Here is a 115,343-nt window from a genome sequence, read left to right as displayed (position 1 = left end):
TTCCGGCCAGCACTTGGGTGCCGCAGGAGTATGTGCATCTGAAAATACGCAGCGAGCAGGTGATTTCTTCACTGGCCGCCGAATATGACATTTCCAGCATTAACCGGATTAAACCGGGCATTGCCGAGGCCACCCGCGCCGTTTTGCGTCGCGTGCCGGAACACGTTCTGGTGCGTTCGGTGAACGATCCGGACGTCGCCCTGCTGGTCTATCTCGCCCGCGAAAAAAACATCACCATCACTGAAGTCGGTGACCGCATCGGCCAATACCGTGCCGTCACCATTATTAAAAAGGTTCACTGATGACAAAGAGACTATCGCCATACCGGCTGGGCGCCACGCTATACATGCCCGCCACCCGCAACGACATCGCGGGCAGTATTCTGCACAACGAAATTGACGGGCTGCGCTCGATCGTCATCTGTCTTGAAGATGCGGTCAGCGACGCCGACGTGCCCGCCGCGCTGCAAAATCTGAAGCAGGTGCTGAACGCACTGAAAGCCGCCAAGGATGCGGGTTTGGGCGCTGACTGGCCGCTGGTGTTTATCCGCCCGCGTCATCCCGGAATGGGCAAGTTCCTGACCGCAACGGAAGATCTCACGCCGGTTGACGGGCTGGTGTTGCCGAAGTTCACGCTGGAGTCTCTGCCGGTATGGTGGGACATCATGAAAGATACTCACCTGTGCATGATGCCAACGCTGGAAACGGAAGAAGTTTTTGACGTCACTGAAATGCGCAAACTCGCCGTCGAACTGCTCGCCCATCCGTGTCACTCACGCATCATCGCCCTGCGTATTGGTGGCAATGACCTGATGAACGTGATTTCGCTGCGCCGTCCCCGCAACCTGACGCTGTACGACAGCCCGATGGGTTACGTGATCAAGATGCTGGTTGCCGTGTTCGGCTCACGGGATTTCGCCCTGACATCGCCGGTTTGCGAACATATTGACGATCACGACGTGATGGAAAAAGAACTGGCGCTGGACATGGCGCACGGTCTGGTGGGAAAAACGGCCATTCATCCGAATCAGATCGCCAAAATTGAGCGTGCGCTGATGGTGACATCCGCCGATCACGCCGATGCTTTGCGGATTCTCAACTCCAGTCAGGCCGTGTTTAAATCCCAGGGCGCAATGTGTGAACCCGCGACTCACCGTCGCTGGGCCGCACGCGTGCTTGAACAGGCACAGATTTACGGCATTGCGCAGGAAGAGACACAGGACGGCGTCAGATTTTTCACGGCCAATCAGCTGAACTAACACCATTGCGACAGATTGATTTAGCTGATGTTGAGGAAAGACCTGATAGGATTTTTGGCCCTGCAGGCGCCAAGGAAAGGAAGAACCACGGGAAGGAGATACAGGATGTGTACTGACATTTTCTATGCACCATCGCCCATAACACGACGACAGGCAACGACTAACCATGCAACTCAGCACACGACAAGCACGTATTTTCCGACTGGCGCAATTGCTCGGTACCGGGCAACCGGTGTCGGCGACAAAAGTCATCACCCGGCTTGCCTGTTCAGAACCGACATTGACGCGGGCGTTAAAGGAATTACGCGAAACCTATTCTGCTGAGATCAAATACAGCAAAGCCACGCACTCTTATCAGATGACCGACGCGGGCTCGCTGGATAAAAAGACCCTGCGTCAGATGGCTCAGGCCTTACATTCCAGTGGCGATCTCAAAACCGAAGAGCAGGTCAGCCACGTCTCGCTGGATAAAGAAAAGAAAAAGACAGTGTCGCTGTCATTGCGCATGTCGGTGGTGAGAAAAATCGACCGCCTGGCGATGCTGGTGGAGACGTCGCGCAGTGATGCCGTAGAAATGCTGGTTGACCGCTGTATTGCTGACGTGATGACCGCACTGCGCCAGCCGGAAAAATCACTGCAAAAATAACCTCATGACTTTCTCTGTCGTTCCGGCATTCAGACCGGAACGACAGTACACGCGCACCTTACAACATCACTTTCGCCGCCATTTCCCGGCTGTAATCCCGGCTGGCATCCACCAGCACGCGAGTGTAATCATCACGAATATCCCCGCGCAGCAGTGCATCGGTTTCCAGCGTCTCGAGGATCCTGCCGAATTTCATCACCGCGACACGCTGGCACAGATGGGCAATAACGCCCAAATCGTGCGTCACCATCAGATACGTCAGCCCTTCCTCTTTTTGAAGATCGAACAGCAAATTGAGAATTTCTGCCTGCACTGACACATCCAGCGCAGACGTCGGTTCGTCGAGCAACAACACGCGCGGTTTGAGGATCAGCGCACGCGCAATGGCCACGCGCTGACGCTGGCCGCCGGAAAGCTGATGCGGATAGCGGCTGCGAAACGCCCGGTTCAGGCCGACTTTCTCCAGAATGGAATTGATCCGCTGATCCCGCTGGTCAATACGGTGGATTTGCAACGGCTCCTCCAGAATATCGCCGATGGTGTGGCGCGGATGCAGCGAACCGTAGGGATCCTGAAACACCATCTGCACCAGCCGGCAGCGGTCACGGCCAATCCGGTGTTCGAGCTGCTGGCCGTCGATTTCCAGTTCACCCTTCCAGTGGGTAAACAGCCCTGCCAGACATTTCAGCACCGTGGTTTTACCCGATCCGGATTCCCCCACCAGCCCGAAAATCTCGCCTTCGCGCACGGCAATATTCACCTCTGTCAGCACCTGCGTGGTTTTCGCCCCTTCGCCAAACGTCAGGTTCAGGTTACGCACGTCAATCATGGTTTTCGCTGTCATGTTGGCTCCTTAGTCGGTCAGCCAGCTGGCCTGACGTTGCATCACCGGCAGCGGATAACGGCGGTTATCCATGTCCGGCAACGCATTCAGCAGGCCGCGCGTGTAGGGATGCTGCGCGTTATCCAGATCGGTGGCAGCAATAGATTCGACCACGCGTCCGGCATACATCACCAGCACCCGGTCGCAGAAGCTGCGCACCAGATTGATGTCGTGACTGATAAATATCAGCCCCAGACCGCGCGTTTTCACCAGATCGTCGAGCAGCGCCAGCACCTGTAAACGCACGGACACATCCAGTGCTGAGGTGGGTTCATCGGCTATCACCATTTCCGGATCGGTGATCAGCATCATGGCGATCATGATGCGCTGCCCCTGCCCGCCGGAAATCTCGTGCGGATAGAGGCCGTACACCCGTTCGGGTTCGCGGATGCGCACCACATCGAGCATGTTCAGCACTTTGCTTTTGGCCTCCTGATAGGAACATGTGTGGTGCGAACGCCATGCTTCGGCAATCTGGTCGCCGACGCACAGCACCGGGTTCAGCGAGTATTTCGGATCCTGCATAATCATCGAAATGCGTTTTCCACGCACCTGACGCATTTGCTTCGGCGTGGCGTTAAGCAAATCAACATCACCAAACTGCATCCGCTCGGCGGTGATCCGCGCTTTCGCGGGGTGCAGTTGCAGCAAGGCGCGCCCGACGGTGGATTTCCCGGAGCCCGACTCACCGACGATAGCCAGTTTTTCCCGCCCGAGCTGGAAAGAAACGCCGCGCACCGCCTGAGTCACCTGACGACCATTCACAAAGCTGACGTGCAGATCGCGCACGTCGAGTAACGCCGGAGCGTCAGTCATTCCGGGGATCAAGGATGTCACGTAGGCCATCTCCTAAAAAGTTGAACGCCAGGCTGTTAATCAGGATCGCAAGACCGGGGATGGTCGCCACCCACCAGCACTCCATCATGTACGTACGGCCGCTGGAAATCATCGCGCCCCACTCCGGGTCCGGCGGCTGCGCGCCGAGGCCGAGAAAACCCAGTCCGGCAGCGGTCAGGATAATCCCGGCCATGTTCATGGTGATTCGGATGATCACCGACGGCAGGCACAGCGGCACGATGTGACGCCACAGCACCCGCACCGGACTTGCCCCTTGCAGGCGCACGGCTGAAATGAAATCGGCCTGGCGTAATGAGAGCGTTTCGGCACGGGCCAGACGCGCAATCGGCGGCCAGGCAGTGAGTGTAATGGCGATCACCACATGCTCCAGCCCCGGCCCGAGCGCGGCAACAAATGCCAGCGCCAGCACCAGACTCGGGAAGGAGATGAAAATATCGGTGACGCGCATCAGCACCATGTCGGTTTTACCGCCGAAATAACCGGCAGTGACACCGAGCAGCAACCCGAGCGGGCCCACGGTCACCGACACCAGCAGAACGATGTACAGCGTGATGCGCGAGCCATACACCAGACGGCTGAAAATATCGCGGCCAAACTCGTCGGTGCCGAACCAGTGCGCCGCCGACGGCGGGCTGAGCGCGTTATTTAAATCCTGCACCAGCGGGTGGAACGGAGCGATCCACGGGGCGAAAATCGCCACAATCATCAGCACCAGCACAATCGCGCCACCAATGGCCGTCAGCGGATTGCACGCCATCTGCCACAGAAAATGGCCTACCCGGCCAAACGCCCTTTTCACGCGCTGACGTTTTTCATCGCCCGCGCTGAGCGTTACAGAATCGAGGGAAAGGGTCATACTTTTGTCCTCGGGTCAAAGACCTGATACAGCAGGTCAGACAGCAGATTCAGCACCACAAAAATCATGCCAACCACCAGCACGCAGCCCATCACCGCGTTCATGTCGCCCAGCATCAGGCTGCTGGTGAGATACGAACCGAAGCCCGGCCAGGAAAATACCGTTTCGATCAACACCGCGCCTTCCAGCAGTGAGCCGTACGCCAGCGCCACCACGGTCAGAAGCTGAACCAGAATGTTGCGGAACGCGTGATTCCACAGCACATCCCATTCGCTCAGCCCCTTGACCCTGGCGGTGATGATGAATTCCTGTGAAAGCTGCGCCAGCATAAAGCTGCGGGTCATGCGGCTGATGTAGGCCAGCGAGTGGAAACCGAGCAGCGAGGCAGGCAGGATCAGGTGATTAAGCGCGTTGCGAAACACCTCCCAGTTTCCGGCAATCACTGAGTCGATCAGCATAAAACCGCTGTGACGCGTCACCTGACCGTCGAGACTGAAATCCAGACGCCCTGCGCCGCCCACCCAACCGAGCCAGGCATAGAACACCAGCAATCCCATCATCCCTACCCAGAAGATCGGGGTGGAATAACCGGCCAGACTGATGATACGCACCACGTAATCCGCCACGCTGTTGCGTTTCGCCGCTGCCAGCACGCCTAACGGAATGCCGACGCCTGCGCCGAGGATGATCGCCAGCGTCGCCAGCTCCATGGTGGCAGGGAACACCCGCAGAATGTCCTGCGTCACCGGTTTACCGGTCAGCAGCGCGTTACCAAAATCACCGTGCGCCAGCCCGGAAAGGTAGATGCCGAACTGTGTCCACAGCGGTTTATCAAAGCCGAGCTGATGGTAAACCTGCTGATAGGTGCTGTGGTCGGCATCCGGGCCGACAATCGCCAGCACCGGATCCACCGGCATGACGCGGCCAATAAAAAACGTCAGCAGCAGCAGGCCAAACAGCGTCACCGCTACCTGCACCAGACGTTTGCCAATTCGCCCGGCGGGGAACGACATCCGTGCAGTTTGCTTAGTAGCAGGAGCCGGAATTTGCATGGTCATAACCCTTTACCTCCGGTTGGCTGAGCGTCGGCGTTATCGTCTTTATAGACGTCACGCAGGAACGTGGTGGCAGAAGGATGCGGCAGATAGTTTTTGACGTCCTTGCGCACCACGATGGAATCGACCATTTGTGAGAGCGGCACCAGCGCCGGGATCAGCGCGTCGTAGCGTTCCTGAATGGCGAAGTAATCCTGTTTCTGCTTTTCCGGATCCCGCTCAAGCAGCGCATGATCGATATCCGTGTTGAGCTGTTTGTCATAAAAACCGGTGCGCCAGCCCTGAAAATTGGTCAGCCGCGCCGCATCGTTGTTGTCCGGGTTATACACCAGTGCGCGCAGGCTGGAGTGCGGGTGCGGTTCCACGCCGCTGCCGCCGCGCCCGACCAGCATGTCGAACTTGCGTTCACGCATCGCACCGTAAATCTGGTTGCCGGTACCGGTGACGATTTTGGCGCGAATGCCCGCCTGCATCAGCGTGGACTGCACCGCAATCGCGATATTAAGGAACGGCTGATCGGCCAGCACCCGCAGCGTGGTATCAAAACCGTCAGGATAACCGGCCTCTGCCAGCAGGGTTTTGGCGCGCGGAATGTCCAGCGTATAGCCGGGATCCGGCAGCGTGGCAGGCATACCGACCTGAATCGGACGCTGATGCACAATGCCATAACCGTTCATCAGCGCCTTGCCGATACCCTGATAATCAATCAGATAGCGCACCGCTTCGCGCACTTTCGGGTTGGCGAAATGCGGCTCTTTCATGCTCATCGCCACGTAATAAATGGTGCCTTTTTTCACCGTATCGACGTTCATTGCCGGATCGTGGCTCAGGGCCGTCACATCGGACACCGCCATATTATTGGCAATATCCAGATCGCCTTTTTCAATCATCAGACGCAGGGTCTGGGATTCCTGAAAGTGACGGAACACCACGCGCGACAATTTAGGTTCACCGCGCCAGTACTGCGGATTACGGCTCATGTTCAGCACGTCTTTCGCCTGCCAGCTGTCGAGGCGGAACGGCCCTGAACCGGCTTCGTTGGTGGTCAGCCAGCGGTTACCCCAGTCGCCATTCACTTCATGCGCCTGCACGGTTTTGCGGTCTAACGCCACCACGCTGCCGAGCGCGGCCAGTGAGTAAATCACCAGTTTCGGATCGTTAGGTTTTGGCAGTTGAATTTCGACAATACCCGGTGACGGCGTGCGCACCATCTCATCGACATTCTTTTTGGTGAAACCGTAAGATTTCCACACCGATGCCTGCGCCAGATTCAGATGCAGGATCCGGCGCATCGACCACACCACATCGTCTGCGGTGACCGGATTGCCCGAGTGGAATGTCACGCCTTCGCGCAGATGGAATGTGATCAGATTACGGACGTCGTTGACCTCCCATGAGGTCGCCAGCGCCGGGCGGACATTCGTCAGTTCTTGCGGATCGAGCTCAATGAGGGGGTCATAGAGATTCACCACAATGCCGACGATATCGTTGCCGGTCATCGCGGCCGGATCGAGCGTCAGCAGGTTGTTCATGTTCATACCGATAAGCAGCTGGTCGGGCGGCGTTTTCGCCTGCACCGCCCCGCCACTCACCGTAAGCAGGAGCGCGAGGATCCACGCCCCGAAGGGTGTGCCTGTGTTCATGATGTACCTTCCGGGTAGAGTCAGAGGTTTATTATTTTTTCTGCCCGCAGGTCAGTCTCGGCTGACGGTATGGGTTTCTATGTAATCAAAATTGATGTCCTCTCCGAGGCCAGGGCGGTCAGAAAGATGAACAAAACCCTGTTCATCCATCGGGTCAACGATGCTGTTGAGGTACGCAGCAGGTTCGTCATATTCAAGGAACGGGTGCAGCAGGCCGCGTTCATACCAGCGGCAGTTGCGGATAGCGCCGACCACGGCCAGGCTGGCCGCGCCGTTGCCGTGCACTTCGCAGTCCATACCGAAGGCTTCGGCCAGGCTGGCGACTTTCATGCACGGCGAGATGCCGCCCACGCCGTTGGCTCCGGCGCGTAAAATGTCGCAGGCGCCGGCTTTCACCCAGTCCGCACGGCTGTGATGTTTGCCGCCGAGACTTTCCGGCCCGATCACATCAATGGAAAGGTTTTCCGCCAGCCACGCGTAAGACGCCATGCTTTCTTCTTCCATCGGTTCTTCGAACCACGCGAAGTTGAGTTTTTCCAGCGCCTTGCCGATGGTCAGCGCCTGACTGCGGCTGTACCAGTGATAACCGTCGAGCATCAGCTCGATATCCGGCCCGACCGCTTCACGCACGGCGGCGCAGGCTTTGATGTCCATTTTCGGGTCTGGCGCAAACGCCACCGGCGGCATCCAGGTGTGCAGCTTGATGGCCTGATAACCGCGCGCCACCAGTTTTTCGGCAAACTGGCCGAATTCATCCGGCGTCGATAACCCGCCCTTCAGCTCATCGCCGCACATGGTGCTGCCGTACGCCGGCACTTTCTCGCGAAAGCCGCCCAGCAGTTTGTGCACCGGCATCTTCAGTTTGCGGCCAATCAGGTCCCACAGCGCCTGCTCGACAAACGACAGCGCCCGTTCGGTCAGCTGATGCGCACTGCCGCGCTGCCAGTGCACCAGATCCTGCCACAGGCGTTCGCGGTCAAACGGGTTCTGACCGATCAGCACTTTTCTGAAAAAGGCGTTCACGACGTGCGGACGCACCACTTCCGGCGGCGCGAAGGAATACCCGCAATCGCCTTCATCGGTGGTGATGGTTAACATCGCCATTTTTGCCAGACTTTCTTCACCCGGATGCGAATGACCCGCGCTGTCGGAAACACGGCGAGTCGGATAAGTAAAAACAGAAACTTCAACAGAACGTATTTTCACAGCGATACCTGCCATTACTGAGAGAGTTAACACCCGTCAGGGCGCTCCAAATTGCGCGTTCCATCGGCTTTGTGAGCGCACTCACACTTCGTTAAAACCGCAATCCAACATTAATAAAATAGCGTTTCATAATTGAAGTTAGCCACTTTTTTTGCACATTTCCACGGCTAAAAGCCGAAAATTTTGCCGTATGTTTGTGCATCCGCACGGGGGAATGTGAGCATTTTCACGAAAGCAGGAAGAAGTGTGATCTGTACTGGAAGTAGGCGGAAAGAATGTAGGGATAAAAAGCCCTGACACAATGTGCCAGGGCAATTTGAGGAAGGAATAAAGCGCCTGATTAACCGGAAATCGTCGGCGTATAGGTGCGCTGATCCCAGGAGATTTGGAAGGTACCGGTATTACCGAAATTATCCCAGACCGTGACTTTTACCGGATTGATTTTGGGTGTCCATGCCGGCAAGTGGTGACAATAATTGTCGATACTGTGAGACGCTTCCAATGCATGAAGCGTGACCACGCCTTCGACGCTGGCCGGTGAAACGATCCAGGATCTTTTCCCGCAGTTTTCGTTTATATCCAGCATGTAGTGGTATGCATACGGCTCATAATTTGTCTCATCCTGACAATCATGCCCTGAAGTAAACAGAAAACCGAATTTCTTCATGTCAGGCGGAACTTCCACACCCCAGGCAACAATATGCCCGCCGTGCTCTGGCGTATAATCAAGAAGTGACTGTACATAAGTATCGGCTGAATGTGCTGAGCTATAACCGTACATCCCGATTTTCTCTTTTGTGTTGTATGGCGCACAATGAGTTCGGTTAAGAACAGCGGTTTTTTCATTCAGGAGTTTAACCTCAGAATTTCCGACATCAGGCTTAATTAAAACCTGTTTACTCCTGACAACCGCATTACTTTGCGAATGACTTGACCCACCCCAGTTATTGGCATGATACGTAATATGCACGGTATCACAGAGCGTACTCCAGCCTTTCTCGACAATCGTCAGTTTTGAAACATCTGAATAATCAATTTTTGCTAAAAATGTCAATGTCACTTTAGACGAAGCATAAGATGACCATTGCCCTGTCGAGGTCAGTGCAGTGGTAATACAGGCAACATCCGGAATATTCAGGCGTACAGAAATATCTTTTCCTGCGCTGGCAGTATGGCTGTAAATATAAACCGGTATATCACAAATACCGTTATCCGCTGACGCAATGACTCGGGGTCCGGAAGCATAATTAACCGGATTATTCCATTCATTGGCGGTAAAGGTATAGCACGCACCTTTTGTCCCATTAAAAACCAGCACATCATCATTATTGTGCGTATTAATCAGTTCGAGGCGTGGAGTTGAATACTGTTTCTTATACTCAGTAATAAAATCACTGACCATCAGATTAAGGTAATGCCCCTGGGCATCCACCGCAGAGACTGAAATTTTCGCCGGAGCCTGGTTACGGCCGTTAGCATACAGCGTAGATTTTGAATTGGTGCTTTCCGCATAGGAAATTGCGAGGCTCGAGATACTCTCGCAGACATCCCATACGCTGGTTATCCCTCTGACAGAGATATAACACTCGGGATAAGCACCAGTGGCTTTACCTTTCGCCGTGCCCGAACGTCCGTGCCCCGGGATATCCAGATGGACGGCAATATTCACCAGGTCAAAGGCGGTGCCGTTAGGCGCAATATAGAGATCGCATTCTGCATCTCCGGTTTCTTTACCTACCCCGTAAATATCATAGGTATTTTGATTCGATAATTTCTCTGTTAATACTGGCTGGTAATCAGAGCCATCGCTTTTCTGGTAAAGCTTCCACGAACCATTATTCTGATAGAAACTACTGTCTGATTCATACACACACAGACAGGCAACGCTTTTTAAATCAGCGACGGTGAGGGATAAGATTTTCCCGTTTTTATCAACAGCACGAGCTCTGACTTTAACCGTCAGTTGTGTCTTATTTTTCAGATTATAATTGATGAGCCCGTTTTGTTCATCGTTATATTTTAAGAAAAGCTCCAGCTTTTCGAAGTGATCAAAGTTGGCCCACACACTGCTGGCCAAATCATAGCCATCCAATACGCGGTTGCTATTATCCAAAACGTCGTTGCCAAATTCATTATTGCTCTCTGTGTCAGACATAATCATTATCCTTATTAATTAAATGACGCACCACCGATAGGAGTGGCGACGGGAAAAACAATAGCGAAAAAGCCGAACTGAACAACTCATTGCGTATCAAAGCCATTCTTTCTGATATTTTTTTATATCACTTCACGCTTCACAATCATTGTCGAAACGGATTAAAAACAAAATGAGAAGCAATGACATGATTTATACGCCGAAACTATTACCCTGTCATTTAGTCACAACGCAGTTTAATGACGAGAAACAGAGCGAGTTCCTGACGGATAGCTGTTTTTACAATGACGTTATATGAAAAAAAGGAATGAATCATGAGTGAAAATTATTATACACAAACGAAGAACTTTATGAGTTCAGTGAATGATGAAGTGGATCCACGCACAGGCCTTTACAGTGCAAGCCTGAGCCTCGGAAACATTGTCGGTAATAGCGGCAACGGACCTGAAATTCCCTTTACCATCAGCTATTCCCCCACATCAGAAACCAATATCGGTTTTGGTCTGGGTTTTACGACCGGCATGACGATGTATGACAGTCAGAAGAAACGCGTGACGCTGAATACCGGTGAACATTATGTGATCAATGAAAATGGCAACACGATAAGCGTGCGCCAGATGAAACTGAAAACCTTTGTCATGACAAAAACGTCTTCGGGTTATCAGGTGGTGCATAAAAGTGGCATTACCGAAGTGCTGGGGCTGGTGTGCCAGAATCTCTATTTGCCGGTAAAAATTATTGGTGCTTTTGGACATTATCTTACGCTCACCTGGGATGGCACACACGGCACGCCACGCCTGACAAAAGTCGTGGATATGGACAATGACGTTCACTGCGCCGTTGACTATCTGGCCAACACGGTTTTCCATTTCACGCCAAACAACAGCGAAAAATATGACATCACGCTGACCACACAGAATAATTTCCTCACCGCCCTCAGCCATTCCAGTGCCGACATCACCTTAACCTGGAGCCTTGCTTATACCGCAGGACTGATGAACAGCCAGATCCTGACCGGCATGACCACGCCGCTGGGGCTGAAAAAATCGGTGGTGTACCAGAAGGATCTGATGAAATTCCCGGCCTCTTCCGGCCAGAAAGCGCTGCCCGCCGTGGTCAGTTACACGATCCAACCGGGTATGGGCCAGCCAGATCTGGTGCGTACCTATACCTACAGCAGCAATAACTATCTTGGCTACGGCGGCAGCACCGCCTGGAATGCAGACAGCGATTACACCTATTCATTGCCGGGCAGTTATGTGTACGAAAGTACTGAAAAGGTCGTGGATAACACCTCACCGAACCCGCTTTCCACCCGCCGCGTCTACAACCACTACCACCTGATGACGTTATCGGAGGAAAAACAGGGCGGCGACAACAAACAAACCGCCATGACCTACTACGAAGACGCCGGCAAATCGTTCGACATGCAGCCCGTGCAACTGCAGTGTTTGAAAAAACAGGCCATTACCTGGATTAACAGCGGCTCCAAAAAATATTCGGAAACCACCACCACCGAATATGACACCAGCGGCAATCTGACCAGACAGATTGATCCCGTCGGCGCGCTGACCGAAATCGTTTATTACCCTGCCTCGGGCGAATCGCAAACCACGGCGGATACCGGCTGCCCTGCCTGTCCGCACGGTTTTGTGCGCTTTGAGAAAAGCCGCAAGATCACGCCCGCACCCACCAGCTTTGACGCGCCGGTTGAACTGACCTATAGCAAATTCGACAAGCTGGCGACCCTCGATCGCACCAGCGCGGCTTTCCATATTGTCCCGGTGAAAATGACCCGCCTGAACGACGGCGTGAGCCAACTGGTGCGCGAGATAAGCTATCACGCCACCGCGTCGGATAAAGTCAGCTATGGCCGAATTCAAAAGGCGCGGGTACGCGTGGGTAACAGGGTGCAAACGACGTCTGAAAACGCGTTCACCTATGTGAAATCCGGCGAATCACTGATCCACACCCGCACCTTTACCGGCCATGACGCCACCACGCAAACCACTCAGCGCGAGCATTCACGTTTCACCAATAAATTGCGGGCATTTATCAATTCACAAGGCGTAAAAACCGGGCTGAACTACGATTCACTCGGACGCCTCGTCCGCCGCGTGATCAATCCGGATAACGGCTTTAGTAATGAGTTGAAAATCGCTTATGCGATGAAAACCAGCGGCGGCCAGGCCAGCGAAATCACCACCACCTACACCGATAATGAAGGGAACGCGCACCGCAAACACTTTGACCGCATGGGCCGTGTTCTTACCGAATGGCTGAACGACAAAGACAAAAGCGCCGCTACCTTCTATCAGATCAAAGAGCATCTTTATGATGCCTCCAGCCGTCTGATTAAAACGCAGGACACCGATTACAAAACCCCAGGCGACACCAGTTCCAAAATGCTGATTGCGCAAAATGTCCTGTTTGACAGCTGGGGCCAGAACTACATGAAAGTGCTGAGTTCCGGCCAGCAACAACAGCAACAATTCGACCCGATTACCCGTGAAAAAATCGAACAGCTACAGGTCACCCGTGGCAGTACGCTGAAACTGGCTTCTCAGAACACGCTGTATAACAAGCAGAACCTGGCTGACAAAATCACCAAAGTGACTGCCGCCGGCGTGCAGATGTCCACACAGCAACTGCGCCACGACGGGCTTGGACGCGTGCGTGAACACGTTGATCCGCAGAATAATGTGACGCATTACACCTGGGACGTCTTTGGCCGCATGCTCACCCAGACATTGCCGGATGGCACCGTGGTGACAAAAACCTACGATCCGAACTCGACCGACAAACTGATCACCTCGGTTAGCGTCACACCGAAAGGGGGCAATGCCCTGCTGCTGGGCACCCAAACCTTTGATGGCCTGGGCCGTCTGACCACCAGCGTCAGCGGTGGCCGCACCCAGACTTACACCTACTCAGGGGCATGCGCCTCCCCTGCGACCGTGCGCGACAACATGAAAAATCAGCTCAATTATGCCTACATTACCGAGCTTGACGATGCCGTGGCGTCGGTGAAAAGCAGCAGCGGCGATATCGATCAGCGCTTTATCTACGCGACACAGACGGGAAAAATGCTCGAAGCGCATGAAGCCAATGGCCGCAGCAAAACCATGAGCTGGTGGCCAACCGGTGAATTGCAGCAGGAAACGTTCTTTATGCCGGGCAAACAGACCCGCACGGCAGGCTACGCCTGGACCCTGCAAGGTCAGCCGCTCAAATACATTGATGTGGCAGGCAACGAACAAACGCTGGATTACGACGATTATGGCCGGGTGATCACCATCAGCGATCCGCAAGTGACCGTGAGTATCGCTTATGACGCCGCTGGCCGCGTCAGTTCGCAGAATGCACTCGCGAAAGACGGCACCCGTCTGCTGACCACACTGACCTGGGATGATTTTAACCGTGAAGTTAAACGGGTGATTTCGCCTTCCGGTGCCAGTGCGCTGAGCATCGTGCAAACCTTTACCGCCAGTGATCTGATCGCGACACGTCAGGTTTCTGACGCCAGCACCGTCATCCGCTCGGAGACGTTCACTTATGATGTCCGTAACCGGTTGATTAAATACGAATGCAGTGGCAGTGAGCCGACGGTTGACGGCTATGGCCAGCCGGTAAAATCACAGACCTTCACCCTCGATGCACTGAGCAACATCACCCGGTGCGTGACGGTGATTGCGGGCGGCGGCACCGATACTGCCACCTTCCTCTTTACCAATTCTCAGGATCCGACCCAGCTGACAGAAGTGAAGCATTCCCTGACGGCCTGTTATCCGGCGCACATTGTTCTGCAATACGACGCCAACGGTCGCATGACCCGGGACGAAGCGGGCCGGATGCTGAGTTACGACGCCCTTGGGCGTCTGACCCGCATCTGTGATGCCAGTAACAAGCCGCTCAGCACTTACCACTACGATGCGCTGAATAAGCTGGTCATGCAGTCGCTGACCGGTGATGACCGCCAGTTGTTCTATACCGGCGAACGTCTGGTCAATGAGGCATGCAGCAAAACCCAGAAAATCACCCGATTTATTCCGGGAAACAGCGGCAGTGCGGCAGTCAGCGAAGACGGCTTCACCAGTTAAGGACTCAACCCGCGGGATTCCCGCAGGCTTTTCTGAGTGTTTCTCACGCACCCGGCACATGACGGGTGCGCCACACAGATTTTATTAAGGAAGAACACAATGTTGAAATTAACAGGTAATTTCCTCAGCGGTACGCCCTTATGCGCGTTACAGCAGGGGAAAACCACCCGATTTAATTATTCACCCTGGGGCACGGCCAGCGAAAAAGACGCGGAGCTGCCGGGTTTTAACGGTCAGCGTCATGATCCCCTCACCGCCGTGAATCATCTGGGAAACGGCTACCGCGCGTACAGTCCTGCGCTGATGCGTTTTACCTGCCCGGACAGTCTGAGCCCCTTTGGGAAAGGCGGGATCAACCCTTATGTGTATTGCGGATCCGATCCCATTAACCACACTGACCCGTCAGGGCACTTTTTCCTGATCACCTTCTTCGCGTCTTTATTCTCCTCGCTTGCTGCCTCTGCCATTCAAACCGTAGGCGCTGCCATCACAGGAGCGGCAGCGGGATTGACGGCCGGTGCTGAGGCCGGTGCGGCGGCGGGTGCAGCCGTCGGGACAGGTGCGGCCATGACGACAGCAGAATTCGCAGCCGCCACGGCAACGGCCTCAACCTCAGCGGCTTTCGCGGGAGTGGGGACTGCCGTAGGAGCAGGTGCAGAAGTGGCCGGCGCTGTCGCCGTAGCCGGAAGCACCGCGGGATTATCAGGATTGCAGGGCGCGGCAACGCTGGGGGTTGTCAATGCCGCGATAGGTACCGCAATTCAAACATCGTCGGTTACGGTGGCCGAAGTGGCGATAGGGCTGGGTGTGGAATACGGAGGCATCGCCGCCTCTTTCTACACCAAACTAGGCCGAAAACTGGCCGAAAATGCCAAAACCGTCACGGCGGAAATGTCCGTCTCTACCCATTTTGCGCTGGAACAGGCCATGGCTGCGCAGAATGCCTATTCGCCAGCCGTGGAGCCTTCGCTTTATCTCACGGACATGAATGTGAGTGGTTCAAGACTGATGCTCAACACTAACCGGGCCTCCCGTTCAGTTCAGACACCCGATGTACGTAAATCGACCGGTATACAGGGCACGCCTGCGCGGAACACTTATCTTCAGTCCATGGGATACCACCCTTCCCGTTTGCAGACAAAGACTGACGCACAGGGAATTAACCAGACGGCGTTATCTGAAAGTTCAGCCGAAAATGACAGCCAAAACGGGATGATTAAGGCGGCGGGAATTTTTGGCATGAATAACCGCGACCTGCATCAGAAATCCTACAAATCAGCCCACTTTAAAAATGCACCGCAGGCGCAATGATCCTGCGTCACCCCTGGGCTATGACGCCAGTCTGGTGGCAGGAGGAGTAGCCCGTTCATTTTCTTTAAAGGAATATCGACATGTCATTAAAACTTACAGGCACCAGCCCGACCGGATGCACGTTATTAACGACTGACGGAAAAGCCCGACAGACTTTCCATTATGGCCCCTCAGGCAGCACGAATAATCTGCACGAGACTACGCCGGGCTTTAATGGTGAACGTCATGACCCGCTGACCGGCAGCAGTCATTTAGGGAATGGTTATCGCGCTTACAGCCCGGTATTAATGCGCTTTACCTGCCCCGACAGCCTCAGCCCCTTTGGTAAAGGCGGGATCAATGCCTATGTCTATTGCGAGGCGGATCCGGTCAATAACGTGGATCCGAGCGGGCATGCACTCTTCAGGAAAATACTCACGGCTGTGAATACGGTTCTCGATTCCGTAGAGGAACTCAACGCCGTCCCTAAAGTCGTCCGCCAGGAAGCCAGCATGAGTGCCCTGGAGGCGGAATCCGCCAGTACCAGTGCCACTCAGGTTTCGGAAAGTATACTTAAGAAAACCAAGTCCTCAGCCCTGCGGTCCTTGCACGAAGCAGCGCCGGAAGCGGGTTCTGCACAAAGCATCGCACCGCCTGAAATTCAACTCCCCTCAGGCGCTCAGGAGATTATGCCTCTTCCTGATCCGGCGATGGCGGAAAATCCGGGGATGGTGCGTAGAAAGCTTTTAGGGTCACGTATCCCGAAAAACTATAGCGAGGATTCCATTTATCCTAAGGGCGTGGAATTCGTGAACACGTTCCTGCAAAACCACAATATCGGGCTGAGTGAACACTCACTGGAAAGTATTTCGGATAATCTCGCACGGGTGCATGCGGGTGAAAGAACCCAGTCAGCGGCGTCGCTTCGTGAATTCAGAGGCTTTGCCAAAGACACAGTGGACTATCTCAGGGCAGGAGACGTCAAGAATGCCAGCATCACGGCGGCCGGTTCGGCCATTAATCTGGCCGGCAGCACCCTGTTCCTGCCCATTCTTGACCGAACAACATTCCCTATATGGCAACGTGCCCCTTATGATGCCATGGATTTCATTCAGTAATATTTTCGCATCGGCTTTCATTTATGAAAGCCGACATCACTCATAAGGAAATGCAGTATGAGCGTAGCTGAAGGTGCTAATAATATATTGCAGATGAACCATGAAATCATATTCGCTATTCTGCTGATGTCTGGCTGGGGCGGTATTGTTCGGTACATCATGTTAAGGGTGAATCGTGGTTTAATGCAGGACATTATTAACTGTTTGTTGCAGATTATCGTTTCATGTTTTTGCGGGGCGATGCTGAGTATTATCCTGATTAATAAAAATATCAGTGATAACCGGGTATTAGTATTTGCCGGATTAGGCGGTGTGTTCTCTGGCCCTATTCTGAATATATTAGGAAAGAAAATTGCTGACTGGGTTGATCACTTCCCTCCAGGGTCAAAATAACCTCCTCAACAGATTAAATGACACACTGGTGTCTTCATCGAACAATAGTCTTCATCGAACAATAAAGATATGACATATCAGAAGAACCAGAAATCCTGCTAGTATGTCATATTCAAAAAACCACAGATGATCGCGCATTCGGCAAGGCTAATGATGTCTTTTAAAAACGTTAACCATCGGGTTTACTTTAATAGCATCAGACAGGATATTTAATGAGTTCACTGATATCCACCCCCCTGTCTTCATCGAACAAATAGTTCACATAAAGAGGAGGGCAAATAATCTTTACTTCGTCTGGAAGATTAAACTCAACAAGAGGGCACTGGCGATCATGGATAAAATAATGTGCAATTTTTCGGGGCAAGACAGCCAGCATATTGCTGTGTTCCAGCGCATGAATGACCCCGCTAATAGAGGACGACATATAGGCTGTTCTGATGTTTCCGGAATAAGTTGCATCAATATACACTTTACCGCCAAACGGGGCTTTCTCAGGCCCCAGCAATCTGTGGCAGTAACAAACATGTGGCAGCGTATAATACTGTGTCAGGGTGAAATTATCCTGGCTGGCTAAAATACTGTTTGCGCTGCACACAATGACAAAATCGTCGAACACTGCCAGTTTTCGCGTGATCACCCTTTCATGGTGTAAAACAATATTTCCCGCAAGGATATCGATATTTTTATGCAAAAAATGTTGAATCACATCATCATGATCGCTATAGCCATGATCTGCGAATTCAATGTTGTCATTTTTGTCAGCCCCAAAGTAATTTTCCAGTACATCCGGGCATATCACCTTCAACGTCGAATAGCCGGACTGCATCAATTCTTTATTCTTTACCGCACTTTCAATAATGAAAATCGCCTTCGAAAAGGAATCATTTATCTCCAGCGCTGCGCGGGTCGGTTTAAGGCCATTGACAGTACGATAGAAGAGTTCTCCACCAAAATGCTGTCTGAGTTTTTTTAGCGATGAACTTACCGCAGACACCGAAAGATTCAGATTAGTCGCTGCCCTGGATAAATTTCCTGAGACAATCACTTCGTTCATTGTTTTGATCAGATTATAATCAAATTCATCTGTTTTACCGCTCACCATTTCTTACCTCATTATACAAATCAACCTCAGTATAATTAGAAAAAATGCATCATGATCCTCATAAATTCAATGCCCTGTTTTTACGGAAATGCTTAAAGCAGCGTCATAATTTATACTGTTACAAAACCCGTACGTTAAATTACCCCTTCGGGAAGACCATTCAGGAAAAATTAAAAGCAACAAGTGCCGCGATCATCAAAATACACGCAGAAACGAAAAGAAGAACACGTTTTTCTTTCATCACACTCATTTTCATTGTGCCGTTCCCTAAATCTTCGATGATCAGCGTCTTGTTAAAGGCCACACCTTTTTTTGGCACGGTAATAAATAAATCATCGATGCCGATAGTTTTAAGATCTCGCCTGATCAGATACAAGGCCTGGGTCAAACTGGCTTCACTGGTAAACTGACTTCTGTCTCCCCAAATCGCCTGAGACATTTCATTCTTAGTAATAACTTCATCATTAGCATGTAAGAGTATATAGGCGAGGCATTGTGAACGCATACACGTCAGTTTCAGTTTTTTATTGGTATATAACTTTCTTATTTCTTTTGCTGACTCATTGAAGATGTATTTATTATCGATCCTGTAATTTGCCATTGAAATCCCATCCTTGTGTATTGATGCGTAGTGAATAATTCCCACATACGCGATGCTATTACATTACCTGTTTTCATTACTATATGAATTTATTTATTATTATATAACTTGTGAGCTACCCATTCTAAACACGAGGTATTTAAATCTGACAGGAAGTGATCTTCACTTTCATCTAAATAAGCATATCGCTTAGAGACACTCACCTATACAAATAAAAGAACGATAAGTACATATATATTATAAATTTAAATATATCGCATATTTATAAATAAGACATTAATTCATTACAGACTTAATATTAATTGCAGAAATAATCAACACGGCCCTTCATTAAAAATACCCCGCATTCTTTACCTTCTCCCGGCAAACACTCAGCGCCAGCTGTCGCAGCCAGCGGTGTGCCGGATCCACTTCTGAACGCGGATGCCACATCTGGGAAATGGTGATTTCGCGGGTTTTCACCGGTAACTCAAAGGCATACAACGGGTCAGATCCGGCGATCAGGAATGACGCCGGGATCAACGCCACCAGGTCGGAGTGTTGTGCAATCGCCAGCGCGGCGGAAAAGCCTGGCACGACGGCTGCGATTTTTCGTTTCAGCCCGACTTCCGCCAGCGCGTCATCTACCGGGCCATAGGTGTTGTTACGGCGTGAAACCACAACGTGCCCGAACGACACATAATCTTCCGCGCTGATCTGCCTGAGCGCCAGCGGATGATCTTTTCTCACCACTCCCATAAACCTGTCGCGGAACAAGGTCTGTAAGCGGATCTCCGGCCCCATATCGCCTGGCACACCAATCTCAAGATCAACCCGCCCTTCGCGCAACGCGCTTGAGGTTTTTTCCGGTTTAGGCATAAACCGCAAACACACGTCAGGCGCAGCGCTCGCCGCGGCGGCAATCATCGCGGCACCAAACGCCACCACAAAACCATCGTTAGAGCGGATCAGAAACGTGCGTTCAAGTCTGGCGATGTTGAAGTCTGCGGAGGAAGGTCGCAACAAGGCGCGTGCTTCAAAGCTGGCGTTTTGGGCACGCTGGCGTATCTCCTGGGCGTAGGGTGTCAGCACCATAATTCGCCCGGCGCGCACCAGCAGCGGATCGCCGGTGGTGGCGCGCAACCGGCTGAGCGTGCGGCTCATCGCCGATGCACTTAATCCCAGACGTCGGGCAGCACCGGCTACACTTTCTTCAGCCAGAAGCACATCAAGCGCAATGAGTAAGTTCAGATCGGGTTCATTCATTCCGCCATACTAACGCAGCCGTAAAAAGGAGAGAAGGCGTTTGGTGCAGGTATTAAGTGCAGATGCTGCGTCTTCCGCACGCTTTCGCCGGTGGCTATAGTGACCCGACTACACATAACTGAGAGCACAAGCATGATGGAATTATTCTCCGACAAACCGGGCGACGAAGGATTACCGGGCCGCGAACGCGGGCTGGCGATGGCCGCCGTGATGACCATGGCGACCATGGCGGTGTTTGACGGCTCAATGGTGAATATCGCACTGCCGCAGATTGCCAGAGAGATGGGTATCTCAGCGGGGGCGGCGGTGTGGGTGTCGAACGGTTATCTGTTGTCGGCGTCCATGACGCTGGCGATTTTCGCCGCGCTCGCCAGCCACATAGGGTACCGGTCGCTGTTTGCCGCGGGCCTGAGCGTCTTTACGCTGGCGTCGGCGGGCTGTGCGCTCTCCGGCTCTCTGGACATGCTGATTATCATGCGCGTGCTTCAGGGTATCGGCGCGGCGGCCACGCTGAGTATCGGCCCGGCGATTTTACGCTCTGTTTTTCCTAATCGCCTGCTCGGGCGGGTTCTCGGGCTGAACGCCCTGATGATCGCCACCAGTACCGCCGTCGCACCGGTGCTTGGCGGCACTATATTGTCTACCCTGAGCTGGCAATGGCTTTTCGCGATCAACATACCGCTGGGCATTATTGCGGTGATCCTGACCCTGCGCGTTGTCCCCTCTAACCCGGCGTTGACCCGTCAGCCTTTTGATGTGGCGGGCGCGATATTATCGGCCATTGCGCTGGGGTCGCTTATCATGGCTGCAGACGTTTTCTCGCGTCCGGATAAAGATGACCTGATCATTGCCCTTCTCTATGGCGCGATCGCCATCGTTTCCGGCGTGGCTTTTATCTGGCGTCAGCGCCGTGCGCCAAAACCGCTGCTGCCGCTTGGCATGTTTGCTTCCGGCCCGTTCACGCTGGCGGCCTTCACGTCGCTGGCCTCGTTTATCAGCCAGGGGATCACTTTTGTCGCGCTGCCGTTCCTGTTTCAGAGCGTTTACGGTTACAGCGCGTTTGTTTCAGCCTTACTTTTCACGCCGTGGCCGCTGGGGATTATTCTGGCCGCGCCGCACGCCGGACGCCTCGCCGACCGCTATCCGGCCGCGATTATTTCAACCGTCGGGCTGGCCATCTTTGCCGCAGGATTACTGTTACTGGCCCGGCTTCCTGCGCAACCAGAGGTCTGGGATATCGGCCTGCGCAGCTTCGTTTGCGGCATTGGTTTCGGCTGCTTCCAGAGCCCGAACAACCGTGAAATGCTCTCCAATGCCTCGCGGGAAAACAGCGGTTATGCCTCCGGCGTGCTGGCGATCATGCGGACCTTCGGGCAGTGTCTCGGTGCCGCCTGCGTCGGGGTCATTCTGTCAGTCTATGCCGCCACTAACCTGAGCCAGGAAGCCCATGCGGTACAGCTAAGTTTGTGGGTGGCGGTGATCGCCACGGTCTTGGCGATGGTGTTAAGCGTAACTCGCTTGCGAAAGACCGCTTCTCACCTGCAAAATGGCTGAAAACCGCCACCCGTAAAAGGATAAATTCTATGCTGGAACTCAGACCTAACTGTGAATGCTGCAATACCGATCTGCCACCTTCCGCTGACGCGAGAATTTGTTCGTTTGAATGCACGTTCTGCGTGCCCTGCGCCGGAGAGAAACTTCACGGGATTTGCCCTAACTGTGGCGGAGAGTTGGTGGCCCGCCCGCGCAGACCCGCCAATAAACTGGCAAATAACCCGGCGTCAACCACGCGGGTTTATAAACCGGCAGGGTGTGCTTCGTAAGAAGAGTAAGAATGAGGGGATGAGTGACGCCGGGCACGTGAAGCCCGGCGTTGACTGAAGCGGTCAGTATTCAATGTTTCGCTGCCTGAGCAAAAATTTCAATCTCTTCACTTCAGTTTCTAAATCAATAATGGCGTCCAGCGCCACGTAAATCACCGAACTGATCGGTTTCCCTTTATAGAGGTCTGCTGAGCAAAGTTTTCCATGAGAAGCTTCCAGTAAAATCGAATATGCGTCTTTCTCTGCCATATCAACCTCCCTATTTGAGCAAGCTTTAATATTAGCAAGCTAATGATAACCCTGAAATAGGAATGTTCGGAACGTTCGCAATCCCTGAGAAAGCATGTCATAAACGGTATTCTTACCTCGCGCCCGTCGGCCAAAGGGCGGCTGAGAAATCTATAACATGATAATTAAAAGGGATTTTTTATGCCCCGCATCTCGTCTCTGCTTTTCAGATCGGCACTGGTCGGCTCGGTGTTTATGCTCACCGGCTGCCCGCCGCCGCCGGATTTAACCCAGTGGCAGCGCCCCCACTCCACGATAGATGACGCGCGCGTGGCAATGGGGCAATGCGGGGTGCCGCTGCCGGGGCCGGAACCTGATTTTACCGATAACGAATCAGTGCTGTATTACCAGTGCATGGAAGCCAAAGGATTTACCTATAAACATGGTTTTCACATTTGTGATGTCTACCAGGACACACCCGCCTGCCGGGCCAAACAGCTGGGGCGTCCTTTGACGAACAAGGAAATTGAATCGCTGCCTTTTGTCGCAGACAGCGGATTACACCCGATCAAACCCGATTCAGGCACGCGGGAATACGAGCTCATCAGCTGGCGTAAAGCCGGTGCCTCGCTGCATTTTTCCCATTCATCGGAAAATGATGCAATTGCGTTACCGGTGATGTACCAGTGTGGCTATCCGAAACCGCTGGGTTCGCGGCTGGCGATGCCTAACATCGGACACACCAAACAACTGCAGGCATGCATGCTGAAAAATGGCTTCGAACCGAAAAAGAAACTCATGCTGGTGTGCCGCAATTACCCGCAACTGGACGGTTGCAGCAAATAACCGTTCGCAACACATAAAAAAGCCGGGGCATTCGCTCCCGGCTTTTTTTCTGCTCAGCGGTTTACCACTGGTATTTCACACCCACCATCCCCTGATAGCCCTGATAGTTGTTGTCGCCCCAGGTGCTGCTGACTTGTCCCCAGGTTTGCCATTTCTGGCTGATGGAACCGGTCACCCCGGCTTTTACTTCATAGCGGTTAACCGACGTGGCATTTTCAAAGCGAACCTGATTGAAGTCCACGCTGTCTGATGCCGGTTTGCCGTTGTACCAGTTCACCTCGACGAACGGTTGTGCGCTGTTGAGTTTCACCGTGTTCTGGCGGCTCAGGCGCACACCCATACGGGTTCTGATGCCGTCGTCGCTGTTGGCGTTGATGCGGGTGCCGTTTTGTTCGGTATGCCCGTCAGTTTCGTAGTGGCTGTAGACCAATTGTGCCTGAGGCGTGACCACCCAGCGGACTTCATCGGATTGTTTCAGCGCGAAGCCGTAACCGGTTTCGAGCGAGACATCCGTCCCCTGACTGTCGTAAGACTCCTGCGGCAGGCTGTCGCCGTTGACGTCATTTTTGTACCAGGCGTGCTGGATCCAGCTGTCTACATACGCGCCGCTGACGCGGTCGGCCTGCGCGTACCAGGTGCCGTAAGCGCCGATGCTGTAACCGTTAACCTGCCCTTTGGCCTCGTAGCTGCTGTTTTTCACGCTGGCGTTGCTGCTGGAATGCCCGTACCCCGCCATCAGACCGGCATTGATCTGGTCGCCGTTGACACCGTCGAGCTGATACAAATCACTGCCGAGCTGCACCAGCGTGGTGTGGGTTTTCTCATCGTACAACCCGCCGTTGCTCTTCTGTTTGGTGTAATCGCCCCCCAGACGGACCCAGCCTTTGGCCGTGTCGGTATCCTGACTGCTGCGCGCCGCGCCCGAACGGTCATACAGCGTGTGCAGGAACATGTTCTGTGCCGCCCGCTGGTTAGCCAGATAGGCACCCGGCTCAGGACGATAGGTGTTAGAAGACGGCGTTGGCGTTGGCGGTTCCGGCGTCGGTGGCTCTGGCGGCTGCGGTCCGGTGCTCCCGGATTGCAGATACCAGTCGCCGTTGGCGCTGTTTTTCACCAGCTGATACTCATACGCGCCCGCGACCGCACGGCCATTCAGGCTGAACACACCGTTCGATTGTCCGCCGACATCCACCACCTGGATCCCGGTACTGGTCTGCGCGCCGCTGCCTCCGGCATTTTTCACCGTCACCTGCGTGGTGCCGGACGTATCGCCCGCCACCACCAGTTTATCCGTCACCGAGTTATCGCCACCGAGCACGGTTTGCAGTGCCAGCACGCCGCCCCCGATGTAATTGCCGCCGACCGTCAAGGTATTGCCGACCGCGCCGCCTGCCAGTTGCAGCAGCCCGCTGTTGGTCAGATTACCGCTAAGGTTCAGCACGCTGGCTGCCGCCGAGCCGTAAGCCGAGAGGCTGTTAAGCGCAGCAACGGTTCCGCTGTTGGTGACATTGCCGCTCACGGTGCCGTCGCCGGAAAGCGTTGCGCCCGAAGCCACGCTGACCTCACCGGCCCCGTCCGCCCCCAGTTTTGCCCCGGCCTGCGTGCCGTTACCGACGATCAGCGCTCCGCTGTTGATCGCCGTGGTGCCGGAATAGGCAGGCTGGTAAACCGTCAGAGCGCCTGCGCCTGTTTTCAGCAATCCGCCGCTGCCGGTCACGCTGTTGGAAAGCGTCATGTCGGCGGCATTGTCGATCTGCAACAAACCGTTGTCGGTGATGCCCGCCGTGCCGAGATTCGCCGCCTGCGAGGCGACCAGCGTGGCGTCATTGCCGACGGTGAAATTACCGTTAAAGGCGCTGTTATCCGCCCCGAGGCTGATCACTTCACTGCTGAGAAGCCGTACGGAACCCGCACCCGTCAGCACATTATCCAGCGAGCCGCTGGCAGTCTGGCCGTTGAAGGTGTCGAAGGTCAGCAGGTCGTTGGCGGCATCCATGGTGATGCTGCCGGTGCCCAGACCCTGCACGTTGTTAAGGCGCACTTCCGAGCCGCCGGTGATAAGCGTAGCCGCCGACAGGTTCGGGTTCGCGCCATCAACGGTCAGCACGCTCGGGTCAACGATCAGCTGGCCGCTGCCGGTCAGACGCCCGGTGACGGTGCCGCCGTTGGTATCGCCCGCCGTACGCTGGCTGTCCGTGATGGTCAGGGTACCGCCGTTGAGATTCACCGTGGTACCGGCCGCGCTGTTCAGTGCGCCGATGCTCTGCGTTCTGCCGTTCAGATCCAGCTGACTGGTGCCCAGCAGATCCACCGCAGAGGTGTTGCCCAGCGTGTGATCAAAGCCCAGACGCAGGGTGCCGTTGGTGACCGTGGTCTTGCCGGTGTAATCGTTACGCGGGTTGTTGAGCGTGGCGGTTGTCACCACGTCCACGTTGAGCCCACCCGCGCCGGTGATCAGCGCGTGCATCTCGTTACCGCCCAGCGGCGCGCTGGCATCCTGCACCAGAGAAACCTGCTGGCCTGCCAGCAAATCGAGTTTCACCAGGCCGGAGTAGAGGAACAGGCCGGTCTGTCCTTGCAGATTGCTGCCGGTGAGGCCGTAGTTATAGGTACCGATCCCCACCACGTTGCCGAACTGCGACACATCGGCGGTGGTCGGTGCCAGCACATTACCCAGGGCATCGGTCAGCGTCAGGTTGGCAGAAGAGCCGGTATTGCCCTGCGAGAGGATCAGCGGATCGCCAATGATGTCATCCTGCTGAAGCAGAGGTTCGCCGATGGCGTTGGCCGGATCGGGCTGCGTTTCCAGCCCGGCAACCCGAATTTCACCGCCGTTCAGCACCAGCTGGTTGGTGGTGATCAGCGTGCTGGTGAGCACGTCAAACGCAGCAGTACCGCCGTTCAGCGCCAGATTACCGATGGCCTGTGTCCCCGCGCCGACCACGATATTGGCCGACTGGTTTTGCAGCGTGGCGCTGGTCAGTGCCTGCGTGTCCGTGCCGGACAAGGTAAACGCGCCCTGCCCGAGATTCACCAGCCCGGCGAAGGCCGTGCCGCTGTCCGCGCCGAAGGAGAAGCGGTCAACCGCTGTCGCCATCGCAACGTTCATCGCGCCCTGCCCGGTCAGCGCATTATCAAATACAAAATCGCCGCTTGCCGGTGCCACGTTAAGCGTGCCGTTGAGCAGCACACTGCCCGCGCCAAGATTTTGTTCAGCCGCGACGGTGGAAGTGCTGCCGGAGGCCAGATCCCACACGCCGGTAAATCCGCTGTTATCGCCGCTGATGACGAGATCGGTGGCTGAAATCTGGTTGGTGCCGCTGCCGGTGATTGCGCTGCTCAGGGTGTTACCTGCACCGCTGAGGGTCAGTAACCCGCTGTTATCGATGGCATTGCTGAAATTACCGCCGGTCAGATTAACTGCCAGCGTGCCCGGTGCAGCGATGGTCGCCGTGCCCGTGCCTGCACCCTGAGCGTTGGTCAGCGTCAGTGTACCCGCGCTGACGGTAGTGCCGCCGGTGTAGGTATTGCTGCTGCCAATGGACAGATTGCCGGTGCCCGATTTCTCGAGCGTACCGCCGCCGCTGACCACGTTGTTGAATGTCCAGTCGGTGGCGGTGTCGAGCACCAGCGCGCCGTCGTTGCTGATGGCGGCGGTGCCAAGATGTTGCGCCGTGCCTGCCATCAGACTGCTGTTGATATCGGTCGTAAAGGTCCCGCCAAACCCGCTGTTATCGCCGGAAAGCGTCACCGCCGACGCGCCCTGAATCCCGACCACGCCGTTACCACTGAGCGAATTCGCCAGCGTGCCGGTTGCGCCGTCAAGCTGAACGCCGGTGGTGGTGCCGTTGAGATTGATGCTGCCGGTGCCGAGCGCCGCCACGTCGCTGAGCAGCGCCTGTGCGGTATTATTGAGGATCACCGCCGCACTCAGGCCGCTGTTCGCGCCGTTCACGGTCAGGGTACCGTCGTTGACCGTCAGATTACCGGCGCCGGACAGCGTGCCGTCGCTCTGGCCGCCCTGGCTTAGGGTCAGGTTGCCGCCGTTGACGTTCAGCGTGGAACCGCTCGCCCCGCTCAGGCTGCCGATTGTCTGGGTTTTGCCGTTGAGATCGAACCCGGTGGTGCCCTGCAATAACAGCTCAGAGGTTGCGCCGAGGGCATTATCACTGCCCGCCACCAGCGTACCGCCGCTGACCGTGGTGGTGCCGGTATAGCTGTTGCCGGCGTTACTCAGGGTCAGCGTCTGGCCGGCAGAGGCGCTGCCGTTGACGTCGAGATTACCGCTGCCGGTCAGCTGTGCGTTGAGCACCGCGCCGGAAGACGCCGAGCCGCTGTCCGTTGCCAGATGCAACGTCTGGCCGCTCAGCAGATCCAGTCCTTTCAGGCCGTAACCGAGATACAGGCCGTCGTTGTTCGCCCCGGTAGAAAGCATGAAATCATAGCTGCCGTTGGCAACCGTGGTGCCGCCTTCGGTGATCGCCAGCGTCTGCGGATTATTCACCACCTGCCCGGCGCTGTCGGTCAGCGTCAGCGAGGAGGCATCGCCGGTCACGGTGCCACCGGCGGCGATCAGCTGAGACTGGATCTCACCGTCATCCTGCGCCAGCAGGTTGACGCCCGGCGAAGGCACCGGATTAGGCAGCCCGCTGGTCACCGGCACATCCACCTGCACGTTGCCGCTGGTGAGCGTCAGGTCGGTGACATTCACAATGCCGAGCGGCGATCCCGGTGGTGTCTGGCCGCTCCAGGCCAGGGTGCCGCCGTTAAGGGTTAAATTACCGATGGTTTGATCTGCTGGGGCCACGGTGGTGACGTTGCCCGCATCAAGCTGCAATGTCGCCTGTGTCAGCGCCGTGGTGTTATCACCGGAGAGTGAGAACTGGCCCTGACCTAATTCGACCGTGCCGGTAAAGGCGCTGCCGGTCGCTGCGCCGAACGCGAAGGTGTCGGTGGCGGCAGCCAGATTCGCCAGCAGCGTACCGTTACCGGTCAGCGCCTGGGTGAAGGTGTAACTGCCGCCGTTCGGCGCATCGATATGTAAAGATCCTGGCGAGGCGACAGACACCCCGCCGGTGCCGAGCGCGCCGTCACCGGTCAGACGCAGCGCACCGAACACGTTGGTGCCGCCGGTATAGGTATTCGCACCGGTTAAGGTCGCCGTGCCCGCGCCGAGCGCATCCACCCTGCCGCTGCCGCTGATCAGACCCGCAACGGTGAAATCATTGCTGCGGGTCAGTGCCAGGATGCCGTTGTTAGTGATATCCCCCACAATGCTGCCGGTGGTGGTGCCACGGCCCAGGGAGAGCGTTGACGCGGTGTTAATGGTGGTGCCGCCGGTATAAGTGTTCTCGCCGGTCACGTCGATAATGCCCTGCGTGGTCAGGTGGCCGGTGCCGTCAATCACACCGGCGAGATTCGCCCCTGCGGTAGCGATAATGGTGCCGCCATCGGTGCCCAGCGTGATGTTGTGGTCAAATTCCCCCGGTACACCAATATCAAATGCTGCGTTGTTGTTGATGGTCACACCGCCGGAAGACGCGCCGAGTGCGCCTTCATTGAAGATACTGAGTCGCCCGGCATTGATCACCGTTCCGCCTGAATAGGTATTCACCCCGGCCAGCGTCAGCGTGCCGGTGCCTTCTTTCACCAGACCGCCGGTGCCGCTGATGACCCCGTTCATCCCGAAATCGCTATTGTTCTGCATGGTAAGTGTGGCGCTGCCGAGCGTGATATCGCCGCTGCCGCCGATGTTCTGCACCTGCTGATCAAAATCATTGAGATCGAACGTCGTTCCGCTGCTGAGCGCTAATGCACTGCTGTCGGCCAGCGCGTTGGCGATGCCGGTTTGTAACGTGCCGCCGGTTAAATGCGTGGTACCGGTGTAGGTATTTACCGCCGAAAGCGTCAGCGTGCCGGTGCCCGCTTTGGTCAGCGATTTTCCGTCCCACAGCGTGCCATTCGCCGCCTGATCGGCCAGCACCACGTCAACGTCAAAGGTATTGGCGTCCGTCAGGGTAAAGGTCCCGGAGGAAAGCGGTGCGACGGCATTCCATGCCAGCGAGCTGCCGATGCTGTAATCCAGACCGTCGGTAGATTTTTTCGCGTCGTTGATGATGTAATCCGCGCTGCCCGCCCCCACGCCCACCACCGAACCGAAATCACCGGTGATGCCATCGGTGGTGTGAATGACCACGGTGCGCGCACCGTCCAGATCGCTGGCTTTCGCCACCGGACCGCTGGTGTAGCCGGAGATATTCAGCACCGAACTGGTGGCGTTGAGCGTGGCATCGGTGGCAGTCAGCAACGGTGCCGTGCCGCCCAGCGTCACATCCAGCGTGCCGTCGATGACCGCGCTGCCGCTGGCCGTCGTCTGGGCATTTGCATCCAGCTGTAAGGTTGCGCCGCTGTCGATATTCAGACCCGCCACGTTAAACATGCCGTTTTGGGTCAGATGCAGCGTGCCGGCGCTGACGCTGGTGTCCCCGACCGAGTTGGTCAGGCCGGACAGCGTCAGTACGCCGGTACCGGTTTTGGTCAGACCGCCGGTGCCGGTGAGTTGCCCGTCAAACGTCGTATCGGTATTGTTTTGCGCCGAGAGCGTGCCGGTGCCCAGCGTGATAATCCCCGCGCCGCTCAGATCCTGAACCAGCTGATTGAAATTGTTCAGTGCCAGCGTGGCACCTGAAGCAACGGTGACAGTGTCACTGGTGGCAATCGCGTTCTCAATGCCCGTGGTCAGCGTACCGGCCTGCACAGTCGTCCCGCCGGTGTAAGTGTTGGCGGCAGACAGCGTGAGATTGCCTGCGCCGAGTTTGGTCAGCGATGTGCCATCCCAGCCGGTGCTGCTGGCGCTCTGATCGGCCAGCACCACGTCTGCGTCAAAGGTGTCGCTGGCGTCTGTCAGCGTAAAATTGCCGGAAGCGAGCGTCGGCCCGGCATTCCAGGTCAGCTCGCTGCCCACGCTGTAGCTGTTGCCGTCGGCGGATTTGCGCGCGCTGTTGATGATGTAGTCGACATCGCTCGCCGTGATGCCGCTGACCGTGGCGAAATCACCGGTGATACCGCCGGTGGTCTGAATGATCACCGTACGCGCCCCGTTCAGATCACTGGCTTTGGTGGCCGCCAGCGGCGTAAAGCCGGTGACCGTCAGCGCGGCGTTGCTGCCCAGAGTGGCGTCTGCGGCGGTGAGCATCGGTGCGCTGCCGCCGAGGGTGACATCCAGCGTCCCGTTCACGGTCGAGGTGCCGGTGGTGGCGATAAGCGCATTGCTGTCGAGCTGCGCCGTGGCACCAGTATCGACCAGCAAACTGGCGGCACTGAACGTACCGGTTTGCGTCAGATGCAAAATACCGGCGGCGATGTCCGCCGCACCCACGCTGTTGCCGCTGTTGCTGAGCGTCAGCGTGCCGGTGCCGGTTTTGGTGATGCCGCCGGTGCCGGTGAGAGTGCCGTCAAACGTGGAGTCGTTGTTGCTTTGCGCGGTCAGGGTGCCGGTGCCGAGCGTGACAGCGCCCGCGCCGGTCAGATCCTGTGCCGTCTGGTTAAAATTGTTGAGGGCCAGCGTGGCGCCGGTGGCCACATTCACCGAACTGCTGGTGGCAAAGGCGTTGTCGGTGCCGGTGGTCAGCGTGCCCGCCTGAATGTCAGTGCTGCCGGTGTAGGTATTCGCCGCCGACAAGGTCAGGTTACCCGCCCCCAGTTTGGTGAGCGATTTGCCGTCCCAGGTGGCACCGTTGGCGGTTTCATCACCCAGCGCCACGTCAACGTTAAACGCATCGCCCGCATCGGTCAGAGTGAAATTGCCGGTTGCCTGTGCGGTGCCGGAGGTCCAGGCCAGCTCGCTGCCCAGGCTGTAGGTTTTGCTGTCTGCAGAGAGTTTGGCGTCATTGAAGTAATAATCTACGCCGCTCGGCGTAAGGCCTGTGACCGTGGCGAAATCCCCGGTAATGCCGTTTGTGGTCTGGATGATCACGGTGCGCGCCGCGCTCAGATCGCTGGCTTTGGTGGCGGCGGCCGGGGTAAAACCGGTGACGCTGAGCGCCGAGCCGCTGCCCAGCGTGGCGGTATCCGAATTGATTTTGGCCGTTGAGCCACCGAGCGCCACATCCAGCGTGCCTTCAATATCTGTTGCGCCCGTGGAAACCACCTGCGCCGTGCTGGCAAGCTGCGCCGTCGCGCCGGTGTTCACCGTCAGGCCGGTCGTGGCGAAATCACCAATTTGGGCAAAATGCAGCGTGCCCGCGTTGACCGAGGTCGCGCCGACCGAGTTAGTCAGGCCGGACAGCGTCAGCACGCCGGTACCGGTTTTGATGAGATCGCCGGTGCCGCTGATTTTACCGGTGAACAGGGTGTCCGCCGTGTTTTGCGCCGTGAGATCACCCGACCCCATGGTGATGGTGCCTGCCCCGGTCAGATCCTGTAAGACCTGATCGAAACTCTTCATGCCGAGCGTGGTATTCACGTCAACTTCGACCGATTTGCTGGCGGCAATGGCGTCAGCCACGCCCAGGTTGATCGTCCCGCCGGAGATTTTTGTACTGCCGAGGTATGTGTTTACGCCATCCAGCGCCAGAATGCCGGTACTGGTTTTCAGCAGGCTGCCCGAGCCACCAATCGCACCGTTGACCGTCCCCGCGCCCACTTGCAGCGTGGTGCCCGCGTCGGTGATATTGACGATACTGTTGGCGGCGGAGCTGAGCGCCGTGACCACATGGGTATTGGCACCGTTGAAATTGAGCGTTTGCGGCCCGGTCACCGACCAGGAGGCCTGCCCCAGCGGCGTATTGACGTCCACAATGTAAGCATCACCGTTGAGGCTCATCGTGCCGGTGTAATTATTTGCGGTGCCATTAAACGAGAGGCCGAGCGACTCCGGCATGTTGTTCTCGGACATGTTGATACTGAAAGTACCGGAACCGGTCAGGTTGCCGTTCATCGCCAGCGTATGGGCACCGTTATCCGCGACATAGTTCAGCGAACTGGTGTTAGACGCGTTGATGTCGCCGTCGAAAATAATGTTCGCCGCAGCAAACTGATCAAATTGCAACGTCGAGTTTGAAAGAGCGATGGGTGCGGTGAGGTTGCCGAAGAGGTAACTCACGTCCGCTGGCAGCGCCGTGGCCTGCGAGCCGTACATGCGCAAGGTGGACGCTTCCAGCGACAGCCCGCTGGCGGAGAAATTGTAGTTGGTAAACGTCGAGGTATCGCCCAGCTGGAGGATCGCGCCGTTGGTGACGCTGATGGCACCGCTGCCGAGCGCATCAGTAGCGCCCATACCGTTAAGCGTGCCGGAAGTGACCTGGGTACCGCCGCTCCAGGTGCCGATACTGGCAAGATTTGTTATGCCCGAGCCTGCCTGAACCACGCTACCGTTACCGTTGATATTTCCACTGAAGGTGCTGGCAATAGCGCGGTTAAACGTCAGGGTGCCGTTGTTGATGACGTCGTCGTTCAGGCTGCCCGTCAGACCACCGTTACCGATCTGCAGTGAGGCGCCGTTGGCAATGGTTGTTCCGCCCGACCCCGAGTTGCTTAAGCTGCCGGTCACCACCACATTGCCGCTTTGCAGCTGGATCGCACCGGCGACCGGTAAGGTCCCGGAGATATCCCAGGTTTTACCCGGCGCATTGATATTCAGTAAATTAACCGTATTGTCATTCACGTAATTACTGAAGGTACCGGTATCCAGGCTTCCGCCCAGCAGGTTGATGGAGTTATTGACCTGATTCACATCAAACTGAATATCACCGGTAATGGCCGAGCTGGTATTAAGATTAAGAATATTATTGCTGCCGTAGAGTTTTATCGCCACTCCACCGGTACCCAGAGAGGGGGTTATTGCCCCGGCATTATTGATGGTGACACCATTACCGCTGGCCGAACCCTGAATAACGGTATGATAGCCCGAAATCGTCGCACCTTCATTGTTGGTGAGGGTAAATCCGCTGCCGAAGTTTGTCAGAGCAAAGTCAGTGTTACTAATGCTGTTACTGGTAATCAGACCATTATTGATAACGGTGAAATTGCTCCCCTCGTTAAAATTAATACCAAAATCGCCCTGGATCGTCCCGTTGTTGGTGATGGTATTGCCGCTGCTTCCGCTGGCAAAATTGAACCCTGATGCGCCGGTGCCGCCTGTTACATTGATGCCGCTGTTGACGATGAACGTACTGCCGGTCACGGTGGCATCAGCGTCAATCGCGTCACCTGACGAGGTGATATCGCTGGTTACCGTAAAATCCGTCCCCAATGCGCTGGTCACCGTACAGGTGACTGTACCGGTATCGCAGCCTGCATCCGCCGAAGGCAAATCGACAGCGTAGGCGTTTTGCATGCCTATCGTGGACGAGATGATGATGATCTTCAGGGCGATATAGAGTTTGTTTAAGGAATAATCTTTTAGCTCACGTTTTCTCTTGTTGGATATAACGGCATGTTGTGTGCTTAGCATAATTCTCTCGCCCTGTTTAAGTTCAGTTGTTATCCATGAGGTTTTAATTTTTTCACGTAATAAAATATATCCCCGCACCCTGCACAGCCCGGCGCGGAATAGATCTGCAACAATTCAGATGCCTGAACGGCATGCGGACATGTCACTAAAAATGATGAGCATCTAAGAAGATTCTTAAGTAATTTGCCTTAAGAGTTATAGCTAAACCGTGAAAGATTGCCAGTCTAAAATACGCATACTGTTCAGTGGGCGTGAATAAATTGATATCAGGAAAATATAATTAGGCGGGAAATGATTTTTATAGATTAAATTTATTAATATCACCTTTATAAAAAACTTATATAAAACTGACACAAACCCGCATCCGCCGCCTCATGTTGAGCGGCAGTGCGTGCGCAGAGCGAAAATGTCTCCATGCAAAGGGCGACCGGGTGATTGTTAAGCGGTGTAACTCTTTCAGAAAGTCGGCGATGCTGACGGGATTCACTCAGGAATAATCAGCGAATCATCCCTTATTTTATGCCTGACCGCCCATAAAAAAAGGCCGCTTTCGCGGCCTTTCACATTTCACAGCGTATGACGGCTGATTATTTCGCGTCAGCGTCTGGCAGTGCGTAAGCGATGATGTAATCGCCCAGTTTGGTGCCGAACGAACCGTGACCGCCTGCGGCGATAACAACGTACTGTTTACCGTTCACAGAATATGTCATCGGCGTCGCCTGGCCGCCTGCTGGCAGACGTGCTTCCCACAGTTTGTCACCGTTGCTCATATCGAATGCGCGCAGGTAGTTATCTGCGGTCGCTGCGATGAAGAACACGTTACCGGCGGTAGAAATCGGTGCGCCAAGCATCGGCATACCCATTTTGAACGGCAGCGGTAACGGTGAGCTGTCGCGCACGGTACCGATACGTTTTTTCCACACGATTTCGTTGGTTTTCAGGTCAACGCCGGAGATGTAACCCCATGAAGGCTGTTTACAAGGGAAGCCCAGCGGAGAAAGGAACGGGTTCAGCGTCACGCCAAATGGCACGCCGTACTGTGGCTGAATGCCCGTTTCAGTACCGGAACCGCCCTTATCGTTCGCATCTGGCTCGATAGGGTTGCCCGGACCGCGTGGGATCAGTTTAGACACGAATGGCAGTGCGATCGGGTTAGCGATAGCCACCTGACGGTCAGTGTCCACAGAGATACCGCCCCACTCGAACATACCGAGGTTACCTGGGAACACCAGAGTGCCCTGCTCGGATGGCGGTGTGAAGGTGCCTTCATAACGCAGTTTGTGGAAGATCACACGACACATCAGTTGGTCGTAGATCGTTGCGCCCCACATGTCTTTACCGGTCAGTTTCGCTTCCGGACGGAAGGTCAGTTTGGAGAACGGCTGAGTCGGAGAAACGTGGTCGCCTTTCGCTGCGCCTTGCGGAACAGGTTTTTCAGGGGCTTCAACAATCAGCTTACCGTCACGGCGATCCAGCACGAAGATGTTACCGGTTTTGGTCGGTACATAAATCGCAGGAACTTTGTTGCCGCTCTTGTCAGTGATATCTGCCAGCGTTGGCTGGGCAGGCACGTCCATATCCCACAGATCATGGTGAACAGTCTGGTAGAACCACGCCAGTTTACCGGTGGTCGCATTCAGCGCCAGCAGGCCACTCGCGTAACGTTCCATTTCCGGCGTACGGTTGCCGCCCCAGATGTCCGGTGTTGCCACGCCGATAGGCAGGTAAACCAGATCCAGTTTGTCATCATAAGACGCAGGCGCCCATGAGTTCGGGGAGTTCGGCGTGAAGTGCTGACCATCCGCAGGGATTTTGTTCGGTTCAGCCGCACCCGGATCGAAGGCCCACAGCAGTTTGCCGGTTTCCACATCAAAGCCACGGATAACGCCTGAAGGCTCGCGGTTTGAGTAGTTATCGGTAACTGCACCGGCCACGATGATCACAGATTTTGTGATGATTGGCGGTGAGGTTGGCTCGTAGTGACCCGGTGTCGCGTAAGGCATGTTGCCTTGCAGGTTCAGCTCACCGTTGTTACCGAATGCCGGGCAACGTGCGCCGGTTTCAGCGTCCAGCGCAAACAGACGGCCATCGTTGACCGGCAGAATGATACGACGTGAACAGACAGCAGGCGCTGCGCCATTCGCGGCGTTACCTTCCGCCGCTGGCGTCGTCTCATGATAAGACACACCACGGCAGGTCACGTGCTGGAACGTCGGGTTGGAGTTGAGCTGCGGATCGAATTTCCACTTCTCTTTACCGGTCGCGGCATCCAGAGCAAACAGCTTCTGGTGCGGCGTACACAGGTACAACATGTCGCCGATTTTGATTGGCGTGACTTCGTCAGTGATTTCGCCCGGATCGTTCGGGGTCTTCAGGTCACCGGTACGGAAAGTCCAGGCCACGTCGAGCTTGCTGACGTTTTTATCGTTGATCTGGCTCAGTGGCGAGTAACGGGTACCGCCCTGAGTGCGGCCATAAGCAGGCCAGTCACCATCAGGAATGCCGGATTCAGATTTTGCCGGAGCAGAATCCGCCGCTTTAAGGGTGCCGTTGATCACTTGCGGGTCGTTGAAGATGGAGTAACCCAGCACGATCACGGTGAACAGCAGGGATACCGCCAGCGCACCGCGTGCGAAAGCGTTTTTCGCCAGCATCTGGTTGTAAACCACCGGCAGCAGGATCCACAGACCTAAGAAGAAGGTGACGTCTAAACGCGGCGTCAGTGCCCAGAAGTCTGTGCCCACTTCCCATACGGCCCACACGGTGGTGCCGAACAGGAAAATCGCGTAGAGCAATAAGGCGGAAGAGCGGCGGCGGTACAACAGCCACGCGGTGACCAGCGAGATAACACCGGCAATAATGTAATAAAGAGAACCACCTAATTTTGCCAGCCAGATACCGCCGACAAGAAGATAAATCCCGCTTAACGCGGCGAACAAAGCGGTAATTATGACGACGATGCGTGATAACGAGGCTTTCGTTTCCATAGTTGATGACCTTACTGATTTTTTATAATCGTCGATTCAGGCGTAAGCCGAATCTTCAAGAACATCCGGTTCTCACCGGGTGTCATTCCTTGCGTGTGCTGCCCGACTTCAAAAAGTGCAGGTCACGGGCAGCACTGCGTGGTTCTACAAACTGAATTTATTCGAAACTGTAAGAAAGCGTCGCTCCGCCACCGTAATTACGGCCAGGTGCCGGTTCGAAGTAACGGCCATTGCCCTCGTTGACGATCACCGAACCGACATAGTTTCTGTCGAACAGGTTATCGACGCGGGTAAACAGGTCGAGGGTCACTTTGTCCCAGTTGAAGCGGTAACCCGCATTCACGCTGGCGACGGTGTAAGCCGGTGCCTGCTCGCTGTTTTCGTCATTCACTTCAATGTCACTCATGTAGCGCACATCGGCGCCGGCGTGCCAGCCATCAACCGGTGCCCACTCCAGTGAAGCGTAGCCCATGTTACGGGCAATACCCGGAAGACGGTTGCCCGCTGGCGTACAGTCACCGGATCCGCAGGTTTCATTACGGAAGGTGGCATCGAGCAGCGTCCAGGCCATCTTGACGCGCCAGTTTTCTTCAAACTGCTGATCTAAAGACAGTTCCAGGCCGCGACGACGGGTTTTACCGGCGTTGGTGTAACTTGAACGACCCCCGACGCTTTGCGCCACGATCAGCTCATCATCAGTATCGGTCTGGAAGACCGCCGCGGTGACTAAACCGTTGCCCACGCGCCATTTGCTGCCCAGCTCCACGGTGTTGCTGGTGGAAGGTTCCAGCCCGAGATTCAGGCCAGAGTTGCCGTCGGTGCGGTAGGAGAGTTCGTTGATGGTCGGCGTTTCAAAACCACGACCGGCTGAAATATAGGTGTTCAGCGCAGGGGTCACGGCATAGTTCAGGGACGCCATCGGCAACAGTTTGTGATAACGGCGCGAACCGCTGTCATCCGGATTGCTGCCGGTAATGTAGTAATCCTTCGAATCAAAACTGACCGTGCTGTAACGCGCGCCGACGTCCAGCGTCCAGCGCGGCGTCAGGTTCCACGTCGTTTGCAGATACGGGTCGAGGTTCCACATGACGTTCTTTTCATTACGGCGCTCGTTGCCCTTCACGCCCAGATCGCCCTGACTGTCTAAATTCTCATAACCGAAGCGACGCTCGGTCATGGTTTCATAATCCAGCCCGCCGGTGACCGAGAACGGCACCGAACCGATGTGATCGTCATGCTTCCAGCGGGTATCCACGCCGGAGTATTTACGTTCAAGAACAATCACCCCGCCCGCATTCAGCGGATTTTTCTGCGAGGCGGCCGGAATGGTCTGGTATTGCGTGGTGTGGCGCTCGCCGTGATAGGTCATCAGGCTGAATTCGTCGTTCTCACCCATCTGACGCTGATAGCGCAACCCGACCTGTGTCTGATCCAGCGATTTACGTGCGTTGTACTGATCGGCACGCTTGGCCTGCTTCGGGTCATCGTGCCATTCAGATTCTGTCAGGCCGCCCGGATCGTTGGCATCAACAGAGACGCTGTTAAACATCAGCGTCAGGGTGCTGTCATCATCAATGCGCACGCCCAGTTTGCCGTTGCCGAGATTTTTCTGTGTACCGCTGTGGTCGCGATAACCGTCGGTGGTAAAACGGGAGCCGGAGATCAGGTAATTCACATCGCCCGCGTGGGTGCCGTCGCCGGTCGCGCCGCTGGCTTTCACACTGTTACGAAAAGATCCGTAACTGCCGAAATACGTACCTGCTTCCAGTTTCGCGGGCTGAGAACCGGTCTGGGTATCCACGTTCACCACGCCGCCGGAGGCATTACCGTACAGCGCCGAGAAAGGCCCGCGCAGCACTTCAACGCGCTCGACGGAATTGAGATCGATATTCGACGTCTGACCCTGCCCGTCCGGCATGGTCGCCGGAATACCATCAACGTAAATCCGCACGCCGCGCACGCCGTACATGGAACGGCTGCCGAACCCGCGCACAGAAAGTTGCAGGTCCTGCGCATAGTTCTGGCGGTTCTGCACCTGTAAACCCGGCACGCTGCCGAGGCTTTCGGAGAGATTGACCTGCGCTTTGCTGTTTCTGAAATCGTCGCCGTCGATCACGCTGACCGCTGCCGGGGTGTCCAGCTCGGACAGGCCACCGGTGCCCTGTTTTTTGATGATCATCAGTGAAGATGAGTCGGAGGCGTCGTCAGTGTCACTTTTCGGTGTATCGGTAGCAGAGAGTGCGTAACTGACTGAAACCGGGCTACAAAATGACAAAAAGGTGATGATAAAAGCAGAGGTTTTGGCGTTCACTTTAGGCGTTCTTTTTCTGTTAGCTAAAAGTGCGAGCGGAGAGCCGCGTTAAAATACGATGCACATCTCACTTTTAGACTTTAGGAGTAGACAAAAAACCATCAATCTGATGGAGAATCAGGAAGGCGCTAACTATAGTTATTTTCTTCCTGTTAGTACATACGCAACTTTACAAATATAACTTTTTAACAAAATTCCGCACGCAAGGTACATGGCGGGCGATCTTTGCGCGCGCGGCAGCCTGTTATCTGCGCGTATGGAAACAACCGGCAATCAATGTCGTTTTTGTCATCCGCCCGTCACTCCCCTGACAGAGCCAGACGCCCACAGTGGCACCTCACCCCCGGTTTCAGAAACTCCATGAGGTATTGCCATGCGTTTTCGTTTAGCTTCAACATTAATAGTAGCCGCTGCGGCGGCATTCGCTTCTCAGGCGGCGATGGCGGCTCCGGTAAAAAATATCGTGCTGGTGCACGGCGCATTTGTGGGCGGCTCGGGATGGCGTCCGGTGTATGACATTCTGACGCACGATGGTTATAACGTGACGCTGGTGCAGGAACCGCTGACTTCCTTCCCGGAAGACGTGGCGGCCACCAGACGCATTCTGGATCAGCAAAATGGCCCGGCGATCCTAGTGGGCCACAGCTACGGCGGCGCGATCATCACGGAAGCAGGAAATGACCCGCACGTGGCGGGGCTGGTGTATATCGCGGCACACGCGCTGGACAACGGTGAAACGGAAGCGACCAACGGTAAGAAATTCCCCAACTCGGCGCACCCGTTTGTCAAAACGCCGGACGGATTCCTCTACATCAACCCGGCGGTGTTCCCGTCCGACTTTGCGGCCGACCTGCCACGTAAACAGGCGGAATTTGAAGCTAAGGCGCAGATGCTGACCTCCGCCAGCGTCTTCACCGCCAACATTCCTGACCCGGCATGGAAAGTGAAACCCAGCTGGTACATGGTGGCCATGTCCGACAAAATCATTAACCCGGATTTAGAGCGGATGTACGCCAGACGCGCACACAGCCACACCGTCGAAATCGCCGGTGCCAGCCATTCAGTGTATGAGTCACATCCGAAAGAAGTGGCCGCCCTGATTGAGCAGGCGGCAATGGGGGTGAAGTAAGGTTTCCCCCGCTCTACGCCCTGCGGGTGAAAGCAATCATGAGCGAAAGGGCATAGACCACGCACCCCAAAAATGCAGCCGGGGTGAGGCTGTCTGACAGATGCCCGGTGTGGTCATCGGTGTACATCACCAGGCCGACCACGGCGAGGCCCATGATGGCGCTGGGAATGTGGATCCAGCGGGTGAAACGTCCTTTTTGTGCTTTACAGGCGGCGAGCTCTTTTTGAGTTCGCCCCAGGGCGCTGTTCAGGCTTTCGCACTGCGCTTCATGATGCTGAGATTGCGCCGCTAAGCGGCTGTTTTCGCTGATCAGTTCGGCGATCTGCTTATTCAGCTTTGCCGCCTCGCTCTTCGCCGATTGCCCTTCGTACTCTTGCGATTTCAGGTTCACCCGCAGTTGGGTGATTTTACGGTTGGCTTCGGCGGTCAGCTCTTTTTGCTGGCCCAGCAGTGCGTAATTGCCGTCTGCACGACGGTTGGCGGCATGGCGTTTATCTTCTTCGTCACGCAGGCGGCGTTCGGACTCCGTTTCCAGCGCGGTTAACCGCTGTTGCAGGCTGTCGCGTGCCGCCGCCATGGCGGACATCTGGCTGCCGGTATAGGCAATCAGGCTGTTGGCGGCGTCAAGTTCTGCCGAGGTGGAATTGCCCGCCGCGCGCTGGCGTGAGCGCATGAGCGCCAGTTCATCGGCGTGCTGTTTTTTGAGGCGTTCAGACTGGTTAAGAAGTTCACTGACCCGCGTGTTGAGGCGGTACAACTCCCCTTGCAGCCGGGCCAGCTCTTCAGGGTTGCCGCCGTCGGTTTTGTTGCGCGCCACCGCCAGTTCATGCGTCAGGCTGCGCACCTGTTTTTCCAGCGCGGCGAGCCTTTCGACGGTGACAGCCGTATCTTTAAAAACGGTTTTGACTTTAGCTTTATCGGCCTCGGCACGGCTGAAACTGACGCCTCTGAGCGCGCTTTCCACTTCACGGGCGATGGATATTTTATCCATGGCCTTCATGCGGTTGCAGGCGCTGGCGAGGAAAGTGGCCGCTTCGTGACCGTTGCCGGTGCCAAAGGCTTGTTTGATAAGGCTTTGTATCACGCTCATGGTTGTCGCGCTCACTCACAGGAAATATTCAGGACATGCCCGATGTACATCGATTTACTGATTGTATCAGATAGGATTTCTTTTATTTAGGGGAGTTATTTTGAGCGGGGCAGGACAGGTGATGTTGCGGTTTTTTGAGGTCAGATCCCGATCACCCGCAGATTCGTCACCCCTTTTGCTCCCAGCATCAGCGCACTTTCACTGTCGGCTGTCGCGGCGGAGCCGGTGATCATAATGGCGTAGCGGGCATTAAAGGGCTGCGGCTGACGGTGGGCGAGGTGCAGATGCGCGACGATATGTTTGACGTCGAGCAATACCACCAGGTTTTTCGCCATTGCGCTGAGGGTGTTTACGGCAAGCGCAGGGTCGCTGAGAAAAATCGCACCGGTGTCGGCGACGCCAAAACAGGCGCGCACCACGCCGACATCCGCGTCTTTCAACGCGGTCGCCGGGGTACGGGCGTCAAAATCGATGTCCGCGATAATCTCCGGTGTCGCGGAACAAAACAGGGATTCTGCCGGGTACAGTTCGCGCAGGTAAGCGTTCAGCGTGGTATAGCCCGTCAGCGGTGTCTGCAAAAAATGGTCATCCCAGATGCCGCCGCTCAGGGTCAGCGCGCGCGCAAAAGCCAGCACAGGATCGGGCTGCGAATCTTCCGCCGGGAACAGCGCGTGAATGAATTTATGCTGGCGGATGGCGGTCAGAAAATCGCTGCGGCGCATGGCGTGTCCTTGTCTGGTAGAAGTCACCTCACGCCGGAAACAGGCGATCCTGTTCCGGCGGAGAGGGTTAAATGATCAATGGAATTGCAGATAGGCCACGTGGGTTTGCAGATATTCCTGCAAGCCGTGTTTACCGTCCGCGCCGCCGACACCCGATTTACGCCAGCCCGCATGGAAGCCCTGCATCGCTTCAAAGTTTTCGCGGTTGATGTAAGTCTCACCGAATTTCAGCTGTTTCAGCGCTTTCATCGCCGTATTGATGTTGCTGGTGTAAATCGACGACGTCAGGCCGTATTCGCTGTCGTTCGCCATCGCGATGGCTTCTTCCAGCGTGTTGAACGTCGCGACCGGCAGCACCGGGCCGAACACTTCCTCGTGCATGATCGGCATTTCCTGCTTCACATCCACCAGCAACGTTGGCGGGTAGAAGAAGCCGGTGCCGCCCTCGCGCTTACCGCCAAGCAGCACTTTCGCGCCCTGTGAGACAGCTTTCGCCACTTTGTCTTCCACGCGCTGTAATGCTGCAGCGCTGATAAGCGGCCCCATATCCAGCTCTTTTTTCTCCGCAGTGTTGCCGAAGGTCACTTCTTTCATGGCAGCGCTGAGGCGCGAAATGAACTCGTCGTAGACGCCTTGCTGCACATAGACACGTTCGGCGCAGTTACACACCTGCCCGGTATTGATGACGCGCGAGCTGACGATGGCTTTTACCGCCAGATCTAAATCGGCGTCGTTCATCACGATGGCGGGCGCTTTGCCGCCCAGCTCCAGCGAAACTTTGGTGACGTTCTGCGCCGCAGCGGTCATGGTGGCGATACCCGCCGCCACGCTGCCGGTCAGGCTGACCATGCCAACTTTCGGGTTGGCTGCCAGTTCCTGCCCGACGGTCGGGCCGTAGCCGGTGACAATGTTCAGCACGCCTTTTGGCAGGCCGATGTGGTGAATGATTTCAGCAAAGATCACCGCATTGTTCGGGGTGATTTCACTCGGTTTGATCACGATGGTGTTACCGGTGATCAGCGCCGGTGCCGCTTTGCGGGCGATCAGGAAGAACGGGAAGTTCCACGGCAAAATACCGGTGGTCACACCGATGGCTTTGCGGAACACAAAGATGTTTTCGTTTGGGCGGTCGCTCTGAATGATTTCGCCTTCGTAACGGCGCGCCCATTCCGCCATGTAATCCAGGTAATCCGCCGTGAACAACACTTCGGTTTGCGCCAGGCCGTAGGTTTTACCGCCTTCGGCAATGATGGTTTGCGTCAGCTCGGCTTCGCGTTCGCGGATACCGGCGGCGATTTTGTGCAGCCACACGCCGCGTTCCACCGCAGGCAGCGCTTCCCAGCCCGGCTGCGCCGCTTCGGCGGCATCAATGGCTCTTTTGGCATCTTCTGCCGAGCCTTCAGGGATCTGCGAAATCACCTGTTCTGTCGCCGGATTCACTACGTCAATCCACTTTCCGCCGGTGTTTTCGACAAATTCGCCGTTGATGTACATACGTTTCTGAACTGTGCCCATAGCTGGAGTCTCCAAAGTACGGATAGAGGTGATGAACGAGTTGTTAAAAAATAAGTTCTTTTTTGTGAAGTTTTAACAGCCTGTTCTATCCGACCGGGTTTTACCTTTCCGTCACTGCCAGCCCGGCGTGGGAAATGGCAAAAATGTCATGGTCGGACTGCCCGACGTAACATTTTTGCAAATTGGAGATAACGTCTCAAGATCACAAACGCGCGTTGCGGGGAGCGTAGCCGAATTCACGTTTGAAGAGAGTGGAGAAGTAGTTGCTGTCGCAGAAGCCGCACTGATGCGCAATATCAGTGATCGAGCTGTCGGTGAATCGCAGCAGGTTGCGGGCATTGAGCAGGCGCAGACGGTTGAGATTGTTGAGCGGCGTGCAGCCGGTTTGCTGCTTCATCTGCCGGTGCAGGGTGCGCAGCGACATCGAAAACTTTTCAGCCAGCACCGGCCAGTCGATCTCTTCGTCGTAATGCTCATTCATCCAGTCGAGCAAATTATTCAGGTCACCGCCCTGCCCGCTGTATCCCACCTCACGGCTGCCTTTTCGCAGCAGCAGTAAGAGTTGCATAAAATACAGTTCCTGCTGCGCCTGAGACTCCGGTGACGTTCGGACCGGTTTGCGCGCCAGCAGGTCGATCAGCGTTTTTGCCTGCACTATCTGGCCGGGATTGATACGCCAGTGCGCCGGATAAATGCCATCCACTTCCTGCGGCAGCAGATCGCCAAGACCATTCAGAAAGCGAAAAGCCTCCGGGCTGCGGTACAGCACGTTGGTCAGGTGCAGGTTATCGGTGTCTTCGTAGAGATGATGATCGCGGTGGCGCACAAAACAGACGCTGCCCGCGCTGAGCAACAGCGGCTGATCGTTAAAAACGTGGGTGCCGGTGCCCTGTTCGACCAGCACTATTTCATTAAAATCCTGATGATGATGTTCAGGAAACGTCTCCTGCGGATAACGGGGTTCAATGGCGACCGGGAAATCTCCTGAGGCAAAATATTCGCTACTGCGTAACACGGTCATTTGCGACTCCTTATTAACATTATCGTAATATCTTAGTCGTCGCTGCCCCCTCGCATCAGGCTGAAACTGTGACCCATCAGCCGCTTTTGAACAAAACCTTTCTTTCTGCCTCTGATCCTTCGAAATCCGCTGTGCGACGCAGGTTTACGCCTGATTTTAGTGCGGGTTTTCTGTATCAAAAACCTGTGTTTTTCTGACCGTTTGCGTTGCCCGCCACAACATTGTTATCAATTTGTGAGGTTGTTCTCTTAAACCTTTGCACCTTTGCCATAGTTGGCTTAGAACTGGCACTCGCGGAAAGGTCAGTTTATCAGCAACCTCCTAGAGTCGTGATCATGCGCCTGGCGCGTCGGCAACTTTTGGTCGTTAAACTTTATGCGGAGTACAAACAATGAAATTAAAACACGTACTGAGCCTTACCCTGATGGCGAGCAGTATCCTGCTGGCAGGCGCGGCATCGGCAGAAGTGAAAATTGCACTGGTCGCGAAATCACTGGGAAACGGATTTTTTGAAGCGGCCAACGTGGGCGCGCAGCAGGCAGCGAAAGAACTGGGCGACGTGAAAGTGATTTACACCGGCCCGACGACAACCACCGCCGAGGCGCAGATCGAAGTGCTGAACGGGTTGATCGCGCAGGGTGTCGATGCCATCGCAGTTTCCGCCAATGACCCGGATGCGTTAGTACCGGTGCTGAAAAAAGCCATGCAGCGCGGCATTAAAGTGGTGTCGTGGGATTCCGGTGTCGCCAAAGACGGCCGTCAGATCCACCTTAATCCGTCTAACAATGCGCTGATTGGCGAAACCAACGTCAAACTGGCCGCCGACGCGCTGAAAGCCCTGAACGTTGAGAAAGGCGACGTGGCTATCCTGAGCGCTACCCCAACCTCCACTAACCAGAATCTGTGGATTGCGGAGATGAAAAAGGTGCTGCCGAAATACCCTTCGGTGAATCTGGTGACCGTTGCGTATGGCGATGATCTGTCAGATAAAAGCTACCGTGAAACCATCGGCCTGCTGAAATCCTATCCGGATCTGAAAGTGATTATTTCTCCGTCTTCCGTGGGTATCGTGGCGGCGGCGCAGGCAGTGAAAGATCAGGGCAAAATCGGCAAGGTGTACGTGACCGGCCTGGGGCTGCCGTCTGAAATGGCCGGTGCCGTAAAATCCGGCGCGACCAAAAGCTTCGCCATCTGGAATCCGATCGATCTCGGTTACGCCGCCACCTATCTGGCTGACGATTTAGTCAAAGGTACCGCCACCAAAACCGAAGCCAGCATGGGCCGTTTAGGCAAAGTCAAACTGGACGCTGACGGCAGCGGCGCAATGGCAGAACCGTTCGTTTACGACGCCAGCAACATCGACAAATTCTCTAAAATATTCTGATCCTGAATGCGGCTGACCGGTCTGCGGTCAGCCGTTTTGTTGTGCTTCGTCAGGGGACATCTATGACCGATACCACACCGCTTTTATCACTAAAAGGCATCAGCAAAGTCTTTCCGGGCGTCAGGGCACTGAACAATGTGCATGTGGATTTATATCCGGGAAAAGTCACCGCCCTGATTGGCGAAAACGGCGCGGGGAAATCGACGCTGGTGAAAGTCATGACCGGAATTTATCAGCCGGAAGAGGGTGAACTGCGCTACAAAGCCATTCCGATCAAACTGCCGACGCCGGAATCCGCGCACAAAGTCGGGATCACCGCCATTCATCAGGAAACCGTGTTGTTTGACGAGCTTTCCGTTACCGAGAATATCTTCGTCGGCCACTACGTTTACGGCGGGCTGTTCAAACGCCTGAACTGGCCGGCGATGCATCAGCAGGCGCGCGACATTCTGACCCGCCTGGAAGTGAACATCGATCCGCACGCCACGCTGAAAGACCTGAGCATTGCGCAGCGCCATATGGTGGCGATCGCCCGCGCGCTGTCGTTTGATGCGCAGGTGGTGATCCTCGACGAACCGACCGCCGCACTTTCTCAGCATGAAATTGTTGAGTTTTATCAGATTGTCGAACGCCTGAAACATGAAGGCAAAGCCATCCTGTTTATCTCGCACAAGTTCGACGAGATCTTCTCTATTTCCGATTACTACACCGTATTGCGCGATGGCAGCTATGTCGGTTCCGGCAAAATCAGCGACATCAGCGAACAGCAGATGGTCACCATGATGGTTGGCCGTGAAGTCAGTCAGGCTTACCCGAAAGTGAACTGCGCGCCGGGCGAAACGGTGCTTGAGGTGCAAAACCTCAGCCATCCGACCGAATTTTCAGGCATTAATTTCTCGCTGCGCAAAGGCGAAATCCTCGGCTTTTACGGGCTGGTGGGCGCCGGACGCACCGAGCTGATGCAGGCGCTGTTTGGCGTTACACAGCCGGGCGGCGGCAAGATCCTGATCAACGGCAAAGAGCAGCACTTCTCGCGCCCTTCTCAGGCCATCCGGGCGGGGATTGTGTACGTGCCGGAAGAGCGCCAGAAACAGGGCGCGATCATTGATTTACCCATAAGCCAGAACATCAGCCTGCCGCAGCTCAGCCAGCTCAATCCGCGTGGCGTACTCAATGACAAAAAAGAGTGGGCGCTGGCAGATGATTACGCCCGGCGGTTGCAGGTCAAGGCATCGAGCTGGAAACAGGCGGTGGGCACGCTTTCTGGCGGGAATCAGCAAAAAGTGGTCATTGCCAAATGGCTGGCCACGAAACCGGACATCATCATTCTCGATGAGCCGACAAAAGGCATTGATATCGGCTCCAAAGCGGCGGTGCATCAGTTTATGTCTGAACTGGTCGGGCGCGGGCTGGCGGTGATTATGGTGTCATCCGAATTACCGGAAGTGATGGGCATGGCAGATCGCATCATCGTGATGCATGAAGGGCTGATGGTGGCGGAATTCAGGGCCGGTGAAGCCAGCGCAGAAATGATTGTCAGCGCCGCCAGTGGCGCGGGCGAGGAGGCAGCATGATCAGAAACCTGCTGAAATACCGCGAGCTGCTGCTGGCGGTGGTGATTGTCCTGATGGTGCTCGCCGTGGGCGCGCGTTCGCCGGAGTTTATCGGCATCGGTAATCTGCTGGAGATGTTTAACGATACCTCGATTCTGATCATCCTCGCCCTCGGGCAGATGATGGTTTTGCTGACCAAAGGCATCGATTTATCGATGGCGGCGAATCTGGCGCTGACCGGGATGATCGTCGCGCTGATTAACTTCCATCATCCGGATATTCCGGTGTGGTCGCTGGTGGTGCTGGCGACGCTGCTCGGGCTGGTGATGGGCGCGATTAACGGCCTGCTGGTGTGGAAAGTCGGTATTCCGCCGATTGTGGTCACGCTCGGCACCATGAGCATTTATCGCGGCATCATTTTTCTGCTCTCTAACGGTGGCTGGATCAACGCCCATCAGATGAGCCCGGATTTTCTCAGCCTGCCACGTGCGACCTTTATCGGCCTGCCGCTGCTCGGCTGGTGCGCGATTGCCGCGCTGATTCTGGTGGCGTACTTCCTGCGTTACAGCCGCACCGGTCGCGCGTTATATACCGCAGGCGGCAACGCGACGGCGGCGTATTACACCGGCATCAATGCGGGCAAAATGCAGTTCGTCAGCTTCTGCCTTTCCGGCGCGTTGGCCGGATTCTGTGGCTATCTGTGGATTTCACGCTTCGCGGTGGCGTACGTCGATGTCGCCAACGGCTTTGAATTGCAGATTGTTGCGGCGTGCGTCATCGGCGGCATCAGCACCATGGGCGGCATCGGTTCAGTGGTCGGCTGCCTGCTCGGCGCGCTGTTCCTCGGCGTTATCAACAATGCCCTGCCGGTGATTGAAGTGTCGCCGTTCTGGCAGATGGCGATTTCCGGCGGCGTGATTGTGATCGCGGTGATCCTCAACGAACGCGCCAATAAACGTAAAGGACGGCTGATCCTGCGTCACTCTCCTGCTGTCCAGCCTGTGCGAACTGAAACCGGGGTAAGATCATGAACAAGACCTTAGCATCGCGCACCGCGCCGCATTCCGCCGCCGGAGAAAAAACCACCCTGGCCGCCACGCCGTTTTTCCGCCGCCTGATGTGCTGGGAAGGTTTTTTACTGGTGGTCACGCTGCTGGTATTTGGCGTGAATGCCCTCGCTTCGCCCTACTTCCTCAATATCTGGAATCTGTCGGACGCGACCTTTAACTTCACCGAAAAAGCCATCATTGTGCTGCCGATGGCGATGCTGATCATCGCCCGCGAAATCGATTTGTCAGTCGCCTCAACCATGGCGCTGAGCTCAACGGTGATGGGGTTCTGCGCGCAGGCGGGTTTACCCACGCCGGCGCTGGTCGGCGTCGGGCTAAGCGTAGGATTGCTGTGCGGGCTGGTCAACGGGCTGCTGGTTACGCGGCTGAATCTGTCGTCTATCGTCATCACCATCGGCACCATGAGTCTGTTCCGTGGCATCACTTATGTGCTGCTCGGTGACCAGTCGCTCAACCAGTATCCGGCCAGTTTTGCATGGTTTGGTCAGGGCTACGTCTGGGGGCCGCTGTCGTTTGAATTCGCGCTGTTCCTGGTGCTCGGCGCGGTGTTTTATTTCCTGTTGCACAAAACGAATTTTGGCCGCCGCACTTACGCCATCGGCAACAATCCGGTCGCCGCGTGGTATTCAGGCATTAACGTCAAACGCCACAACCTGACGCTGTTCGTGCTGGTGGGTGTGATGTCCGGGCTGGCGTCGGTGTTGCTGACCTCACGCCTCGGCAGCACGCGTCCGACGCTGGCGCTCGGCTGGGAACTGAGCGTGATCACCATGGCGGTGCTCGGCGGTGTCAGCGTGCTCGGTGGCTCCGGCAGCATGACCGGCGTGATTATCGCCGCGTTCCTGATGGGGCTGCTGACCTTCGGCCTCAGCCTGCTGAATGTACCGGGCATTGTGATGTCGGTGATTGTCGGCGCGATGCTGATCGTGGTGATTTCGCTGCCGGTGCTGTACCGCAAAGTTCTGGCGCGGGGGAAATAGCGCCAGGTGTGTTATCCCCGCCTGCGGGCGGGGAGTTTAGTTCGAGAGCTGTGTTTCAATCCCTTCGCGTAATGCGTCCACAAGTTTCTCCAGCATAAATGCGACAAATGCAGTGCAATCACTGGCACGGTCGCACTCGCCAAGCACGCGATAATAATCCTGTTGCTGATTGTGAATCAGCGTCTCCACGGGCAGCCAGGCGAGCTCAGGTCGCCACTGGCTGAGGATCAAGGTTTGCCACAAACGCCCCATTCTTCCGTTGCCATCGGCAAACGGGTGGATGAATTCAAATTCGTAATGGAAAATACAGCTGGCAATCAACGGATGAATATCGGTTTCCTTCAGCCAGTTCAGCAACTCCGCCATCAGGCGTGGGAGCTGACCGGCGGGCGGAGCCATATGAATCAGCTGATTATCTCGATAGACCCCGACATCACCGCGACGCAGGTAGCCCGGCGCATCCACAAGACCCGTCATCATCAGCTGATGGGCTTTCAGGACATCTTCAAGACGATAGCTTTTCCAGACGGAAAGCTGTTCGTAAGTCAGAATGGCGTTACGCACTTCCTGAATGTCTTTTTGCGGGGCAAGCACGCGCTTGCCGTCCATGATGGCCGTGACCTGCTGTGTAGACAGGCTGTTATGTTCAATCGCCAGGGAAGCCTGAATGGTCCGGATGCGGTTTTCTTTGCGCAGCAGGACTGATGACTGTTCCGCATGCGCGGCCCAGCGCCCGAGTAATTCGCCAACCTCAACGACCCGGTGCAAAATGGCCGGCGTGATACTGTACGGTGGCTGATAACCGGCCATTCAGTGCTCCTTGAAGAAAAAATGAGAGTGAATAGTATCACGCGACAAAATCATCAAAAATTCTTCTTTACTGTCTCCCAGCCCTTTATTCCCTGACACTTGATTCAAAGGCACTGTCTGCCGTAGTTTACACCCTCGGGTTTGTTTCTGAATATCTTGAACTATGAGGAATATATATGCGGATTCTCGTTGTGGGCGCGGGCGCGACCGGCGGATATTTCGGTGCGCGGTTGGCGGAGGCCGGGCAGGATGTGACGTTTCTTTTACGTGAAAAGCGCGCGCTTGCGGTTCAGCGCGACGGGCTGACCGTGCACAGTCCGCACGGTGATTTCCATTTCCAGCCGTCAGTATTACAGGCATCGCAACTCACCGGACCTTATGACCTGATCCTGCTGACAGTGAAAAGCTTCGGGCTGGAAGCGGCGATTAAGGACATCGCGCCGGTGGTAGGTGAAGATACGATGATCCTGCCCGTGCTTAACGGCATGAAGCATATAGAAACGCTGAGCCAGCGTTTTGGCGAACACGCCCTCCTCGGCGGTTTATGCAAAATCAACGCGACCCTGGATGCCGATGGCCATATCCACCAGATGACCCCTATGCACCAGATTTATTACGGTGAACTCTCTGGCGAAAAAACCGCGCGCATTCAGCGTGTCGATCAGGCGTTCAAAGAGGCGGGTTTCGAGGCATTCCTTTCTGAAACGATCATGACCGATCTGTGGGAGAAATGGCTTTTGCTTTGCAGTTTTGGCGCGATCACCTGCACCATGCACGGCAATATCGGCCAGGTAGCGTCTGCACCGGGCGGCACGGAGTTTGCGACAGGCATCGTTAATGAAGCGCTGACCACCATGAAAGCGTTCGGTTATGCAGAACGCGCGGCGGCAGTGGCGAAAGTCAAAGAAGCCGTCACCGACAAACACTCTGAGCAAACCTCCTCCATGTACCGCGATATGACGCAGGGTAACCCGGTAGAAGCAGACCAGATTGTCGGCGATCTGGTAGAACGCGCAATTCGTGTGGGAATAAATGTTCCGCTTTTACAGGCGGCATATACCCATCTTTGTGTGTACCAGAAGAACCGCCAGAACGCTTAATTCTTTCCTGATGCCCGTTCCCGTAGCGGGCTATTTTTTCGATCCTTATCTTATCCCCTAATAATATAAAGCACATTCTCTGAATAAACCCCACTGGCTACAGGGATGCAAAATTTCAGCCAGTTCGTCATCATTCACATATAACAATATCCGGCCAACACAGAAGCGGCAGTGAAAAACTTACATTTACTTTACTGGTGAAGATGTGTTCAGAGACGGGAAAGGATCTTAAAAGATCGCAACGCGCAGAGGAAAAGTATTATCAGGTGACTCAATAGACTGGGATTTTTGAAAATAAAAACGGGTAAGGAAAGAGCAATATTGTTATCCGTGACTTCCTGTTTCGCGTTAACAAAACAGGAAATCCCAGAAACATCAGTAATACGGTCGTATCATTAACGCGCGATCAGGAAGCTTTCCAGCGTCGCACCGCCATCCAGAGCAATTTTAATTGCTGATGGCGTACGGCCCTGACCGGTCCAGGTTTTTTGCTCGCCGTTGGTATCTTTGTATTGATAAATGGCCGGGCGTGGCTGGCGTTTAGACTTGGTTTTGGTGGTTTCTTTCGTGCCCTGATGCGTGACCAGATCATCGATATCAATGCCGTCTTCTTCCAGCATTTTGCGATATTTAGATAATTTCTCGTTACGTTCTTGCTGTTGAGCGCTCACTGCTTTTACATTTTCGCGAGATTCTTCAACAATGGCCGTCAACTTCTCGAGGATTTCTTCCAGTGTTTCTAAAGGCATTTCACGTGCCTGTGCGCGAAGTGTACGGATATTATTCAAAACGTTTAATGCGTTGTCCATGATGTTCCTGCCAGTATGAGAGTTTATTTTTTGAAAGTGCGTCTGATTCTACACAAACAAATAACTATATCAATTGCGCCAGCGTAATATTACAGCTTGTTACGCAATATTCTGTCTGTTTGTTTCTTTGTATTAACTGACATTTCCATTAAGTGAAATTTTTACTCTTAGTTTTAATAGTGTCGCAGAGTGAATGATGCGCCCGATATAATGTTGCTTATATCGCCATTCTCCGCAGAGAGTTTATCTTTTTAACCCCCCTTCCGGAAAAAGTCCCCTTTTCCAGATGTTAAACACAGAATTTGCGAAAAATCCGCTGGAAGAATTCACATCACCCGACTTAGAATGTGACGCAAATCACATAAGAGTCGTTCCTTTCACCATGTACAAAACCCTGTTTTACGTCTTTGCGGGCTGCCTGATGTTCAAACTCGCGCTGGACTGGCAAATTATTTTGCAGGTAGCAGAGGGCTGATCTCCGACGCCATGGTCACGAATTCCGAGAGATTTCGCGTCAGACTTGCCCGCCGCCATATCAGCCAGGTCGTCAGAAACCGGTAATTCTCCGCCAGCGGCCAGCAACTGACCGTGCTGCTGCCGGGCATACTTTCCAGCATACTGCGCGGCATCAGCGCCAGCCCGCCACCGGCAATAACGCACGCCAGCATCCCGTGGTAAGACTCCATTTCATAGATTTTGCCCGGCGCAGCGTCATCTTCCCTGAACCAGCTTTCGAAATGCCGCCGGTAGGAACAGTTGGCGCGAAAGGCATACACAATCTCGCCGTTCACTTCCTGACCGCGGGTCACTGGCGGATGGTCGTGTGGCGCGACGATCACCATCTCTTCCTGATAGACCGGCACACCGTCGAGCACCGGATGCAGCACAGGGCCATCAACAAAGGTGGCTTCCAGCTCCCCTTCGAGCACTTTCTCCAGCAACTCTCCGGAAGGACCGGTGCTGAGCGCCAGCTCGACCTTGCCGAATTTCTGGTGATAACGCGTGAGCAGCGGCGGAATGCGCACCGCTGCGGTACTTTCCAGTGCCCCCAGCGCGAATACGCCCTGCGGTTCACTGCCGGATACGGACATCCGCGCCTCTTCCACCAAATCCAGAATACGGTTGTTGTAGCTGAGAAAATTTCGGCCAGCCGGTGACAGGCGAAGCCGCTGGTTCTCGCGGATAAACAATTCCACGCCCAGTTCGGCTTCCAGTTGCCTGATACGGGTGGTGAGATTGGAGGGTACGCGGTGCACCAGCAGCGCGGCGGCGCTGATACTGCCGGTTTGGGCCACGGCGCGGAACATCTCCAGTTGTGACAGATTCATAGCCATTCTCAAAAAATGAAAGGAAAGTTCATTTTTATTCATTTTTAATGAAACTCGCAAGCCGTTATTCTCTCTCCATCACTCCTGATGAGGAAAAATCAATGACCCAGGCCACTCCCCAGACTCACGCTATTTCACTGAATCCGTTCAACGGCGAACGCCTTGCTGACTACGCCTATGATTCACCCCAGGCGCTGGAAGCCGCCGTTTCTCAGGGCAGCGACGCCTTTAAACACTGGCGCAATGTGGACATCAGCGATCGCGCCACGCATCTGCTGCAACTGGCCGCTGAATTGCGAGATGACAGTGAAGACATTGCCCGCATGATCGCCCTTGAAATGGGTAAACCGGTAAAACAGGCGCGCGCGGAAGTCGAGAAGTCAGCCAGCCTGTGTGAATGGTATGCCAAACATGGCCCGGCCATGCTGGCACCGGAACCCACGCAGGTTGATAACGGTGAAGCGCACATCCATTACCGCCCCTCGGGGATGATTCTGGCGATAATGCCGTGGAATTTTCCGGTGTGGCAGATACTTCGCGGCGCAGTGCCGGCGCTGCTCGCCGGAAATACGTTTCTGCTAAAACCGGCGCCGAACGTTATGGGCACTACCTATAGGTTGAAGCAGGCGGTGCTGAAAGCCGGTTTCCCTGCCGGTGCGTTTGGTGTCATTAATGTCGATACGCCCGCCGTGGCGGGGATGATAGCCGATCGTCGCGTTACCGCCGTCACCGTCACCGGCAGCGTGCGCGCCGGGGCTGCCATTGCCGAACTGGCGGGTAAAGCGGTGAAGAAATGTGTGCTCGAACTCGGCGGTTCAGATCCGTTTATCGTGCTTAACGACGCAGATCTGGATGCGGCCGTGGCGGCTGCGGTCGCAGGCCGTTATCAAAATACCGGGCAGGTGTGTGCCGCCGCAAAACGCATGATTGTCGAAGCGGGCGTGCTCAATGCCTTTACGAAGAAATTTGTCGCCGCAACGCAGGCGCTGGTGACAGGTGATCCGCTGGACGAGGCCACGTACATCGGCCCGATGGCCCGTTACGATCTGCGCGATGAGCTGGATCAACAGGTACAGGACAGTCTGGCGCAGGGCGCAACTTTGCTGCTCGGCGGAGAGAAGATGGCCGGTAAAGGTAACTTCTATACGCCGACGGTTCTCGGGGACGTGACACCGGAGATGACGGCGTTCCGTCAGGAACTGTTTGGTCCGGTCGCCGCCATTACCGTGGCGCGTGATGCGCGGCATGCCGTTGAGCTGGCAAACGACAGCGAGTTTGGTTTGAGTGCGACGATCTTCACGGCCAATCTCGATCTGGCAAATGAGATGACCGGCGAACTGGAAACCGGCGGAGTCTTTATCAACGGTTACAGCGCATCGGATCCGCGCGTCGCCTTCGGCGGCGTGAAGAAAAGTGGTTATGGCCGCGAGCTTTCACACTTTGGTTTACGTGAATTCTGTAACGTGCAAACCGTCTGGACCGACCGCAAGTAATCGTCATCCCCCGCCCTGACCGATAATCACAGGATGGAAGCATCCTGTGATTATATCCTTTCGCTCTCTGCCGTTTTGCTGGCATCAGCAGCCAATAACCGCTTTGAATGACAAAGATAAATCCCTGATCAGCGTGTCAGATATTTCACCACTCTGTTCTGATGATTTATCTAAAAGACTTTTACCTCTGATGCCAGCCGTAGTGTTAATACGAATACAAGATCAGAGGAGAGAGCTTCATGTAAAGGTCATCGCCCAGGTAATTACACCCGCGACGACCGTAGTGAAGGTCAGCGCGACCAGAAAAAGAATGTCGATCACTTTTTCCAGCACCACATTACGACGCTGCCCGCGGGTTCTCAGCGCCCAGTAAGACATGATTGTGGTAGCCAGATACAAAATGGCGTTAATTGCCAGCAAATCATCGCCCAGCGTCCCTTCTCGTCTGAGAGTGGTAATAACCTGAAAAATCCCGATGACCGTAATACATACGCCGACCATTCCCGCCGACGCGGTAAATATGTGCACCGAAATATCTTCGTCCAGCCTGGCATTGGTTTTTTTTCTGAGCATATCCTTTTCATCCTGTGTTTCCGCTTAAGCGTTATTCCTGCGGGACAGCGTAAAACTGATAACAGAACGTTAAACATAGGCGATTCTTTCTCAGGGTGCGCAGTGGTGACCAGGCAAAAGGCGAGGTATGAAGTCAAAAGAGGTGAGTAAGATGGGTAATTACAGATACCCCCTTTTCTTGTAAGGTTTATGGCGCAGTTTCATCTCTTGTTTTTCATCATGGATTAAGGAACCGACATTATTATGGAAACGTCTGTATGGATAGTTGGAGCGGTGATTCTGATTTCATTCATTATCGCGGCGTTAAAACCCAGACGGTGCGATGTGTGTAATATCGCGTTTAAACGCAAATATTACACATGGGAATTAGAAGGGAAAAAGCAGCATTTGTGCCCAGGCTGTAATGGCAAAATGGAGAGAAAAATCAGCAAGGAAAGGTTTAAAAAGAGATTCGGATAACTGAGTGGCACGGCGGGGGCGTGACCCCTGTGTCTAAGATATTGACTTTACGCGGCATAAACAGACAATGTCTCCTTTCGAGCGACTACCTTACAGAATCGGAGTCTACCATCGTCTGCTCTCTCAGCGTTCTTCCACTCAAAAAAGTGAAGCATGGCATTGCTTTGGTGGCTGCCATGCTTTTGCTGGCCAGTTGTTCTTCCAAACCGCCGAAGTCTCTGGTTACGCCACTTCCGCCGGTCAGTACCAAGCCCCTGCCGGGTAAAACCACCCACGATAAGGAACCGGTACGCGGCGTCTGGCTGACCACGGTTTCTCGTCTGGACTGGCCACCGGTGGCCTCCGTCAATGTCAGCAGCCCTGCCCTGCGCATCAGCCTGCAGAAAAAAGCGCTGACGGATAAGCTTGATAAACTGAAAACGCTGGGTATCAACACCGTATTTTTCCAGGTAAAACCTGATGGTACTGCGCTGTGGGCGTCCAGAATTTTGCCGTGGTCAGACATGATGACCGGTAAAATTGGTCAGGATCCTGGCTATGATCCGTTGCAGTTCATGCTTGATGAAGCGCACAAGCGTGGCATGAAAGTCCACGCCTGGTTTAATCCGTATCGGGTTTCGGTTAACACCAAATCTTCCACCGTGGCGGAACTCAATAATACCCTGACCCTGAACCCGGCCAGTGTCTTTGTCCTGCATCGCGACTGGATCCGCACCGCCAGCGATCGCTTTGTGCTCGACCCCGGTATCCCCGATGCACGTGACTGGATCACCAGCATTGTCGCTGAAGTGGTGTCCCGTTATCCTGTCGATGGTGTGCAGTTTGATGATTATTTCTATACGGAATCCCCCGGCTCCAGCCTCAACGACAACCTGACGTTCCAAAAATATGGCAAGGGGTTTGCCTCTAAAGCGGACTGGCGGCGACACAATACCCAGCAGTTGATCGAGCAGGTTTCCCGCACCATTAAACAGCTCAAACCGGACGTCGAGTTTGGCGTCAGCCCGGCTGGTGTATGGCGCAATCAGTCGCACGATCCGGCCGGTTCCCGCACGCAAGGCGCAGCGGCCTATGACGAAGCTTATGCCGATACCCGTCTTTGGGTTCAGCAGGGATTGCTTGATTACATTGCCCCGCAGCTGTACTGGCCTTTCTCGCGCAAAGCCGCGCGTTATGACGTACTGGCTAGCTGGTGGGCTGAGGTGGTCAAACCGACACACACGCGCCTTTATATTGGCATCGCGCTGTACAAAATCGGCGAACCTTCAAAAAATGAACCCGACTGGATGGTTAACGGCGGCGTGCCGGAACTGAAAAAACAGCTGGATTTAAACGACGCAGTACCCCAAATCCAGGGCACCATTCTCTTCAGAGAGAACTATCTCAACCAGCCGCAGACGCAGGAAGCCGTTCGTTATCTGAAAAGTCGCTGGGGGAGCTGACCGGCTAATTCGTCAGCGCCTCATTGGTTTTCCGCATGGCAAAAAAGCCGCCTTCAGTGCCTGAGGCGGCTTTTTCTTTACATCCTGTTATTTAAACAGACGCAGCAGATGATCTATCAGCAGGGAAGACAGGGTGAAATCCGGGTCCGCAAAAGTGACACCCTGAGCGCCGAGATGAGCAAACAGCGGCAGGGTCAGCGCAGGGAGAACACACAACAACAGCCCGTTGATGCCGCTGGCGATGACCGCGCCACGGAACCCGCCGGTCGCGTTACCGAAGATGGCCGCAGCGCCGCCGGTAATAAAGCTCGCCATGATGCCAGGAACAATAATCGGCAATCCGATAAACGGAAAAATCAGGATACACACCAGTTCCACTGAGAAACTCACCAGAAAACCAATCAGCGTGGCATTCGGCGCTTTGGTGAACAGCACCATCACATCAACGGCCGGCACAGCGCCGGGCGCGAAGACTCGGGAAAATCCTTTAAAGGCCGGTACGATTTCCGCCGTAAATAAGTTAACGCCCGCCTTCGCTAAATAAAGTCCGCAGGCAAACACGGCTGACTGTTCAAGAATGAAAATAACCATATTCTTATCTGCCGCGCCCGCCCCGTACACCAGCGTCATGGCAGTTTTGATCTGCGGTTGCGTGGCGAAAACGCAGGAGATCAACAGCAGAACTAACATCGTCAGCAATGTGGCGATATTGGGTTCACGAAGGAAGTCGAATTTATTACTGATTTTGAGATGTTCTGTGTCGGTTTTCTTATTGCCGAACCATTTCCCCATATAAGAACCAATAATGTAAGACGAGATCGCGGCATGGGAAATCGCATATTCATCTGAGCCGATGATTTCACGGCTAAATTTATTAAGAAAGAAGGGTGAGGCTGCCATATAGAAGCCGATAAATATCGACGAGATGATAATGATTGGATAATGGCTGTAGCCTAACTGCATCAGTACCGCGGTTAATGCAAAGGACATAAACAGCACCAGATGCAGCGAAAGATAGATAAATTTCAGGCGGGTAAATCTGGCCAGAAGAATATTTATCACCATGGAGAAAAGCAAAATAATCGCTGCGGTGGAACCAATCTGATCTATGGTTGCGGCCATGATCGCTTCGTTGCTGGGCACCACGCCGACAATGTCAAAAGCGCTGGAAAACAACGTACTAAACGCCGTTAACACTTTCATCAGGATTGAACCACCGACCTTGATCATGGTGAATCCGATGAAAGAAAGCGCCGTACCCGTGATTATTCTGGATACGGATGCCCTCTGAAACAGCAACCCCAGAAAAGCAATAATCGCAATTATCACCGCCGGCGTTCTAACCAAACTCAGAAATATATCCATCTTCCCCTCTTGTATTGAATTTTATTGTTTGAAAATTGCGGCACTTGTTATTTTTTAAAAACTTTAAATTCACATAAAATCAACATTCGCACTCATCACTGCTCATATATAATGTGAAGATAAATTAATGAACCGCTGTTTCTTTTTATTTGGACTGATGTTTTATATAGATCACTAACAAGAGATGATGTGAACTGAGTCGCAATTAGTACAGGAGGGAATATATTTGAATCCGTTTTGGAAGGCAGTTAACAGGGTTTTGCTGAAAGCTAACGGGTCATATGTTCCTTTATGGCCATTCGTTAGCGGATGTCGTCAAATTACCTGTCGTTTTGGTTCAAGCCGTCTGAAGCGACGGCGGATGTAATCCGCTGCAACACACAAAATTTCTCTGGAAAGCATCTCTTACTTCCATCATTAGCCAGTTGGTTTAGCGACTTAAGCTGAGCTACAGTCCGCCCGCAATATCCTACAAGAACAAAATTGAGTCGCATTCGGTTTACATATTATAAAATTCACGGCAATAATCGCCGTGAATTGTGAATTTCATAAACAAAAGGGGTTGTATGCTTAATACCGATGCGAGACAACGACTCAAAACGTTATTGCCCTCAGGCTTGGTGGCTACAAAAGCATGGCTTCAACAGCAAGGATTAGACCTGCATTTTATCGATAATGCGGTTAAAAGCAGGACATTGCGGATGCTCGTTCCGGGTGTGTATGTTTGTGATGAAACACCCTTAAGCTGGCAAGGCATCGTATCTTCTCTTCAGCGTATGCAACCTGCGTTCATCACTGTGGGGGGGATTACGGCGTTGAATCTGGAAGGTTTAGCACACTATCAGATTAAAAATCAGATCGTACCTGTCAGCCTTTATTCTGCAGGTTCGCCACCGGCATGGTTAAACAAAATCACTGCCTGCGCGAATTTTGAATGGCGCGGCACACGCCGTTTATGGCCCGACAGCATCATTGAAAATGCAGCATATCTCCGCGAAAGCCAATGGCGACAATCACTGCCGCCGCTGCACTATTCCGGGCCAGAAAGAGCCATAATTGAACTTCTCGCAGATGTACCGAAAAACATCAGTTTTGAACATGTGGACCAAATCATGCAGGGGCTTTTCACCCTCTCTCCCCGCAAACTTGAACCGCTGTTACTGGCAAACTGCAGTATCAGATCAAAACGTCTCTTCCTTTGGCTGGCAGAGCGCCATAACCACGCCTGGTTAAAATACCTTAAGCCTGAACAGTATGAGCTAGGCAGCGGAAAGCGGGTGATTGCTCATTCCGGCAGACTGGACACCACCTGGAATATCACCGTACCCAAGGATATGTAATCAAGAATGGACAGGGAAAGTATTTACTACAAACAGGTGCAGTTGCTGTTACAGCTGCTTCCTCTTATTGCCAAACACGATTGCTTTGCACTTAAGGGGGGGACGGCAATCAATCTTTTTATACGTGATTTTCCCCGCTTATCTGTTGATATCGATCTCGTGTATTTGCCCGTACTGGAGCGGGATGCTTCCCTCAGGGGTATCAAGTCTGCATTAGATAATATTGCTCATTCTATACTCGTTACCCTCCCGGGCAGCAAAGTCCGTAAGTCCTACGAAGATAAAGATGATGCATTGCGGCTGACGGTTATACGTAACGGGGTCATGATAAAGATTGAACTCTCACCGGTATTAAGAGGAACCGTATATGAACCGGCCCTTCTCCCTGTCTGTGAGACGGTGGAAAATGAGTTTGGCTTTGCTGAGGTTTCAGTGGTGTCATTTGCTGATCTCTATGCCGGAAAAATTTGCGCGGCGCTCGACCGTCAACATCCAAGAGATTTGTTTGACATCAAATTCTTACTCGACAATGAGGGCCTCACTCCGTTACTGCGTAAAGCTTTGATGGTTTATATCATCAGTCATTCACGCCCTATCGCCGAGTTACTGCGGCCACATTTAAAAGACATCGCCGGGATCTATGAGGGTGAATTTCGCAGCATGGCAGATAAAGATGTTCCGCTGGATGAATTGCTCGCCGTGCGCAAACAATTGATTAAGCAAATCCATGCTGAAATGACTACAGATGAAAGAACATTTTTACTGTCATTCAAAAACAGAGATCCTGACTGGAATTTGCTGGGCCTGGATAACATAGATAAGTTGCCCGCAGTACGCTGGAAGCAACAAAATCTGTCGAATATGCCAGCAAATAAACACGCAGAAGCACTGAATCAACTGAGGACAGTTCTTGAAAAAATCATGTAACCCTCGATATGAACTGAATTATCTTCGGACAAAAATCTGTCCATGTTTTCAAGCGAACGGAAACTGTCTGGTTATTATCATTCCGGCCACCGTAATTGCCTTTTGCGGTGCTCATGTCAAAAGTACCGAACCTGTAACTAAGTGAAAGCATCCTCTTTAGAGATCGCGTTAATTGTGACGGAAGTTTTCTTAACAACTAATTAGCAATTAAAGCTAAACGTCGTTACATGAAAAGGTGTTTCTTAGAGTTGTGCCCGCTCGAATTCTTATTCCCGCAAGTCACGAAATGAATGAGTAGCACGGCTATACGCCCGAACCTGAAGATGAACTAATGAGGAATAAAATCATGAAAGGCTTAGTAAATGATGTCTTGTCTATATTCTTTCCCAAGGATGTCAAACCTGTCTTAATCCGCTCAGGATTATCGCATCGTGAAATTTCCTCACTGCAGGCTGTAGGGGTGACAACGGTGTCATGGGCAACGTCCATGGAAGAACTCAACAACGCATTTGTTAAAAAAGCGTTAGCGGCGGGTGCGGTCGGCTATCACATTACCAATGTGGAATCGCACAAACCGGGTAAAGATCAGCAGCACGTTATGGCGGCTACCGCCACTGTTTACAACATTAATCATAAACTGGCTTATGACTGATGTTTCAGAATGGCCGCACGGCTTGCCGGACAATGTGTAAGAAATGAAGGAAAGGCGCAGGATGCGCCCTTTTTTATGCTGCCATAAAAAAACCCACCCCCACTTTGCAGCGGGAATGGGCTTTCAGCATCGCTTAGCGTAAAACCAAATTACATCTGGATCAGATGTTTGATTTTCACGTCAGGATTGGTGTCTGCAGCGTAATCCACGCCGTTCAGGCCGAAACCGAACAGACGCATGAATTCGCTTTTGTAGCCGACGAAATCGGTCAGTTCCGGGATGTTGTCATTGGTGACTTCATTCCACAGTTTGCCCACTTCGTCCTGTACTTCTGGCGCGATCTCTTTCAGGTCAGCGCGCAGACGGCCTTCGTTATCCACCAGCGGCTCAGCGCCGTACAGGCTGTCTTTGTACAGACCGTAAACCTGCTCGATACAACCTTCGTGAGTGCCTTTCTCTTTCATCACTTTGAACAGCAGTGACAAGTACAGCGGCATCACAGGGATGGCAGAACTCGCCTGAGTCACCACGGCTTTCAGTACGGAAACACGCGCGTCGCCGCCCTGCTCTGCCAGTGTGCTGCGGATATCCAGAACACGTTTGTCCAGATCCTTCTTCGCTTCACCGATAGAACCGTTCCAGTAGATGTCCTGCGTCACTTCTTCACCCAGATAGGTGAAGGCTGTGGTTTTCGCGCCGTCAGCCAGCACACCGGCGGCTTTCAGGTCGTCGATCCACATCTGCCAGTCTTCACCGCCCATAACGGCCACGGTGCCTGCGATTTCTTCAGGCGTTGCCGGTTCCAGCGTGGTTTCGTTGATGGTTTCTTTGTCGGTATTGATACCGCGAATGGTGACTTGCTTACCGATTGGTTTCAGAGTGGAGTTGAACACTTCACCGGTTTTCGGATGGGTACGGCGCGGCGCAGCCAGGCTGTAAACCACCAGATCAACCTGACCGAGATCTTGTTTGATCAGCTCAATGGTCTTTTGCTTCACTTCATCAGAGAACGCGTCGCCGTTGATGCTTTTCGCATACAGACCTTTTGCATCCGCAAATTCTTCGAAGGCCGCGGAGTTGTACCAGCCTGCGGTCGCGGTTTTGGATTCATCACCAGCACGTTCGAAGAAGATGCCGAGCGTGGCAGCGTCAGAACCGAAAGCAGCAGAGATGCGGGCAGCGAGGCCGTAACCGGTAGAAGCGCCGATCACCAGGACTTTTTTCGGACCGCCGGCAATTTTGCCCTGAGCGGTAACGTAGTCGATTTGTTCTTTAACGTTCGCCTTGCAACCTTCCGGATGGGCAGTAACACAGATAAAGCCACGGATGCGTGGTTTGATAATCATATAGACCTCATTGCAACTGTCTCAGTAAATTGGCCGATAGAATATAGGTTTGCGCCGTTTCAGGCAAAACCTGACGCTCCATCGCCCGCTAAACAGACTTCTCTGAAGTGAAAACAGGCTCGTTTTCAGCCAAAAGCCTAAAAAGTGAACCAAAAGTGATCCCTGAAGTGTAACCCAGTTCCGCCGGGATTTTCATTTCACGCCTCACGCATTCCAAAAGCATGACGGCGGCAAACCGGGCATGCCTTTTCCTGAGCAGTCCAGGCGGGAAACTGGCGATGGCACACCCGGCATTCGGCGTGTTCAAGCGGGTAAACCTCTGACGTCCCTTCGCTGCTTTCCTGTACGGATAACGCAGCGTCAAAGCACACTGCCTCACAGTTGCCGCAGCCGGTGCATTTTACCGGGTCCAGCGTCAATGCCTGCGCATCCAGCCGGATGGCTTGTTCAGCGCACACCCGGCTGCAGGCACCGCACAGCGAGCAGCTTTCTGTTGCGATAACAGGGCGAAACTCGCTGAACTGCGTGAAACGGGCGCGTCTGGCGTGGCGTCCGACGGGTACGCTGCCCGCTGAAACGCCTTCATTTTTCAGATGCAGCCAGCGGCGGCGTGCGCCGTTCAGCGTTTGCGGGGATGGCGGAACAATATTCCACAGCGGTTCCTGCATGTGTCTGAGACGAACGTTCAGCGCGGCGACGGCCTGAAACCAGCCAGCCGCGCTGTCCGCGTCCATCTCAACAAAACGGATGCCAAATTCACTGTGCCAGATCAGCAGTTCTTCAGGGCATGGCGCGACGGCACTCAGCGGCATCACCAGCCGGTCACCACGATAATGCCGTGTAGCCGGAGCAATGCCCTCCGGAGAACCGCTCGGGCAGTTGAAAAGACAATATCCGCAGCCGATACAGGCCTGCGGATTGATTACCATCGTGCCTTCTGCGTTCAGCGTAACCGCACCGGTCGGGCAGACGTCGGCGCAGGCCACACAGCGGCTGTTTTTCACCGTATTGCGCACGCAGGCCCGCCCGGCGCTGATTTGGTCCGGGCGGGCATCAGGCAAAAACACACTCATCAGTGAATGCTGAAGAAGTTAAAACGCAGCATGATTTCTGCCAGCAACACCGCCGCGCCACCGGTCAGCAGCTGCAACCGGCCAATGCGGTGGGTTTGCAGGCTGCGCGCCGTGATGACCGTGCCCGCGGTCAGTATCACCCACGCCACCAGGCGCAACGTGCCGGACTGCGCGAAGGCAACCAGCGGCTGATGCGGGAAGGTCACCGCATCACGGCTCACCCCGTTCAGATACGCCAGATACACCGGTTGTTCCAGCAGGCGCGCCAGTGTAACCGCGATCAGTATGCCACCGCAGAACACCGCGATCCTCCGCGCCCGTTGCCAGGGCAGCCAGGGGCAGCGCGAAATCCGCCACAGCGCGGTGATCGCGCCCAGACTCAGCGCGCTCCCATAAAACATCACGTACGTATTGATGTGCATCCAGGTCGCGACAGACGCATGCACGTAAATCGCGCTCATGCAAAAGAGATCAATCAGGCCCAGCAGCGAAGCAAGCAACAGAAACGATATCACCACGCGTTTTGACACCAGCGCAATCAGCGTTGTCAGCCCCAGCACCCCGAGATAAAGGCTGGCGAAGACAATTTCCCTGCTCAGCCAGGAACTGCCGATGTGGCTCAGCGCGTGAAACGCATTGAGCGGATAGCCCAGATGCGCTGTTGACGCGACAAGTCCCAGCGCACCGGCGATGAAAGCGAGCAACATAGCCGGTGCGGCGACGCGCCATTTTTCCTGCACGTGCAGACGGTCAGCGGCATACACCAGTGTGAATGTGGTGAAAACGGTGCTGCCAACGGAAAGTTGGATCAGCAACGTAAAGACGATCAGTGGCCATTCCTGCATGATTATAGACTCCCTTTTTCTGCACCCTGGTGCGGTTTGATGACCAGACTGGGGTGAGTCAGTGCGGAATCTGGCAGCCCCTGCACATCACAAAGGCTGCCGTATTTCGCCCGTAATTCATCGATCGGGCCGAACTTGATCGCCCCCAGCGGACAGGTTGCGACGCACACCGGTTGTTGCCCGGCGGCCTGAAGATCGACGCAGAAATCGCATTTCGACATCTGCCCGGTCTGCTCATTGAGCTGCGGCGCGCCGTAAGGGCACGACCACGCGCAATATCCGCAGCCCACGCATTTGTCGGTATTCACCCGCACAATGCCGTCGCCGGGGCGTTTGTGCATGGCCGTCGTCGGACAGTTTTTGGTGCAAACCGGGTCTTTGCAGTGATTACAGGAAATAGACAGCGTGTAGGCGTACACGTTATTCGTCATTCCGCCCTGCCCTGTGGGGATAAAACCGCCGCCTTTCACTTCATAAACACGGCGAAAGCGCCTGCCGACGTCAAGATTGTTTTTATCTTTGCAGGCAACCTGACAGGCTTTGCAGCCGGAGCAACGGGAGGAATCAATAAAGAAACCGAGCTGACGGTCACTGACCGGTGGATAATCAATAAACTGACTCATGCCTTAACAACCTCCACAAGCATGGTTTGATGGGAATTCCCTTTCGCCAGCGCGGTAATGCGCGCCGAACTGAGTACGTTGGCGCAACCGCCGTGATCGACACCGCTGGCATCCGGCTGCCACCAGGCACCGGCCTGCATCGCCACCACGCCGGGCATGATCCGCTGGGTGACTTCCGCCGGAATTTGCGTCACGCCACGGTCGTTGTGGATCCGCACACTGTCGCCCTGCGCAATACCGCGACGCCGGGCGTCCGCGGGATTGATCCACAGTTTTTGCGTCTGCACTTCCTGCAACCACGGGTTGGCATATTGCGTGGAGTTGGCGCGGTTTTTGCCTTTCCAGGTGATAAGCTGCAACGGGAATCGCGCCGCCAGCACATCCTCCGGCCCTTCGTGGGCGGGCACATAGTGCGACAGCGCCGGGATTTCCGGATGATGCATGTCATAAAGCCTGCGGGAGAAGATCTCGATTTTTCCGGAAGGTGTCTGGAAAGGATGATTTTTCGGGTCGCGGATATTGTCTTCAAACGCCACGTACGGCGCGCTTTTGAAAAGATGGCGGCGGGTCACCTGCAATTGTTCAAAGGTCGGCAGTGTTTCCTGTGGCATCGCCAGACGGGTGTTTTCCCAGATATGCGCAATCCACTCCTTCTCGTTTCGCCCCTGACTGAATTCCTTTTCAACCCCCAGTTTCGCGGCCACCTCGCGCAACCAGTCGTAATCCGACCGGCTTTCAAATGGCGGCTCAATCAGTTTTTCAGACAGCATCAGGTAATTGCCGGTGCCCCAGGTTTCGCCGATATTCCAGCGTTCCATAAAGCTGGTTTCCGGCAGCAGCAGATCGACATATTTAGCGCTTGGCGTCAGGTACAGATCGCTGGCAACAATAAATTCAATTTTGGATTCATCCTCCAGTACCTTCACGGCCTGATGGATGTCCGGGTTCTGGTTAGCCAGATAATTTCCCGCCAGCGAGAAAAGCATGCGGATATTGCTGTCGAGCTTTTCGCCGCCGGTCAGCCCGTCCTGGGGCGTGACAAGGCTCGCGTCATCCGCTGCCTGCACCCAGTTCATCACCGAGATTTTCTGTTTTACCGGATTGTCGGGCATTTCCGGCCCTGTGGTGAACTTACGGTTGCCGATGCCGCCGTAACCGCCCGCCCAGCCGCCTTTGATCCCAACATTGCCGGTAATTGTGGCCAGCAGCGTGGAGCCGCGTGCGGTGCGTTCGCCGCAGTTATGCCGTTGCGGACCCCAGCCCTGGATCAGCGCCGCCGGTTTGGTGGTTGCATAATCCCGCGCCAGCTGGCGAATGGTCTGCGCCGGAACGTGGGTGATCACTTCGGCCCATTCAGGGGTTTTCACGATGCCGTCTTTTGCCCCGTTCAGATAGGACACCAGTGATTCGTTGGCAGGCACATCTTCAGGCATTGTGCTTTCGTCAAAGCCCAGCGTGTAGCGCTCAATGAAGGCTTTGTCATGCAGATTTTCGCTGATGATGACGTACATCATCGCGTCCATCAGCGCGTTATCGGTAGAAGGGCGCAGCGGGATCCATTCATCCGCCAGCGAAGACGCAGTGTCTGAATAGCGCGGATCGACCACGATAAAACGCGTGCCCTTCTGCTTCATCTGCTGAAAATAATGATTGGTGTGCCCGAAAACGGTTTCTGCCGGGTTATGCCCCCACAGGATCACCAGCGGCGTATCGGCCAGCGTATCCAGCGTGTTACCGCTCGCCGCCGTGCCATAGGTATAAGGCGTCGCGGCGCCGGTGTTGCCCATACTGACAGAATGGTAATAACCGAGATGACCACCGGTCAGATTCAGCAAGCGGCGGGCCATGGTGTCGCCGGAGAAAGTACCGCCGCTGACCGCGGTCCCGACATGGACGTAGCGCGATGACGGCCCGTATTTTTCGGTAATATGTTGCAGATTGTCGGCGATAAGCGTTGTCGCCTCGTCCCAGCTGATCCGCTCAAATTTGCCTTCGCCGCGTTTGCCCACCCGCTTCATCGGATACTTTAAACGATCAGGATGGTAGACGAATTTGCGATAACTCCGGCCACGGACGCAGGCGCGCATTACCGGCATGGCCGGGTCCAGCTCGGCATCAGGCCGCGTGGTGATCTGAATGACCGCACCGTCCTGCACGTGCGCGCGGATATCGCACTTCCCGCCGCAGTCGAAGGTGCTGCACGTCGGGACGACGTTGACCGCCGGAGAGGATAACTCAGAAGGAGTAATCGCAGCCTGACCGGCTGCGTGGCTGAATTTGAATCCGACCAGAGGAAGCGCAGCCACCATGCTGCTGATCTTGACGAAGTCGCGCCGGGTAACGTTTGACACTACGTCACAACTATCTTTATTTTTCATAACATTGGCTCAAAAAGGAAAAGATCATCCCACACTTAACGCAAATTCATCCTTGTGGGATGTCAAGCTAACGCACACTGATACTCACTTTTGAGTAAGAATATTGGCTCCATTATCTTTTCCTGCGGATGAACATTTTTGAGAGTGATTCTTTAGTTTGAACGCATAATTTTGACGAATGTTTCATCACAAAAAAGTGACATTTTTGACCGCCAAAAAACCGCCTGCGACTCCCCGTTTTTATTCATTTCACCGGTTTCCTGCAAAATTCTGATTTTGAGTTAGATTTATAGCGTGTGATCTAAGTCACACAATAACCATAATAAAAGTATTGATTAGGGAGCGTCTGTGATTGAGAAAATAAACAGCGGCAGCGGGAATGAGGCGGCGAAAGCCTCGCAACCCACTGAACCACTGGTGAAAGTGATTGCCTTTATTGCCACATTAGGGGGGTTACTGTTTGGCTACGATACCGGCGTCATCGCCGGTGCATTGTTGTTCATGAAGCACGACCTGCATCTGACATCGTTAACGACCGGGATGGTCACCAGTTTCCTGATCCTCGGTTCGGCGGTGGGAGCCGTATGTGCCGGGCGGGTTGCTGACCGGTTTGGGCGTAAGAAAATCATCCTCGCGATGGCGTTGATTTTCATGCTCGGCTCTCTGGGTTGCGCCATGGCGCCGAACGTGGTGTTGATGATTACCTTCCGCTTTATTCTGGGCCTGGCGGTGGGCGGTGCGGCGGCGATAGTGCCGATTTATATCGCAGAAATCGTACCTTCGAACCGCCGGTGGCAGTTTGTGACCTTGCAGGAACTGATGATCGTCTCCGGGCAGCTGATCGCCTACACTAGTAATGCGGCGATTAACGAAGTCTGGGGCGGAGAAACCACCTGGCGCTGGATGCTGGGTGTCGCCTGCGTCCCGGCGGTTATTTTGTGGGTCGGGATGCTGTTCCTGCCGGATACACCGCGCTGGTACGCCATGCATGGCCGCTATCGCGAAGCGCGTGACGTGCTGGAACGCACCCGTAAAGCGGGCAAAGTGGAGAAAGAACTGAGCGAAATCCGCAGCTCCATGAGTTCCAAAAGCGAGAAGCATTCCCGCCGCCAGAAAACCATTTCTGTGTGGATGAAGCGCCTGGTATTTCTGGGGGTTGGTATCGCCATGTTGCAACAACTTTCCGGCGTGAACACCATCATGTTCTACGCGCCGACCATGTTGCAGGCCACAGGGCTGAGCACCAACGCCTCGCTGCTCGCCACCATCGCCAACGGCGTAATCTCGGTGATCATGACGTTTGTCGGTATCATGCTGCTCAGCCGTTTTGGGCGCCGTCCGCTGCTGCTGACCGGTCAGATTGGTTGTACCTGCACCCTGCTGGCGATCGGCCTTATCACCTGGCTGATGCCGGAAACGGTAAATGGTCATCCGGATACCCTGCGCAGTTATCTGGTGCTGGGCGGCATGCTGGTGTTCCTGTGTTTCCAGCAGGGCGCGCTTTCGCCGGTGACCTGGCTGTTGCTGTCAGAAATGTTCCCGATGCGCATCCGCGGAATGGCTAACGGAGTTTCGGTATTTGCCATGCAAATGACCAACTTCTCCATCGCCTTTATGTTCCCGATCATGCTGGAATCCATAGGCCTGACGATGTCCTTCTTCTGCTTTGCCGCCATCGGCGTCGCAGGCGGGATATTTGCGATCATTTTCGCCCCGGAAACGCAGGGCAAAACGCTGGAGCAGATAGAGAAACATTTTAAAAAGAACTTACAGGACGAACCCGCACCAGAGGCGTCGGGCAGCTAATCCGTTTTTAGCGGCGCAGGGACGCGCCTTCCTATTTATAAAGTTTTTATTACGCACACATCTCCATTTATATCCCCTCTCAATCAATGAAATCACCGCAACAAACTTATCTTTGCCACTCGTGATTTTCCGACTTTTCTTTCTATAAATTTCACTTAATGAAGCATATCATTCGCAGGGGACAAGGATTTTTGTCTATGCCGGGTTCAACATGAGTTGTTCAAAAGGGACTTAAAACAATGAGCATTCAGGATTACATTCTTGCAGGCACTCAATTACCGATCCACAACCATTACCAGTTAAGATTTAAACGGCTGGAATCTCAGCAGCCCGGCGTCGATATTTCGGTGCTCAAGTTCAGCGGCAGCGAGGCCATCAGCGATATTCTGCGCTATGAAATTGAGTTCACCAGCGCGGTGAAAGACATTCCCGCTCAGCACATCATCAACTATTCCGCGCTGTTCCTGATGTACCCCGACGGCAAGCCGTGGGAATCAGTTAAGCCGCGTATTATCCCCGGCGTTATTACGCAGTTCCGCCAGTGCGGGACCTCTGCTGATGAAACCCGCTACACCGTCACGCTGGAACACCGCGTCACCCGGTTAAATCAGGGCAGCAATAACGCGATTTACCAGAACGACAGCGTCATCAGCATGACCGAAAATACCTTCCTGCGTTACAACATGGACCGGCTGGATTTTCGGTTTGCGCTCAATGATCAGTATCCGCTGAAAAAATTCATGATGCAGTTCGGCGAAAGTGAGTACGCCCACATTGCGCGCCGCCTGGCAGACAGCGGTATCTCCTACTTCTTCGAATATGACGAAGAGAACAACTGCGACGTCATGGTGCTGGCCGACCATTCCTACGCCTGGCCTGAATCCGTTGCCATCCCGTTCCGCAACCCGGCGGGCATGTTCGACGGCGGCCTGGAATCAGTGTGGGAGATGTCGGTCAGCCGTAAATCTATCCCGAAATCTGTGACGGTTAACGACGACTATTACCCCGCTGCGCAGAGCGATATGACCTGCACGACGGAAACCAATCCGGACTATCCGGCGCTGGTTGCCGAAGATTACCGCTGGGGTGAGTACTATCCCGAGCCGGGCAAGGAATTCAGCAGCGAGCCCGGCCAGGGCATGTGGTACGCGAAGCGCCGTCAGGAGCGCTACCTCAGTGAGCAAATCACCTTTGAGGGCAAGTCCAACTGCATGACGCTGCGTCCGGGGATGGTTATCACCACGCCCGGCAAAGACTGGCCTGAAGCGCCGGACGGCCTGCTGATAGTCTCCACGAACTCTACAAACGTCGCCCGCGATACGGCGTACTTCGTCACCTTCACCGCCGTTCCGCGTAATACCCGGCATCCGTACCGCCCAGCCTTGCTGCCGTGGCCGACCGTCACCGGCACGCTGCCTGCCCGCATCTCCAGCGCGCATCCGGACGAACCTTACGCCCACATCAACGCCGACGGTTTGTACCGCGCCCAGTTTGGTTTCGACCGCACCGAATGGCAGAAAGGCTTTGAGAGCTGCTGGCTGCGCCTGGCTAAACCCTATTCCGGTGATACTTACGGCTTCCATATGCTGATGCTGGATTCCACCGGCGTGGCAATTGCGTTCGAAAATGGTGACGTTGACCGGCCTTATATCGCCTGTGCACTGCATGATTCAATGCACCCGGATCATGTGGCGTTACCTAATTACAAGCGGAACGTCATACGCACTCCGGCTAATAACAAGCTCCGACTAGATGACACGCGCGGCAAGGAACACATCAAGCTTTCCACACCGGCCAGCGGCAAAAGCCAGCTGAACCTGGGTGCGCTGGTCGATGACAAGCGTAAAGATCGTGGTCACGGCGCCGAGCTGCGCACCGACGACTGGGTGGCCGTTCGCGGCGGTAAAGGCGTATTTATTTCCGCCGACGTGCAGGCTTCCGCCGGTGGTCAGCAATTGGATATGCAGCAGGCCAAAGCGCTGCTTTCCAGTGCGATGGTAGAAATGCAGAGTCTGTCGGCCAGTGCCCAACAGGCCCAGGCATTAGCCGCTGATATCGACCGGCAACAGGCGTTGTTACAGCAGAAACTCGACAAGCTCCAGCAGGCCGTTTTACTGCTCAGCGCGCCAAAAGGCGTCGGGATTGTCAGCGGTGACAGCATGCAGCTGTACGCAGAAGACAGCCTGACGCTGACCGCCGGTAAGCAGGTGGATATCGGCGCGACGAAGAAATTCACCGTCGCGGCCGGTGATCAAATCAGCCTCTACAGCCGTCAGGGCACCAAAATGTTTGCCGCCAAAGGCGACATCGACGTTCAGGCACAGGGCGGGAAATTCACCACCTGGTCAACGGACGATACGCATATTGCCAGTGGAAAAAAAATGACGGTGACAGCACAGGACGAGCTGGTTCTGGTTTGCGGCGGAGCCTATATCAAGCTGAAAGGTGGGAACGTTGAGATTGGGGGGCCGGGGAAACTGCTGGTGAAAAATGGCGGCATCGTCAAGCAAGGCTCGGCCAGCATGCAGAGTGCGATGAAATCGTTCGAGCCCGAACAGTTCAATGAAGGATTTGTCGTTACTCATCCGCTCAACGGCAAGCCACTGGCTTCCCAGAAATATAAAATCACACTTGATGATGGACAGATCATTGAAGGGCTGACTGATGAAAAAGGCATGACCTCTCTCACTCAATCACAAGCCGCACAGGATATGGTCATTTCGTTACTGGATGGCGAATAAGGATTTCAAGGAAAGAATATGAAAAAAATAACTAAATTAATCATCAACGCGCTCAGTCTTTCTGCCGTGATAAGTGTGACAGGTTGTGCTGTTGGCCCCTGGGGAGGCCTCATTATAGGCAACCCTTTTTCCGGAATAGCGGAAGCTCGTCAGGCTCGAGAATATAATGAAAGGCAAGCAGAATTAAAGAAAGAAGCACTACAGAAAGAGCTATTGGCCGAAAAAACTTATGGGCCGCCACAGGTGATATATCGTATTGATAAAAAACGCTATATCACGCTTGAAAAGTATACCCATTGCGACAATGGTCAGATATTTTTTCATAATGATGAAAAAAATATAAAATTACCACTAGCTGTCTCATCGCGAAGCGTAATGAATTACAAAGGAAAATTCATCTGGGCAGCGAAGAGCGACAACATGCTGGCTTTTCCTTTAGTGAGAGGCGGCAACGATCATTGTAGTGACACTCTCAGAAGCTGTGCTTATAGCATTCTGTCAGCCAGTAACGATGGGGGGGTGAAATTTAGTGATATAACATTCGATGCAAGTAATAGCTCAAACTCTAAAGAGTACACGGTTTTTCTTACCGATGACGCTATCTACACCAAAAGAGACAAATATCCTACTGATAAATTTTCAGTAGATACAGATGGTAAATTTTATAATGTAAGGAAAGTCTGGGTCCAGGATGAGCTTTATAAAGGCTTGTTGAAGTTCGGGGTGCCAAAAGATGTTTTAGCAAATAACCGAGTAGGTTATATACCTTCTTGGCTAAAAGCATTCCACGATTACTCTGATATTCAAATTCATGAAGTTGATGTAAAGGCTCATACGTTGTTAAACCAACTCAATAACTCACCGACTTTAGAGAAATTACCTGATGAAAAGATCGGTAAATCAATAAGTAGTGAATTTACTTGCAATGCCGCACTGATACCGACTCAGCCAAAAAATCAAGGATGACCATGAAAAAGCTGACTTTACTCGCAGGTGCATTAGTATTTTCACTGACCAGCCTGAATGGCTGCGCCGTGACACCGCCTCCGGTGCAAACATCCACGCAGCCAGAAAAGCGGGCAGTACAACCCATCCATAACCCACCACAGGTGATTTATCGTATCGATAAAAATCGCTATCTCACGCTGGAGGATTATTCGAATTGTGATGATGGCTCAATTTATTATCACAATGATAACAAGAAGATAAAAACTAAACTCTGGTTCCTTTCCAAGGGAACAATTAACTATAAAGGGAAGTTTATCTGGGCAGCCAAAAATGACGACATAATGGCTCTGCCATTTGTTCGTGGTGATAACGATGCATGCGGCGACCCGCTCAGAGGCTGTGCTTATAGTATCTTGTCAACCAGTATAGATGGTGGGAAAAAATTTAGTGATATTAAGTTTGGTGCAATTAATAGCTCAAGCTCTAAAAATTACACAATCGTTTTGACTGATGACGCTATCTATATCAAAAATGAAGGGTATACCGCTGATAAATACATTGTCAATAGTACAGGTGCATTCATACAGCCACGAGAGGTTTTAATAAACGATATTTTTTACAAAAAAATGCTGACGATAGGTATCCCTCAAGATGTATTAGATAAGGAAAACCCTTTAGGTATAAGTGGTAGATTGTTATCAACAAAATATTCTTATACGGCCGAACAACTTTCTGAACTTGGTAGTAAAATAAGCATAATATATTATGACATAAGAAATAAAACACCCGAGGATGTAATTCCTGACCTGAAGCCATCCTCTCAGATTACAACTCACTTTAGTTGTGAACTCGATTTAGAGCCTCAACAAACTAAAAATCAAGGATGACCATGAAAAAGCTGACTTTACTCGCAGGTGCATTAGTGGTTTCACTGACCAGCCTTAATGGCTGTGCCGTGACATCCCCTCCAGTGCAAACATCCACGCAGCCAGAAAAGCGGGCAGTACAACCCATCCATAACCCACCACAGGTGATTTATCGTATCGATAAAAATCGCTATCTCACTCTGGAGGATTATTCGAACTGCGATGATGGTTCCATTTATTATCACAATGATAACAAGCAGATAAAAACGAAGCTTTGGTTCCTTTCTAAAGGAGCAATGAACTACAAAGGCAAGTTTATCTGGGCAGCCAAAAATGATGACACACTGGCTCTGCCATTTGTTCGTGGTGATAACGATGCATGCGGCGACCCGCTCAGAGGCTGTGCTTACAGCATTTTGTCAGCCAGTATCGATGGCGGCAAAAAATTTAGTGATATTAAATTTGGTGCAATTAATAGCTCAAGCTCTAAAAATTACACAATCGTTGTGACTGATGATGCAATTTACTTCAAAAGCAACCTATATCCATCTACTGATAAGTATGCAATCAATAGCAATGGCGAGTTTTATAACGTAAGGCAAGCCTGGATCCAAGATGAATTTTACAAAGGGATGTTGAAGTTAGGTGTACCTGAAGATGTATTAGTTAAAGAAAATCCAATGGGATATTACGATCGTAGGCTAACTAATAAATATCATTACACTGAAGCACAGGTTGATGAACTAGGTGTTAAGTCTCTAGCTTTATTTCATACTCTTAATAACTCACCGTTCACCGAAAAGCTTCCCGATATTCAAACAAGTAATTTAGGTAGCAGCAAATTTAGCTGCAACACTACATCCCTATCTTCTCAGCAAAAAAATCAAGGATGACTTATGTCGGGATCATATAATCATGATCAGCCTACTCGTTTACTAAATAGTGAAACGACTCCTAATGGTATTCAACAAGCCAGAAGTACTATGAGTCCGCAAAATGTTTGTGTTCGAGGGGAGGTAAGAAAAGGTATCCAACTCCCAGGCTTGGTTATCTTTGTTCACGGCGTAAACTCAGAAGGTGAATGGTACAAAACAGCCGAACAATATCTTTGTGAAGGCCTTAACCAACGCCTGGGACTGGAAGGCTCTCAATTCGCCTTAACACTTAACTCATACAATGAAGACAGTACATTTCCAGTTAAAATCATTACTAAAGGCCGTTCACCTGTTATACGTTTTTACTGGGGATACTCAGCAAAACCAGGTAATGAAAATGATTTTGCCATCCCACTGAGAACAGCTTTAGGTGATAGCTATACAGATCTTACAGATGAACAAATTAAGAATAGTGACGACCGTTTTTTCTGGGGCGGAGGTCCTTTCCAAAACGGCTGTACTTCACTGTATTCGCTGTGGAGCAAATATGGCTTCAGCAAATGGGTGAATAAAATCCCGATCCCTTTCAGTACGCAGTTTATCAATGAAGAAACGGACCGGCTTCTGGCAAATGCACCGCCGCGTGAATACTACGCCCATGCAGTCGAACGACTGGCAAATTTAGTGAAGAAAATTCGTGAACTCAGCCCGACGGATACCGTCACCGTTATATCTCACAGTCAGGGCACTATGATTGCCACCGCAGCGGCGGCAATGGAGGGCGCCGCGCCTGATGCACTCTTTGTGATGAATTCACCGCTCTGTCTGGAAAGTAAGGGGATGGACTATCTCTCCTATCCGTTAGCGGAATGTATTTCTGAAGCCGCGAGGCGCGTCACCTTTGCTGACATTGTCGGCAAAGTGGCTGAAAATAAGGACCGGCTTAAGAACGCCAACCCGAAGAAACTCGTCTGTGGTGTTGATGGTGCGTGCAAGAACTGGCAACCGGATGGGAAAACTTCCAATCCGAATGTTCCTGAGCGGGACAATCACGGACGCACGTATATTTATTGCAGCCCACATGACCGGGTAATGGGATCGTCACCCTTATTGAGTATTGGTTGGCAAGGGCTTCCCAATACGAAAGCCAGCAACTATACCCAGCCGCACCCTGTCTTTGCGATGGTGCCGAAAAACTCACTTTTTGTGCGCATGCTCGCCCGTAATATGGCTTGTGGCGAAGCACCGAATCCGCAAACACCGTTCGGTACGTTGCCAGATATGAGCAGGGACTGGAAGCCGAATGGCGGTAAGACATTCTGGGACAGTAATGATTCTGTGTTTAGTCGCCAGGCATGGCCTAATCCGGACCCAAACCAAAAGCTGTTCATCAATGCCGAACAGGTCCCTCTGCCAATAACTGCGGAGCAGCTGGCTGATTTCGATACAGACCGTAAACATATTAAAGATTTACCCGCTGACTTAGCTAAAAATGGAATCTATCTGGCCGACAAAGACTACGACGATTATGGCTACGGATGGGGGAAAAAAGATCCGTCTTCAAAGGGCTTCAACGACAATACCTACAAATATTACATCAAACTCTATGGCTTCAATGAGCGCAAAACCTTCCCTGTTCCGCCAGACTCTGGTTCTCCCTATGATAAACGGAATGTTGACAGGGAAAGCGTTGAGCATATGCGCTCGCGCATAAGCCAGTATATTTCCCGGCCTGCCGACCACAGTGATTTACCCCAGAACCCGTTGTTCCTTCAGCAGGTGCTGGCCTACGACTTGCCAATTGGATTCTGTAACATCGGACAAAACGAAACACAGATGCAGATGCTGCGAGATATGGCTGACTGGACACAAAGAGGTTCAGACCCATATTACAAAACAGGTACATTCACTCCGCCACCGCTGCCACCTATTATCCGTAAAGACGTGGATGCCGATGCCCAGCAACGTTATGACGCGGCGGTGAAAAAGGCCGAGGCTGACAATCTCGCGTTAGTCCGGGCACAGAAACCGCAGAGAGAACTCGCATGAAAAATGTGGTGGTTCTCGGGGATAAAACTTCCCACGGCGGTGCTGTGATTTCTGCTTCATCGACGTTTGAAATCGAAGGTAAAAATGCTGCACTGTTAAATGACAGCGTGAGCTGCCCTGAACACGGCCCGAACCGCATTATCGAATGCGAGCCGGGTTATGAGGAGCAGGGAAAAGGGATTGTGGTACATCTCTGCAAAACTGAATGTGGGTCGGTAGTGTATGCCAGCTTCCCTGATGCAGGATTCGAATAATGGGCTGGTCAGTTCCTCAGGCTGAACCTCAGCAAAAGCCACCTGCGTGGTCACCGTGGGTGTGCGTGTTTATCTTCCTGACGGCTTTTGCACTCGCTTTAGTCTGGGTAGTGCTCGATACGCCATCAACCGGATTGTATCCGTTGTCTTCAGGGCATTATCTGCCGCTGACCGGCTTCATGTTGGTTGGGATCCTGTCGTGCCTGTCGCTTTATCTCCTGATATGGGAGGCCGGTGCGCTGATGTATTACAGCTGGACGCACTGGCAGGCAAATACAAACGCTGCGTGGCAACACTGGACACATCAGCATCTGCATATTGTTGATAGCGTGAACTTCACCACCCATCTGGATTTATACCCGCAGGTCGCGGGCCTCTACCGTCCAGAAGGCGATAACGAGGAGTCTGCTGTGTTGCTGTTTCCTGAGGACGATGCGCCGCCGGGTATTTATCGATTCGATGTCATCTGCCGCCATATCCTGACGTCGTTTCAAGACGCCATTAAAACGCTGAATCGGCCAAAACAGGTAACGTTCAGACTCTATGTGCAGACGCAAACGGAGGTGACCGAAACACACGTTCTCTACCTCGAAGAGCTCTGGCAAACGCTTTATCCCGGATACTCGTTACAGGTAAACCCTGTTCGCCCGCAGGCGTCTCTGGAAACTGTGGGAACCTGCTTAGACGCACACACGCCCTGTCTCGTTATTGCGATGCAGTATTACGACGGCGTGGAGGAAAAGCCTCTCAGCGAAATCGCCACCGGCCTGCTGCTCTCCCCCGCCAACTTGCTTAGACCAAATGCCCCGCAGCTCTTCAGAGCCATGCCGCTAAATCTGAAAACACTGCCGGAAGATTTGCTGGAACTGCGAGACATGACGCAGCAGCCGGCAGAGTCTCTTCGCCTGCTGTGGTTCTCCGGGCTGACCGACACCCTGCGTCAGAAGCTCAATGCCGTTGTCCATGACCTGAAATTACCGCTGCGCAAAGAAGCCCCGATGGGCGGGCAGCTGGATTTCGACAAAGGCTGCGGAATGTATGGGTCACTTTCAGGCTGGCTGATGATCGGCGCCGCCGCTGATATGATTACGCGCGGTCAGGGCAGCCAGTGGGTATTGGCCGCCGCAGAAGGATCAGCCTGGGCAGTTGTTATCGGGAATAAAGCGCCGGTTCAGGCTGACTATCACAGCCAGTTACCCCGCGATGTCTACCCTGCCGGATGCCTGGTCGCTTCACTACTGTTCAATCTGGTGTTGTTCTGGTCGCTCGGCAATGCCTTCCCGGACTGGCTGTTTTCTTTCTGGGGCGCGATCACGCTGATCCTGACACTGGTTGTCACAATGATTGGCAGCGCCGTGGGCCTGCGGATCGTGTTAAATCGCCTGCTTGAGCCGCACTTTATCCGTTCTGCGCAGCAAGGAAGCTGATTGTGAAGAAATTCATTAAGCCACTGGGAATACTGTTCCTGCTGCTGGCCGTTGCAGTCGCGATTATCTGTGTGTTCCGGCAATACGGCGTGTTTTCTTCGTCCTCAAAGCACTCCGGCATTTTAATGACCGTTCTGGTCATCACGCTTATTGTCGCGCTTATTGCCCTGTCATTTACCCTCGTCACCACATCGGCCAGTTGGCGGGTTCCTGTGCGCCCTAAAGTCGCCCCGGCGGGTTTAGAATCAGAGCGCCCCGTTCAGGCGTCCATTGATGTTGGCCTGTTAAAATCCGCCCTCAGGTATCGCTACGGCCTGCGCTGGAAACGCAAACTCTCCTGGCTGCTGGTGATGGGCGATGCGACGGATATTGAAGCGGTCGCGCCGGGGCTGACGGGATCTGGCTGGATGACCGTCGGCAATACCCTGCTGTTATGGGGCGGGTCGCTGGCGGCGGGCGGCAATACGGCAGATCTTCAGGCGTTGCGCCGTCTGCGTCCTCACGCCCCTGCCGATGCGCTGATCTGGGTCAGCCATGAGGCGCAATACACTCAGGCGGAACAGGCCGACGCGGTACTTCGCGGTTATGAAATCGTCCGCCACCGGCTGCGCTGGGAACTGCCGGTGTATCTGCTGGACCGGCGTAAACTGACCTGGCCGCAACCGGAACGGCCGGTGCAGCTGGTCGGGGTGTTCGATAACAAAAGGCTGACACCGGAGTCTTTATCGTCTTCTGTCGATTCACTGCTCCCTGAACTTCGCGCACAGGGCATGGCACAAATCAGCGGAAACCTGAGCCATGCGTTTTTGCTGCAACTGGCCAGTGATTTAAAAGCCCGCCTGACCGGCTGGACAGACGCCTTTAAACCCCTGCTAAACAGCTACCGGCCGGTGCCTCTTTACGGCGTGGCGTTTTCACCGGCGCTGACGTTACGGGCGTACAGCCCGCATGAACGCGCGGATTCTCCGGTTTGGCGGGAATTGTCTGCCGGCATTCACAGCCGCGCCGGTCGTCCGGTTGGGGTAACGGCGCGAACAGTGGCGAAGTGGAGCGCCGCGACCGCGATGCTGGTATTGGCCATCGGTACAATCGTGTCCGGCATCAGTAATTACCGGCTGGTGACCGGCAGCATGGAGCTGGTTCAGCAGGCAAAAACTTCGCCCTCGCCTGCCGTTTTGTCTTCGTTGCAACAGAGGGTGCAATCCTTACTGGCTCAGCAGGAACAGGGCACGCCGCTGTATCGCCGGTTCGGTCTGGACGTGACGGATTCGCTGCTTCCTGCCCTCTGGCCGGGATACTCGACGCTGGCCCACAGGCTTATCGTTCAACCGGCGCAGCGGCAGCTTATTGCGGCGCTGGTATCACCCACGCCTTCCTACGATGCCCTGAAAACCTACCTGATGCTGGCCCAGCCCGACAAAACCACCGGCGCAGAGGCGCAGCGCTATTTAACGCAGCAGCTGACGCCGTTGCTGAAAAACGTTGCGCCGCAGGATATCGATTTTGTGGCCACGCAGTTTGCCCGGCATCATGACTGGAAAATTACCCCAGACAGCGCGGCGGTCACGCAGGCGCGGGCGGCCTTGCTGAACGCCATGAGCGGCGCGGATGCAGAACAAAAACTTTATGGTTCCCTGATTTACCGCACCTCCCGCAACTACGCGGATTTGTCGCTGACGCAGCTGCTTGACGGTCAGGAGACCGGCGGGATGTTCACCCTTGAGGCAGAAGTACCAGGCAGCTTTACCCGCCAGGCGTACGAAGGCGCAATCGCGCCGGAGATAGCCGCACTGGTCACCCAGCGTCAGGAACAGGTTGGTTGGGTACTGGCAGAGCCGGGGCATCAGGTGGAAGCGTCACTCTCCCCCGCCGCACTGGGTGAACGGTTAACGGCGCGCTATTTTGCCGAATACGGTACCGCGTGGCAGAAAACGCTTAACCAGCTGAAGGCGCATACGGCGGCGAATCCGGCAGAGCAGTTGGCACTGGCTTCTGACGTCAGCCGGTCGCCACAGATAGCGCTGATGAAACAGCTTGCCTGGCAGGGACTGGCAGGCAGCCCGAACGAACGACGCAGTGAGCTGATCCCTGCCCTGCAGCCGGTGTTTGGCGGCATCGTCTCAATGGCGACCGGTGCCAGTAAAGGGAACGGTATTACGCTATCGCGCTGGCGGTCACAAACAGCCGCACTGCGCGACAAGATGCGCAACCTGTCAGCGGCCACCGGCGGTACGGCGGCGCTCTCGCAGTCGGTATTTCGCGGGACACAGATCGATAACGCGGTTTCTGAGTTGCCCGCCCGTCTGCGTATCCAGCTGGGCAGCGGCTGGCAACCGATGGCACAGGCGCTGTTTTTGGCGCCGCTCAGCCAGACATGGAAAGGCGTGATGACCACCGGCGTAAAAGGCATGGATGCAAAGTGGCAGCAGGAGATTGTCGCCACCTGGCACAAAGAATTCGATAACACCTTCCCGTTCACCGACAGCCCGAAAGACGCGTCGCTGGCGGCGCTGAACGATTTTATCAACCCGCAGACCGGCCTGATTGCCGGTTTTGTCCGTGAACACCTTAACGGCGTGCTGGAGTACAAAGACAACCGCTGGCAGAAGGCCGACAAACTGCCGCCGGGGCTGACGGTGAACGCCGCGTTTCTCAGCAAGCTGAACCAGATTGACCGGTTAGGTCACGCGCTTAACGATACGGGTTGGGGATTTCGTTTCAAGCTGCAGGCGGGCACCGCCAGAGACGTGGTGCAGACCGAACTGAACATCGATGGCCAGAAGCTGGTGTACTTCAATCAGATGCTGTTATGGCAGGACATTCAGTGGCCGGGCGACACGTACTATCCCGGTGCATCGCTGGTGTGGACCAGCGTCCGTGCCGGTGCGCGGCTCTATTTTGACACGCCTGGCACCTGGGCATTTTACCGGCTGCTGAAGAAGGCCAACATCACGCAGGTGGACGACACGCATTATCAGGTGGTCTGGACCGCCGGTGACGGCCTGCCGCTCAATTACCGCCTGGCCTTTATCGCCGGTAACGATCCGGTCAGCCTGCTGAAACTTGATGGTTTCAGATTACCCAATACTATTTTCCGATAACGCAGGCACCGACATGGAAGACAATTTCTTAAAATATTTTGACGGCGAAATGCGCTATCTGAAGGAAGCCGGGCTGGAGTTTGCGCAAGAATTCCCGGAGCTGGGCCGCGCGCTGGGATTAGACGGCACCCCGGTCCCCCGTGATGACTCCGTCGAGCGGCTGTTTCAGGGGTTTTCGCTGATGATGGCGAAACTGCGGCAGAAAATTGACGATGACATTCCCGAGCTGACCGAGCCGCTGCTTTCGCATCTGCTGCCGGTGATTAACCGCACCCTGCCCTCCACGGCCATCGTCGAACTGACACCGGCCGCGCCGGATCTGCATGTGCGGAAAGAGCTGTTACCCGCTGAAAGCGAGCTCTTTACACAACAGCTCGGCAATGATCGCCAGCGTTGTGCGTATCGCACAGTACGGGATCTGGAAATCCATCCATTTTCGCTGGAAACCGTCTCGTTATTCACCCTGCAGGAAGGCCAGCAGGCACTACGGCTGCGGTTCTCACTTCCCGCACTGATTGAAATTCGCCCCGCCGACTGGCAGAACATCAGCCTGTATCTCAACGGCGACCGCGTGCTGCAGTCGGCGCTGTATCTGGCCCTCAGCCGTCAGGTAAAGCGGGTGAATGTGCGGTTCTGGCAGGAATCCACTGAGCTGAAACCGGCAGATGTGCAGTTTTTGCCGCGCTGGCAGGCAGAGAACGACGCCTCAATCTGGCCGGAGAGCGACAGCCCGGCCCTGTGCGGCGAGGTGCGCCCGTGGCTGGAGTATTTCACTTCACTGGCGCGTTATTTCTTTATGCAGCTGCGTGGGCTCGAGGCCCTGACCTTCCCGCCGGACACCACCTCCTTTGATATCGAGGTGACGCTCAGCGAACGCTGGCCATACGATCTGGCCGTGCCGCAGGACGCCATCCGCATGCACTGTGTGCCGGTGATTAACCTGTTCCGCCTGCTGGCCCAGCCGCTGAGCGTCACTGCCGCAGTCAGCGATTACCGCCTGCGACCTCACCGGCTCAGCGACGGCCATACCGAGATTTATGCGGTCAATGACGTGGCAGAGGTCGCCGAAGACAACGCTGAATTCAGCTACGTGCCCTACAGCCAGTTTCGTCAGAAAGGCGGCATGCTGAAATACGCTAAAAACTGGCCCGACCGTTATTACCACACCCGCATGTACCGGGGGACGTCCGGCCTGAACGAGACCATTTTAATGCTCGGAGGGCGCACGCACGAGGAACAGGACGGGCTCAAGATGCGCCTGAACATGACCTGCACCAACGGCGCCTGGCCGCGCATGGCGTTGCAGGAGAGCGTCTTTGACGGCGAAACCGCCCTGGGTAATCTTGAACTGAAGTGTTCAACCCGCTTGCGTCCCACTATGCCGCATTACCCGCCGACCGCTGAACTTTATCAGTGGCAGGTGCTGTCTCTGCTGCATCCGCAGGCCATCGCCGGTCTGATGGAGATCGACACGCTGCGTCACGCGCTCAGCCTGCTGGACTGGACGCATGACCCGGACAACGCGCGGCGTATTGCGGGCATTACACAGGTGAGCTATACGCCGTCTCACTACCCTGCCGAAGGCTGGCACGGCGTGGCCATCCGCGTGACATTGGATGAACATCAGTTCTGTGGTTCGGGCGATGCATTGCTGTTTTGCGAAATTCTGGAGCAGTTCTACACCCAGTACGCCGATATCCGCCGGTTCATTCAGCTGACGGTGACGCTCAGTCAGTCCGGGACACAATGGGCATGGCCGGAACGACGCTTAACCCGGATTTTATTCTGATGATGAAAGATAACGAAAAGCGCCTGAAAGAATTCTGGCAAGACAGTGAAGGCAACGACCGGGCGCATGCGTTTAACTTCTACCGTTTCTGCCAGCTGCTGGAGAAACAGCTCTCGGATAACAAACCGATCGGCAGCACCTTTTCGCCGAAAAACGACGCGGTGCGTTTTCGTCCGCATCCGGGGATGGGTTTTCCGGTCAGCGAGCTAAAAGCGGTGGAGACGAATGCGGAACGCCCGGACGCGCCGCCGACGGTGCGCACCACCTTTATGGGACTGTACGGCGTGGATTCGCCGCTCCCGACCAGCTATATCGATGACATCACCCAGCGGCGTGAAGGCCATGAAGCGATGGAAGCCTTTTTAGACATCTTCAACCACCGGATGATGACGCAGTTTTACCGTATCTGGCGAAAGTACAGCTATCCGGCCACCTTTGAAAACGGCGGTACCGACAAAACGTCGCGCAGCCTGATGGCCCTGACCGGTATCACCGACAGCGGCGACGTGCCCGCCTCGCGGTTACTGGCGTTACTTCAACCGCTGGTCAGAACCACCCGCACAGCGGAAGGCATAGTCAGCGTGATCCGCACGCAGGCACCCAACACTCGCGTCATTGTTAAACCGCATAAGGTCACGCGGATGCCCGCCGGAAAACGGGCAAGGTTCTCTTTTTCAGAACAACAACGGCTGGGGGATCATCTGGTACTTGGCAGCATGTCATCCGATGCCAACTACTGCATTGGCGTGGAGATGTTTACAGAAGATCCGGCGGAAGCCAAAAGCTGGTTACCCGGCGGCCAACTGCGGGAGGATGTGTTTACACTGCTACGCGTGTACCTGGGGTGTGATTACGATGCCAGCCTGACACTCACTATTCCGATGGAACTGGCTCCGTTGCCACGTCTCGGCGACCCTTGGTTACTGATGGGATATAACGTCGTAATGGGTTTACGTGAGGATAATCTGGAAGAAATGCCAGAGCGGGTGAAAATGAAACTGGGGCAAATCCGCAGTCAATAGGTGATGAGGCAGAAGCTGCCTCACACCCATCACATTTGATGCATCATGTTGTATACTCATCGCCGACGGTTTCTTCTCTATTCCGGGTGCGCGCACTCTATTGCTACGGTGAACATTTGAATTATCCCATCAGCTCGATTAACCACGCCTACCTGGGCAGCAGCGTGTATGCCACGCTGCGCGAAGCCCTGATTACCGGCCGTCTGAAACCTAACGATCGTCTGCGCATCCGCGAACTGGCTGAGCAGGTGGGCACCAGCGTCACGCCGGTGCGTGATGCGATTTTACAGCTGGCAAAAGAGCAGGCCCTGGAAATGCGCACGCCAAAAGATATCCGCGTGCCGCAGCTTGATGAGCAGCAATATCATGAAATTCGTACGTTGCGCCTCGAGCTGGAAGGCCTCGGCGCGGAGAAAGCGGCGCAGTCGGTGACCGTCTATGAGTTAGAGCGCATTACGCAAAACATTGAGGCCAACCGCAACGCCATCAGCAACGAAGATTTACCCGAAGCCCTGCGCCTGAACAGCGAGTTTCATCTGATGCTGGCAGAAAGTGCGCGGATGCCGTTGCTGAGTAATTTCATCGACAGCTTATGGATGCGCACCGGCCCGTTGATTGCTCAGGCTTACGCCCATTTTTCCCAGCGTATGGCTATCGAGCATCATCAGGAGATTTTGCTGGCGTTGCGTAAAGGTGATGGCGCGGCGGCGAAACGGGCGATTCAGGAAGATATTCTCGACGGCAGCCAGAAAATGGTCGAATTCCTGGCGGCCAGTCGTGAAGGGTTTGAGTAACAGCACCGCGATCAGCGAGCTGATTTAGCGGTTACAACAGATCTCCGTAAGGCATGTGGTGCTCGGAAAGCATTCCTGTGAGCACCACATTGGCGGTACGCGTACCCTGTAAACGGTCATACATTTTGTACATTTTCTGCAAACCATTATCGACAGCGTGGATCACCGTTGGAGTAAACACATCCTCATTCCAGCGAATTATCATTCCCCCTGTATTTGGATCGAAAATAAAGATTTCATCGCCGGTACCATAAAATGCGATGCCCATGTGATTCATCGGATATGAGCTGCGTTTTAAATAGGCGCAATTATCTCTGCGCTTGTTAATTTCTCCGACAGATAAAACCAGTAATACCAGACCACATCCCCTTACAAAGGGTTTCTCGGGAAGAATACATCGTGAATATTGGCTTTGCAGATGGAAAATTCTTTGGCGAAAATCCTGAAACCCTGGTGGGATTGTATTATCTAAAATATTCCCCGACGCCCGTACCGCACTCAGATACTCCTCAGCGTAATCAAACACTTGCCTGGGCGTCAGGGAAGTGTCTGCCCCGTCAGCGCAATCAAGAATATGCGACACCAGAGCCACACTGAGCCCGCAGCAAAATCCCCCCTGAGTTTGTAATTCGGACTGACGGCAGCGAAAACGATTAAACTCCTGAACAGACATTTCTCTCTCCTTTTAAAAATATACATTCACACAATTATTTTTATTCATTGGCAACATAGCTAAAACATATAGCTAAATAAGAAAAACTGAATAAGGAATACTTCATTAACTTATTCCAGAGAAGTTATTATACAGAAAATAATGGAATTATTATTTTCATATCAGATATTTTTTGAGACAGATCCCGCACAGGGAATAATGAATGAGTTGATAAACTCATTCATTTTAACGTACCCCGAACGTTGCAAAGGCGACTTATTGCGCGCGATCATGGGCGGCTTCCCCGAGTACCTCTGCCAGCGTTTCCAGCAGCAGCGCCGCGTGCTCCGGCTGAAAGACCAGCGGCGGACGTATTTTCAGTACGTTGGCCGACGGGCCGGTAGCGCTGATTAAAATCTGTTTACGCCGCATCGCGTTGACCACGTACGCGGCCTGATCCGGTGCCGGGGTGTTGCGCTGATCGCTCACCAGTTCCACGCCGATGAACAGCCCATCGCCGCGCACATCGCCGATCACCGGATAACGCGCTGCCAGTTTTTGCAATCCTTCACGCAACAATGCGCCGGTTGTCTGCGCGTTTTGCTGCAACGCCTCACGCCGTAACACCTGCAAAACCGCATGCGCCGCCCGGCATGACACCGGATTGCCGCCGAAGGTGTTGAAATAACGCTGACGACGGCCAAACTCCGCGAACAGTTCCGGTCGGCCAACCAGTCCGGCCACCGGATGCCCGTTACCCATCGGTTTGCCGAGGCTGACCAGATCGGGAAGCACGCCGTAGCGGGCAAATCCCCAGCGCGAACTGCCGGTGCGGCCAAACCCCGGCTGGACCTCGTCGGCGATGAATAATCCTCCGGCGGCGCGCACCTGTGCCACAGCGCGCTGTATCTCCTGCGGCGGCGGACTGAATATTCCGTCGCTGGAAAAAATGGTGTCCAGCAGCAGCGCCGCCGGTTTTACGCCGGCCTGCTTCATTTCCTCCAGCGCCCTTTCCACACCCGCGCCGAACGCGCCCGGATGACGGAAGGTGTCAGGTGCGTCAATCAGCCAGACAGTGTTTCCCTGCATAAATCCTTCGCCGAGCGAAGGCGACAGCTCAGCCAGCGCGCTGGTGACGCCGTGATACGCCCAGCGGGTCACCAGAATGCCCTGCCCGCCGGTGACCAGGCGTGCAACGCGCAGCGCCAGATCGTTGGCTTCGCTGCCGGTGCAGGTCATGGTCAGGCTGCGCAACTCTGGCGGAAACTCGGTCAGAAAATCTTCGGCAAACTCGACGATGGCATCGCTCAGATAGCGGGTATGTGTGTTGAGCTGCGCGGCCTGCGCCGCAATCGCCTCAACCACCGCCGGATGACAATGCCCCACCGACGCCACGTTATTATACGCATCGAGATAACGACGGCCTTCGCTGTCATACAGCCAGACACCCTCTGCACGCACCACGTGCAGAGGCTCCTGATAAAACAAACGATAACCGCCGCCTAGCCACTGCTTGCGGCCTTCTGAAACCTGTTGCTGAGTCAGCATCCGCTGGCCTCCCGTTACACCAGTGATGAAGTGCAGGACTTACGGAAAATCGCGTCTGTCTGCGTAAAGGGTTGTTGCATCAGCCGTGAAAGGCTGCGCCACGCGTGCGTCTGATTGCGCAGAATATAGTCTCGGTTCAGCGGATAAAGTACCGCACGGTGCTGGGCGATCAGCAAACTCAGCGCCAGCCGCGATGCCACCAGTTCCGGCAACACCTGAAGCTCAGCGTCGGTCAGCGGCTGCCGGGCGGTGTAGGCAGCAATCAGCGGGCGGCAATACAGAAACAGGTCGTCCCCGTTGCTGTCCAGCTGATAGGCCAGAGCGGTCGCCAGTTCATTGATAAGTGGAGCGTGAAGGGCATCGCCGAAATCGATGATACCGGCGATCCGCTGCGCATCGGCGCTGCACACCAGCACGTTGTGCGTGTTCAAATCGTTGTGGATCACCTGTCTGCGCAGCAAAGGGCTGGCAGGAACCACCTTTTGCTGATGCGTTTGCAGCACCCGCGCGATTGTGCGTCGTTGCTCCGCGTCACTCAGGTGCGGCACCCAGCCCTGCATCCGTGACAAATCTGTGATATCCCACAGCAAATTGCGGTGCGCGCCCGCATGTTCAAAATCACTCAGCGCGATATCCAGACGCGCCAGCGTATCGCCCAGCGCCTGCATCAGTTTTTTGGATCGCGGCACCTGATACTGCGCCGTGCCCGGCAGATAACTGACCGCGCGCAGGGTGAGATTTTGCCCGCTGACGTTCACCTGCGGCGTGAGTTCTCCGCCGCGACTCTCCTGCAAACGGGGAACCGGCAACGCGCTGTCGCGCAGCGCCAGATGGCTGAGGATGGCCGTCTGAAAATCCACTTCGGCAGGCACTTCCGCCGGGTTAACAAAACGCAGCATGTATGCCCGGCCTGAAAGCGTGGTCAGGCAAAAATTGCTGTCGCGTTCGCCGCCGAGGATCTCCGCCGTGCCTTCCAGCCCGTAAACCTGCTCCGCAATTTTCTCCGCCTGCAACGGCGTTACGCGCGGGACTTCTGTGGTCAGCAATGAAGACGTCTCAGACATGTTGACCGCCGTTGACGTGGATCTCCGCCCCGTTGACGTAAGAAGCGCCGGAGGTGCAGAGGAAATAGATCAATGACGCCACTTCCTCCGCTTTGCCCAGACGCTGCAACGGCACGCTGCGTTCCACAATCTCTTGTGTGCCGGGCGAAAGGATGGAGGTATCAATTTCGCCGGGTGCGATAGCGTTTACGCGCACGCCGTGAGGCCCGAACTCGTGCGCCATCTCGCGGGTCAGCGTCGAGAGCGCCGCTTTAGAACAGGCGTAAGCCACACCGGCAAACGGATGCACTTTGCTGCCGGCAATCGAGGTGACATTGATGATGCTGCCCTGCGCCGCTTTCAGCTCATCGAACAGGCCGGTGGCCAGCATCGCGGTGGAGAAAAGATTGACGTTAAACACTTTCAGCCAGGTGGCGTAATCACTGTCGAGCACGCCGAGGCGACCGCCGGTGGCCGTTTTGGGTGACATACCGGCGTTGTCCACCAGTGCATCCAGCCTGCCGCCGAGACGTTCTTTGATCATCGGCAGGGCATTCTGCACGCTGTCGATATCTTCCAGATCCAGATGGATATGGTTCAGAAAACCTTCTGCCCACGGACATTCATCCACCCAGTTCTGGCGCGAGGCCGTAAAAATCCGCCAGCCCGCCGCGTAAAAATGTTTGACCGTCGCGTGCCCGATACCCCGGCTCGCGCCGGTCAGTAACAATGTCTTTTTTTCGGTCATGGTGATTGCCTCGGTTGCTTTTGATATTTGATGCATCAGGAATAATCAAAAAAAGAGGACCTGTAAAGTCCTCTGATGAAAAAGTGGCTTAATGCGTGGCGCCGGAGTGACGCAGACGTTCGCCGCGACGGCGCAGCAGTTCCATCACCACCAGTAAAATCAGTGAGGCGCCTACCATCAGTGACGCCGCAGCGGCTATGGTCGGATCGAGATTTTCGCGGATTCCGGCGAACATCTGGATAGGGAGCGTTCTCTGGCGCGGGCTGGCGAGGAACAGTGTCACCACCACTTCATCGAACGACGCGGCAAACGCAAACAGCGCACCGGAGAACACGCCGGGAGCGATAAGCGGCAGGGTCACTTTGCGGAACACGGTCAGCGGCGAAGCCCCCAGACTGGCTGCGGCCCGCGAGAGATTACGGTCGTAGTTTTTGAGAATCGCCGTGACGGTGATCACCACAAAAGGCACGCCAAGCATGGCGTGGGCCAGCACCAGCCCGAGGTAGCTGTTGAGCAGCGAAATACGTGCAAAAAAGAAGAACATGCCGACCGCGATGATCACCACCGGCGCAATCATCGGCGAAATCAGGACTGCCATCACCAGTGATTTACCGCGAAACTCACCACGCACCAGCCCGACCGAGGCCAGAACGCCCAGCACCGTCGCCAGAAGGGTCGCCAGCGGCGCAATCAGCAGACTGTTCCCCAGCGAACTCAGCCATTCATCCGAATGAAAAAAGGTGTGGTACCAGCGCAGCGAAAATCCGGTGAGCGGATAGCTGAGAAAAGAGCCGGCATTAAACGACAGCGGCACGATGATCAGCACCGGCACAATCAGAAACAACAGGATCGCCGCACTGTAGAAGTTGAAAAACCAGCGCCATAAACGCAGTAACAATGCCCCTTTCTGTCTCATTTGATGTTTCATTTTCGGGCTCCTTTAATGCGCGGCAACTTCTGCTTTGGTGCGCGTGACGCGGATATAAACGATGTACAGCAACACCACAATCACCAGCAACTGTGTGCCCAGCGCCGCGGCCATTCCCCAGTTCATCGTGCTGTTGGTAAAGAATGCCACAAAGTAGCTGACCATCTGATCGCCCGGCCCGCCGAGCAGCGCGGGAGTGATGTAGTAACCAATCGCCATCATAAACACCAGCAATGCGCCTGCGGTGACACCGGCATAGGTTTGCGGCACATACACCCGCCAGAAAGCAGAAAACGGATGCGCGCCCAGCGAAATCGCCGCCCGCACATAGTTAGGTGAAATGCCTTTCATCACGGCATATAAAGGCAGCACGATAAACGGCAGCATGATGTGGGTCATCGAGATGTAAACGCCCAGCCGGTTAAAAACCATGACCAGCGGCTGATCGATAATGCCGGTGCCAAGCAGTGCGCGGTTGATAAGCCCGCCGGACTGCAACAGCACAATCCAGCTGGCGGTGCGCACAATCAGCGACGTCCAGAACGGCAGCAGCACCAAAATCATCAGTAAATTGGCGCGCCCGGCGGGCTGTTTTGCCAGCCAGTAGGCCAGCGGATAGCCGAGCAGCACGCAGCACAATGTCACGACCAGCGCCATCCACAGCGTTCTGAGCAGCACATTGACGTACAGCGCCTGATCCGCAGGCAGCGCAACGATGTGGCCGGTATCGACATCAACCTTGCGGTCAAACGCCGACAACAAATAGAGAGAGGTGACGGGTTTTGCCGCACGCCGAAGGGTCTGCCAGGTGCTGACTTCACCCCACAAAGGCAGGCTCTGGATTAATGTTTCGCGCACCGCGGTGCTGCCTGCCGGTACATGGCGTAACGTGCCGGTGATCAGGCTGCGGTAGCGGTTATCTTCGTAGCTTAAACGTTTGGCAATCGCCGCCATTTGTCCGCTGCTGCGGGCGTTACGCAGATCAGACACCAGGGCGTTGAATGTCGCTTCGTCGGGCACGCTGTTGCCATCCCAGCGCGATAACTGCGTCACCGTGCCCGGCAGGGTGTCCCCCAGTTCGGGGTTGGTGACGCTTTTCACTAAAATCGACGCAATCGGAAACAGAAAGCTGACGATCACAAACAGCAGTAAAGGTGCAATCAGCAGTAAAGAGCGGCGGGTGTAAGCGGCCTCTGTTTTTCGCAGGCGTTGACGCAAGGTCGGGCCCGATGTCCCGGCGTCCGGCACCGGAGTGGTCAGCATGTCGGTTTGGCTCATATTTTTCTCCCGCAGCGGGTGTTCTGATGTCGTGTTTCACAGGTGCTGAGCACAAGAGAGTGCGGGCTGAATCACGGCAGTGAGTCTCGCCGGTTCAGCCCGATCAATGAAGGGGAGTTATTTCGCAGCCCAGGCGTTGAATCGTTGCTCGAGATCTTCTCCGTGCTCGATCCAGAACTGAGTATCCACCTGCAATGCGCCTGCCAGGTTTTTCTCAGCCGTCGGGAGATTCTGCGCGTATTTTGCATCGATCATGCCGGTGACGGATTTTTCAGTCGGGCCGTAAGGAATGGTTTCGGCAAAGACTTTCTGATTCTCAGGCTTGTTGGCAAAGGCGATAAACTGTTCGGCCAGCTCTTTATGTTTCGAGCCTTTGACGATCGCCCAGCTGTCCAGATCGTACAGGCTGTTTTCCCAGACCATTTTGAAGTCATGCCCTTCGGCCTGTGCGGCGCTGACGCGGCCATTATAGGCCGAGCTCATGACCACATCGCCGGACACCAGCCACTGCAACGGCTGAGCACCGGATTCCCACCACTGAATATTGGGTTTGATTTGGTCGAGTTTTTTGAAGGCACGTTCCACACCGGCTGGGGTGGCCAGCACGTTATAGATGTCTGCGCGTTTGACGCCGTCGGCCAGCAGCGCAATTTCCAGCGTGAATTTGGCACTTTTGCGCAGTGCGCGTTTACCCGGAAAATCTTTCACATCCCAGAAATCCGCCCAGCTGGTTGGCGCTTTTTTCAGTTTGCTGGCGTCATAAGTCAGTACCGTTGACCACAGGAAGATACCCGCGCCGCATTCGGTGACCGCGCCCGGGACGTACTGTGTTTTATCGCCGAGTTTGTTCCAGTCCAGAGGTTCAAACAGACCTTCATCACAGCCGCGGATAAGCTCCGGGCTTTCGACTTCCACCACATCCCAGCCGACTTGCCCGGTTTCGACCATGGCACGAATGCGCGCCATTTCACCGTTATATTCGCCCGGTTCGATGGTGCCCTTTCCGGCAGCGGCGAAGGGTTTGTAAAACGCTTTATCCTGCGCGTCCTTATTCAGGCCGCCAAATGAGATCACGGTCAGAGATTCGGCCTGAGCCTGAAAAAACAGACCGGCGAGGAGAGTGGTCAGTGCAATCTTCTTAAACATGCTGTGACTCCTGGTTAACTTAAAAAGTGCGGAAAGCGCTAAAGTAAACGGCGTGTTAAAATATGATGCATCATATTTTATTATGAAGCATAAACCATGCCATTCCTGTGGAGTCCGCCCGTGCGGCCTTACGCGCGAGGCGCAATGCCGTACGGACAGGCTTTGTTGAGGCAATTTGTATTTTTTTTGCGCCTCATGACCACTCAGTTTCTTTTTATTGTTAAACCTTGCACAGCTTGTGTGCATCACTGCACGTTATCTGAACCTTTATCTGCCTCGTGGTGACGGATTACTCCGCCAGCTCGATGCACAGATATTTCATTTCCAGATAATCGTCCATACCGTGACGTGACCCCTCACGCCCCAGCCCGGACTGTTTGATCCCCCCGAACGGTGCCACTTCGTTTGAAATCAGACCGGTATTAATGCCGACCATGCCATATTCCAGCGCTTCCGGAACCCGCCACTGGCGCGCCGCATCACGGGTGAAAAGATAAGCAGCCAGCCCGAACTCCGTATCGTTAGCCATCGCCACAGCCTGCGCTTCGTCAGTAAAACTGAACACCGGCGCGACCGGACCGAAGGTTTCTTCACGGGCAAATTTCATCGCTGACGTCACATTGCCGATCACCGTCGGCTGGAAGAAGGTTCCGCCCAGCGCGTGCGGTTCGCCGCCGGTCAGCAGCGTGGCACCTTGCGACAAGGCATCAGCAATGTGTTCCCGCACTTTCGCAATCGCGTCATGATCGATAAGCGGGCCTTGCGTAACGCCGGGCTCAGTGCCGTCGCCGACCTTCAGCTTTTGCACTTCTTCCACCAGCCTGGCGACCAGCGCAGGGTAAATCCCCTGCTGGACATAAATACGGTTGGCGCAGACACAAGTTTGCCCACTGTTGCGGAATTTCGACGCCATGATCCCCGCCACGGCGCGCTCCAGATTGGCGTCATCGAAGACGATAAAGGGTGCATTTCCGCCAAGCTCAAGCGAGAGTTTCTTCACCGTCTGCGCGCTTTGCGCCATCAGAATGCGCCCCACTTCCGTCGAACCGGTAAAGCTGAGTTTGCGCACCACCGGGCTGTCGCACAGCACTTTGCCGACATCGCGCGCTGAACCGGTGATCACCTGCAACACTCCGGCCGGAATACCCGCCTCAATCGCCAGTTGTCCGAGTGCCAGCGCGCTCAGCGGCGTCTGTTCCGCCGGTTTGACGATCATCGCGCAGCCTGCTGCCAGCGCCGGTGCGGCTTTACGGGTGATCATCGCCGCCGGGAAATTCCACGGGGTGATCGCCGCGCACACGCCAATCGGCTGTTTCAGCACCAGCATACGTTGCGAGGCCTGAACAGGTGCCAGCACGCTGCCTTCGATGCGCTTCGCTTCCTCAGCAAACCATTCGATAAACGACGCGGCGTAGACGATTTCGCCCCGCGCCTCGGCAAGGGATTTGCCCTGTTCTGCGGTCAGCAACGCGGCCAGCTCGTCGGCGTGCTCCACCATCAGTTGCGCCCATTTCTGCATCAGCGCGGCGCGCTGTTTGCCGGTTTTTTCACGCCAGCCGACCTGCGCCTGCTCTGCGTAAACAATCGCCTGCGCCGTTTGCGCCGGGGTAATTTGCGGCACGCTGGCGATCACCGCACCGGTGGCCGGATTGATGACGTCTTCACGTTCGCCGTTTTCGCTGTCCAGCCAGTCGCCGTTGATCAGGCATTGCTGGCGCAGCAACCTGTGATGTTTCAGTTGCATAGGTTCCCTCATTCAGCCAGTACGCGGGACAAAATCGCCAGTGCGGCTTTGTACTGAGCGTCGGGAATGGTCAGCGGATACAGGAAGCGGATCACGTTACCGTGTACGCCGCAGCTCAGCATCAGCAAACCGGCATCCAGCGCTTTGCGCAGATACTGTTTGGTCAGTTCAGGCGAAGGTTTTCCGGTGGCCGGATCGTTAAATTCAGCCGCCACCATAGAGCCGCGCGCACGCACGTCCACCAGCGCCGGGCAGCTGGCTTTGGCTTTTTCCAGCACCTCAACCAGTTCAGCACCGAGACGGTTAGCACGATCGCACAACTTTTCTTCTTCGATGATATCCAGCACCGCCAGCGCAGACGCCACCGCCAGCGGGTTACCGGCATAGGTCCCGCCGAGGCCGCCGGGTTCAGGCGCATCCATCAGCTCAGCCCGGCCGGTGACACCGGAAATCGGCATCCCGCCACCCAGGCTTTTCGCCATGGTGACTAAATCCGGTTTAGCGTCGCCGTAATATTCCATCGCAAACATTTTGCCGGTGCGCGCAAAGCCGCTTTGCACTTCGTCGGCGATCAGCACGATGCCGTGACGGTCACACAGCGCGCGCAATCCTTTGACGAATTCTTCCGGCGCGATGTTGAAACCGCCCTCGCCCTGTACCGGTTCAAACACTATTGCGGCGACCTGCTGCGGGCTGATGTCACTGCGGAAAATACGTTCGATGCTCTCCAGTGCCGCTTCTGTGCTGACACCGTGCTGCGCATTGGGGAACTGCGCGTGGAATACTGACGCCGGGAAAGGTCCGAAGCCCACTTTGTACGGCACCACTTTTCCGGTCAGCGCCATCGTCAGCAGGGTGCGGCCATGAAACGCGCCGGAGAACGTAATGATGCCAGGGCGGCCGGTGGCTGCGCGGGCAATCTTCACCGCGTTTTCTACCGCTTCAGCGCCGGTGGAGAAAAAGGTGGTTTTGGCTTTTCCCGCCACCGGAGAAATGGCGTTGATGCGCTCTGCCAGCGTGACAAAGCTGGCGTAAGGCACAATCTGATAGGCCGTATGCGTGAACTGATCGAGCTGTTTGCGGATGGCATCCACAATTTTCGGGTGACGATGGCCGGTATTGAGCACGGCGATCCCCGCTGTAAAATCGATGTACTCCCTACCCTCTTCATCCCACAGCGTGGCATTTTCTGCTTTCGCTGCGTAGAAATCACACATGACGCCGACACCGCGCGGTGTCGCTTCTTTACGGCGTTTTTCCAGTTCGCTGTGACTCATCTCTTGCTCCTGCCTGAAGGCTGATATTTTGTAGGTTACGGGTAAAGGACATGTGAAATTTGTTATCCGCCCTTGTTTTTTATCCTGTCAGCGGCCCTATAATCCAGAACCAGTTCTGTTTATTTCGAGGATCCACTTTTGCGCTCTCTGCTTTCTGACCTCATTTTGCAACGGCTAAACGGCATTTCAGCGGCCTTACCCGGCACCCTGAATAAGCGGGTTTATCAGGCATTACAACAGGCTATCTTCGATGGCAGCATCAGCCCCGGCAGCCGTCTTCCTGCCTCCCGTGACCTTGCTAAAGAACTGGATATTTCGCGCAATACGGTGCTCGCCGCTTATGAACAACTGCAGGCTGAGGGATATATTCAGACCCGAACAGGCAGCGGGACATTCGTCACCGCCGATTTACCGAAAGACGGCGTCATTGCCGATAAAACGGCGACCCAATGTTCACCGGTTCGCAGCCACGTCACGCTTTCCCGGCGGGGGTCGCAACTGCTGACGCGTACCGGCGTAGCCTCGCACCAGTGGGGCGCGTTCATGCCCGGCGTGCCGGATGTCACCCAGTTCCCGCATGATGTCTGGCGAAAATTGCAAAACCGCCTGAGCCGCCGGCTGCATCCTGAGTTTCTCACCTACTCCCGCCACGGTGGCTGCCCGCCCCTGCAGCAGGCGCTGGCCGACTACCTGCGCGTCGCACGCTCAGTCGACTGCACACCGGACCAGATCCTCATCACCGCAGGGACGCATCAGGCGCTGGATTTACTGGCAAAAATGCTGTGTGATCCCGGCGATGTGGCCTGGATTGAAGAGCCGAGTTACTGGGGGATTCGTAACGTATTGTCGGTGAATGGTGTAGAAACGCACCCGGTTGAGGTGGACGAGAACGGCATGAATCCGCCGGAATCCGCGCCCCAAAGCCGTGCACCAAAGCTGATATGCGTGACACCGTCACATCACTATCCGCTGGGTTCGGTGATGAGCCTGGCGCGTCGACAGAAGATTCTCGCGATGGCGGCGCAGCAAGGAAGCTGGATCGTGGAAGATGATTACGACAGTGAGTTCCGTTATTCCGGCAGCCCGATCCCTGCGCTGCAGGGGCTAAGCAGTGATGCGCCGGTGATTTATATCGGCACTTTCAGTAAAACGCTGTATCCCGCCATGCGCATCAGCTATGTGGTTTTGCCCCGCCCTCTGGCATCGCGCCTGAAAATCGCGCATTCCGAGTTATACCGTGGCGGCAACGGGTTAACGCAGCTGACACTCGCCGAATTTATCAGTGATGGACATTACGCCGCCCATATCCGCCGGATGCGGCTGATTTACGGTAAACGTCGCAGCGCGCTGACCCGCCTGATCGAACAGGAACTTGGTCCGGAATTTGTGTGTGAAAACAGTAACGCCGGGCTGCACCTGATCCTCTCACTGCCCGACGCGATTGACGATGTGGCCTTAAGCGCCGAACTGGAACAAAAAAATGTGCTCACCCGACCACTCTCCGCCTACTACCTGCGCCCCGCTCCGCGGCGTGGTCTGCTGCTGGGCTACGGGTGCGTACCGGAAGAGGACATCGGACCGGCTTTCGCACACATCGTTGACTGCCTTAAGCGCAGGCTGCAACGCCAAGGTGCAACCCGGCATGCTGAGAAGGTGAAAACTGAACCGGACGCAAACTTGCCTGATCCTGCATAACGTCGTTGTGAACGTGCTAGCAAAAAGTATTCGAATTTTAAAAATAGCAATAAAATTCATAAGCCTGCGAGATTTCTCTCAGGCTATTTTTTTGCGCTAATTTGTCAGAAATGACTTGTTTGGCTCAGATACGGGTGGTAAAGATTTTTAATAACACCGCGCAAACGATCCTTCAGAGGATGTTTTATGCACAATCCATGCCGGTTGCTGCTGTCGCGTAATCGCGTATTTTTATCTGTGGAGTGTCTGTGATGAGAACGTATGTGAGCTTCAAAAATATCAAGAAGAGCTACGATGGCGATAAACTGGTGGTTAAAAACCTCAATCTCGATGTTCACGAGGGTGAGTTTCTCACCTTGCTGGGCCCGTCGGGGTCGGGCAAAACCACCAGCCTGATGATGCTCGCTGGTTTTGAAACACCGACCCAGGGTGAAATTCTTCTGCGCGACAAGCCCTTGCACAACTTGCCGCCCCACCAGCGTGATATCGGTATGGTTTTCCAGAATTATGCGCTGTTTCCGCACATGACAGTGGCTGAAAACCTGGCGTTCCCGCTGACCATTCGTCGTCTGAACAAGTCTGACATCAAAGAGAAAGTCGATCGCATTCTGGATATGGTCAAACTGAAACCGCTGGCTGACCGCTATCCGGCGCAGATGTCCGGCGGTCAGCAACAGCGTGTGGCGCTGGCCCGCGCATTGGTATTTGAACCAAAGTTGGTTCTGATGGATGAGCCACTTGGCGCGCTGGATAAACAATTGCGTGAACACATGCAGATGGAGATCAAGCAACTGCACCACATGCTCGATCTCACTATCGTGTATGTCACGCATGATCAGAGTGAAGCGATGACGATGTCTGACAGGGTGGCGGTGTTTAATGACGGCGTTATCCAGCAGATGGACAGCCCGAGCGTAATTTATGAGAAACCTGATAATGCTTTTGTCGCGCAATTCATCGGTGAAAATAACAGCCTGCTCGCCACGCATACATCAGCAGAAGGTATTTTTTACCGCGCATCACTTGATGACGGTACTGAATTACGGGCAGTCAAAATTCGCCCAAGTTCGCCAGGCAGAAAAATCCTGCTATCGATTCGCCCTGAACGCATCACCGTAAATGATCATCAGCCGGGCATGGAAACGGTCAAAGCCAGAATCAAACAGTTTATCTATTTAGGCGATCACGTCCGCATGATCACAGAAGTGGCAGGACAAGATAATTTCATGGTGAAACTTTCTGCTGCCACGTTACGTCCGGAATGGCAGCCGGGCACTGAGGTTATGCTTTCATGGCAACCCGTGCACCTTCGTGCTCTTGATGTCATCACGCATTAAATCCATAGAGGTATCATCCCGATACCTCTATAATCTCAACATCTCAACATCTCAACATCTCAACATCTCAACATCTCAACATCCTGTAATTCTGTAATTCTGTAATTCTGTAATTCTGTAATTCTGTAACCAAGTTAATTCCATGCTCCTGGAATCCTTTGATTATTGAATCCACCAATTTCAAACACCTCAAAATCCTATCATCTCAGGATGATATTATCTCGGGATTTAATTACAGAATCATCGCATCCCCGGATACTATCATCGCTCTGGTTACAGGATTCTGAAATCCCGAGATTTAATCCCTGAATCCTGCAATCCCAATACTCCCGCCTGATAATCTCATGATACTGTAATCACAGAACGGCATCCCAGGATATTATAATCCTTATAAAATCCCAGAATCATAGAATCTCAAAACAAAATCAGATAAAAATACATTTATATTACATACAGATATGCATCAGCAGCAAGAATCCTGAAATCTCATAATCACTTAATAATCCCAAGATTTCAGGATTATTACATAATCATACAATCTCATGATTACGCCTTAGAGGTTATGCTGAACGCAATGATATCAGCATCCTGGAATCTCAAAATCATGGTGGTTCTCAGGATGTTATACTCCCAGGATTCTCACGTGGACATTAAATCCTTCCATCCTGACTATGCTGTGATTCCGTGCATCCCTGCATTCCTGAATCCTGAATCCTGAAATCTTAGGATTCTTATGTACTGTAAACCCAGGATGGGTTGCTCACAGAATCATATGATAACCTAATCCTGGCATCCCATAAGGATAAGGGTACAAGATTTCAGGCTGTTGGATTCAATGAGCGCGGAATCACAGAATCATAAAACCTCAGGATAATAGAATTCCCACACTTCCAGAATCCTGCCATTCAATAATCTCAGGATAGTGAGATAGTGAGATAGTGAGATAGTGAGATAGTGAGATAGTGAGATAGTGAGATAGTGAGATAGTGAGATAGTGAGATAGTGAGATAGTGAGATAGTGAGATAGTGAGATAGTGAGATAGTGAGATAGTGAGATAGTGAGATAGTGAGATAGTGAGAGCGTAACGGTTCCGTTTTGTCTGTCCAGACTATTTTTAGTGGTTAAGACATAATCGCCTTTGACAGCGGCGTGACTCCTGATCACATTCAACATCCGGGAGTAATGGAATTATATCATCCTGAGATTTTGTGATTCTGAAATCCTTGCATCATAAAATCTTTGCAACCTGTGATAACAACAAATCTCTTTTCAACCTTACGCTTAAGCGCAAACTTTAGGATTCTATAATCCTGTAATCACAAGATGCTACAATTCGATAATCCTTAAATATTGTAATCCCTGGATACAAACCTTATAGTATCACCTCAATCCTGTGATTCATGGATTAGTAAATCTCAGAATCCTATGATTACAATATTTTTGAATCCTGAAATCTTCGCATTTTAGGATGCAGGCAACTTACCGACGCTTCATCAAGAGGATGTTATGGCAGCGAAAATTATTTCCTTCCTGAACGGGAAGGGCGGGGTAGGGAAGACCACGACCTCCATTAACATTGCTACCTGTCTTGCAAGACAAGGTCATAAGGTCGTGATGGTCGATACCGACCCACAGGGAAGCATCAGTAACTGGTACGATGATAGCAAATGTCAGTTCGATCTGGCCGAAGCAGCATCCGAGAAAGAAGTCTATACCGTACGTAAGCAGTTGAAGGAATATGATTACGTCGTCATTGATGGGGCAGCGGCAATCTCTGCAATCTCATCGGCTGCGGTGATGGTCAGTGATTTAGTGCTGATCCCCGTGACACCGTCACCTTTAGATTTTGCAGCTTGTGGCGCAATCCTGGCCGTCGTTGAAGCCCGTGAAAACCTTCAGCCCGTCATTGCTCGTTTCCTGATCACTAAAAAAGTCGCCTCGGCAAAAATGCTGGAAGTCCTTAAAGCATCCATCGCTGACACTGGCGTGCCTGCATTACGCACCGGCACCACTCAGCGCCAGGTTTACATTCGCACCATGATGGATGGCGGTACCGTTTTCGATACGACAGATGGTAACGCAAAGGGTGAGATAGAAATTATGACCAAAGAAATCACGGAGTTGTTGAAATGAAAATGAAACTTGGGCAGCACAGACAGCTGACTACCGCACTGGACGCCGTAGCAAAGCCACCCGCTTCAGTGAAAAAACTGCAAACCAATATCGATGAAGAGTTACATCGCCGGTTTAAGACCAGCTGTTTCCTGCAAGATCGTGAAATGAAAGACGTGCTGACGGAGTTAATCCAGGGCTGGCTTATCAATAACGAACGTTCGTGATCTGAAGATTTATGCCGGAGCGGGTCTGCGACAAGATTCGTTCTGGCAGATCCTCTCTCAACCCACTGACAGAATGACACTTTCCCTTCCGCCTTATCCTTTCCTGAAGCCCCTTTGCACGGTTTAGAAGATCCAAAGATCAAATAGTCTTTTGTTTCTTTTTTAAGTTTAGATCTTTCTCTTTAAGACATGTTTTTCACTAGATAAATTAGCAGGTTACAAGCGCTATCGTGGAGAGTTTTCCTGTCTGCGGTGGAGATCGTTCCTGTTAGATGTGGATCCTTTTCATGATCAATGTAGAGCTTTTTCCTGTGGATAATTTCTTTAGGGATCAGATAATTATCGACGTGGAGAGATTTTCTGTTGATATCTTGCTGTGGCAGGTGTGCGTACGCTCATTCTAACGTTTCTCCGGCTAACTTACTGCCAGAAAGCGTTTTTCCTCAAGGGTGGACACATTTCCTGATCCCCGCACAATCCCGCATATGTGGAATAATTTCCTGTGACAGCGTCACGTTACCCTTTTTATGTCACTTTTGGATCCCATTACCAGCTGCGGCAGGGGATCGGCATCAGATTTTTCACAGCAAATGAGCATATGTGGAAAGATTATCTGATCCCTGCGGGAGCATATGTGGAAGGATTATCTGATCTTAACCCGCCTTCGTTAATCACTCGCGTATTTCTCGCCTTATATAAATCAATGAGTTAAACAATAAGTGACAATGTCACACGACGATATGTGGAGACATTATCTGATCATTCACGTGGAATGAGTGCTGAACAGCGTGCTCTTCAGCGCCGGTTTTATCAGACAGGTGGAGAGATTTCCTGATCCCTTCACAGTCTTTATGTGGAAACTTTTCCTGTGAATCCCCGGAATCGCCAAATGTGGAGACATTTCCTTGTCTGATGATCGCTTCACCATACATGTGGAAAGATTATCTGATCCCACGACGACGCATATGTGGAGTTTTTTCCTGTTCAGGGGAGGGAGGAGGGCGATCCGCCGGGGCCGTATGAAGAGAGAGACGGGTCACACATTGATTTCGTACGATTATTCACCTGAGAAAACGCTAATGTGGAAAGATTATCTGTAGTCACGGGGCGGATTTCAGGTGTTGGGGCGTAAAGTATCAGGGATCTGGCGGGTTGTCTGACGTGTGCTTATGTGGAGTTATTTCCTGTAAAAGGAGTGATGATCCAACATGTTAAAAAAAGGATCCTTGCCTGTTCTGAAATCAATATGTGGAGGTTTTTCCTGATCACACTTTTCGGATCCTTTGCTAATCCATTGAAATTAAATGAATAAATAACCCCTGTTTTTACTTTACGTCGGCATTTTTTATGTGGAATAATTTACCTACTTTCCACCTATGGATCCTGCTACATGGAACTGAATAAACTGACCGTAGTTCAGGGGAACGATCTTCTGGAAGGCGCTTACAGCGTCACTCTGGATGAAATGCGCCTGCTGAACCTGGCTCTGGCTCAAATTGATAGCAGGAAACCGCAACCAGACACCTTGTATCGCCTCTTCCCGCAGGATTACCAGCGGATCTACGGGGTGAACCCGACCAGCAGCCATCGGCAGCTGCGTGAAGCGGCGGAAAGCCTGATGAAAAAACCGGTGACGATCTACAAACCCGATGTCAAAACCGGCAAGGTTCGCACCGTCCAGTTATCCTGGTTCTCACGTCTCGAGTATGTGAGTAGTGACGATCACAGTGCTGTGGTGTTGCGGTTCGGCCAGGACGTTGCGCCGTATCTCTATGAACTTAAAGAATCTTTTACCAAACTGAATTTTGCGAACATCGCAAAACTGGATACGCCGTTCTCCGTGCGACTCTACGGGTGGTTAATCAAAGCCAAGAACCTCTACGGGCGTCGCAGCGGCAAAGCCATCGAAGTGACCCTGGATCTCAACTGGATGCGCGAGAAGGCCGGTTTGGCGGGCAAATACGAGGACTATCGTGACTTCCGCCAGAAGCTGCTTGAACCGACGATCAACCGGATCAACGCCAACACCGATATCTCCGTCGTCTGGGAGCCGGTCAAGCAGGGCAGAACCGTTGTATCGATCAAGTTCGCGTATGTGGATGAGTCCGCGCCAGAGGCCAGCAAACCGCTGCGTCCGCGCTTACCACGCCGTCCGCGGGCCGTCGCAGGCTCTGCGCTGGAAGGTGAGTGGGCACGCCGTTGTATCGCCATCTTTGAAGAGTATCGCGATAAACTCAGCGCGTACGATGTGGAAGAGAAGGCCACGCTGCCGGATCTTCGCAAGTTATCTGGCTGGTACAAGATGATCGGCGAGAAGAACAAGCAAAAAGAGATCCTCGCTGAAGTCAGCGCCCGCAGCAAGAAAGCCGCTGCCTGATTGTCTTAACAATAAATAAAAATGAACGGCGTATCTTCATCAGATGCGCCGTTTTTCTTTGGGAATAACACAGGCGGGCAGGAGGCAGAGCCACATACTGCAAGCCCTAATAAGTGAGTGAGTGCTTACTGGGTGATATCAGGAAATCTTTCCACATTACCCGTTTTGGTGGCTTTAACAGCAAGCTTAGTAAAAGCTATAAGGCATACTATTTCGTTGTTAGACAAGGCCAAACCGCATCCTTACTCTTTGTCATGTTTTGTAAACCGTTTGCACACTCATGATGAGGGATCTCTTTTGGCTACGTTATTACGCTCTGCACTCGCGCCAGCCGCAACACGCGCGCGCCGTACTGCTTCTTTTAAAATTGCATTGCTGGCCAGCGCCGTGATGCTGTCCTCTTTCGCATTCGCTGATGATGTTTTAAAAGAAGGCATCACCCCGGCCACCGATGCCAGCCAGGTGCCTGCGGCGGCGAAACTGCGCACGGACACGGTGATCGCCGGGATCTCCGAACCTCAGGGGATTTTTAACCCGTACTTCTTCGTTAATGGCTGGGATGAAAACGTCACGAACGTGATTTTCGCCCGTCTGATCGACTGGGACAGCCAGGGCAAACTGGTTCCAGGTCTGGCGCAGAGCTGGACCGTCAGCCCGGATGGCAAAACCTATACCATTAAACTGCGCCCGGATCTGAAGTTCAGCGATGGTTCGCCGCTGACCGCCGAAGACGTCGCGTTTACGCTGACGGTGCTGTATGACCCGAAATACGATGGTGATACCGATATCACGCTGGCACACATTGCCGGAGGTGATGAATACAAACAGGGCAAAGCCGACAGCGTGAGCGGCCTGAAAGTGGTGGATCCTCTGACGTTGCAGGTTAACACCACGCAACCGGGCGCCACCACGCTGCAAAAGATCGGCGGGCCGGTGCTCTCCAAAGCCTATTACGGCAAAGGCTATCAGCGCGGAAATCTCGATACGCTGCGCACGCTTCACGGCAAACCGCTGGGCAACGGCCCGTATGTGTATGACAAATACATTCCGGGGCAGGAGATCCGCTTCCACGCCAACGCCAACTACTATCGCGGCGTTCCGCCAACGCCCCGCTTTATCTATCGTGTGACGAATCCGTCAACTAACTTCCAGCTGTTCCAGACCGGCGATACCGATTATGACGCGTTCACTTCCCGTCCGGATGATATCGAACAGCTGAAAATGCTCGGCTTCGCCAACATCAACCTGTACGGATCCAGCGATTACAGCAAGATTGAATTTAACGTCCGTCGCCCGGCTTTGCAGGATGTGAAAGTGCGTCAGGCGCTGATTTACGGGCTGGATCGGCAGAAATTGATCGACGTGGTTTATCAGGGTTACGGCACCGTGGCGGTTGAGCCGATCGCGCCGATCTCCTGGGCGTACAACACTGACGGCGTGAACCCGTACAAATTCGATCCGGCACAGGCGAAAAAATTACTGGATGAAGCGGGCTGGAAAGTCGGCGGTGACGGGATCCGCGTGAAAGACGGTAAACGTCTCGAACTGACACTGCTGGTCAGCAAAAAAGTGCTCAATGATGCGCTGATCCCGATTGCGAAAGAAGACTATCAGAAGATTGGCGTCCTGCTGAAACCGCAGGTGGTGGACTTCAACGCCCTGATGTCACAGCGTAAAGCGGGCAACTACGATCTGGCGTCGTTCAGCACCAGCACGCTTAACGATCCGCACGATGGCGTGTGGGATTACTACAGCACCGAGGCGACTGAATCGGGCTACAACAATCCTCAGGTCGATAAGCTGATCAACGAAGGGAACGCCACGCTGGATATCGAAAAGCGTAAGCCTATCTACCACGAGCTGTACAAGGTGCTGGCAAACGATCCGCCGGTGATCCTGCTCGGTAACCGGAAAATCCTTTCCGCCAGCAGCGCCCGCGTGACCGGTTTTAAACCGGATATCTATAACGGCCTGACCGGCAGTCTGCCGGACGTCAAAATCGTCAAATAATCAGAAATAACGATGCTGCCGGGCTATTCCGGCAGCTTCAATGAGAAAGTCATGAGAAATTTCATTCTGCGTCGTTTGCTTCAAACCATTCCGATGTTGTTCCTCGCTTCGCTGCTCATCTTCATGCTGTTTGCCAAAACGCCGGGCGATTTTATCGATGGCAATATCACGCTGACCGCGCAACGTGCTGCTGAACTGAAAGCCTTATACGGCCTGGATCAACCGCTGCTCAGCCGCTATCTGCACTGGCTGGGCAATCTGTTGCGCGGCGATCTGGGCTTTTCGCTGCAATATCAGATCCCCGTCAGTCAACTGCTGAACCAGTACATCTGGAATTCCTTCCTGCTCGCGGCCATTGCGATGGTGTTGTACTGGGGGATTGCGCTGGCGGTCGGCATTGTCTCTGCGATGAAGCCGTATTCTTTGTTCGATCACGTGGTGAGCGTGGTTATCTTCGCCGCGATGTCCTTCCCGACGTTTTTCCTTTGCCTGCTGCTGATCAAATGGTTCGCCGTTGATCTGCACTGGTTGCCGGTGGGCGGCATGACCAATACCGGCAGTGATGCCACAGGCTGGGCGTGGGTGATGCAGGTGGCCGCGCATCTGGTGTTACCGGTCGTGGCCCTGGTGATGCTGCAGGCGGGCAGCCTGACGCGTTATTTCCGCGCCAGCATGCTGGACGTGGTGCGCATGGATTTCATCCGTACTGCACGCGCCAAAGGGTTGCGTGAGCGCACCGTTATCCTGAAGCACGCGCTGAGAAATGCGCTGCTGCCGATTATCACCTTGCTGGGGTTTGAGCTGCCGGGGCTGTTTTCCGGGGCGCTAATCACTGAAAAAGTCTTCAACTGGCCGGGGGCAGGGCACATTCATATTGATTCGCTGGCGGCGCGTGATTACCCGGTTCTGATGGGATTCACCCTGTTTCTGGCGGTATTAACCATTCTTGGCAATCTGATTGCCAACGTGCTGTATGCGTGGGCTGATCCGCGCATTCGTGTGAGGTCGTGATGTTTGGCTCTTTATTCTCAACCCAACGCCGCCTGCGCGAAGCGCACATTCCGGTGCTGGCCCAGGTGACACCGTCACCGTGGCGGCAGGCCTGGCGGGCGTTACGCCAGAACCGTCTGGCGATGTTTTGTCTGGTTCTGCTGCTGGTGATGGCGGTCTGGTGCATAGTGGGCCCTTACTATTCCCCCTGGCAGGATGACGCCACCGACGCGCTGATGATCAACAAAGCGCCCAATGCAGAGCACTGGCTGGGCACCGATTTCCTCGGGCGCGATGTCTATACGCGGCTGCTGCTGGCGGGGCGTATCTCACTGATTATCGGCATGTTAACCATGCTGCTTTCCGTCACGCTCGGTTATCTGATGGGCGCGGTATCCGGCTATGTCGGCGGTATCACCGATAAGATCATCATGCGGTTTGCCGATCTGGTGATGACCATTCCCAGCCTGCCGCTGCTGATCGTGATGGGCGCGATGCTGTCTGAAATGGATTTTTCGCCGGATTCCCGCGTGTACATGGTGATCGTCATGCTCAGTTTGCTTGAATGGCCGAAACTGGCGCGTCTGGTGCGCGGGCAAATTCTCTCCCTGCGCGAACGCGATTTCATGCTGGCGACGCAGGTGCTCGGCCTGTCCCCGCGCCGTCGCCTGTTCGGCCATTTACTGCCGAACACCGTACCCATTCTGGTGGTGATGGCGACGATGGCCGTGGCAAACGCCATTCTCAGCGAATCTGCGCTCAGTTATCTGGGGCTGGGCGTGGTGCCGCCAACGCCGTCGTGGGGAAATATGATGGATGCGGCCAACAGCCTGATCGATTTCCAGCGCCGTCCGTGGCTATGGATGCCGCCGGGTGTGGCGATTTTTATTACGGTGATTGCGATTAACGTGCTGGGCGATGGCCTGCGTGACGCGCTCGATCCTAAACTGAAACGGAGCAAAAAATGACGCCACCCTTAATCCGTTTTAATCAGCTTTCCCTGTCATTTTCCAGCGATCAGGGTCGCGTGCGCGCCGTGCAGGATGTGACGTTTGACGTCCAGCCCGGTCAGACGGTCGGCATTGTCGGTGAATCCGGCTGCGGAAAAAGCGTCACGGCGATGTCGCTGATGGGGCTGTTACCGCCACAGGCTGCGCGTATCGATGGCGGCGAGATCCTGTTTCAGGGGCGCGACTTACTTAAACTGCGGCCTTCGCAGATGGCCGATTTACGCGGCAATGAGCTGGCGATGATCTTCCAGGAGCCGATGACGGCACTGAACCCGGTGCTGACTCTCGGTGAACAGCTGGTCGAGCCGCTGATCCGCCATCTCGGTGAATCACCGAAATCAGCCTGGGCACAGGCAACGCAGATGATCACCAACGTCGGGCTGGCGCGGGCGGAAAGCCTGATGAAAAGTTATCCGCATCAGCTTTCCGGCGGCATGTTGCAGCGCATCATGATTGCGATGGCGCTGAGCTGTAAGCCGCAGTTGCTGATCGCCGATGAACCGACCACCGCGCTGGACGTCACCGTGCAGGCGCAGATCCTGCGCTTACTGCGTGAACAGGCGCAAAAAAACCATATGGCGCTGATGCTGATCACCCACGATTTGGGCGTGATCGCGCAGATGGCCGATCACGTGGTGGTGATGTACGCCGGTAAAATTGTCGAGCAGGGCGCGACCGCGGAAGTGCTGCGCAATCCGCTGCACCCTTACACTCAGGGGCTGATCGCTTCCCGACCGACGCCGGGCGAGCGCCGCCGCCGTTTGTACTCTATTCCCGGTCAGGTGCCGGATCTGGCCGCGCTTCCGCCTTACTGCGCATTTACCGAACGTTGTTCCCGCGCCACGGAAAGATGCCGTCAGGGCATTCCGCCGCTGGAAGGGCAGTTCAGGCAGGCGGCGTGTTTTTACAGCGGGCTGAGTACGCCAGGTGAGACGAAAAACAGGGAGCTGCAGCCATGAACGCTGACTATCTGATTGAAGTGGATGGCCTGAAAAAGTATTTCCCGATCCGCGACGGCGTGTTCGGTCAGGAAACCGGGCAACTGCGCGCCGTGGATGGCGTCAGTTTTAACATCCGCAAAGGCACGATTTTTGGACTGGTGGGTGAATCTGGCAGTGGCAAAACCACCGTCGGGCGGACCCTGCTGGGGCTGTATGACAAAACGGCGGGCAGCGTGAAGTTTCGTGGTGAAGACCTGCACGGCCTGAAGCCGAAACAACTGAAAGCGCTGCGCCCGAAAATCCAGCTGGTGTTTCAGGATCCCTACAGTTCGCTTAACCCGCGCATCCGCATTGGTGATGCCATCGGCGAAGCGATGCTGGAACATAAGCTGTGTACGCGGGCGCAACTGCACGGGAAAGTGACGGAGGTGATGAAAATTTGCGGCCTGTCGCCGCTGCATTACAACCGCTTCCCGCACGAGTTCTCCGGCGGTCAGCGCCAGCGTATCGGCATCGCCCGCGCGCTGATCCTGCAACCGGATTTTATTATTGCCGACGAACCGATTTCCGCGCTGGACGTGTCAATTCAGGCGCAGATCATCAATTTGTTCTCGGATTTACGTGACGATCACGGCGTGACATTTCTGTTTATCTCGCACGATCTCGGGGTGGTGGAACACCTGTGTGATGACGTGGCGGTGATGTATCTCGGCCAGTTAGTGGAAACCGCCAGCCGCGATGCGCTGTTTCGCCAGCCGCTGCATCCTTATACGCAGGCGCTGCTGGCGGCGGTGCCGACGCTTGATCCTGACAGTGAACCGGTGGCGATGGTAAGCGGGGAAATTCCGGATCCGTCAAAACCGCCCGCCGGTTGTCGTTTTCACACCCGTTGCCCGCACGCCATAGCCCGTTGCCGGGAGGCCATTCCGGCGTTACGTGAAGTGGAAAACGGTCACCGCGTGGCCTGTCATCTGGTGTAACTCCTTGCCCGCCGGTATTCAGTCTTCCAGGATCCGGCGGGCTTCCATCTGCATTTTTTGCCCGACGCTTTTAGTCACGTCGATCACCTTTTGCGTGGCGGGGGAGAGAAATGCGCCTTCCAGCCAGGTGATGCCCACCCGGCGTTCCATCACTAACTGATCGTTATCGATACGGATCAGCCGCGACAGAAATTCTTCTTCCACCAGAATGTTCTCGGACAAAAAGCTCAGCAATCCGCTTTTCGCGATCAGCCCCGGCACCGAGGCAAGCGAACTGATTTCCACTTTAACGTCCGGTGGCGGGCAGTGATTTTCATAGAACATTTTATCCAGCCACTGACGCATTGAGACCGTTTTCGCCGGTAATATCCAGCCATAGCGGCTCAGTTCACGCAGGCTGGCGGGTTTACCGGCCAGCGGATGATCGCGTGAGGCGGCTACGATCACCCGGTCAGCGGTCACCGGCAGCTGCACCACCGGGCTGTCGTAATTGACCAGTGGCCCGATGATCACGTCGATCGCATGACGTTCCAGCAAGGTAAAAAGCACGTCGTTCATGCCGATCTGGATTTCCAGTTTCATATTCGGCACCTGCGATTGCAGCATTTTGCAGATTTCAGGCAGTAAGAATTGCGTGGCAGAACCGGAGACGCCCACGCGAACGATGCCGCCCGCGCCGCTGCTCAGTTCATTCATGATTTCCCCAAGCTCAAGATAGGAACTTTGCAGCGCTAAACCACGCTGATAAAGCACCCGCCCCGCTTCGGTCAGTTCCAGCCCGCGACCTGCCCGTTTGAACAGTTTGATGTTCAGTTCTTTCTCTAAACGGGTGATGGATTTCGAAAGTGCAGGCTGAGTTATATTTAAATTTTGTGACGCAAGTCTCAAATTCATTATCTCTGCGGCCGTCACAAAATACTCTAAGTCTCTGTTATTTAACATTGATTCCTGAAATTCATCGATTTGATAATAAAATATAGTAGAAGGCATGAGAGGCAGGGTCAATAATCACGCCAACGTTGCGACGGGCAAGCCGTTTTCGCAACACGAACGCCAGCGAATTTACCTGTTTTAAGTAAAATAAGAATCTAAGTGCATCTATGAAAATTGTTAATTTCACCATCAATAAAGACCACACCAAAAGCTTCGGCATCTTTCAGGCACAGGGGATTGTCGACGTCGGCAGCCACTCAGGATGCCGGGATATTAACGAATTCATGGCACGCCATTCTCCTGAGGAGCTGCAACGCTACGTTGCGCTGCCAGCGGATCTTCAGCTGAACGACATCAGCTTCCTGCCGGTTATCGACCGTCCGGGCAAAATTTTCGGCGTGGGCATGAACTACGCGGAAAAGCGCAAAGAGTTTAACGAAACGAATCCGGCCCCCACGCTGTTTATCCGCTTTGCCGATTCTCAGGTCGGCCACAACGGCACCATCATCAAACCGGCTTCTTCAGAGCAGTTCGATTATGAAGGCGAACTGGCGATCATTATTGGCCGTACCGGCCGCAATATTTCCGCCGAAGACGCGCTGGATTATATCGCCGGTTATAGCTGCTATATGGATGGCTCGGTGCGCGACTGGCAGCATAAATGGTACACCGCCGGTAAAAACTGGCCGTCAACGGGCGCGTTTGGCCCGTGGATGGTGACGCCGGACGAAGTAGGTGATCCGCAAAATCTGAGCATCAAAACCTGGCTGAACGACCGGCTGGTGCAGGACGATACCACCGCCAATATGATCCATACCATTCCGCAAATCATCGCCTACATCAGCACCTTTACCCAGCTTTCGCCGGGCGATGTGATCATGACCGGTTCACCGGGCGGCGTTGGCAAAACCCGCGTTCCGCCGTTGTTCCTGCATGAGAATGACAAAATTGAAGTGGAAATTGAAAATATTGGCCGGCTGACCAATATGATTGTGAACGAACCGCTGTCTGAGATTGCGCATTCAAAGACAGCGGCCTGACACGTCTCAGCGCGTTTGATTTACCAGAGGCACCCTTTGTTCGGTGCCTTTATTTTTGACCACCATCAGATAGGTCAGCGTAAACGACAGCCCCAGCGACAGCACCACACCCATCAGAATGTAGATAAAGTACGGGCCGATATAAGCGGGCAGACTGAAAATGCTCGACAGAATATAGCCGTACAACCGCACGCCGAAGAACGCGATAAACGCCGACGCCACGGAACTGCTGATGGTGGTGGCGATAAAGGCTTTTTTGTAGCGTGTCAGCACGCCGAACAGCGCCGGTTCGGTGATCCCCAGCAGGCCGGAAATCGCCGCAGAGAGCACCACGGATTTCTGTTCGCGGGTTTTAACGTGGAAGTAAATCGCAAAGGTCGATCCCGCAATCGCCATGTTGGCCATAAACATCATCGGCATCAGCATGTCCCAACCCTGATCGGTGAAGTTCTGCAAGGCAATTGGCGTCATCGCGTGATGCATCCCGGTGAGGATCGCCACCGGGCGGATCGCGCCGACGATAAATCCGGCAAACACCGCCGACACGTCGAACAATCCCTGAATGCCAAACGCCAGCAGCTTGCCGAGGTAAATCCCCGCCGGACCAATCAGCGTCAGCGACACCAGCGCGGCGATAAACAGGGTCAGCGTCGGGGTAAACACGGTTTTCAGCACGTCCGGCATGATTTTATCCACCCAACGGTGGATGTAACTCAGCGCCAGCACCGAGAAAATCACCGGGATCACGCTCGCCGAATAGTTGAACACAGACACCGGCAGCACATCCATAAAGTACAGCGCGGTGGGTGCCCCGGCGGTATGGCTGGCGAGCGCTTTCGCCGCGTCCATCAGCGTCGGATACATCAGACAGGCGGCCACGGCGGCAGCCAGATACTCATTGGTTTTGAAGATCTTCGCCGCAGAAACGGCGAGGAAAAATGGCAGGAAGTAAAACACGCCGCTGGCGATCAAATCGATGATCATCACCGTTTCGCTTTTGGCTGATATCACTTTCAGGGCAATGAGTCCGGCCAGCAAACCTTTGATCATCCCCGCGCCCGCAATGGCCGGAACGATCGGGCCGAACACGCCGGAGACGGTATCCATGAACATCGACACCAGGCTTTTTCGTCCTTTTGTGGAAACATTTCCTGTTGCCGGATCGCCGTTAACGCTCACCGGATCCAGCTGCGAGACGATGGCCTCGTACCAGATATTCACCCTGGGTCCGATGATGATCTGTACCTGATCGCTCTGACTTTGCGCGCCGAGCACGCCGGGCAGGTTTTTAATTTCCTCCCAGGCCACTTTATTTTCGTCGTGTAAATCAAAACGCAGACGGGTCATGCAATGCCAGACTTTATTGATATTTTCTGCACCGCCCACCAGTTTAATCACTGAATGCATTATTTCTGTATTCACCCTGAACCCCGCGACGACACATTAATTATTCATTGTTAGATGGAAGGGGAGTGTAATGACGCGCCTTTTTAAAAACAAACCAATAAAACAGGATCTCCATCACAAAACTTCACTGCAAGGCACCATTTTCGTGCGTGTCAGTCAAATTGGTCTGTTTTTTAGTGATATTCAGCTGTGCTTTTAAACCAAAATAAAAGCCTCAATTTAAGGTTTACAAGCAGGCTAAAAATACGCTGAAATAACCTCAATACGAATATTCCCGCCGCCTTTTTTTCAAAACGGATCACGGTCTTTATTAAGGATTTATCATGCAGCCTGTGCTGATTACCAATATCGAATGTCAGATAACACGCCCGGATCGCCATAATTTAGTGGTGGTCAGAATTGAAACGGATCGTGGCGTTTTCGGCCTGGGCTGCGCGACGTTCCAGCAGCGCCCGCTGGCGGTCAAACTGATGGTGGATGAGTATCTCAAACCGCTGCTAATGGGGCGCGATGCCAATCACATCGAAGATTTGTGGCAGATGATGATGGTGAACGCTTACTGGCGAAACGGGCCGGTGATCAACAACGCCATTGCGGGCATCGATATGGCCCTGTGGGATATCAAAGGCAAGCTGGCCAACATGCCGCTGTATCATCTGTTTGGCGGTAAATCGAAAGATGCGGTGACGGCCTACAGCCATGCGGCGGGCGAAACGCTGGAAGAACTGTTCGGTCAGGTGGACCGTTTACTGGCCGAAGGTTACCGGCATATCCGCTGTCAGTTGGGCTTCTACGGCGGCAATGCGCGTGATTTTCACAGTACCCGTGAACCGACTGCGGGCGCGTATTACGATCAGGATCAGTACATCGACAACACGCTGGCGATGTTCAAAGCGCTGCGTGAAAAATACGGTCATCAGTTCCACATTCTGCACGACGTTCACGAACGGCTGTTCCCGCAACAGGCGGTGCAGTTCGCCAAAGCGGTGGAACAGTACCGGCCTTACTTTATCGAAGATATTCTGCCGCCGGATCAGAACGAATGGCTGGCGCAGATCCGCAGCCAGACCGCCGTACCGCTGGCGACCGGCGAGTTATTCAATAATCCGGCTGAATGGAAAGATCTGATTATCAACCGCCGGATCGATTTTATCCGCTGCCACGTATCGCAAATCGGCGGCATCACACCGGCTTTAAAACTGGCGCATTTCTGCCAGAGTTTTGGCGTACGCCTGGCGTGGCATTGCCCGCCGGACATGACCCCGATTGGTGCCGCTGTGAACACGCACCTAAATATTCATCTGCACAACGCGGCGATCCAGGAGTTTGTGGCGTATCCGGCCAACACGCAGCAGGTTTTCCCCGGCGCGCAGATGCCTGAAAACGGCTATTTTTATCCGGGAGAAGACGCGGGGATTGGCGTGGGCTTTAACCAGGAGGCCGCCGCAGAGTTTCCGGTGGTGTACCGGCCGCACGAATGGACGCAAAGCCGCCTGCCGGACGGCGTGATCCACACACCTTAAGTCTGGCGGAAGGCCAGATTGTCCTGATTAAACGGGATAACGTAGGTGCAGGAATAATCGATATCGATAATGTCGCTGAACGCGTAAACCTTGCCGCCCTGCAAAATGCCTCTGTTGGTAATGTGCATGGCGGCAATGCCTTTTTTGCATCCCAGGATGTGTGCCTGTTCTTTGCTGACTGTCACCGCCTGATAGCGGGTGAGGGAATGTGAAATCGCATAGCCCTTGCTCAGCACATATTGCTGGATAGAGTGTTCAATGGTCTTCTGATTCAGATCGCCAAATTCACTGGCCGGCATACGCGAATATTCAATCTGTACGTTACGCTGGCTGATGCGCCGCAAACGGGTGAACGCCCAGATAAAATCATCCGCAGTCAGATCGAAAACCTGTTGCTCTTCTTTGTCCGGCCGCCGCTTGTGCAGCTCCAGCATTTTGAAACTGATCTCAGCGAATTTCTTTTCGGTGATCGAGTTATATACCAGCGGATTGCTGCTGACGCCGGGGTTAATGTAAATCCCCGAACCCTGCACAATATGCACCGCGCCAATACTCACCAGTTTTTCCAGCGCCTTGCGCACCGTAAAGCGCGACACCCCATATTCTTCCGCCAACTGACGCTCCGGCGGCAACTTTTCCG

The 115,343-nt window shown here is 54.2% G+C and carries 83 protein-coding genes and 2 pseudogenes (2 of these 85 cut by a window edge); 45 read left to right on the top strand and 40 right to left on the bottom strand.

Annotation, left to right across the window (positions count from 1 at the left end):
- From ABSH60_RS21720 to ABSH60_RS21710, 3 genes are all read left to right on the top strand, one after another.
- On the top strand, window positions 1-302 hold the 3' portion of the coding sequence (locus ABSH60_RS21720; RefSeq protein ID WP_390976121.1) for a cysteine protease StiP domain-containing protein. Its footprint begins 778 nt before the window's first position; only the last 302 of its 1,080 coding nucleotides appear in the window; the start codon falls outside the window, past its left edge; it ends in the stop codon at window positions 300-302.
- Window positions 302-1,258 (top strand): HpcH/HpaI aldolase/citrate lyase family protein, encoded by a 957-nt coding sequence (locus ABSH60_RS21715; protein WP_390976120.1) that lies wholly within the window; start codon window positions 302-304, stop codon window positions 1,256-1,258. Before ABSH60_RS21720 ends, ABSH60_RS21715 begins: the two co-directional genes overlap by 1 nt.
- A 166-nt stretch (window positions 1,259-1,424) precedes the next feature.
- Window positions 1,425-1,904, top strand: coding sequence for a hypothetical protein (locus tag ABSH60_RS21710; protein WP_056779855.1), 480 nt, complete (start codon window positions 1,425-1,427; stop codon window positions 1,902-1,904).
- 58 nt (window positions 1,905-1,962) lie between these two features.
- Here ABSH60_RS21710 and ABSH60_RS21705 read toward each other — a convergent pair whose 3' ends face one another.
- From ABSH60_RS21705 to ABSH60_RS21675, 7 genes are all read right to left on the bottom strand, one after another.
- Window positions 1,963-2,733, bottom strand: a complete 771-nt coding sequence (locus ABSH60_RS21705; RefSeq protein WP_136377276.1) for an ABC transporter ATP-binding protein — start codon at window positions 2,731-2,733, stop codon at window positions 1,963-1,965.
- A 24-nt stretch (window positions 2,734-2,757) separates the two neighbouring features.
- On the bottom strand, window positions 2,758-3,624 hold the full coding sequence (locus ABSH60_RS21700) for an ABC transporter ATP-binding protein (protein WP_122096951.1): 867 nt from the start codon (window positions 3,622-3,624) through the stop codon (window positions 2,758-2,760).
- Entirely contained in the window at window positions 3,596-4,501 is a 906-nt protein-coding gene (locus tag ABSH60_RS21695) for an ABC transporter permease (RefSeq protein WP_056779852.1), read from the bottom strand. The genes ABSH60_RS21700 and ABSH60_RS21695 overlap by 29 nt, the downstream gene beginning before the upstream one ends.
- A complete protein-coding gene (locus ABSH60_RS21690) occupies window positions 4,498-5,514 on the bottom strand; it encodes an ABC transporter permease (RefSeq protein WP_122096808.1) in 1,017 nt (338 codons plus the stop codon). Before ABSH60_RS21690 ends, ABSH60_RS21695 begins: the two co-directional genes overlap by 4 nt.
- 41 nt (window positions 5,515-5,555) lie before the next feature.
- Window positions 5,556-7,199, bottom strand: a complete 1,644-nt coding sequence (locus ABSH60_RS21685) for an ABC transporter substrate-binding protein (protein ID WP_390976116.1) — start codon at window positions 7,197-7,199, stop codon at window positions 5,556-5,558.
- A gap of 51 nt (window positions 7,200-7,250) precedes the next feature.
- Window positions 7,251-8,405, bottom strand: coding sequence for a mandelate racemase family protein (locus ABSH60_RS21680; RefSeq protein ID WP_056780159.1), 1,155 nt, complete (start codon window positions 8,403-8,405; stop codon window positions 7,251-7,253).
- 340 nt (window positions 8,406-8,745) lie between these two features.
- A complete protein-coding gene (locus ABSH60_RS21675; protein WP_390976114.1) occupies window positions 8,746-10,560 on the bottom strand; it encodes a hypothetical protein in 1,815 nt (604 codons plus the stop codon).
- 350 nt (window positions 10,561-10,910) lie between these two features.
- On the opposite strand from ABSH60_RS21675, the gene ABSH60_RS21670 reads away from it, so the two are divergent.
- The 4 genes and pseudogenes from ABSH60_RS21670 (at window position 10,911) to ABSH60_RS21655 (ending at window position 17,461) form a co-directional block, all read left to right on the top strand.
- Complete coding sequence (locus ABSH60_RS21670) at window positions 10,911-14,660, top strand: hypothetical protein (protein ID WP_390976112.1); 3,750 nt, start codon at window positions 10,911-10,913, stop codon at window positions 14,658-14,660.
- A 99-nt stretch (window positions 14,661-14,759) separates the two neighbouring features.
- Entirely contained in the window at window positions 14,760-15,971 is a 1,212-nt protein-coding gene (locus ABSH60_RS21665) for an RHS repeat-associated core domain-containing protein (RefSeq protein ID WP_390976110.1), read from the top strand.
- 203 nt (window positions 15,972-16,174) lie between these two features.
- Window positions 16,175-16,370 (top strand): annotated as a pseudogene (locus tag ABSH60_RS21660) (RHS repeat-associated core domain-containing protein); the annotation flags it as partial.
- Window positions 16,371-17,125: 755 nt separating this feature from the next.
- Window positions 17,126-17,461 (top strand): phage holin family protein, encoded by a 336-nt coding sequence (locus ABSH60_RS21655; RefSeq protein WP_217203153.1) that lies wholly within the window; start codon window positions 17,126-17,128, stop codon window positions 17,459-17,461.
- 196 nt (window positions 17,462-17,657) lie between these two features.
- Here ABSH60_RS21655 and ABSH60_RS21650 read toward each other — a convergent pair whose 3' ends face one another.
- The 3 genes from ABSH60_RS21650 to ABSH60_RS21640 form a co-directional block, all read right to left on the bottom strand.
- The gene (locus ABSH60_RS21650) at window positions 17,658-18,563 is read right to left on the bottom strand and encodes a LysR family transcriptional regulator (protein ID WP_217203155.1); all 906 of its coding nucleotides are present in this window, start codon (window positions 18,561-18,563) and stop codon (window positions 17,658-17,660) included.
- Between the two features lie 160 nt (window positions 18,564-18,723).
- Entirely contained in the window at window positions 18,724-19,164 is a 441-nt protein-coding gene (locus ABSH60_RS21645; RefSeq protein ID WP_390976107.1) for a winged helix-turn-helix domain-containing protein, read from the bottom strand.
- 330 nt (window positions 19,165-19,494) lie between these two features.
- Entirely contained in the window at window positions 19,495-20,409 is a 915-nt protein-coding gene (locus tag ABSH60_RS21640; RefSeq protein WP_056779825.1) for a LysR family transcriptional regulator, read from the bottom strand.
- 132 nt (window positions 20,410-20,541) lie between these two features.
- On the opposite strand from ABSH60_RS21640, the gene ABSH60_RS21635 reads away from it, so the two are divergent.
- Window positions 20,542-21,963 carry an MFS transporter gene (locus ABSH60_RS21635; protein WP_390976105.1) on the top strand — a complete coding sequence of 474 codons (1,422 nt, stop codon included), beginning with the start codon at window positions 20,542-20,544 and terminating at the stop codon, window positions 21,961-21,963.
- 29 nt (window positions 21,964-21,992) lie between these two features.
- Window positions 21,993-22,232 carry a DUF1272 domain-containing protein gene (locus tag ABSH60_RS21630; protein WP_390976103.1) on the top strand — a complete coding sequence of 80 codons (240 nt, stop codon included), beginning with the start codon at window positions 21,993-21,995 and terminating at the stop codon, window positions 22,230-22,232.
- A gap of 63 nt (window positions 22,233-22,295) precedes the next feature.
- On the opposite strand, the gene ABSH60_RS21625 is transcribed toward ABSH60_RS21630, so the two are convergent.
- Window positions 22,296-22,481 carry a hypothetical protein gene (locus tag ABSH60_RS21625; protein WP_390976101.1) on the bottom strand — a complete coding sequence of 62 codons (186 nt, stop codon included), beginning with the start codon at window positions 22,479-22,481 and terminating at the stop codon, window positions 22,296-22,298.
- A 180-nt stretch (window positions 22,482-22,661) separates the two neighbouring features.
- Between ABSH60_RS21625 and ABSH60_RS21620 the strand changes: the two genes are divergently transcribed.
- Complete coding sequence (locus ABSH60_RS21620; RefSeq protein ID WP_390976099.1) at window positions 22,662-23,306, top strand: hypothetical protein; 645 nt, start codon at window positions 22,662-22,664, stop codon at window positions 23,304-23,306.
- 61 nt (window positions 23,307-23,367) lie between these two features.
- Here the strand turns inward: ABSH60_RS21620 and ABSH60_RS21615 are convergent, their stop codons facing one another.
- The 3 genes from ABSH60_RS21615 to pqqU all read right to left on the bottom strand — a co-directional run bounded on the left by ABSH60_RS21615 (window position 23,368) and on the right by pqqU (window position 39,057).
- A complete protein-coding gene (locus ABSH60_RS21615; protein WP_390976097.1) occupies window positions 23,368-33,759 on the bottom strand; it encodes an autotransporter outer membrane beta-barrel domain-containing protein in 10,392 nt (3,463 codons plus the stop codon).
- A 587-nt stretch (window positions 33,760-34,346) separates the two neighbouring features.
- A complete protein-coding gene (locus tag ABSH60_RS21610) occupies window positions 34,347-36,746 on the bottom strand; it encodes a glucose/quinate/shikimate family membrane-bound PQQ-dependent dehydrogenase (protein WP_183849444.1) in 2,400 nt (799 codons plus the stop codon).
- 157 nt (window positions 36,747-36,903) lie between these two features.
- Window positions 36,904-39,057 (bottom strand): TonB-dependent receptor PqqU, encoded by a 2,154-nt coding sequence (pqqU, locus tag ABSH60_RS21605; protein ID WP_390976095.1) that lies wholly within the window; start codon window positions 39,055-39,057, stop codon window positions 36,904-36,906.
- Between the two features lie 373 nt (window positions 39,058-39,430).
- Here pqqU and ABSH60_RS21600 point away from each other — a divergent pair, with 373 nt between their 5' ends.
- Window positions 39,431-40,186, top strand: a complete 756-nt coding sequence (locus tag ABSH60_RS21600; RefSeq protein ID WP_390976093.1) for an alpha/beta fold hydrolase — start codon at window positions 39,431-39,433, stop codon at window positions 40,184-40,186.
- A gap of 13 nt (window positions 40,187-40,199) precedes the next feature.
- On the opposite strand, the gene ABSH60_RS21595 is transcribed toward ABSH60_RS21600, so the two are convergent.
- The 4 genes from ABSH60_RS21595 to rhaS (ABSH60_RS21580) form a co-directional block, all read right to left on the bottom strand.
- Window positions 40,200-41,276: a hypothetical protein gene (locus ABSH60_RS21595; protein WP_390976091.1), complete on the bottom strand. Its 1,077-nt coding sequence runs from the start codon at window positions 41,274-41,276 to the stop codon at window positions 40,200-40,202.
- Between the two features lie 140 nt (window positions 41,277-41,416).
- Window positions 41,417-41,998: an LUD domain-containing protein gene (locus tag ABSH60_RS21590; protein WP_390976089.1), complete on the bottom strand. Its 582-nt coding sequence runs from the start codon at window positions 41,996-41,998 to the stop codon at window positions 41,417-41,419.
- A 75-nt stretch (window positions 41,999-42,073) separates the two neighbouring features.
- Entirely contained in the window at window positions 42,074-43,513 is a 1,440-nt protein-coding gene (gene aldA, locus ABSH60_RS21585; RefSeq protein ID WP_056779802.1) for an aldehyde dehydrogenase, read from the bottom strand.
- Window positions 43,514-43,715: 202 nt separating this feature from the next.
- Window positions 43,716-44,534 (bottom strand): HTH-type transcriptional activator RhaS, encoded by an 819-nt coding sequence (gene rhaS / locus ABSH60_RS21580; protein WP_390976087.1) that lies wholly within the window; start codon window positions 44,532-44,534, stop codon window positions 43,716-43,718.
- A gap of 391 nt (window positions 44,535-44,925) precedes the next feature.
- Between rhaS (ABSH60_RS21580) and rhaS (ABSH60_RS21575) the strand changes: the two genes are divergently transcribed.
- From rhaS (ABSH60_RS21575) to ABSH60_RS21560, 4 genes are all read left to right on the top strand, one after another.
- Window positions 44,926-45,918: a rhamnose ABC transporter substrate-binding protein gene (gene rhaS / locus ABSH60_RS21575; protein ID WP_056779797.1), complete on the top strand. Its 993-nt coding sequence runs from the start codon at window positions 44,926-44,928 to the stop codon at window positions 45,916-45,918.
- 62 nt (window positions 45,919-45,980) lie between these two features.
- Entirely contained in the window at window positions 45,981-47,492 is a 1,512-nt protein-coding gene (locus ABSH60_RS21570; RefSeq protein ID WP_056779794.1) for a sugar ABC transporter ATP-binding protein, read from the top strand.
- Window positions 47,489-48,502, top strand: coding sequence for an ABC transporter permease (locus tag ABSH60_RS21565; RefSeq protein WP_183849432.1), 1,014 nt, complete (start codon window positions 47,489-47,491; stop codon window positions 48,500-48,502). The genes ABSH60_RS21570 and ABSH60_RS21565 overlap by 4 nt, the downstream gene beginning before the upstream one ends.
- Complete coding sequence (locus tag ABSH60_RS21560; protein ID WP_371414328.1) at window positions 48,499-49,521, top strand: ABC transporter permease; 1,023 nt, start codon at window positions 48,499-48,501, stop codon at window positions 49,519-49,521. Before ABSH60_RS21565 ends, ABSH60_RS21560 begins: the two co-directional genes overlap by 4 nt.
- A 48-nt stretch (window positions 49,522-49,569) precedes the next feature.
- Here the strand turns inward: ABSH60_RS21560 and ABSH60_RS21555 are convergent.
- Window positions 49,570-50,331 (bottom strand): annotated as a pseudogene (locus tag ABSH60_RS21555) (Fic family protein); the annotation flags it as partial.
- A 176-nt stretch (window positions 50,332-50,507) separates the two neighbouring features.
- Here ABSH60_RS21555 and panE point away from each other — a divergent pair.
- A complete protein-coding gene (gene panE, locus ABSH60_RS21550; RefSeq protein ID WP_390976084.1) occupies window positions 50,508-51,431 on the top strand; it encodes a 2-dehydropantoate 2-reductase in 924 nt (307 codons plus the stop codon).
- Between the two features lie 395 nt (window positions 51,432-51,826).
- On the opposite strand, the gene ABSH60_RS21545 is transcribed toward panE, so the two are convergent.
- Together ABSH60_RS21545 and ABSH60_RS21540 are read right to left on the bottom strand one after the other, a co-directional pair.
- On the bottom strand, window positions 51,827-52,240 hold the full coding sequence (locus tag ABSH60_RS21545) for an H-NS family nucleoid-associated regulatory protein (RefSeq protein WP_122096830.1): 414 nt from the start codon (window positions 52,238-52,240) through the stop codon (window positions 51,827-51,829).
- A 449-nt stretch (window positions 52,241-52,689) separates the two neighbouring features.
- On the bottom strand, window positions 52,690-53,568 hold the full coding sequence (locus tag ABSH60_RS21540) for a LysR family transcriptional regulator (protein ID WP_122096954.1): 879 nt from the start codon (window positions 53,566-53,568) through the stop codon (window positions 52,690-52,692).
- A 101-nt stretch (window positions 53,569-53,669) separates the two neighbouring features.
- Here ABSH60_RS21540 and ABSH60_RS21535 point away from each other — a divergent pair, with 101 nt between their 5' ends.
- Window positions 53,670-55,061: an aldehyde dehydrogenase family protein gene (locus ABSH60_RS21535; protein WP_390976081.1), complete on the top strand. Its 1,392-nt coding sequence runs from the start codon at window positions 53,670-53,672 to the stop codon at window positions 55,059-55,061.
- A 237-nt stretch (window positions 55,062-55,298) separates the two neighbouring features.
- Here the strand turns inward: ABSH60_RS21535 and ABSH60_RS21530 are convergent, their stop codons facing one another.
- Window positions 55,299-55,634 carry a hypothetical protein gene (locus ABSH60_RS21530; RefSeq protein WP_056779774.1) on the bottom strand — a complete coding sequence of 112 codons (336 nt, stop codon included), beginning with the start codon at window positions 55,632-55,634 and terminating at the stop codon, window positions 55,299-55,301.
- Between the two features lie 635 nt (window positions 55,635-56,269).
- Between ABSH60_RS21530 and ABSH60_RS21525 the strand changes: the two genes are divergently transcribed.
- A complete protein-coding gene (locus ABSH60_RS21525) occupies window positions 56,270-57,535 on the top strand; it encodes a glycoside hydrolase family 10 protein (RefSeq protein WP_217204429.1) in 1,266 nt (421 codons plus the stop codon).
- A gap of 87 nt (window positions 57,536-57,622) precedes the next feature.
- Here the strand turns inward: ABSH60_RS21525 and ABSH60_RS21520 are convergent, their stop codons facing one another.
- Window positions 57,623-58,900: a PTS ascorbate transporter subunit IIC gene (locus ABSH60_RS21520; protein WP_136376949.1), complete on the bottom strand. Its 1,278-nt coding sequence runs from the start codon at window positions 58,898-58,900 to the stop codon at window positions 57,623-57,625.
- A 566-nt stretch (window positions 58,901-59,466) separates the two neighbouring features.
- Between ABSH60_RS21520 and ABSH60_RS21515 the strand changes: the two genes are divergently transcribed.
- From ABSH60_RS21515 to ABSH60_RS21505, 3 genes are all read left to right on the top strand, one after another.
- The gene (locus ABSH60_RS21515) at window positions 59,467-60,240 is read left to right on the top strand and encodes a type IV toxin-antitoxin system AbiEi family antitoxin domain-containing protein (RefSeq protein ID WP_390976079.1); all 774 of its coding nucleotides are present in this window, start codon (window positions 59,467-59,469) and stop codon (window positions 60,238-60,240) included.
- Window positions 60,241-60,246: 6 nt separating this feature from the next.
- A complete protein-coding gene (locus ABSH60_RS21510; protein ID WP_390976077.1) occupies window positions 60,247-61,167 on the top strand; it encodes a nucleotidyl transferase AbiEii/AbiGii toxin family protein in 921 nt (306 codons plus the stop codon).
- A gap of 346 nt (window positions 61,168-61,513) precedes the next feature.
- Window positions 61,514-61,819 (top strand): DUF1471 domain-containing protein, encoded by a 306-nt coding sequence (locus ABSH60_RS21505; RefSeq protein ID WP_056779759.1) that lies wholly within the window; start codon window positions 61,514-61,516, stop codon window positions 61,817-61,819.
- 149 nt (window positions 61,820-61,968) lie between these two features.
- On the opposite strand, the gene fabV is transcribed toward ABSH60_RS21505, so the two are convergent.
- The 5 genes from fabV to ABSH60_RS21480 form a co-directional block, all read right to left on the bottom strand.
- The gene (gene fabV, locus ABSH60_RS21500; protein WP_390976075.1) at window positions 61,969-63,165 is read right to left on the bottom strand and encodes an enoyl-ACP reductase FabV; all 1,197 of its coding nucleotides are present in this window, start codon (window positions 63,163-63,165) and stop codon (window positions 61,969-61,971) included.
- 197 nt (window positions 63,166-63,362) lie between these two features.
- Window positions 63,363-64,238, bottom strand: coding sequence for a 4Fe-4S dicluster domain-containing protein (locus tag ABSH60_RS21495; RefSeq protein WP_390976073.1), 876 nt, complete (start codon window positions 64,236-64,238; stop codon window positions 63,363-63,365).
- A complete protein-coding gene (locus tag ABSH60_RS21490; protein ID WP_390976070.1) occupies window positions 64,238-65,083 on the bottom strand; it encodes a DmsC/YnfH family molybdoenzyme membrane anchor subunit in 846 nt (281 codons plus the stop codon). Before ABSH60_RS21490 ends, ABSH60_RS21495 begins: the two co-directional genes overlap by 1 nt.
- Window positions 65,084-65,085: 2 nt before the next feature.
- Window positions 65,086-65,706 carry a DMSO/selenate family reductase complex B subunit gene (locus ABSH60_RS21485; protein ID WP_217204398.1) on the bottom strand — a complete coding sequence of 207 codons (621 nt, stop codon included), beginning with the start codon at window positions 65,704-65,706 and terminating at the stop codon, window positions 65,086-65,088.
- Complete coding sequence (locus tag ABSH60_RS21480; RefSeq protein ID WP_390976067.1) at window positions 65,703-68,084, bottom strand: DMSO/selenate family reductase complex A subunit; 2,382 nt, start codon at window positions 68,082-68,084, stop codon at window positions 65,703-65,705. The genes ABSH60_RS21485 and ABSH60_RS21480 overlap by 4 nt, the downstream gene beginning before the upstream one ends.
- A gap of 348 nt (window positions 68,085-68,432) precedes the next feature.
- On the opposite strand from ABSH60_RS21480, the gene ABSH60_RS21475 reads away from it, so the two are divergent.
- The 12 genes from ABSH60_RS21475 to ABSH60_RS21420 all read left to right on the top strand — a co-directional run bounded on the left by ABSH60_RS21475 (window position 68,433) and on the right by ABSH60_RS21420 (window position 85,756).
- Window positions 68,433-69,890, top strand: coding sequence for a sugar porter family MFS transporter (locus ABSH60_RS21475; protein ID WP_390976065.1), 1,458 nt, complete (start codon window positions 68,433-68,435; stop codon window positions 69,888-69,890).
- Between the two features lie 239 nt (window positions 69,891-70,129).
- Window positions 70,130-72,631, top strand: coding sequence for a type VI secretion system tip protein VgrG (locus ABSH60_RS21470; protein ID WP_390976063.1), 2,502 nt, complete (start codon window positions 70,130-70,132; stop codon window positions 72,629-72,631).
- 18 nt (window positions 72,632-72,649) lie between these two features.
- Complete coding sequence (locus ABSH60_RS21465) at window positions 72,650-73,597, top strand: hypothetical protein (protein ID WP_390976061.1); 948 nt, start codon at window positions 72,650-72,652, stop codon at window positions 73,595-73,597.
- Window positions 73,598-73,599: 2 nt separating this feature from the next.
- Window positions 73,600-74,466 (top strand): hypothetical protein, encoded by an 867-nt coding sequence (locus ABSH60_RS21460; protein ID WP_390976059.1) that lies wholly within the window; start codon window positions 73,600-73,602, stop codon window positions 74,464-74,466.
- A gap of 2 nt (window positions 74,467-74,468) precedes the next feature.
- Window positions 74,469-75,338 (top strand): hypothetical protein, encoded by an 870-nt coding sequence (locus tag ABSH60_RS21455; RefSeq protein WP_390976058.1) that lies wholly within the window; start codon window positions 74,469-74,471, stop codon window positions 75,336-75,338.
- Between the two features lie 3 nt (window positions 75,339-75,341).
- On the top strand, window positions 75,342-77,369 hold the full coding sequence (locus ABSH60_RS21450) for a hypothetical protein (RefSeq protein WP_390976056.1): 2,028 nt from the start codon (window positions 75,342-75,344) through the stop codon (window positions 77,367-77,369).
- Window positions 77,366-77,623, top strand: coding sequence for a PAAR domain-containing protein (locus ABSH60_RS21445; protein ID WP_113878377.1), 258 nt, complete (start codon window positions 77,366-77,368; stop codon window positions 77,621-77,623). Before ABSH60_RS21450 ends, ABSH60_RS21445 begins: the two co-directional genes overlap by 4 nt.
- Window positions 77,623-79,050: a hypothetical protein gene (locus ABSH60_RS21440; protein WP_390976054.1), complete on the top strand. Its 1,428-nt coding sequence runs from the start codon at window positions 77,623-77,625 to the stop codon at window positions 79,048-79,050. The genes ABSH60_RS21445 and ABSH60_RS21440 overlap by 1 nt, the downstream gene beginning before the upstream one ends.
- 2 nt (window positions 79,051-79,052) lie before the next feature.
- Window positions 79,053-82,151: an ImcF-related family protein gene (locus ABSH60_RS21435; protein WP_390976052.1), complete on the top strand. Its 3,099-nt coding sequence runs from the start codon at window positions 79,053-79,055 to the stop codon at window positions 82,149-82,151.
- A 13-nt stretch (window positions 82,152-82,164) separates the two neighbouring features.
- Window positions 82,165-83,940 carry a type VI secretion system baseplate subunit TssF gene (gene tssF, locus ABSH60_RS21430; RefSeq protein ID WP_390976050.1) on the top strand — a complete coding sequence of 592 codons (1,776 nt, stop codon included), beginning with the start codon at window positions 82,165-82,167 and terminating at the stop codon, window positions 83,938-83,940.
- A complete protein-coding gene (gene tssG / locus ABSH60_RS21425) occupies window positions 83,904-84,962 on the top strand; it encodes a type VI secretion system baseplate subunit TssG (protein ID WP_390976048.1) in 1,059 nt (352 codons plus the stop codon). Before tssF ends, tssG begins: the two co-directional genes overlap by 37 nt.
- A 116-nt stretch (window positions 84,963-85,078) precedes the next feature.
- Window positions 85,079-85,756 (top strand): GntR family transcriptional regulator, encoded by a 678-nt coding sequence (locus ABSH60_RS21420; RefSeq protein WP_136376956.1) that lies wholly within the window; start codon window positions 85,079-85,081, stop codon window positions 85,754-85,756.
- Between the two features lie 31 nt (window positions 85,757-85,787).
- Here ABSH60_RS21420 and ABSH60_RS21415 read toward each other — a convergent pair whose 3' ends face one another.
- From ABSH60_RS21415 to ABSH60_RS21375, 9 genes are all read right to left on the bottom strand, one after another.
- Entirely contained in the window at window positions 85,788-86,429 is a 642-nt protein-coding gene (locus ABSH60_RS21415; protein WP_390976046.1) for a hypothetical protein, read from the bottom strand.
- Window positions 86,430-86,684: 255 nt separating this feature from the next.
- Window positions 86,685-87,956 (bottom strand): aminotransferase class III-fold pyridoxal phosphate-dependent enzyme, encoded by a 1,272-nt coding sequence (locus tag ABSH60_RS21410; RefSeq protein WP_390976044.1) that lies wholly within the window; start codon window positions 87,954-87,956, stop codon window positions 86,685-86,687.
- Between the two features lie 14 nt (window positions 87,957-87,970).
- The gene (locus tag ABSH60_RS21405; protein ID WP_390976042.1) at window positions 87,971-89,020 is read right to left on the bottom strand and encodes a phosphotransferase; all 1,050 of its coding nucleotides are present in this window, start codon (window positions 89,018-89,020) and stop codon (window positions 87,971-87,973) included.
- Window positions 89,013-89,747 (bottom strand): SDR family NAD(P)-dependent oxidoreductase, encoded by a 735-nt coding sequence (locus ABSH60_RS21400; RefSeq protein WP_056779705.1) that lies wholly within the window; start codon window positions 89,745-89,747, stop codon window positions 89,013-89,015. Before ABSH60_RS21400 ends, ABSH60_RS21405 begins: the two co-directional genes overlap by 8 nt.
- 88 nt (window positions 89,748-89,835) lie before the next feature.
- Window positions 89,836-90,663, bottom strand: coding sequence for an ABC transporter permease (locus ABSH60_RS21395; protein ID WP_056780139.1), 828 nt, complete (start codon window positions 90,661-90,663; stop codon window positions 89,836-89,838).
- A 24-nt stretch (window positions 90,664-90,687) separates the two neighbouring features.
- Complete coding sequence (locus ABSH60_RS21390; RefSeq protein ID WP_122096853.1) at window positions 90,688-91,953, bottom strand: ABC transporter permease; 1,266 nt, start codon at window positions 91,951-91,953, stop codon at window positions 90,688-90,690.
- 117 nt (window positions 91,954-92,070) lie between these two features.
- Window positions 92,071-93,099, bottom strand: a complete 1,029-nt coding sequence (locus ABSH60_RS21385) for an ABC transporter substrate-binding protein (RefSeq protein WP_056779699.1) — start codon at window positions 93,097-93,099, stop codon at window positions 92,071-92,073.
- Between the two features lie 289 nt (window positions 93,100-93,388).
- Window positions 93,389-94,843 carry a succinate-semialdehyde dehydrogenase gene (locus ABSH60_RS21380; RefSeq protein WP_390976039.1) on the bottom strand — a complete coding sequence of 485 codons (1,455 nt, stop codon included), beginning with the start codon at window positions 94,841-94,843 and terminating at the stop codon, window positions 93,389-93,391.
- An 8-nt stretch (window positions 94,844-94,851) separates the two neighbouring features.
- Window positions 94,852-96,120, bottom strand: a complete 1,269-nt coding sequence (locus ABSH60_RS21375) for a 4-aminobutyrate--2-oxoglutarate transaminase (protein WP_390976036.1) — start codon at window positions 96,118-96,120, stop codon at window positions 94,852-94,854.
- Window positions 96,121-96,258: 138 nt separating this feature from the next.
- On the opposite strand from ABSH60_RS21375, the gene ABSH60_RS21370 reads away from it, so the two are divergent.
- The 10 genes from ABSH60_RS21370 to ABSH60_RS21325 all read left to right on the top strand — a co-directional run bounded on the left by ABSH60_RS21370 (window position 96,259) and on the right by ABSH60_RS21325 (window position 109,800).
- Entirely contained in the window at window positions 96,259-97,815 is a 1,557-nt protein-coding gene (locus ABSH60_RS21370; RefSeq protein WP_390976034.1) for an aminotransferase class I/II-fold pyridoxal phosphate-dependent enzyme, read from the top strand.
- 251 nt (window positions 97,816-98,066) lie between these two features.
- Window positions 98,067-99,152 carry a polyamine ABC transporter ATP-binding protein gene (locus tag ABSH60_RS21365; protein ID WP_390976032.1) on the top strand — a complete coding sequence of 362 codons (1,086 nt, stop codon included), beginning with the start codon at window positions 98,067-98,069 and terminating at the stop codon, window positions 99,150-99,152.
- Window positions 99,153-100,659: 1,507 nt separating this feature from the next.
- The gene (parA, locus tag ABSH60_RS21360; protein WP_056779683.1) at window positions 100,660-101,286 is read left to right on the top strand and encodes a ParA family partition ATPase; all 627 of its coding nucleotides are present in this window, start codon (window positions 100,660-100,662) and stop codon (window positions 101,284-101,286) included.
- Window positions 101,283-101,492 (top strand): plasmid partition protein ParG, encoded by a 210-nt coding sequence (locus ABSH60_RS21355; RefSeq protein ID WP_056779680.1) that lies wholly within the window; start codon window positions 101,283-101,285, stop codon window positions 101,490-101,492. The genes parA and ABSH60_RS21355 overlap by 4 nt, the downstream gene beginning before the upstream one ends.
- 1,390 nt (window positions 101,493-102,882) lie before the next feature.
- On the top strand, window positions 102,883-103,869 hold the full coding sequence (locus ABSH60_RS21350) for a replication initiation protein (RefSeq protein WP_056779676.1): 987 nt from the start codon (window positions 102,883-102,885) through the stop codon (window positions 103,867-103,869).
- Window positions 103,870-104,259: 390 nt separating this feature from the next.
- Window positions 104,260-105,879: an ABC transporter substrate-binding protein gene (locus tag ABSH60_RS21345; RefSeq protein WP_238485211.1), complete on the top strand. Its 1,620-nt coding sequence runs from the start codon at window positions 104,260-104,262 to the stop codon at window positions 105,877-105,879.
- Window positions 105,880-105,930: 51 nt separating this feature from the next.
- Window positions 105,931-106,890 (top strand): ABC transporter permease subunit, encoded by a 960-nt coding sequence (locus tag ABSH60_RS21340; RefSeq protein WP_390976459.1) that lies wholly within the window; start codon window positions 105,931-105,933, stop codon window positions 106,888-106,890.
- Window positions 106,890-107,837, top strand: a complete 948-nt coding sequence (gene opp4C, locus ABSH60_RS21335; protein WP_056779667.1) for an oligopeptide ABC transporter permease — start codon at window positions 106,890-106,892, stop codon at window positions 107,835-107,837. The genes ABSH60_RS21340 and opp4C overlap by 1 nt, the downstream gene beginning before the upstream one ends.
- The gene (locus tag ABSH60_RS21330) at window positions 107,834-108,838 is read left to right on the top strand and encodes an ABC transporter ATP-binding protein (protein ID WP_056779665.1); all 1,005 of its coding nucleotides are present in this window, start codon (window positions 107,834-107,836) and stop codon (window positions 108,836-108,838) included. The genes opp4C and ABSH60_RS21330 overlap by 4 nt, the downstream gene beginning before the upstream one ends.
- Window positions 108,835-109,800: an ABC transporter ATP-binding protein gene (locus ABSH60_RS21325; RefSeq protein ID WP_056779662.1), complete on the top strand. Its 966-nt coding sequence runs from the start codon at window positions 108,835-108,837 to the stop codon at window positions 109,798-109,800. The genes ABSH60_RS21330 and ABSH60_RS21325 overlap by 4 nt, the downstream gene beginning before the upstream one ends.
- An 18-nt stretch (window positions 109,801-109,818) precedes the next feature.
- Here ABSH60_RS21325 and ABSH60_RS21320 read toward each other — a convergent pair whose 3' ends face one another.
- Window positions 109,819-110,742, bottom strand: a complete 924-nt coding sequence (locus tag ABSH60_RS21320; protein WP_183849351.1) for a LysR family transcriptional regulator — start codon at window positions 110,740-110,742, stop codon at window positions 109,819-109,821.
- 158 nt (window positions 110,743-110,900) lie between these two features.
- Between ABSH60_RS21320 and ABSH60_RS21315 the strand changes: the two genes are divergently transcribed.
- Window positions 110,901-111,773, top strand: a complete 873-nt coding sequence (locus ABSH60_RS21315) for a fumarylacetoacetate hydrolase family protein (RefSeq protein ID WP_390976028.1) — start codon at window positions 110,901-110,903, stop codon at window positions 111,771-111,773.
- Between the two features lie 6 nt (window positions 111,774-111,779).
- On the opposite strand, the gene ABSH60_RS21310 is transcribed toward ABSH60_RS21315, so the two are convergent.
- On the bottom strand, window positions 111,780-113,180 hold the full coding sequence (locus ABSH60_RS21310; RefSeq protein WP_056779652.1) for a PTS transporter subunit EIIC: 1,401 nt from the start codon (window positions 113,178-113,180) through the stop codon (window positions 111,780-111,782).
- Between the two features lie 323 nt (window positions 113,181-113,503).
- Here ABSH60_RS21310 and ABSH60_RS21305 point away from each other — a divergent pair, with 323 nt between their 5' ends.
- A complete protein-coding gene (locus ABSH60_RS21305) occupies window positions 113,504-114,703 on the top strand; it encodes an enolase C-terminal domain-like protein (protein WP_390976026.1) in 1,200 nt (399 codons plus the stop codon).
- Here the strand turns inward: ABSH60_RS21305 and ABSH60_RS21300 are convergent.
- Window positions 114,700-115,343: the 3' portion of a GntR family transcriptional regulator gene (locus ABSH60_RS21300; RefSeq protein WP_056780134.1), read on the bottom strand. It continues 67 nt past the right edge of the window; the window shows 644 of its 711 coding nt (coding positions 68-711); the start codon falls outside the window, past its right edge; it ends in the stop codon at window positions 114,700-114,702. The two genes, ABSH60_RS21305 and ABSH60_RS21300, sit on opposite strands and share 4 nt — an antisense overlap.

This window comes from Rahnella sp. R3(2024) (assembly GCF_042920125.1).
In the GTDB taxonomy this organism is placed as follows: domain Bacteria; phylum Pseudomonadota; class Gammaproteobacteria; order Enterobacterales; family Enterobacteriaceae; genus Rahnella; species Rahnella rivi.
Note: the sequence above shows the minus strand (reverse complement) of the source record. Positions and strands in the feature narration are given on the sequence as shown.

What these genes read in the sequence shown, in the direction of transcription:
- ABSH60_RS21385 (WP_056779699.1), bottom strand. Translation starts at nt 93,099, where the DNA reads ATGTTTAAGAAGATTGCACTGACCACTCTCCTCGCCGGTCTGTTTTTT.
- aldA (WP_056779802.1), bottom strand. Translation starts at nt 43,513, where the DNA reads ATGGGCACAGTTCAGAAACGTATGTACATCAACGGCGAATTTGTCGAA.
- ABSH60_RS21715 (WP_390976120.1), top strand. Translation starts at nt 302, where the DNA reads ATGACAAAGAGACTATCGCCATACCGGCTGGGCGCCACGCTATACATG.
- ABSH60_RS21365 (WP_390976032.1), top strand. Translation starts at nt 98,067, where the DNA reads ATGAGAACGTATGTGAGCTTCAAAAATATCAAGAAGAGCTACGATGGC.
- ABSH60_RS21315 (WP_390976028.1), top strand. Translation starts at nt 110,901, where the DNA reads ATGAAAATTGTTAATTTCACCATCAATAAAGACCACACCAAAAGCTTC.
- ABSH60_RS21395 (WP_056780139.1), bottom strand. Translation starts at nt 90,663, where the DNA reads ATGAGACAGAAAGGGGCATTGTTACTGCGTTTATGGCGCTGGTTTTTC.
- ABSH60_RS21470 (WP_390976063.1), top strand. Translation starts at nt 70,130, where the DNA reads ATGAGCATTCAGGATTACATTCTTGCAGGCACTCAATTACCGATCCAC.
- ABSH60_RS21620 (WP_390976099.1), top strand. Translation starts at nt 22,662, where the DNA reads ATGCCCCGCATCTCGTCTCTGCTTTTCAGATCGGCACTGGTCGGCTCG.
- ABSH60_RS21520 (WP_136376949.1), bottom strand. Translation starts at nt 58,900, where the DNA reads ATGGATATATTTCTGAGTTTGGTTAGAACGCCGGCGGTGATAATTGCG.
- ABSH60_RS21560 (WP_371414328.1), top strand. Translation starts at nt 48,499, where the DNA reads ATGAACAAGACCTTAGCATCGCGCACCGCGCCGCATTCCGCCGCCGGA.
- ABSH60_RS21565 (WP_183849432.1), top strand. Translation starts at nt 47,489, where the DNA reads ATGATCAGAAACCTGCTGAAATACCGCGAGCTGCTGCTGGCGGTGGTG.
- ABSH60_RS21665 (WP_390976110.1), top strand. Translation starts at nt 14,760, where the DNA reads ATGTTGAAATTAACAGGTAATTTCCTCAGCGGTACGCCCTTATGCGCG.
- ABSH60_RS21610 (WP_183849444.1), bottom strand. Translation starts at nt 36,746, where the DNA reads ATGGAAACGAAAGCCTCGTTATCACGCATCGTCGTCATAATTACCGCT.
- ABSH60_RS21595 (WP_390976091.1), bottom strand. Translation starts at nt 41,276, where the DNA reads ATGAGCGTGATACAAAGCCTTATCAAACAAGCCTTTGGCACCGGCAAC.
- tssF (WP_390976050.1), top strand. Translation starts at nt 82,165, where the DNA reads ATGGAAGACAATTTCTTAAAATATTTTGACGGCGAAATGCGCTATCTG.
- fabV (WP_390976075.1), bottom strand. Translation starts at nt 63,165, where the DNA reads ATGATTATCAAACCACGCATCCGTGGCTTTATCTGTGTTACTGCCCAT.
- ABSH60_RS21640 (WP_056779825.1), bottom strand. Translation starts at nt 20,409, where the DNA reads ATGAATGAACCCGATCTGAACTTACTCATTGCGCTTGATGTGCTTCTG.
- ABSH60_RS21390 (WP_122096853.1), bottom strand. Translation starts at nt 91,953, where the DNA reads ATGAGCCAAACCGACATGCTGACCACTCCGGTGCCGGACGCCGGGACA.
- ABSH60_RS21625 (WP_390976101.1), bottom strand. Translation starts at nt 22,481, where the DNA reads ATGGCAGAGAAAGACGCATATTCGATTTTACTGGAAGCTTCTCATGGA.
- ABSH60_RS21490 (WP_390976070.1), bottom strand. Translation starts at nt 65,083, where the DNA reads ATGCAGGAATGGCCACTGATCGTCTTTACGTTGCTGATCCAACTTTCC.
- ABSH60_RS21330 (WP_056779665.1), top strand. Translation starts at nt 107,834, where the DNA reads ATGACGCCACCCTTAATCCGTTTTAATCAGCTTTCCCTGTCATTTTCC.
- ABSH60_RS21450 (WP_390976056.1), top strand. Translation starts at nt 75,342, where the DNA reads ATGTCGGGATCATATAATCATGATCAGCCTACTCGTTTACTAAATAGT.
- ABSH60_RS21635 (WP_390976105.1), top strand. Translation starts at nt 20,542, where the DNA reads ATGATGGAATTATTCTCCGACAAACCGGGCGACGAAGGATTACCGGGC.
- ABSH60_RS21460 (WP_390976059.1), top strand. Translation starts at nt 73,600, where the DNA reads ATGAAAAAGCTGACTTTACTCGCAGGTGCATTAGTATTTTCACTGACC.
- ABSH60_RS21590 (WP_390976089.1), bottom strand. Translation starts at nt 41,998, where the DNA reads ATGCGCCGCAGCGATTTTCTGACCGCCATCCGCCAGCATAAATTCATT.
- tssG (WP_390976048.1), top strand. Translation starts at nt 83,904, where the DNA reads ATGGCCGGAACGACGCTTAACCCGGATTTTATTCTGATGATGAAAGAT.
- ABSH60_RS21325 (WP_056779662.1), top strand. Translation starts at nt 108,835, where the DNA reads ATGAACGCTGACTATCTGATTGAAGTGGATGGCCTGAAAAAGTATTTC.
- ABSH60_RS21645 (WP_390976107.1), bottom strand. Translation starts at nt 19,164, where the DNA reads ATGGCAAATTACAGGATCGATAATAAATACATCTTCAATGAGTCAGCA.
- ABSH60_RS21510 (WP_390976077.1), top strand. Translation starts at nt 60,247, where the DNA reads ATGGACAGGGAAAGTATTTACTACAAACAGGTGCAGTTGCTGTTACAG.
- rhaS (WP_056779797.1), top strand. Translation starts at nt 44,926, where the DNA reads ATGAAATTAAAACACGTACTGAGCCTTACCCTGATGGCGAGCAGTATC.
- ABSH60_RS21485 (WP_217204398.1), bottom strand. Translation starts at nt 65,706, where the DNA reads ATGAGTCAGTTTATTGATTATCCACCGGTCAGTGACCGTCAGCTCGGT.
- ABSH60_RS21630 (WP_390976103.1), top strand. Translation starts at nt 21,993, where the DNA reads ATGCTGGAACTCAGACCTAACTGTGAATGCTGCAATACCGATCTGCCA.
- ABSH60_RS21400 (WP_056779705.1), bottom strand. Translation starts at nt 89,747, where the DNA reads ATGACCGAAAAAAAGACATTGTTACTGACCGGCGCGAGCCGGGGTATC.
- ABSH60_RS21525 (WP_217204429.1), top strand. Translation starts at nt 56,270, where the DNA reads ATGCTTTTGCTGGCCAGTTGTTCTTCCAAACCGCCGAAGTCTCTGGTT.
- ABSH60_RS21375 (WP_390976036.1), bottom strand. Translation starts at nt 96,120, where the DNA reads ATGAGTCACAGCGAACTGGAAAAACGCCGTAAAGAAGCGACACCGCGC.
- ABSH60_RS21540 (WP_122096954.1), bottom strand. Translation starts at nt 53,568, where the DNA reads ATGAATCTGTCACAACTGGAGATGTTCCGCGCCGTGGCCCAAACCGGC.
- ABSH60_RS21615 (WP_390976097.1), bottom strand. Translation starts at nt 33,759, where the DNA reads ATGCTAAGCACACAACATGCCGTTATATCCAACAAGAGAAAACGTGAG.
- ABSH60_RS21515 (WP_390976079.1), top strand. Translation starts at nt 59,467, where the DNA reads ATGCTTAATACCGATGCGAGACAACGACTCAAAACGTTATTGCCCTCA.
- parA (WP_056779683.1), top strand. Translation starts at nt 100,660, where the DNA reads ATGGCAGCGAAAATTATTTCCTTCCTGAACGGGAAGGGCGGGGTAGGG.
- ABSH60_RS21355 (WP_056779680.1), top strand. Translation starts at nt 101,283, where the DNA reads ATGAAAATGAAACTTGGGCAGCACAGACAGCTGACTACCGCACTGGAC.
- ABSH60_RS21685 (WP_390976116.1), bottom strand. Translation starts at nt 7,199, where the DNA reads ATGAACACAGGCACACCCTTCGGGGCGTGGATCCTCGCGCTCCTGCTT.
- rhaS (WP_390976087.1), bottom strand. Translation starts at nt 44,534, where the DNA reads ATGACCGTGTTACGCAGTAGCGAATATTTTGCCTCAGGAGATTTCCCG.
- ABSH60_RS21405 (WP_390976042.1), bottom strand. Translation starts at nt 89,020, where the DNA reads ATGTCTGAGACGTCTTCATTGCTGACCACAGAAGTCCCGCGCGTAACG.
- ABSH60_RS21535 (WP_390976081.1), top strand. Translation starts at nt 53,670, where the DNA reads ATGACCCAGGCCACTCCCCAGACTCACGCTATTTCACTGAATCCGTTC.
- ABSH60_RS21410 (WP_390976044.1), bottom strand. Translation starts at nt 87,956, where the DNA reads ATGCTGACTCAGCAACAGGTTTCAGAAGGCCGCAAGCAGTGGCTAGGC.
- ABSH60_RS21600 (WP_390976093.1), top strand. Translation starts at nt 39,431, where the DNA reads ATGCGTTTTCGTTTAGCTTCAACATTAATAGTAGCCGCTGCGGCGGCA.
- ABSH60_RS21465 (WP_390976061.1), top strand. Translation starts at nt 72,650, where the DNA reads ATGAAAAAAATAACTAAATTAATCATCAACGCGCTCAGTCTTTCTGCC.
- ABSH60_RS21305 (WP_390976026.1), top strand. Translation starts at nt 113,504, where the DNA reads ATGCAGCCTGTGCTGATTACCAATATCGAATGTCAGATAACACGCCCG.
- ABSH60_RS21345 (WP_238485211.1), top strand. Translation starts at nt 104,260, where the DNA reads ATGCTGTCCTCTTTCGCATTCGCTGATGATGTTTTAAAAGAAGGCATC.
- ABSH60_RS21530 (WP_056779774.1), bottom strand. Translation starts at nt 55,634, where the DNA reads ATGCTCAGAAAAAAAACCAATGCCAGGCTGGACGAAGATATTTCGGTG.
- ABSH60_RS21675 (WP_390976114.1), bottom strand. Translation starts at nt 10,560, where the DNA reads ATGTCTGACACAGAGAGCAATAATGAATTTGGCAACGACGTTTTGGAT.
- ABSH60_RS21655 (WP_217203153.1), top strand. Translation starts at nt 17,126, where the DNA reads ATGAGCGTAGCTGAAGGTGCTAATAATATATTGCAGATGAACCATGAA.
- ABSH60_RS21710 (WP_056779855.1), top strand. Translation starts at nt 1,425, where the DNA reads ATGCAACTCAGCACACGACAAGCACGTATTTTCCGACTGGCGCAATTG.
- ABSH60_RS21415 (WP_390976046.1), bottom strand. Translation starts at nt 86,429, where the DNA reads ATGTCTGTTCAGGAGTTTAATCGTTTTCGCTGCCGTCAGTCCGAATTA.
- ABSH60_RS21480 (WP_390976067.1), bottom strand. Translation starts at nt 68,084, where the DNA reads ATGAAAAATAAAGATAGTTGTGACGTAGTGTCAAACGTTACCCGGCGC.
- ABSH60_RS21495 (WP_390976073.1), bottom strand. Translation starts at nt 64,238, where the DNA reads ATGAGTGTGTTTTTGCCTGATGCCCGCCCGGACCAAATCAGCGCCGGG.
- ABSH60_RS21310 (WP_056779652.1), bottom strand. Translation starts at nt 113,180, where the DNA reads ATGCATTCAGTGATTAAACTGGTGGGCGGTGCAGAAAATATCAATAAA.
- ABSH60_RS21455 (WP_390976058.1), top strand. Translation starts at nt 74,469, where the DNA reads ATGAAAAAGCTGACTTTACTCGCAGGTGCATTAGTGGTTTCACTGACC.
- ABSH60_RS21695 (WP_056779852.1), bottom strand. Translation starts at nt 4,501, where the DNA reads ATGACCCTTTCCCTCGATTCTGTAACGCTCAGCGCGGGCGATGAAAAA.
- ABSH60_RS21505 (WP_056779759.1), top strand. Translation starts at nt 61,514, where the DNA reads ATGAAAGGCTTAGTAAATGATGTCTTGTCTATATTCTTTCCCAAGGAT.
- ABSH60_RS21690 (WP_122096808.1), bottom strand. Translation starts at nt 5,514, where the DNA reads ATGTCGTTCCCCGCCGGGCGAATTGGCAAACGTCTGGTGCAGGTAGCG.
- ABSH60_RS21670 (WP_390976112.1), top strand. Translation starts at nt 10,911, where the DNA reads ATGAGTTCAGTGAATGATGAAGTGGATCCACGCACAGGCCTTTACAGT.
- ABSH60_RS21380 (WP_390976039.1), bottom strand. Translation starts at nt 94,843, where the DNA reads ATGCAACTGAAACATCACAGGTTGCTGCGCCAGCAATGCCTGATCAAC.
- ABSH60_RS21320 (WP_183849351.1), bottom strand. Translation starts at nt 110,742, where the DNA reads ATGTTAAATAACAGAGACTTAGAGTATTTTGTGACGGCCGCAGAGATA.
- opp4C (WP_056779667.1), top strand. Translation starts at nt 106,890, where the DNA reads ATGTTTGGCTCTTTATTCTCAACCCAACGCCGCCTGCGCGAAGCGCAC.
- ABSH60_RS21570 (WP_056779794.1), top strand. Translation starts at nt 45,981, where the DNA reads ATGACCGATACCACACCGCTTTTATCACTAAAAGGCATCAGCAAAGTC.
- ABSH60_RS21340 (WP_390976459.1), top strand. Translation starts at nt 105,931, where the DNA reads ATGAGAAATTTCATTCTGCGTCGTTTGCTTCAAACCATTCCGATGTTG.
- ABSH60_RS21705 (WP_136377276.1), bottom strand. Translation starts at nt 2,733, where the DNA reads ATGATTGACGTGCGTAACCTGAACCTGACGTTTGGCGAAGGGGCGAAA.
- ABSH60_RS21440 (WP_390976054.1), top strand. Translation starts at nt 77,623, where the DNA reads ATGGGCTGGTCAGTTCCTCAGGCTGAACCTCAGCAAAAGCCACCTGCG.
- panE (WP_390976084.1), top strand. Translation starts at nt 50,508, where the DNA reads ATGCGGATTCTCGTTGTGGGCGCGGGCGCGACCGGCGGATATTTCGGT.
- ABSH60_RS21445 (WP_113878377.1), top strand. Translation starts at nt 77,366, where the DNA reads ATGAAAAATGTGGTGGTTCTCGGGGATAAAACTTCCCACGGCGGTGCT.
- ABSH60_RS21650 (WP_217203155.1), bottom strand. Translation starts at nt 18,563, where the DNA reads ATGGTGAGCGGTAAAACAGATGAATTTGATTATAATCTGATCAAAACA.
- ABSH60_RS21545 (WP_122096830.1), bottom strand. Translation starts at nt 52,240, where the DNA reads ATGGACAACGCATTAAACGTTTTGAATAATATCCGTACACTTCGCGCA.
- ABSH60_RS21350 (WP_056779676.1), top strand. Translation starts at nt 102,883, where the DNA reads ATGGAACTGAATAAACTGACCGTAGTTCAGGGGAACGATCTTCTGGAA.